The organism is Paenibacillus piscarius, from assembly GCF_022234545.1.
Taxonomy (GTDB): Bacteria; Bacillota; Bacilli; order Paenibacillales; family Paenibacillaceae; genus Paenibacillus_AQ; species Paenibacillus_AQ piscarius.
The window spans coordinates 1-115,343 of record NZ_JAIEUI010000002.1 but is presented as its reverse complement, the minus strand read 5'-3'; the positions used below and the strand labels follow the sequence as shown (position 1 = coordinate 115,343).

116 protein-coding genes, 3 riboswitches and 1 other annotated feature (1 of these 120 running past the window's edge) are annotated in these 115,343 nt (G+C 55.3%); of the genes, 103 read left to right on the top strand and 13 right to left on the bottom strand.

Going from position 1 to position 115,343, the window contains the following annotated elements:
- The 21 genes from K1558_RS04145 to K1558_RS04045 form a co-directional block, all read left to right on the top strand.
- On the top strand, window positions 1-162 hold the 3' end of the coding sequence (locus K1558_RS04145) for an ABC transporter substrate-binding protein (protein WP_238650133.1). It extends 1,440 nt beyond the left edge of the window; the window shows 162 of its 1,602 coding nt (coding positions 1,441-1,602); its start codon lies beyond the left edge, outside the window; the stop codon is at window positions 160-162.
- Between the two features lie 120 nt (window positions 163-282).
- Window positions 283-1,563 (top strand): M20 family metallopeptidase, encoded by a 1,281-nt coding sequence (locus tag K1558_RS04140; RefSeq protein WP_238650132.1) that lies wholly within the window; start codon window positions 283-285, stop codon window positions 1,561-1,563.
- A gap of 98 nt (window positions 1,564-1,661) precedes the next feature.
- A complete protein-coding gene (locus K1558_RS04135; RefSeq protein WP_238650131.1) occupies window positions 1,662-2,639 on the top strand; it encodes an ABC transporter ATP-binding protein in 978 nt (325 codons plus the stop codon).
- Window positions 2,636-3,598, top strand: a complete 963-nt coding sequence (locus K1558_RS04130; RefSeq protein WP_238650130.1) for an ABC transporter ATP-binding protein — start codon at window positions 2,636-2,638, stop codon at window positions 3,596-3,598. The genes K1558_RS04135 and K1558_RS04130 overlap by 4 nt, the downstream gene beginning before the upstream one ends.
- 989 nt (window positions 3,599-4,587) lie before the next feature.
- Window positions 4,588-5,577, top strand: a complete 990-nt coding sequence (locus K1558_RS04125; protein WP_238650129.1) for an acyltransferase family protein — start codon at window positions 4,588-4,590, stop codon at window positions 5,575-5,577.
- A 169-nt stretch (window positions 5,578-5,746) separates the two neighbouring features.
- Entirely contained in the window at window positions 5,747-6,988 is a 1,242-nt protein-coding gene (locus K1558_RS04120; RefSeq protein ID WP_420800400.1) for a D-alanyl-D-alanine carboxypeptidase family protein, read from the top strand.
- Between the two features lie 197 nt (window positions 6,989-7,185).
- Window positions 7,186-7,539, top strand: a complete 354-nt coding sequence (gene spoIIAA / locus K1558_RS04115; RefSeq protein WP_238650127.1) for an anti-sigma F factor antagonist — start codon at window positions 7,186-7,188, stop codon at window positions 7,537-7,539.
- A complete protein-coding gene (spoIIAB, locus tag K1558_RS04110) occupies window positions 7,536-7,994 on the top strand; it encodes an anti-sigma F factor (RefSeq protein ID WP_238650126.1) in 459 nt (152 codons plus the stop codon). Before spoIIAA ends, spoIIAB begins: the two co-directional genes overlap by 4 nt.
- 11 nt (window positions 7,995-8,005) lie before the next feature.
- Complete coding sequence (gene sigF, locus K1558_RS04105) at window positions 8,006-8,761, top strand: RNA polymerase sporulation sigma factor SigF (protein ID WP_238650125.1); 756 nt, start codon at window positions 8,006-8,008, stop codon at window positions 8,759-8,761.
- Window positions 8,762-9,296: 535 nt separating this feature from the next.
- Window positions 9,297-9,848 (top strand): RNA 2'-phosphotransferase, encoded by a 552-nt coding sequence (locus K1558_RS04100; protein WP_238650124.1) that lies wholly within the window; start codon window positions 9,297-9,299, stop codon window positions 9,846-9,848.
- Between the two features lie 78 nt (window positions 9,849-9,926).
- Complete coding sequence (locus tag K1558_RS04095; protein ID WP_238650123.1) at window positions 9,927-11,510, top strand: sigma-70 family RNA polymerase sigma factor; 1,584 nt, start codon at window positions 9,927-9,929, stop codon at window positions 11,508-11,510.
- Window positions 11,511-11,619: 109 nt separating this feature from the next.
- Window positions 11,620-12,360, top strand: coding sequence for a metallophosphoesterase family protein (locus tag K1558_RS04090; RefSeq protein WP_238650122.1), 741 nt, complete (start codon window positions 11,620-11,622; stop codon window positions 12,358-12,360).
- Between the two features lie 84 nt (window positions 12,361-12,444).
- The gene (locus K1558_RS04085) at window positions 12,445-13,053 is read left to right on the top strand and encodes a TetR/AcrR family transcriptional regulator C-terminal domain-containing protein (protein WP_238650121.1); all 609 of its coding nucleotides are present in this window, start codon (window positions 12,445-12,447) and stop codon (window positions 13,051-13,053) included.
- A 130-nt stretch (window positions 13,054-13,183) separates the two neighbouring features.
- Window positions 13,184-14,878: an oleate hydratase gene (locus tag K1558_RS04080; protein ID WP_238650120.1), complete on the top strand. Its 1,695-nt coding sequence runs from the start codon at window positions 13,184-13,186 to the stop codon at window positions 14,876-14,878.
- Between the two features lie 72 nt (window positions 14,879-14,950).
- Window positions 14,951-15,172 (top strand): hypothetical protein, encoded by a 222-nt coding sequence (locus tag K1558_RS04075; RefSeq protein WP_238650119.1) that lies wholly within the window; start codon window positions 14,951-14,953, stop codon window positions 15,170-15,172.
- Between the two features lie 224 nt (window positions 15,173-15,396).
- A complete protein-coding gene (locus tag K1558_RS04070) occupies window positions 15,397-16,455 on the top strand; it encodes a FecCD family ABC transporter permease (protein ID WP_238650118.1) in 1,059 nt (352 codons plus the stop codon).
- Between the two features lie 2 nt (window positions 16,456-16,457).
- Complete coding sequence (locus K1558_RS04065; RefSeq protein WP_238650486.1) at window positions 16,458-17,492, top strand: FecCD family ABC transporter permease; 1,035 nt, start codon at window positions 16,458-16,460, stop codon at window positions 17,490-17,492.
- Between the two features lie 36 nt (window positions 17,493-17,528).
- On the top strand, window positions 17,529-18,569 hold the full coding sequence (locus K1558_RS04060; protein WP_238650117.1) for an NAD(P)/FAD-dependent oxidoreductase: 1,041 nt from the start codon (window positions 17,529-17,531) through the stop codon (window positions 18,567-18,569).
- A 202-nt stretch (window positions 18,570-18,771) separates the two neighbouring features.
- Window positions 18,772-20,340, top strand: a complete 1,569-nt coding sequence (locus tag K1558_RS04055) for a spore germination protein (protein WP_238650116.1) — start codon at window positions 18,772-18,774, stop codon at window positions 20,338-20,340.
- Complete coding sequence (locus tag K1558_RS04050) at window positions 20,330-21,538, top strand: Ger(x)C family spore germination protein (RefSeq protein WP_238650115.1); 1,209 nt, start codon at window positions 20,330-20,332, stop codon at window positions 21,536-21,538. Before K1558_RS04055 ends, K1558_RS04050 begins: the two co-directional genes overlap by 11 nt.
- 31 nt (window positions 21,539-21,569) lie before the next feature.
- Window positions 21,570-22,679: a GerAB/ArcD/ProY family transporter gene (locus K1558_RS04045; RefSeq protein ID WP_238650114.1), complete on the top strand. Its 1,110-nt coding sequence runs from the start codon at window positions 21,570-21,572 to the stop codon at window positions 22,677-22,679.
- Here K1558_RS04045 and K1558_RS04040 read toward each other — a convergent pair whose 3' ends face one another.
- Window positions 22,680-22,919: a YczF family membrane protein gene (locus tag K1558_RS04040; protein ID WP_238650113.1), complete on the bottom strand. Its 240-nt coding sequence runs from the start codon at window positions 22,917-22,919 to the stop codon at window positions 22,680-22,682.
- 162 nt (window positions 22,920-23,081) lie between these two features.
- Here K1558_RS04040 and K1558_RS04035 point away from each other — a divergent pair, with 162 nt between their 5' ends.
- From K1558_RS04035 to K1558_RS04015, 5 genes are all read left to right on the top strand, one after another.
- Window positions 23,082-23,441 carry a (2Fe-2S) ferredoxin domain-containing protein gene (locus tag K1558_RS04035; RefSeq protein WP_238650112.1) on the top strand — a complete coding sequence of 120 codons (360 nt, stop codon included), beginning with the start codon at window positions 23,082-23,084 and terminating at the stop codon, window positions 23,439-23,441.
- Window positions 23,442-23,550: 109 nt separating this feature from the next.
- On the top strand, window positions 23,551-24,360 hold the full coding sequence (locus K1558_RS04030; RefSeq protein WP_238650111.1) for a GNAT family N-acetyltransferase: 810 nt from the start codon (window positions 23,551-23,553) through the stop codon (window positions 24,358-24,360).
- A 56-nt stretch (window positions 24,361-24,416) separates the two neighbouring features.
- Window positions 24,417-25,148 (top strand): SDR family NAD(P)-dependent oxidoreductase, encoded by a 732-nt coding sequence (locus K1558_RS04025; RefSeq protein ID WP_238650110.1) that lies wholly within the window; start codon window positions 24,417-24,419, stop codon window positions 25,146-25,148.
- Between the two features lie 114 nt (window positions 25,149-25,262).
- On the top strand, window positions 25,263-26,420 hold the full coding sequence (locus K1558_RS04020) for an AI-2E family transporter (protein ID WP_238650109.1): 1,158 nt from the start codon (window positions 25,263-25,265) through the stop codon (window positions 26,418-26,420).
- A 19-nt stretch (window positions 26,421-26,439) separates the two neighbouring features.
- Window positions 26,440-27,918 (top strand): carboxylesterase/lipase family protein, encoded by a 1,479-nt coding sequence (locus K1558_RS04015; protein ID WP_238650108.1) that lies wholly within the window; start codon window positions 26,440-26,442, stop codon window positions 27,916-27,918.
- Window positions 27,919-28,428: 510 nt separating this feature from the next.
- On the opposite strand, the gene K1558_RS04010 is transcribed toward K1558_RS04015, so the two are convergent.
- Window positions 28,429-29,607 carry a PstS family phosphate ABC transporter substrate-binding protein gene (locus tag K1558_RS04010; RefSeq protein WP_238650107.1) on the bottom strand — a complete coding sequence of 393 codons (1,179 nt, stop codon included), beginning with the start codon at window positions 29,605-29,607 and terminating at the stop codon, window positions 28,429-28,431.
- A gap of 195 nt (window positions 29,608-29,802) precedes the next feature.
- Window positions 29,803-29,950: riboswitch (FMN riboswitch) on the top strand.
- Window positions 29,951-30,084: 134 nt separating this feature from the next.
- Here K1558_RS04010 and K1558_RS04005 point away from each other — a divergent pair.
- Window positions 30,085-31,047: a DMT family transporter gene (locus K1558_RS04005; protein ID WP_238650106.1), complete on the top strand. Its 963-nt coding sequence runs from the start codon at window positions 30,085-30,087 to the stop codon at window positions 31,045-31,047.
- Between the two features lie 124 nt (window positions 31,048-31,171).
- On the opposite strand, the gene K1558_RS04000 is transcribed toward K1558_RS04005, so the two are convergent.
- The gene (locus K1558_RS04000) at window positions 31,172-32,344 is read right to left on the bottom strand and encodes a hypothetical protein (RefSeq protein ID WP_238650105.1); all 1,173 of its coding nucleotides are present in this window, start codon (window positions 32,342-32,344) and stop codon (window positions 31,172-31,174) included.
- 193 nt (window positions 32,345-32,537) lie between these two features.
- Here K1558_RS04000 and K1558_RS03995 point away from each other — a divergent pair, with 193 nt between their 5' ends.
- From K1558_RS03995 to K1558_RS03975, 5 genes are all read left to right on the top strand, one after another.
- Entirely contained in the window at window positions 32,538-33,203 is a 666-nt protein-coding gene (locus K1558_RS03995) for a stage V sporulation protein AA (RefSeq protein ID WP_238650104.1), read from the top strand.
- A complete protein-coding gene (locus K1558_RS03990; protein WP_238650103.1) occupies window positions 33,200-33,625 on the top strand; it encodes a stage V sporulation protein AB in 426 nt (141 codons plus the stop codon). The genes K1558_RS03995 and K1558_RS03990 overlap by 4 nt, the downstream gene beginning before the upstream one ends.
- A gap of 762 nt (window positions 33,626-34,387) precedes the next feature.
- On the top strand, window positions 34,388-36,175 hold the full coding sequence (locus K1558_RS03985; RefSeq protein WP_420800408.1) for a spore germination protein: 1,788 nt from the start codon (window positions 34,388-34,390) through the stop codon (window positions 36,173-36,175).
- A gap of 191 nt (window positions 36,176-36,366) precedes the next feature.
- A complete protein-coding gene (gene lysA, locus K1558_RS03980; RefSeq protein ID WP_238650101.1) occupies window positions 36,367-37,701 on the top strand; it encodes a diaminopimelate decarboxylase in 1,335 nt (444 codons plus the stop codon).
- A gap of 129 nt (window positions 37,702-37,830) precedes the next feature.
- On the top strand, window positions 37,831-38,262 hold the full coding sequence (locus K1558_RS03975; RefSeq protein WP_238650100.1) for a peptidylprolyl isomerase: 432 nt from the start codon (window positions 37,831-37,833) through the stop codon (window positions 38,260-38,262).
- 95 nt (window positions 38,263-38,357) lie between these two features.
- On the opposite strand, the gene K1558_RS03970 is transcribed toward K1558_RS03975, so the two are convergent.
- Window positions 38,358-39,095, bottom strand: coding sequence for a YwaF family protein (locus K1558_RS03970; protein ID WP_238650099.1), 738 nt, complete (start codon window positions 39,093-39,095; stop codon window positions 38,358-38,360).
- 276 nt (window positions 39,096-39,371) lie between these two features.
- On the opposite strand from K1558_RS03970, the gene K1558_RS03965 reads away from it, so the two are divergent.
- The 21 genes from K1558_RS03965 to glpK all read left to right on the top strand — a co-directional run bounded on the left by K1558_RS03965 (window position 39,372) and on the right by glpK (window position 62,526).
- The gene (locus K1558_RS03965) at window positions 39,372-42,860 is read left to right on the top strand and encodes a collagen binding domain-containing protein (RefSeq protein WP_274528386.1); all 3,489 of its coding nucleotides are present in this window, start codon (window positions 39,372-39,374) and stop codon (window positions 42,858-42,860) included.
- Window positions 42,861-43,289: 429 nt separating this feature from the next.
- Window positions 43,290-43,700, top strand: a complete 411-nt coding sequence (gene mscL / locus K1558_RS03960) for a large conductance mechanosensitive channel protein MscL (RefSeq protein ID WP_238650098.1) — start codon at window positions 43,290-43,292, stop codon at window positions 43,698-43,700.
- Between the two features lie 97 nt (window positions 43,701-43,797).
- Window positions 43,798-43,971: riboswitch (FMN riboswitch) on the top strand.
- A gap of 222 nt (window positions 43,972-44,193) precedes the next feature.
- On the top strand, window positions 44,194-45,294 hold the full coding sequence (gene ribD / locus K1558_RS03955) for a bifunctional diaminohydroxyphosphoribosylaminopyrimidine deaminase/5-amino-6-(5-phosphoribosylamino)uracil reductase RibD (protein WP_238650097.1): 1,101 nt from the start codon (window positions 44,194-44,196) through the stop codon (window positions 45,292-45,294).
- Window positions 45,295-45,326: 32 nt separating this feature from the next.
- Window positions 45,327-45,995, top strand: coding sequence for a riboflavin synthase (gene ribE, locus K1558_RS03950; RefSeq protein ID WP_238650096.1), 669 nt, complete (start codon window positions 45,327-45,329; stop codon window positions 45,993-45,995).
- A 56-nt stretch (window positions 45,996-46,051) separates the two neighbouring features.
- A complete protein-coding gene (locus K1558_RS03945; RefSeq protein WP_274528385.1) occupies window positions 46,052-47,308 on the top strand; it encodes a bifunctional 3,4-dihydroxy-2-butanone-4-phosphate synthase/GTP cyclohydrolase II in 1,257 nt (418 codons plus the stop codon).
- Window positions 47,309-47,356: 48 nt separating this feature from the next.
- Window positions 47,357-47,824, top strand: a complete 468-nt coding sequence (gene ribH, locus K1558_RS03940) for a 6,7-dimethyl-8-ribityllumazine synthase (protein ID WP_238650484.1) — start codon at window positions 47,357-47,359, stop codon at window positions 47,822-47,824.
- A 133-nt stretch (window positions 47,825-47,957) separates the two neighbouring features.
- The gene (locus tag K1558_RS03935) at window positions 47,958-48,749 is read left to right on the top strand and encodes a segregation and condensation protein A (protein ID WP_238650095.1); all 792 of its coding nucleotides are present in this window, start codon (window positions 47,958-47,960) and stop codon (window positions 48,747-48,749) included.
- Entirely contained in the window at window positions 48,718-49,329 is a 612-nt protein-coding gene (scpB, locus tag K1558_RS03930; protein WP_238650094.1) for an SMC-Scp complex subunit ScpB, read from the top strand. The genes K1558_RS03935 and scpB overlap by 32 nt, the downstream gene beginning before the upstream one ends.
- A gap of 157 nt (window positions 49,330-49,486) precedes the next feature.
- The gene (locus K1558_RS32975; protein WP_238650093.1) at window positions 49,487-50,185 is read left to right on the top strand and encodes a DUF2953 domain-containing protein; all 699 of its coding nucleotides are present in this window, start codon (window positions 49,487-49,489) and stop codon (window positions 50,183-50,185) included.
- 80 nt (window positions 50,186-50,265) lie between these two features.
- On the top strand, window positions 50,266-50,751 hold the full coding sequence (ytfJ, locus tag K1558_RS03920; protein ID WP_238650092.1) for a GerW family sporulation protein: 486 nt from the start codon (window positions 50,266-50,268) through the stop codon (window positions 50,749-50,751).
- 178 nt (window positions 50,752-50,929) lie between these two features.
- Window positions 50,930-52,237 carry a D-alanyl-D-alanine carboxypeptidase family protein gene (locus K1558_RS03915; RefSeq protein WP_476641280.1) on the top strand — a complete coding sequence of 436 codons (1,308 nt, stop codon included), beginning with the start codon at window positions 50,930-50,932 and terminating at the stop codon, window positions 52,235-52,237.
- A gap of 60 nt (window positions 52,238-52,297) precedes the next feature.
- The gene (locus tag K1558_RS03910; RefSeq protein ID WP_238650090.1) at window positions 52,298-52,969 is read left to right on the top strand and encodes a nucleoside recognition domain-containing protein; all 672 of its coding nucleotides are present in this window, start codon (window positions 52,298-52,300) and stop codon (window positions 52,967-52,969) included.
- 6 nt (window positions 52,970-52,975) lie between these two features.
- On the top strand, window positions 52,976-53,509 hold the full coding sequence (locus tag K1558_RS03905) for a spore maturation protein (RefSeq protein ID WP_274528384.1): 534 nt from the start codon (window positions 52,976-52,978) through the stop codon (window positions 53,507-53,509).
- A gap of 463 nt (window positions 53,510-53,972) precedes the next feature.
- Window positions 53,973-54,317 (top strand): peptidoglycan recognition protein family protein, encoded by a 345-nt coding sequence (locus K1558_RS03900; protein WP_238650089.1) that lies wholly within the window; start codon window positions 53,973-53,975, stop codon window positions 54,315-54,317.
- A gap of 20 nt (window positions 54,318-54,337) precedes the next feature.
- Window positions 54,338-55,096: a pseudouridine synthase gene (locus tag K1558_RS03895; RefSeq protein ID WP_238650088.1), complete on the top strand. Its 759-nt coding sequence runs from the start codon at window positions 54,338-54,340 to the stop codon at window positions 55,094-55,096.
- A gap of 111 nt (window positions 55,097-55,207) precedes the next feature.
- Entirely contained in the window at window positions 55,208-55,732 is a 525-nt protein-coding gene (gene resA, locus K1558_RS03890) for a thiol-disulfide oxidoreductase ResA (RefSeq protein ID WP_238650087.1), read from the top strand.
- The gene (resB, locus tag K1558_RS03885) at window positions 55,729-57,417 is read left to right on the top strand and encodes a cytochrome c biogenesis protein ResB (RefSeq protein ID WP_238650086.1); all 1,689 of its coding nucleotides are present in this window, start codon (window positions 55,729-55,731) and stop codon (window positions 57,415-57,417) included. Before resA ends, resB begins: the two co-directional genes overlap by 4 nt.
- Window positions 57,414-58,676, top strand: a complete 1,263-nt coding sequence (gene ccsA / locus K1558_RS03880) for a cytochrome c biogenesis protein CcsA (protein WP_238650085.1) — start codon at window positions 57,414-57,416, stop codon at window positions 58,674-58,676. Before resB ends, ccsA begins: the two co-directional genes overlap by 4 nt.
- 75 nt (window positions 58,677-58,751) lie before the next feature.
- Entirely contained in the window at window positions 58,752-59,468 is a 717-nt protein-coding gene (locus K1558_RS03875) for a response regulator transcription factor (protein ID WP_036727360.1), read from the top strand.
- A complete protein-coding gene (locus tag K1558_RS03870) occupies window positions 59,469-60,905 on the top strand; it encodes a HAMP domain-containing sensor histidine kinase (RefSeq protein ID WP_238650084.1) in 1,437 nt (478 codons plus the stop codon).
- A 127-nt stretch (window positions 60,906-61,032) separates the two neighbouring features.
- On the top strand, window positions 61,033-62,526 hold the full coding sequence (glpK, locus tag K1558_RS03865; protein ID WP_238650083.1) for a glycerol kinase GlpK: 1,494 nt from the start codon (window positions 61,033-61,035) through the stop codon (window positions 62,524-62,526).
- A gap of 87 nt (window positions 62,527-62,613) precedes the next feature.
- Here glpK and K1558_RS03860 read toward each other — a convergent pair whose 3' ends face one another.
- From K1558_RS03860 to K1558_RS03825, 8 genes are all read right to left on the bottom strand, one after another.
- On the bottom strand, window positions 62,614-63,606 hold the full coding sequence (locus K1558_RS03860) for a 3-oxoacyl-[acyl-carrier-protein] synthase III C-terminal domain-containing protein (protein WP_238650082.1): 993 nt from the start codon (window positions 63,604-63,606) through the stop codon (window positions 62,614-62,616).
- Between the two features lie 38 nt (window positions 63,607-63,644).
- The gene (locus K1558_RS03855; RefSeq protein ID WP_238650081.1) at window positions 63,645-63,995 is read right to left on the bottom strand and encodes a hypothetical protein; all 351 of its coding nucleotides are present in this window, start codon (window positions 63,993-63,995) and stop codon (window positions 63,645-63,647) included.
- Window positions 63,996-64,103: 108 nt separating this feature from the next.
- Window positions 64,104-64,472, bottom strand: coding sequence for a carboxymuconolactone decarboxylase family protein (locus K1558_RS03850; protein ID WP_238650080.1), 369 nt, complete (start codon window positions 64,470-64,472; stop codon window positions 64,104-64,106).
- A gap of 45 nt (window positions 64,473-64,517) precedes the next feature.
- The gene (locus K1558_RS03845; RefSeq protein ID WP_338019668.1) at window positions 64,518-66,161 is read right to left on the bottom strand and encodes a thiamine pyrophosphate-binding protein; all 1,644 of its coding nucleotides are present in this window, start codon (window positions 66,159-66,161) and stop codon (window positions 64,518-64,520) included.
- A gap of 113 nt (window positions 66,162-66,274) precedes the next feature.
- Window positions 66,275-66,373: riboswitch (cyclic di-GMP riboswitch) on the bottom strand.
- A 503-nt stretch (window positions 66,374-66,876) separates the two neighbouring features.
- Window positions 66,877-68,127: a methyl-accepting chemotaxis protein gene (locus tag K1558_RS03840; protein ID WP_238650482.1), complete on the bottom strand. Its 1,251-nt coding sequence runs from the start codon at window positions 68,125-68,127 to the stop codon at window positions 66,877-66,879.
- 68 nt (window positions 68,128-68,195) lie between these two features.
- Window positions 68,196-69,152 (bottom strand): helix-turn-helix transcriptional regulator, encoded by a 957-nt coding sequence (locus K1558_RS03835; RefSeq protein WP_238650078.1) that lies wholly within the window; start codon window positions 69,150-69,152, stop codon window positions 68,196-68,198.
- A 159-nt stretch (window positions 69,153-69,311) separates the two neighbouring features.
- Complete coding sequence (serA, locus tag K1558_RS03830) at window positions 69,312-70,904, bottom strand: phosphoglycerate dehydrogenase (RefSeq protein ID WP_238650077.1); 1,593 nt, start codon at window positions 70,902-70,904, stop codon at window positions 69,312-69,314.
- Window positions 70,905-71,124: 220 nt separating this feature from the next.
- Window positions 71,125-71,350, bottom strand: a binding site (T-box leader).
- A 114-nt stretch (window positions 71,351-71,464) separates the two neighbouring features.
- The gene (locus K1558_RS03825; protein ID WP_238650076.1) at window positions 71,465-72,370 is read right to left on the bottom strand and encodes a hypothetical protein; all 906 of its coding nucleotides are present in this window, start codon (window positions 72,368-72,370) and stop codon (window positions 71,465-71,467) included.
- A gap of 68 nt (window positions 72,371-72,438) precedes the next feature.
- Here K1558_RS03825 and K1558_RS03820 point away from each other — a divergent pair, with 68 nt between their 5' ends.
- From K1558_RS03820 to K1558_RS03810, 3 genes are read left to right on the top strand one after another with little or no spacing between them, the layout of a single operon-like run.
- On the top strand, window positions 72,439-73,032 hold the full coding sequence (locus K1558_RS03820; protein ID WP_238650075.1) for a CPBP family intramembrane glutamic endopeptidase: 594 nt from the start codon (window positions 72,439-72,441) through the stop codon (window positions 73,030-73,032).
- Window positions 73,029-73,409 carry a hypothetical protein gene (locus K1558_RS03815; RefSeq protein ID WP_238650074.1) on the top strand — a complete coding sequence of 127 codons (381 nt, stop codon included), beginning with the start codon at window positions 73,029-73,031 and terminating at the stop codon, window positions 73,407-73,409. Before K1558_RS03820 ends, K1558_RS03815 begins: the two co-directional genes overlap by 4 nt.
- On the top strand, window positions 73,406-74,251 hold the full coding sequence (locus K1558_RS03810) for a metallophosphoesterase (RefSeq protein ID WP_238650073.1): 846 nt from the start codon (window positions 73,406-73,408) through the stop codon (window positions 74,249-74,251). The genes K1558_RS03815 and K1558_RS03810 overlap by 4 nt, the downstream gene beginning before the upstream one ends.
- A 90-nt stretch (window positions 74,252-74,341) precedes the next feature.
- On the opposite strand, the gene K1558_RS03805 is transcribed toward K1558_RS03810, so the two are convergent.
- Window positions 74,342-75,238, bottom strand: a complete 897-nt coding sequence (locus K1558_RS03805; RefSeq protein WP_420800399.1) for a polysaccharide deacetylase family protein — start codon at window positions 75,236-75,238, stop codon at window positions 74,342-74,344.
- Window positions 75,239-75,332: 94 nt separating this feature from the next.
- Here K1558_RS03805 and K1558_RS03800 point away from each other — a divergent pair, with 94 nt between their 5' ends.
- The 47 genes from K1558_RS03800 (at window position 75,333) to K1558_RS03570 (ending at window position 115,092) form a co-directional block, all read left to right on the top strand.
- The gene (locus K1558_RS03800; protein WP_238650071.1) at window positions 75,333-75,698 is read left to right on the top strand and encodes a hypothetical protein; all 366 of its coding nucleotides are present in this window, start codon (window positions 75,333-75,335) and stop codon (window positions 75,696-75,698) included.
- A gap of 252 nt (window positions 75,699-75,950) precedes the next feature.
- Complete coding sequence (locus K1558_RS03795; RefSeq protein WP_238650070.1) at window positions 75,951-76,565, top strand: genetic competence negative regulator; 615 nt, start codon at window positions 75,951-75,953, stop codon at window positions 76,563-76,565.
- A 72-nt stretch (window positions 76,566-76,637) separates the two neighbouring features.
- Window positions 76,638-77,333: a glutamic-type intramembrane protease PrsW gene (gene prsW / locus K1558_RS03790; protein WP_238650069.1), complete on the top strand. Its 696-nt coding sequence runs from the start codon at window positions 76,638-76,640 to the stop codon at window positions 77,331-77,333.
- A 77-nt stretch (window positions 77,334-77,410) separates the two neighbouring features.
- Entirely contained in the window at window positions 77,411-77,557 is a 147-nt protein-coding gene (locus K1558_RS03785; RefSeq protein ID WP_238650068.1) for a hypothetical protein, read from the top strand.
- Window positions 77,558-77,674: 117 nt separating this feature from the next.
- On the top strand, window positions 77,675-79,033 hold the full coding sequence (gene ypeB / locus K1558_RS03780) for a germination protein YpeB (RefSeq protein WP_238650067.1): 1,359 nt from the start codon (window positions 77,675-77,677) through the stop codon (window positions 79,031-79,033).
- A 180-nt stretch (window positions 79,034-79,213) separates the two neighbouring features.
- Entirely contained in the window at window positions 79,214-79,867 is a 654-nt protein-coding gene (locus tag K1558_RS03775) for a flagellar brake protein (protein ID WP_238650066.1), read from the top strand.
- A 215-nt stretch (window positions 79,868-80,082) separates the two neighbouring features.
- A complete protein-coding gene (gene cmk / locus K1558_RS03770) occupies window positions 80,083-80,793 on the top strand; it encodes a (d)CMP kinase (RefSeq protein ID WP_238650065.1) in 711 nt (236 codons plus the stop codon).
- On the top strand, window positions 80,790-81,377 hold the full coding sequence (locus tag K1558_RS03765; protein ID WP_238650064.1) for a lysophospholipid acyltransferase family protein: 588 nt from the start codon (window positions 80,790-80,792) through the stop codon (window positions 81,375-81,377). The genes cmk and K1558_RS03765 overlap by 4 nt, the downstream gene beginning before the upstream one ends.
- Before the next feature lie 138 nt (window positions 81,378-81,515).
- Window positions 81,516-82,829 carry a 30S ribosomal protein S1 gene (rpsA, locus tag K1558_RS03760; protein ID WP_238650063.1) on the top strand — a complete coding sequence of 438 codons (1,314 nt, stop codon included), beginning with the start codon at window positions 81,516-81,518 and terminating at the stop codon, window positions 82,827-82,829.
- Window positions 82,830-82,978: 149 nt separating this feature from the next.
- Complete coding sequence (gene der / locus K1558_RS03755) at window positions 82,979-84,304, top strand: ribosome biogenesis GTPase Der (RefSeq protein WP_238650062.1); 1,326 nt, start codon at window positions 82,979-82,981, stop codon at window positions 84,302-84,304.
- Between the two features lie 11 nt (window positions 84,305-84,315).
- Window positions 84,316-84,933, top strand: a complete 618-nt coding sequence (plsY, locus tag K1558_RS03750; RefSeq protein ID WP_238650061.1) for a glycerol-3-phosphate 1-O-acyltransferase PlsY — start codon at window positions 84,316-84,318, stop codon at window positions 84,931-84,933.
- On the top strand, window positions 84,926-85,966 hold the full coding sequence (locus tag K1558_RS03745) for an NAD(P)H-dependent glycerol-3-phosphate dehydrogenase (RefSeq protein ID WP_238650060.1): 1,041 nt from the start codon (window positions 84,926-84,928) through the stop codon (window positions 85,964-85,966). Before plsY ends, K1558_RS03745 begins: the two co-directional genes overlap by 8 nt.
- A 66-nt stretch (window positions 85,967-86,032) precedes the next feature.
- Window positions 86,033-86,308: a stage VI sporulation protein F gene (locus K1558_RS03740; protein ID WP_238650059.1), complete on the top strand. Its 276-nt coding sequence runs from the start codon at window positions 86,033-86,035 to the stop codon at window positions 86,306-86,308.
- 153 nt (window positions 86,309-86,461) lie between these two features.
- The gene (locus K1558_RS03735; RefSeq protein ID WP_238650058.1) at window positions 86,462-86,641 is read left to right on the top strand and encodes a DUF2768 family protein; all 180 of its coding nucleotides are present in this window, start codon (window positions 86,462-86,464) and stop codon (window positions 86,639-86,641) included.
- A gap of 87 nt (window positions 86,642-86,728) precedes the next feature.
- Entirely contained in the window at window positions 86,729-87,346 is a 618-nt protein-coding gene (locus K1558_RS03730) for a hypothetical protein (protein WP_238650057.1), read from the top strand.
- A gap of 39 nt (window positions 87,347-87,385) precedes the next feature.
- Window positions 87,386-87,751, top strand: coding sequence for a 2Fe-2S iron-sulfur cluster-binding protein (locus tag K1558_RS03725; protein WP_238650056.1), 366 nt, complete (start codon window positions 87,386-87,388; stop codon window positions 87,749-87,751).
- A 50-nt stretch (window positions 87,752-87,801) separates the two neighbouring features.
- Window positions 87,802-88,560 (top strand): DUF3939 domain-containing protein, encoded by a 759-nt coding sequence (locus K1558_RS03720; RefSeq protein WP_238650055.1) that lies wholly within the window; start codon window positions 87,802-87,804, stop codon window positions 88,558-88,560.
- Window positions 88,561-88,958: 398 nt separating this feature from the next.
- Window positions 88,959-90,437 carry a stage IV sporulation protein A gene (spoIVA, locus tag K1558_RS03715; RefSeq protein WP_238650054.1) on the top strand — a complete coding sequence of 493 codons (1,479 nt, stop codon included), beginning with the start codon at window positions 88,959-88,961 and terminating at the stop codon, window positions 90,435-90,437.
- Between the two features lie 353 nt (window positions 90,438-90,790).
- The gene (locus tag K1558_RS03710) at window positions 90,791-91,063 is read left to right on the top strand and encodes an HU family DNA-binding protein (protein ID WP_042178229.1); all 273 of its coding nucleotides are present in this window, start codon (window positions 90,791-90,793) and stop codon (window positions 91,061-91,063) included.
- Between the two features lie 101 nt (window positions 91,064-91,164).
- Complete coding sequence (gene mtrB / locus K1558_RS03705; protein WP_238650053.1) at window positions 91,165-91,413, top strand: trp RNA-binding attenuation protein MtrB; 249 nt, start codon at window positions 91,165-91,167, stop codon at window positions 91,411-91,413.
- Between the two features lie 122 nt (window positions 91,414-91,535).
- On the top strand, window positions 91,536-92,075 hold the full coding sequence (locus K1558_RS03700) for a hypothetical protein (RefSeq protein WP_238650052.1): 540 nt from the start codon (window positions 91,536-91,538) through the stop codon (window positions 92,073-92,075).
- A 113-nt stretch (window positions 92,076-92,188) separates the two neighbouring features.
- Window positions 92,189-93,058, top strand: coding sequence for a heptaprenyl diphosphate synthase component 1 (locus K1558_RS03695; RefSeq protein WP_238650051.1), 870 nt, complete (start codon window positions 92,189-92,191; stop codon window positions 93,056-93,058).
- A 3-nt stretch (window positions 93,059-93,061) separates the two neighbouring features.
- Complete coding sequence (locus K1558_RS03690) at window positions 93,062-93,811, top strand: demethylmenaquinone methyltransferase (RefSeq protein WP_238650050.1); 750 nt, start codon at window positions 93,062-93,064, stop codon at window positions 93,809-93,811.
- The gene (locus K1558_RS03685; RefSeq protein ID WP_238650049.1) at window positions 93,804-94,679 is read left to right on the top strand and encodes a UbiA-like polyprenyltransferase; all 876 of its coding nucleotides are present in this window, start codon (window positions 93,804-93,806) and stop codon (window positions 94,677-94,679) included. Before K1558_RS03690 ends, K1558_RS03685 begins: the two co-directional genes overlap by 8 nt.
- Entirely contained in the window at window positions 94,676-95,278 is a 603-nt protein-coding gene (locus K1558_RS03680) for a UbiX family flavin prenyltransferase (protein ID WP_238650048.1), read from the top strand. The genes K1558_RS03685 and K1558_RS03680 overlap by 4 nt, the downstream gene beginning before the upstream one ends.
- 2 nt (window positions 95,279-95,280) lie before the next feature.
- On the top strand, window positions 95,281-96,141 hold the full coding sequence (locus K1558_RS03675) for a menaquinone biosynthetic enzyme MqnA/MqnD family protein (RefSeq protein WP_238650047.1): 861 nt from the start codon (window positions 95,281-95,283) through the stop codon (window positions 96,139-96,141).
- Window positions 96,138-97,106: a polyprenyl synthetase family protein gene (locus K1558_RS03670; RefSeq protein WP_238650046.1), complete on the top strand. Its 969-nt coding sequence runs from the start codon at window positions 96,138-96,140 to the stop codon at window positions 97,104-97,106. Before K1558_RS03675 ends, K1558_RS03670 begins: the two co-directional genes overlap by 4 nt.
- Window positions 97,107-97,218: 112 nt before the next feature.
- On the top strand, window positions 97,219-97,662 hold the full coding sequence (gene ndk, locus K1558_RS03665) for a nucleoside-diphosphate kinase (RefSeq protein WP_238650045.1): 444 nt from the start codon (window positions 97,219-97,221) through the stop codon (window positions 97,660-97,662).
- 28 nt (window positions 97,663-97,690) lie between these two features.
- A complete protein-coding gene (locus tag K1558_RS03660; RefSeq protein ID WP_238650044.1) occupies window positions 97,691-98,494 on the top strand; it encodes a CheR family methyltransferase in 804 nt (267 codons plus the stop codon).
- A 108-nt stretch (window positions 98,495-98,602) separates the two neighbouring features.
- Entirely contained in the window at window positions 98,603-98,779 is a 177-nt protein-coding gene (locus K1558_RS03655; protein WP_238650043.1) for a hypothetical protein, read from the top strand.
- A gap of 179 nt (window positions 98,780-98,958) precedes the next feature.
- Window positions 98,959-100,128, top strand: a complete 1,170-nt coding sequence (gene aroC / locus K1558_RS03650; protein WP_238650042.1) for a chorismate synthase — start codon at window positions 98,959-98,961, stop codon at window positions 100,126-100,128.
- A gap of 1 nt (window position 100,129) precedes the next feature.
- On the top strand, window positions 100,130-101,233 hold the full coding sequence (gene aroB, locus K1558_RS03645) for a 3-dehydroquinate synthase (protein ID WP_238650041.1): 1,104 nt from the start codon (window positions 100,130-100,132) through the stop codon (window positions 101,231-101,233).
- Window positions 101,227-101,598 (top strand): chorismate mutase, encoded by a 372-nt coding sequence (gene aroH, locus K1558_RS03640; protein ID WP_238650040.1) that lies wholly within the window; start codon window positions 101,227-101,229, stop codon window positions 101,596-101,598. The genes aroB and aroH overlap by 7 nt, the downstream gene beginning before the upstream one ends.
- 358 nt (window positions 101,599-101,956) lie before the next feature.
- The gene (gene trpE, locus K1558_RS03635) at window positions 101,957-103,510 is read left to right on the top strand and encodes an anthranilate synthase component I (protein ID WP_238650039.1); all 1,554 of its coding nucleotides are present in this window, start codon (window positions 101,957-101,959) and stop codon (window positions 103,508-103,510) included.
- Between the two features lie 129 nt (window positions 103,511-103,639).
- Window positions 103,640-104,680, top strand: a complete 1,041-nt coding sequence (gene trpD / locus K1558_RS03630; RefSeq protein WP_238650038.1) for an anthranilate phosphoribosyltransferase — start codon at window positions 103,640-103,642, stop codon at window positions 104,678-104,680.
- Window positions 104,670-105,491: an indole-3-glycerol phosphate synthase TrpC gene (trpC, locus tag K1558_RS03625; protein WP_238650037.1), complete on the top strand. Its 822-nt coding sequence runs from the start codon at window positions 104,670-104,672 to the stop codon at window positions 105,489-105,491. The genes trpD and trpC overlap by 11 nt, the downstream gene beginning before the upstream one ends.
- A 1-nt stretch (window position 105,492) precedes the next feature.
- Window positions 105,493-106,173, top strand: a complete 681-nt coding sequence (locus tag K1558_RS03620) for a phosphoribosylanthranilate isomerase (protein ID WP_238650036.1) — start codon at window positions 105,493-105,495, stop codon at window positions 106,171-106,173.
- Window positions 106,170-107,369, top strand: coding sequence for a tryptophan synthase subunit beta (gene trpB, locus K1558_RS03615; RefSeq protein WP_238650035.1), 1,200 nt, complete (start codon window positions 106,170-106,172; stop codon window positions 107,367-107,369). Before K1558_RS03620 ends, trpB begins: the two co-directional genes overlap by 4 nt.
- A complete protein-coding gene (gene trpA / locus K1558_RS03610) occupies window positions 107,366-108,187 on the top strand; it encodes a tryptophan synthase subunit alpha (protein ID WP_238650034.1) in 822 nt (273 codons plus the stop codon). Before trpB ends, trpA begins: the two co-directional genes overlap by 4 nt.
- 46 nt (window positions 108,188-108,233) lie before the next feature.
- Window positions 108,234-109,331: a histidinol-phosphate transaminase gene (hisC, locus tag K1558_RS03605; RefSeq protein ID WP_238650033.1), complete on the top strand. Its 1,098-nt coding sequence runs from the start codon at window positions 108,234-108,236 to the stop codon at window positions 109,329-109,331.
- 55 nt (window positions 109,332-109,386) lie between these two features.
- On the top strand, window positions 109,387-110,481 hold the full coding sequence (locus tag K1558_RS03600; RefSeq protein ID WP_238650032.1) for a prephenate dehydrogenase: 1,095 nt from the start codon (window positions 109,387-109,389) through the stop codon (window positions 110,479-110,481).
- A gap of 705 nt (window positions 110,482-111,186) precedes the next feature.
- Window positions 111,187-111,774: an RNA polymerase sigma factor gene (locus K1558_RS03595; RefSeq protein WP_238650031.1), complete on the top strand. Its 588-nt coding sequence runs from the start codon at window positions 111,187-111,189 to the stop codon at window positions 111,772-111,774.
- A 5-nt stretch (window positions 111,775-111,779) separates the two neighbouring features.
- Complete coding sequence (locus tag K1558_RS03590; RefSeq protein WP_238650030.1) at window positions 111,780-112,373, top strand: anti-sigma factor family protein; 594 nt, start codon at window positions 111,780-111,782, stop codon at window positions 112,371-112,373.
- Between the two features lie 235 nt (window positions 112,374-112,608).
- Window positions 112,609-113,196, top strand: coding sequence for a histidine phosphatase family protein (locus K1558_RS03585; RefSeq protein WP_238650029.1), 588 nt, complete (start codon window positions 112,609-112,611; stop codon window positions 113,194-113,196).
- A 91-nt stretch (window positions 113,197-113,287) separates the two neighbouring features.
- A complete protein-coding gene (locus K1558_RS03580) occupies window positions 113,288-114,376 on the top strand; it encodes a hypothetical protein (protein WP_238650481.1) in 1,089 nt (362 codons plus the stop codon).
- 11 nt (window positions 114,377-114,387) lie between these two features.
- Window positions 114,388-114,894, top strand: a complete 507-nt coding sequence (locus tag K1558_RS03575) for a gamma carbonic anhydrase family protein (protein ID WP_238650028.1) — start codon at window positions 114,388-114,390, stop codon at window positions 114,892-114,894.
- A gap of 18 nt (window positions 114,895-114,912) precedes the next feature.
- Window positions 114,913-115,092 carry an IDEAL domain-containing protein gene (locus tag K1558_RS03570; RefSeq protein ID WP_238650027.1) on the top strand — a complete coding sequence of 60 codons (180 nt, stop codon included), beginning with the start codon at window positions 114,913-114,915 and terminating at the stop codon, window positions 115,090-115,092.
- Window positions 115,093-115,343 lie beyond the last annotated feature (251 nt).

The following is a 115,343-nucleotide window of genomic DNA, read 5'->3' as shown; positions in this document are numbered from 1 at the left end:
AATGAGCTGTACCAGAAAGCACAGGAAATCATCACCACTGAAGCACCTTGGGCGTACCTGTACGAATATAACCGCATTGTGGGCATGAGCAACAAGATCAGCGGTTATGCTTTCTACCCGGATGAAGTCATCCGCTTCTACCCGTTGTCGATTACAGAATAAGCAGGTTTGGCAAAAAAAGAGAGCGGACAGGCCCTGGGCTTGTCCCTCTTTGCACAAATTCACAGGACCCCGTGTCTGCCTTAAGCAGGCCGGCGGGGCCGCAAAGGAGAAGGCGGAACCATGACGGACTGGAGAAGCAAGGTGCTGGAGGCGATCGATGCCGGAACGGAAGAGCTGCTGGAGCTGTGCTCCCAGCTGATCCGTTTCCCCTCGGAGAACCCGCCGGGCGATTCGCGGGAGATCAGCGCTTATATTATTAATTATCTGAAGGAAGCCGGGATCGATACTTCCATCTATCCGGCCACCGAGACAATGTTCAACCTCATATCGACATTTGAGGCAGGGGCAGAGGAGCGTACCGGAAAAAAACTGATCTACTGCGGACATACCGATGTCGTTCCGGCAGGGGACCGCTCGCGCTGGGACTTTGATCCGTTCTGCGGCGATATCGTGGACGGTTATCTGCTGGGCCGCGGCGCTTCCGACATGAAAGCGGGTCTGGCCGGGTTAATCTTCGTCACTGCGCTGATGTCGAAGCTGGGTGTGCCGCTGAAGGGTGACCTGTCCCTGCTGATTGTACCGGATGAAGAGACGGGCGGCGATCTGGGCGTACCCTGGGTACTGGAGCGCGGGCTGATTACCGGAACCGCTGCGGTGATTGCCGAGCCTTCCGGCCCGCTCAACCCGACCATCGGGCAAAAAGGCAGCTGCTGGTTTGAATTTACTGTGGAAGGGACTCCCGGTCACGGCAGCCTCTCGCCGGTCGTCGGCGACAGCGCCATTGTTAAGGCAGCCAAGGGGATTGAAGCCCTGCAGCGGCTGTGGGATATTAAGGTCGAGGTGCCCGAGGAGGTCCAGGAGATTATCCGTATCTCACAGGATTATGTGAAGCAGCGCGAAGAGTACGGAGACGTCGCTTATCAGGTGTTCGACCATGTGACGGTGAACATCGGAACGATCCAGGGCGGAACCAAGGTGAATGTGGTAGCGGACCGCTGCACCATTCAGGTCGATTCGCGGGTACCGTTCGGCGTGGATTACCTCGATGTGCTGGACCGTGCGCGCTCCCTGCTTCTTGAAGCAGGCATCGAGTCCGAGGTGAAGGGCTTCGGCTTCCAGGGCAATGCCAACTGGACCTCGAATGAGGAGCCGGTGGTCAAGGATCTGGTCGAGAGCATCTGCGAGGTCAGCGGAGAAGAGGCTTACGGGGTGCTGCAATGGGCCTCCAGCGATGCGCGCCATTTCCGGACGCATAACATTCCTGTCCTGCAATATGGCCCGGCCGAGCTGTCTACGATTCATAATTTCAACGAGAAGGCTCCCGTCTGGCAGATTATCCAGTGTGCGAAGGTCTACGCCTTGACGGCGCTGAAATACTTGGGTGTGGAAGAAGAGGAATAAGATGATGAATAACTAGTTGAGGCCCCCGCAAAGTACCTGAATAATCATCGAGGCAAAACATCACTTTGTGGGGAGTTTTTTGGAAGGTGGAGGCAATCATGACACAACTGCTGGAGGTATCAGGGCTATGCACCGAGTTTCAGACAGCGGCGGGCACGATCCGTGCGGTGGACGGGATCAGTCTGTCAGTGCGTAAAGGCGAGACCCTCGGAATTGTCGGTGAATCCGGCTGCGGCAAAAGCATCACCTCTCTCTCCATCATGCAGCTGCTACCCAAACGGATCAGCCGGATTGCCTCCGGCCAGATCCGCTTTGAAGGCAAGGATATGCTGAAGATGCCGATGAATGAGGTGCGGAGCATCCGCGGCAACCGGATTGCGATGATCTTCCAGGAGCCGATGACCTCGCTCAATCCGGTGTTCAAGATCGGCCGCCAGATCTCGGAATCGGCCCGCTACCATCTGAAGCTGAGCAAGAAGGAAGCCGATGCGCGTGCGGTGGAGATGCTCCGCAAGGTCGGCATTCCCCGTCCTGAGAAGATTGCGCAGCAATATGCCCATCAGCTCTCCGGCGGGATGCGGCAGCGGGTGATGATCGCGATGGCGATGGTCTGCAATCCCCAGCTGCTGATTGCCGATGAACCGACCACGGCGCTGGATGTGACCATTCAGGCGCAGATTCTCGATCTGATGCGGGAGCTGCAAAAGAATGAAGGCATGTCGATTCTCATGATTACGCATGATCTTGGGGTCGTCGCCGAGATGTGTGACCGGGTGGTAATTATGTATGCCGGCCAGATTGTCGAGGAGACAGATGTGGCTACTCTATACAGCCAGCCGCTGCATCCGTATACGCAAGGGCTGCTGGCTTCCTTGCCCCAGCTAGCCGGGGACGAGGACAGGCTGCGGTCGATTCCGGGCCAGGTGCCGAACCCGGCGAATCTGCCGGCCGGCTGCCGGTTCGCACCGCGCTGCCCGGTGGCGGTTGACCGCTGCCGTGAGCAGCAGCCAGAGCTGCTGGAGGTTCAGCCGGGACATACGTGCCGCTGTATTCTGCAACAGGAGGGGGTACTATGACGACACTACTTGAAGTCCGCAATCTGAGGAAGCATTATCCGATCCGCAAAGGCTTCTTCTCTAAGCAGGTGGGTGCGGTCAAAGCCGTTGACGGCATTACCTTATCCGTAGAGCAGGGCGAGACGCTGGCAGTGGTCGGGGAATCCGGCTGCGGGAAATCGACCACCGGACGGGCTATACTGCGGCTGATCGAGCCGACAGACGGCGAGATCAGGTTCGGCGGCACGGATGTGCGCGCCCTGAATCCCGAGCAGCTCCGCAGGTTCCGTACCGATATGCAGATGGTGTTCCAGGACCCTTATGCTTCGCTCGACCCCCGCTGGACGGTCCAGCGTATTCTGGAGGAGCCGCTCCGCACCCATGGCTCGGCTCCCGCCGGCGAGCTAAAAAGCCGGGTGGAGCAGCTGATGGAGGTTGTGGGCTTATCCCCTTATCAGGCCCACCGCTATCCCCACGAGTTCTCCGGGGGCCAGCGCCAGCGGGTCGGAATCGCCCGTGCGCTTGCGTTGAATCCGAAGTTCATTGTCTGCGACGAGCCGGTCTCTGCGCTGGATGTCTCTATCCAGGCCCAGGTGCTGAATCTGATGCAGGATCTGCAGGAGCAATACGGCCTGACGTATATGTTCATCTCCCACGATCTGTCGGTCGTGAAGTTCATCAGCGACCGCGTGGCCGTAATGTATCTAGGGCGGATTGTGGAGCTGGCGCGGACGAAGGAGCTGTTCGCGAAGCCGCTGCATCCGTATACGCAGGCGCTGATGTCAGCTGTGCCGGTCCCGAATCCGGGGATGAAGAAGGAGCGCATCGTCCTGACCGGCGATGTGCCCAATCCCGAGACACCGCCTTCCGGCTGTGCCTTCCACCCCCGCTGCCCTTATGCACTGGACCGCTGCCGGACGGAGACACCGGAGCTGCGTGAGGTGGATGCAGGCCATCAGGCTGCGTGCCATCTGTTATAACCGTCATAGCAGCAAGGTCAGAGCCATCCGCCTGCGGGTGGCTCTTGAGCTGTCTGCCAGGCTACTGATACTAGGCCACTCTAACGGCACCCTTCCATAATAACCACGCAAATCCAGGCTAACAACACTCCGCCGGACTAATCATGTTCTACCAAACTAACAACGCTCCGCCAAACTAAAGCTTCCGGCACCAAGTACTCAGCGCCCTCCTCACCTCCACTCAATACCCCGGCTCTCACTGCTCTGCTCAGCCCCCGGTACAACTCATTCTGTCCCAAAAGGCGTAGAGGCGCGTGGACCAAATGTAGTCGGAAAACCGATTACATTCGGCGTGTGGGGGGCGCGTGGACCAAATGTAGTCGGAAAACCGATTACATTCGGCGTGTGGGGGGCGCGTGGACCAAATGTAGTCGGAAAACCGACCACATTCGGTGCGGCGGAGGCGCGTGGACAAAATGTAATCGAAAAACCGATTACATTCGTCGCGGCGGAGGTACGTGGTCCAAATGTAATCGAAAAACCGACTACATTCGGCGCATCGGAGGCGCGTGGACCAAATGTAATCGAAAAACCGATTACATTCGTCGCGGCGGAGGCGCGTGGACCAAATGTAGTCGGAAAACCGATTACATTCGTCGCGGCGGAGGCGCGTGGACCAAATGTAGTCGGAAAACCGACCACATTTGGCTCCCGTCTCCCGCGTCCCATCTCCCCCGTATCCCCACGCCAAACCAGCTGCGTTTCTACACGCTACACCCCCTGCAACCCCGCCGGACTTTAGCCCTATTTGAGCCTCTTCGGGACCGAGGGACCCGCCCTAGGAAGATCGGCTTATTTTTGCGGACGATTTTCCGTTGTTAAGAGAATTTTGTTTCAGAAATCCAGCTGAAAAATTTCATTAAAATTTGAAAAGAAACAGTAGCGCTTTTATAATTACATTAAATAACTGCTAAATAACTGCTGATAATGGGAGGAGATGGGAGGACGAAGTGAATAAACCACGTGAATTATGGATTGATGCCGCCAAGGGATTCAGTATTATCTTTGTGGTCATGGGCCATTCCGGCGATGCCGCAGCGAATCATTACCTGTCCTGGTTCCGGATGCCGCTCTTCTTCATCCTTAGCGGACTGGTCTTTAAGCCCGTGGAGCCCGGCCGGTACCTGCCTTGGGCAATGAAGCGCACCCGGGGGCTGATGACACCTTATTTCGCCTATGGACTGCTGATTGCGGCCGTGCTGCTGCTGTTCACGCTGAATATCAAAGGCTTTGCCGAGAATATAGCCAGGCTGCTATACGGCGGCATGACGCTGACCGGACCTTACGGGGTGTTCTGGTTCATCACCTGCCTGCTGTTCACGCAATTGCTCTTCGGATACATTATCCGGTATTCCCGCCGCACCCAAATTCTTCTGATTGTCTCCGCTTATCTGCTGTCGCATCTCATCTCGCTCACCGCCCTCCGAACGTTCAACATACCCTGGAATGCCGATGTATCCCTGCTCGCCGTCACGTATTACGCCATTGGCTTCTATGGCAAAACCCTGATCCCGGCGCTGCTCCGCCGCTACTGGGCGCTGCTCGTCCTGCTTCCGTTATCCGGGCTTGTGCTGCTGCTGGAACGGCAAGGGATCATCCAGTACACCCTGAATATGAAATACAAGGAGTATGACGCCCTGGTGCTGGACCTGGCGGTTCCGCTGATTATCTCCCTGACCATCTGCGCTGTTGTCTACCGGCTCACGAAGCTGGTACCGCTGGATTGGATGGGGGCGCTGGGACGCAACTCCATTGCCATCATGTATCTGCATCTGCCGCTGAACTACGGGCTTAAGTACCTGCTCGGTGTGAATTACGGGCTGATGCCGTTTACGCTGGTCGGTGTGGCGGTTCCGCTGTTCGCAGCTATATGGGCTAGGCGTTCTCCCGTGCTGTCCCGGCTCTATTTGGGGCAGGCGGCCGCCGCCGTCCAGCCGTGAATGCGGGCAGTATGCGATAAGGTGCAGAGTTTTTCACGACATGATAAGCAGATCGAAGCAGGCTTTCCCATCAATTGTCGCTAGAGACAGGGGGAGGCTTGTTTTTTGTTGCTTCAAAATGGAATAATTTCCTCCCATTCTGACGAAACTGGAACACAGTACCTGTGAAATGAAGGTTAAGTTCAGGAGGGGAACCATTGTGAGGAAAATTCGTTATGTTACGCTTGCACTGTGCATCGCCGTATCGGTTCTGGGAGGGGCTACAGGTGCCTTCGCAGAGGAAAAAGCCAAAGGCAACGCTGGCTCCGGCTCTGCCGGAGGAGCTTCTGCCGCTGATCTGGCCCCTGGAGCACGCTCTGCCATTCTCATGGACGCCAGTACAGGCACAGTTATCTACCAGAAGAATAGCCATGATAAGCTTCCGCCGGCCAGTATCACCAAGATTATGACCATGCTCCTGACTGTCGAGGCGCTGGATGAAGGCAGGCTGCAGCTAACCGACAAGGTGCGGACCAGCGAGTATGCCGCTTCGATGGGCGGATCACAGATTTTCCTGGAGCCGGGTGAGGAAATGACGGTTGACGATATGCTGAAGGGCATCGCAATGGCCTCCGGCAATGACGCCTCCGTAGCTATGGCGGAGAAAATTGCCGGCTCGGAGAGCGCGTTCGTCGATCTGATGAACCAAAAGGCAGAGGCGCTGGGCCTGAAGGACACGCATTTCGCCAACTGCAACGGGCTGCCGGCGGCGAATCATTATTCCTCAGCGCATGACATTGCTGTCATCAGCCGGGAGCTGCTGAAGCACGAGCAGATTATCAAATACACCGGCTCCTACCAGGATTACCTGCGCAAGGATTCACCCAAGCCGTTCTGGCTGGTGAATACGAACAAGCTGGTGCGCTTCTATACCGGGGCAGACGGCCTGAAGACGGGCTATACCTCGGAAGCGAAGTTCTGCCTGTCCGCCACAGCGTCGAGAGACGGCCTGCGTGCGGTAGCGGTGGTGCTGGGCGAGCCGAACACCAAGACGCGCAACAGCGAAGTGTCGGCGATGTTCGATTACCTCTTTTCCCAATATAAATTGCATACGATTCACAAAGCGGGCGATACCATCGGAACCGTTCGGGTGGAGAAGGGTGTGAAGAACCAGCTTCCGCTGGTTGCCAAGGAGAACTACAGCATTCTGCTCCGTAAAGGAGTGACCCAGGAAGGCATCCGCCATGAGCTGGTGTTGAATGAGCATGTGAAGGCACCGGTGGCTGAGGGCCAGACGGTCGGCAAGCTGGTGGTGTACCAGGGGGACAAGATGCTGAAGGAATACGAGCTGAAGGCAGGCGAGAATATCGCCAAGGCCGGCTGGTGGAAGCTGTTCAAACGGGCCACCGGCTCGATGTTTACGAAGGATTAATCTGCGCGGTCCCCGCGTGTGATTTGTACCTTTTTGTAGAGCGCTTCTGTGTTTTATGTTGGTTCATGGGAGTTTTCTTCTAGTTTTGTCGTGAGGCAGGAATCCTCATTTGCAGTGTAGAAACCTTGTCCATGTAGGGGGAAGTGAAGAGTCTTACAGGGCGGTTGATCATAGCAACGAAGAGGAGAGTGGCAAGAATGAATTCTCATGTGGAGATGGAGCATCACCGGGGTGTGCTGATTGTCCGGTTGTCCGGGGAACTGGACCATCACGCAGCCGATTACGTACGTATGGATATGGATGAAGCAATTATGCGGGGTCAGGTGGAGCATCTGATCCTCAGCCTGAAGGAACTGCAATTCATGGACAGCTCAGGGCTTGGAGTCATTCTCGGCAGATATAAGCTGATCCGCGCCAAGGGCGGGAAGATGGCTGTCTGTGATGCCAATGCGCCCGTGAAGCGCCTGCTGGAAATGTCGGGTTTGTTCAAAATCATGCCCCTATATGACGACGAGAGCGCCGCACTCTCGGATTTGGAGGTTGCGTTATGACAAACAGCAGCGAAGCCCGTAACTTCATGAGTGTCCAATTTGCCGCACTATCGGAGAATGAGTCATTCGCGCGCGTTGTCGTAGCAGCGTTCGTCTCCCGGCTTGATCCGACGATGGAGGAGCTGAACGATCTGAAGACAGTGGTGTCTGAAGCGGTCACGAACTGCATTATTCACGGATATGACAGCGATCCTGAAGGGATTGTCAGCATCTCAGCCTCCATTGAGAAGGAAACGGTGCATCTGGTCATCGAGGATCAGGGACGGGGCATTGAGGATCTGGAGCTGGCCCAGCAGCCGCTCTATACGTCCAAGCCGGAGCTGGAGCGCTCGGGTATGGGCTTCACCATTATGGAGAATTTCATGGATGAATTCGAGGTTACCAGTGAACCGGGACGGGGTACCTCCATCTCAATGAAGAAAACCATCGTCTCGAAAAAAGCTTTATACAATTAGGGGTTGGAGCCATGGATGCCGAAGCAAAAAAAGCTCCGCCGACCTATTTGGACGATGCGGAGGTCAAACGTCTCATCGCGCTCAGTCAGGCCGGAGATCATACGGCCCGCGACACGCTGGTCAACTGCAATATCCGCCTCGTCTGGTCGGTGGTCCAGCGGTTTATGAACCGCGGATATGAACCGGATGATCTGTTCCAGATCGGCTGTATCGGACTGCTGAAGTCCGTTGATAAATTCGACCTCAGCTATGAGGTCAAGTTCTCCACCTACGCCGTACCGATGATTATCGGCGAGATTCAGAGGTTCCTCCGCGATGACGGCACGCTTAAGGTCAGCCGCTCGCTGAAGGAGATGGCCAACAAGGTGCGCAAGATGAAGGACGAGATGTCCAAGACGCTCGACCGTCTGCCGACCATCGGCGAGGTGGCCGAGGCGCTGGGCGTCACGCCGGAAGAAATCGTCTTCGCCCAGGAGGCCAACAAGCCGCCGACTTCGATTCACGAGACCGTCTTCGAGAACGACGGCGATCCGATCACCCTGATTGACCAGATTGCTGACGACTCGCAGGAGCGCTGGTTCGACAAGCTGGCGCTGAACGAGGCCATCGGCGCGTTGACCGAACGTGAGCGTCTGATCGTGTACCTGCGGTACTACCGTGATCAGACCCAATCGGAGGTCGCCAGCCGTCTCGGCATCTCGCAGGTGCAGGTGTCGAGGCTGGAGAAGAAGATTCTCGCGAATATCCGCGAGCAGATTGCGCAGTAACACCGCAGTGAAGCATGGTTAGGTATGTAATGTTCAGTGACGGGTGCAAGGGGGCCGCCTCGGGAGGGGCGGCTTTTTGCGCGCGTTCATGGTGAGGCCGGGAGCATATCACAACGATCATGGTGCTAACCGGACAAAAACCAGACTCGAACTGGAAACAAACCAGACTCAGGCGGACTCAGATGCCGTTATTTCGCCGAAATGTCTCTTTTGAGAGCTGAAACGGACTGAGCTTCCGTTATCCTGGCGATTCGGTGCCCAATCATGCGGAATTCAGAAGGATAACGGCTTCTGAGTCCGCGAACTTGGCATATCCGCCTGATTAGCAGAAATAGCGGAATGTCAGTCCACTTGCGTGGACGCTGGTGCCCCCGCTGGAGCTCCCGGATGGAGCTCCCCGATATTGCTCCCGCTAGAGTCCCCGGATGGAGCCCCCGATATTGCTCCCGCTGGAGCCCCCGGATGGTCCTGCGCACGTTACACCGGAAGCTTCACATATGCTACACTCGTAACTAACAGGGAGGGACTGAACCAAATGGACTATATGAAGCTCAGTAAAGAGATGTCGTACATTCTGCGGCACGCGCCGTGGGAGTATGAACTGGAATTGGATGAACAGGGATGGGTGGATATTGAGCAGCTGCTTCATGCCTTGCAGCAGGACAAGAAGTGGGAATCGGTCCAGGCGGAGGATCTGGATAAGATGCTCGCGGCAGCGGACAAGCAGCGGCATGAGATTGCAGAAGGGCGCATTAGAGCACTGTATGGTCACTCGGTTCCGCAAAAAATCATCAAACAGAATGAAGCCCCGCCCTCCGTTCTGTATCATGGGACAGCCCGGCGATGGGTGGAGACCATTCTGAAGGATGGACTGAAGCCGATGAAGAGGCAGTATGTCCATTTCTCGGTGGATACGGAAACCGCCAAGCTGGTGGGCGGGCGCAAAGACCCCAGTCCCGTGATCCTGATTATCGATGCGAAGCAGGCCGCTTCTGCCGGGGTCAGGTTCTATCATGGCAATGATAACATCTGGCTCGCGGACGAGCTTCCGCCGGAGTTCATCTCCGTCTCTGGAACAACGGAATAAAGATGTAACCATTCCCGCCCGGACCGGCACTTATAGACAGGACAAGAAATTCCTACAGAAAAGAGGTGCGTGAGGGATATGCTCCAGTGGATTAGAGAAGCGCAGCAGGGTGATGCAGAAGCCTTCCGGCAACTGACGGAGCATGTGCGGGGGATGGCTTATGTCGTAGCTTATGACCGGCTGGGCGATGTTCAGCTTGCAGAGGATGCCGTGCAGGAGGCATACCTTGAAGCTTATATGCACCTGGGCAGTCTCCAGGAGCCGGCGGCGTTCCCGGGCTGGTTCAAGACGATCGTGGTCAGACAATGCCACCGGCTGCTCCGGCGTAAGACAGCGACAAGCCTGCCTCTGGAGGCGGCGGTACATGTGGCCGGGACTGGGCCCGGCGCTCAGGAAGTGGCGGAACGCCGCGAGTGGACGGGAGTGCTGCACCGCTGCGTGGCAGAATTGCCGCCCAAGCTGCGAATTCCGCTTCAATTGTTCTATTTCTATGGATACTCCGTCCAGGAGATTGCCGGGTATCTGGGTACTTCAACCGCTGCGCTCAAAAAAAGGCTGTACGACGGCAGACGCAAGCTGAAGGGCGCTTTACCTGTTGCCGATCTGGCTGCCGCATTTCATCTGGTACATGAAGGGGGAGCGCGAATGCTGCATATTGTGAATGGTGATTCCGTAGGCGACAAGCTGAAGCAGGGCATTGTCCAGGGAGAGGTGCTCGTCTGGCGCGAGATCTATACGGCCGGGCCGATCTTTCTTGATCCATCAGCAACGGAGAACCGGCAGCTGCGGGCTGAGGTTCTGCAATCGACGATGGGCATTCCTGCGGCTGAATATATTGCAGGCTGCGGGGAGCAGGAGCGGAGGCTCGGCGGATTCCGCGAGTATGATGAGGTGGTGCTGTGGTTCGAGCATGATCTGTTCGACCAGAGTATGCTGGCTTATCTGCTGCACCGGTTCAATGGGCAGAAGCTGGGCAACACAAAGCTGAGCCTGCTCTGCATCGGCGAATTCCCCGGGATTGAACCGTTCCATGGCCTGGGGCAGCTGACGCCTGACCAGCTTGGCACTCTGCGCGGAACCTGGCAGAATATCGGGCGCGGGGAGCTTCAGCTCGGCAGCGGACTTTGGCAGGCATATGCCGCTTCAGACCCGCGCACGCTGGCCGGTTACCTGGAGCAGCACAAGGCAGAATTGGCCGGTTCTGCGCTTGCTTTTGCCAACGATGCCTTCCAGGCCCATCTGTCCCGGCTGCCTTCGGTTGAGAACGGCCTCGGGATCACCGAACAGACCACCCTTGAAGCTGTGGCTAGCGGAACGGATACGCCGCTGAAGCTGTTCAGGCAGGTGGTGGATGAGCTGCACCGGCTGGGTATGGGGGACACGGAATACTGGAAGATCCTGCGCTCCCTGACGGCTGGCGGGAATCCGCTGCTCCGCATTGACGGTGTGGCAGAGGTCACAGATTACCGCCAAGTCCCGGACTTTCTGAACCGCAGCGTCAAGCTGACTGCGCTGGGAGAGCAGGTGCTGGCTGGCAACGCGGACCGTGTGCAGAGACAAGGGATTGATGAATGGTACGGCGGCCTGCATCTGCAGGGCCATGACGTTCCCTGGCGCTGGGATCGCGCTGCGAGGCGGCCGGTACCGGCACGAGCAGAATAGAATGTAATCCGGGGGTTCGCCCGTTAAGCTGATTGCTTAGCAGGCGGACCTCTTTTTGCTGCCAGTCTTGTGATAGTATAGTTTCATGTGAACAAAGGAGGAGAGCGGCATGAGAACATTAGTGATCAGTGACATCCACGGCTGTATAGAAGAATTCAACCTGCTGCTCCGCCGCGCTGACTATAACCCCTCCAGGGATCAGCTGATTCTGCTGGGTGATTATGTGGACAGAGGGCCGGACAGCAGAGCGGTCGTAGAGGAGGTGAAGCGGTTTGCCGAAGATGAGGGGGTGATTGTGCTGCGGGGCAATCATGATCAGATGGCCTGCGATGCGCTGGCGGGAGAGGATGATAAGCGGGATACCCACTGGATTACGAACGGGGGATTCCATACCCTGCTGAGCTATTGCGGTGGCCGGGACTCGGTCCTGCTGCACCCGGATTCAGGCTGGAAGGACTACATGGAAATGAAGCGGTTCATGCGTTCAGAGTATAAGGAGCATCTGGATTTCCTGGGCTCGCTGCCCTTCTATTATGAGACGGAGACCCATCTGTTCGTCCATGCGGGAATTGATCCTGCTCTGGACGATTGGCGGAGCCAGCGGGAGTATGATTTTATCTGGATTCGCGAGCCATTCTACAATCATCCTGTAACTTCAACCAAGAAGACAGTCGTATTCGGCCATACCTCTACGGTAGATCTGCAGGACGGGGCAGGCGTGTGGTTCAGTCCGCTGGGCGACAAAATCGGCATCGACGGCGGCTGTGTATACGGGGAACAGCTGAACTGCCTGGAGATCAGCGATGCAGGATATAAGACCTATGCGGTGCGGCTGGGTGAACGGGAGTAGCGGCAGCGGCAGAGCAGACGGGTGAAATCCAGATTCTGATTGGTTATAATTGGGATATCATATCCAAGAGTTCAGGAGGAAGCGATGTCGAGTTCACTTTTAACCAAGCATGCTTTAGCCCGGTCCCTCAAAAAGCTGATGCTCACCACCCCCCTCAACAAAATCACGATCCAGCAGCTGACCGCAGATTGCGGGGTGACCCGGCATACCTTTTATAATCATTTTCAGGATATCTATGAGCTGCTGGGCTGGATCTACCAATTAGAGGTTATCGAAGGACTGGACCAGTACTGCTGTACTGCCGGCTGGAAGCAGGGATTCCTAAGTGTGCTGCGCTATACAGTGAATAACAAAACCATGTGCCTGAATACCTTCCATTCGCTGGGGCGCGAGCATCTGGAGACGTTCCTCTACGGGGTCATCTATCGCGTAATGATCCGGGTGGTGGAGGAGCTGGACGAGCGGGATGAGACGGGCCGAGCGCTTATTACAGAGCAGGTGAGAAGGCAGGCGCGGCTGGATTTTGCCGATTTCTATACGCTGGCGATTCTCGAACAGATGATTCATTGGCTTAGAGCCGGGGCCAGCTCTGATCCCGCAGGAATTGTCGACAAAGTGGCGCGGATTATGGACGGCAGCATCGCCCGGGGGCTTGCGCATTACTGGTCTGCCTCCGTTCCGGCTGAGCAATGACACAATCCGCCCGGGATGTGTAATCCCTGTACAGAAGCATCAAGGTGTCCATCGTATTCATGGCTCACGGCGGATATAGTGAGAGCTGTTAGCAGGCACTTATCTCCTGATCAAGGAAGGAAGAGGACACATGGGTACATATCAGCGAATTCATCCACGGGTACAGGAAGGCATCGCTTCGCGTAAGGCATATCTGGTTGGAGGCGGGATCGGCTCCTTGTCGGCGGCGGCATTCCTGATCCGTGACGGGCATATGCCCGGCCGGAATATTCATATTCTGGAGCAGTCGGCGGTATACGGCGGTTCGATGGACGGGGCGGGCAATGCCAAGGACGGCTACAGCGCCCGCGGCGGACGCGAGATTGAGGAGCATTTCGAGTGCTTCATGGAGCTGTTCGGCTTCATTCCATCGCTGACCAACCCGGACCGCACGGTGCTGGATGAATTCCGCGAGCTGAATCTGGCCGAACCGATCGAATCTCATTGCCGTCTGGTGGAGAAGCAAGGGACCCCCGCCGACTTTTCCACGCTTGGCCTCACTACCGCACATTCCCTGCAGCTTGGCAAGCTGGCGCTGGCTACCGAAGAGAGACTGGGAGCGGTGACGATTGAACAGTTTTTTGACCCCAGCTTTCTGGAGACGAACTTCTGGTACTTCTGGCGTTCGATGTTCGCTTTCGAGAATTGGCACAGCGTCGTTGAGGTGAAGCGTTATATGGAGCGGTTCATGCATCTGATCTCGGGGATGAACCAGCTGAAGGGCATTCTGCATACCGAATACAACCAGTTCGACTCGCTGATTCTGCCGCTGATGAAGTGGCTGGAGGGGGAGGGCGTCCATTTTGACAAAAGCCATCAGGTCACGGATCTCACACTGGAGCTGGCCGGAGGCGAGCAGGCGGTCACTGCGATAGAGCTGCTGGTGAACGGTACGCCTAAGCGCATCGCCGTTGGACGCGGGGATCTGGTCATGGTCACGAACGGCTCGATGACGGAGAATTCAACTCTTGGGGATCTCGATCATGCGGCTGTGCTGAACCGCTCTGTGACGGAGCGCGGCTGCTGGAGCCTGTGGGAGAAGCTTGCCGTGAAGTCCCCGGATTTCGGCCGGCCTGAGGTGTTCTGCGGCGATATTGATAAGTCGAAGTGGCTGTCCTTCACGATTACGTTGACCGATGACGAGATTGTCTTCCCCCATCTGCTGGAGCTGACCGGTGATGCTCCCGGGATGGGCGGTGTGGTCACGATTAAGGATTCAAGCTGGATGATGTCCTGGACCGCGCCGAAGCAGCCGCATTTCATTAACCAGCCGGAGAACGTGAAGGTCCTCTGGGCATATGGGCTGTTCCCGGATGCAGCAGGCGACTATATTCATAAAAAAATGAGCGACTGCACCGGACGAGAGCTCCTGGAGGAACTGTGCTACCATATGGGCCTCGCGGACCGTATTCCCGAGATTCTGGAGCATACTGTGAACGTCATCCCCTGCATGATGCCTTATATTACTGCACAATTCATGCCGCGTGTTGCCGGCGACCGCCCGCAGGTTGTGCCCAAGGGCAGCGTGAATCTGGCCTTCCTCGGCCAGTTCGCCGAAGTCCCGGACGACTGCGTCTTCACGGTGGAGTATTCGATCCGTTCCGCGATGATGGCGGTGTATAAGCTGTTGCAGCTGGAAAAGGAAGTGATCCCCGTTCATCCCAGTAAATACGATGTCCGGGTTCTGCTGACGGCCGTCCGCACCTGTCTCGGCAACAAGCCGCTGCCGCCGGACAAGACGCTCGGCGAGCTCCTGGCGGGAACGGTCATCTCCAAGTTGATCTAACCGCCAGGTTTCGACATGATTCGCCCGCAGAATATGCTACATTTAACAAAACTATTCTGCGGAGGTACCCTGATGAAGAAAATATTTAGCCGGATCGCACTAGGACTGCTGCTCTTGACGATTGCCGCCATTGTCCTCTGCTTCTATTTCAACCAGTTCACCTATGCCTATGCACTGATTGTAGTGCTGCTGATTGTATTCGGTGCAATGGGCCAGCTCTACAGGCTGAAGAGTGACGAGTACATGTATGCTAAGGTGAACCGGAGAGAGGAATACGAGGATTACACGAGGTAACAGCAGCGATAGATCCGCATACGAATTAGGCAGTTTGCTGCGTGAATCCAGGTCCTACCGTTAGCAGCTGCACAAGGTCAGCTCATGCTTCAGGCTCATCCTTTCGGGGATGAATCCTGAAGGATGGGCTGTCTTTATTTTTTGTCCATTGCCAAACCAGGAGGTGTCCTTTACAATATTATAATGATAATGAGAATCAATTTCATAAGAAACAGGTGACATTCATGAATCAACAGGCAGTGTCCGGGAGCGGGGTTGACCGGAAGCCGGAGCCGCTGAAGCTGCGGTCCCGCCCTTTGGCGGCAACCTTGATCCTGATCGGCGGATTGATTGCGCTGGCGTTGGGGCTCGCCGTCTCCGTCTCGTTTGGGGCAGCGGATATTAAGCTTTCGGTGGTATGGACAGCAATTTTTCATTTCAATCCGGATATCACTGATCATCAGATTATCCGGGAGCTCAGGCTGCCCCGGGTGCTGGGCGGAATGATGGTCGGCGCCAGCTTCGCTGTAGCAGGGGCGCTTATGCAGGGGATGACCCGCAATCCGTTGGCGGATTCGGGACTTATGGGTATTAATGCGGGAGCCGGCTTTGCGCTGGCGGTCTGCTTTGCTTTTTTTCCGGCAGTACCGTTCATGTATCTGATTCTCTATTCCTTCCTCGGGGCAGGGGCCGGAGCAGGAATCGTCTACGGGATAGGCTCCATGGCCAAAGGAGGGCTGACCCCGGCGCGTCTGGTATTGGCCGGCGCGGCCCTCAGTGCACTGCTTACGGCGATGAGTGAAGGCATTGCGCTCTATTTCCGGATTGGACAAGACCTGGCCTTCTGGTATGCCGGCGGTCTGGCCGGAACGAAATGGGTCCAGCTGCAGGTGATGTCTCCTTGGATCATTGCCACTATCCTGGGGGCGGTGGCTCTCTCCCGGTCGATTACGATGCTCAGTCTCGGGGAAGATGTCGCCAGAGGGCTGGGGCAACGCACGGGGCTGGTGAAGCTGGCGGGAACGCTGATGGTCCTGATTCTGGCCGGAGCCTCCGTTGCCGTCGTTGGAGCCGTGGGATTCGTCGGCCTCATTATTCCTCATCTGACGCGTTACCTCGTAGGGGTAGATTACCGGTGGATTATTCCCTGCTCGGCGGTGCTGGGTGCGCTGCTGGTGGTCGCGGCTGATCTGACGGCCCGGATGGTTAATCCGCCGCATGAGACACCGGTAGGTGCGGTTATTGCGCTGATCGGAGTGCCGTTCTTCCTGTATCTGGCCCGCAAAGAAAGGAGGGAGCTGTGAAGATGCAGAGTGTGAAGAACCTGTCCTCTGAAGAGGCCAGACTCCGCAAGGGGCTGACCGTGATAAGTATATTGGCCGTTCTGATCGTGGTTATGTTCATTATAAGTATGAATACAGGGTACATAAGGCTGACCCCGCTGGAGCTGCTTCATACGCTCCTTGGCTGGGGAACGGATAAGCAGGAGCTGATTCTATTCCAGTTCCGGCTTCCGCGGATTGTCATCTCGCTTCTGATTGGTGCAGCGCTGGCTGTGTCCGGCGCAGTGATGCAGGGGGTGTTCCGCAATGATCTGGCTGACCCGGGTATTCTCGGCATTAATGCCGGAGCCGGGCTGATGGTGATGCTGATGGTCTCGTTCTATCCGACGACCTCAGCCGCTCCGGTCTATCTGCTGCCTGTCATAGCTTTTGCCGGGGCGGCAGGGACGGCTGCGTTAATCTACAGCCTGGCCTACAAACGGCATGAGGGGATTGCCCCGATTCGTCTGCTGCTGACCGGTGTCGCGGTCGCGGCAGGAATGAGCGCAGCGATGATTGTGCTGACCCTGCGCCTCGACCCGGAGAAATACCAGTTCGTCGCTACCTGGCTCGCAGGCAGCATCTGGGGCACAAGCTGGAAGTTCGTACTGACTCTGCTTCCCTGGGTGGTCATTCTCCTGCCTTACGTCTTCTATAAGGCAAGGGTGATGAATGTGCTTCATCTGGGAGAGCAGACGGCAACCGGGCTCGGCGCAGATGTGAAGCGGGAGCAGTACAGGCTGCTGGCAGCGGCAGTCGGGCTTGCCGCCTCGAGTGTGGCAGTCAGCGGCGGCATCGGCTTCGTCGGGCTGGTCGGCCCGCATCTGGCCAGACGTCTGGTCGGGCCGAAGCATCAGCTGATGCTTCCGGCCTCCGCGCTGCTGGGTTCGCTGCTCGTCATTGCAGCGGACACGATCGGCCGCTGGATTCTGCAGCCGTCGGAGATTCCGACCGGTATTGTAGTGGCGGTGATCGGTGCTCCATACTTCCTGTATCTGCTGGCCCGTGCCAAATCCTAAACACTTCAAATACAACCAGACCTTGGAGGGATAATAATGAACGACTCACTGGAATTATACGATGTCACAATTATTGGCGGGGGTCCCGCAGGGATGTATACAGCCTTTTACAGCGGAATGCGGGATCTGAAGACGAAGCTGATCGAAGCGAAGGAGGAGCTGGGCGGAAGAATGCTGATCTACCCGGAGAAAATGATCTGGGATGTCGGCGGTGTCACCCCGATCCTCTGCCGCCAGTTAATCGACCAGCTGGCCGAGCAGGCGCGGACGTTCGATCCTACAATTGTCTTCGGGCAGCAGATTATTCATCAGGCCCGGCAGGAGGACGGGACGTATATTCTGACCTCTTCAACCGGAGAGCAGCACTGGACCCGGACCATTATTCTGACGATCGGCTACGGTATTCTGCAGATGGCGAAGCTGGAGATTGAGGGTGCTGACCGCTATGAGGTGACGAATCTGCACTATACCGTGCAGGAGCTGGAGCCCTTCCGGGGCAAGCGGGTCCTGATCTCGGGCGGCGGCAATTCAGCCGTGGACTGGGCGAATGAGCTGGAAGGGATTGCCTCAAGCGTCACCGTTGTACACCGCCGGGATCAGTTCGGCGGGCATGAGAAGAACATTGTCCGTATGAAGGAATCCTCGGTTGAGGTGCGTACACCTTATGCGGTTAGCCAGCTGCACAGCAGCAACGGCGAAATGATCGACCAGGTGACCATCAGCCATGTGGAGTCCGGCGAGCAGGAGAAGTTTGAGGTGGATGCCGTCATCGTGAACCACGGGCTCAAGAGTGATTTCGGCCCGCTTAAGGACTGGGGCCTGGATATGGGTGAATGGTGCGCGAATGTCAGCGGCAGGCTGGAGACAAATCTGCCGGGCGTGTTCGCTGCCGGTGATTTCGTGGATTATGAGAGCAAGGTCCGGCTGATTGCCGGAACCTTCACCGATGCGGTGCTGGCGCTTAACAGCGCGAAGCTCTATATTGACCCGCAGGCAGAGAAGGTCGCTTACGTCTCATCGCATAATGAACGCTTCAAGGAGAAGAACAAGGCGCTGGGCGTCACTGACGACCACTAATCCGTTCATATCAACCATATCAACCTCCTATAAGCTGCACCCCACGGATTTTCCGTGCGGGGGCAGCTTGTTTGCCGTTAAGGCGCCAAAGCGGAAGAGTCCCTCAGAGCCTGCCTGCCGGGTGCATACGGCAGGGTCAAGCTGCCAGATGCTGCATAAAATCAGGGGGCCGGGCAAATAGTAACAGTCAGGAGGTGCTGATATGGATAAGACTAATAAGTCTAATAAGGCTAAACCGCCTGCTACGCCTGCGTCTGCTACGCCGGTCTCCAGGAAACTCGATGAGAATATCCGCCAGATTCAAGCCAGACTGGGGAATAGCCCGGATCTGGTCATTCGCACCTATGAGTTAATTCATAGAAACGGGCGGGTCGCGGCGATCTATATGTCGGGGATTACCGACAAAGACATGGTAGAGCACTTCATCAGCCATGTGATGTCCTTTCAGACGGGGCATGACGGCGAGCTCCTGGCCGGAACTCCGCAGGAGGTCTATACCTATATCAAAGAGCATGCCCTGAGCATCGGCAAGGAGAAGCTGGTCAGCGATATCAACGGTCTGCTGGAAGCTCTGCTGTCGGGCGACACCATTATGCTGGTGGACGGCCAGGAGAAAGGCGTCAGCGGCAGCACCAGCGGAGGAGAGGCCAGAGCGGTTACCGAGGCGGGAACCCAGGTCGCCATCCGCGGCTCGAAGGAGAGCTTCACGGAGACCCTCAGCACGAATATCGCCCTGGTCCGCAAGATCATCAAGAACCCCGATCTGTGGACTGAAACCATGAAGCTGGGAGATCTCACGCACACCGATGTTACGCTCATGTACATGCGCGGTGTTGCAGACGAACATACCATTCAGGTCTTCAAAGACAAGCTTCATAGCATTAAGGTCGATTCCATTCTGGAATCGGGCTACATTGAGCAGATCGTTGAAGACAATAAGTATTCCCCGTTCCCTACACTGTTTAATACAGAACGCCCTGACAGCGTGGCGGCTAATCTGCTCGACGGACGGATTGCCATTTTCGTGGACGGGACGCCGTTCGTGCTGATTGCCCCGACTACATTCTTTATGTTCTTTCATACGGTTGAGGATTACTATCAGCGCTATGATATCTCCTCGCTGATCCGTCTGCTGCGGTTCGTGTGCCTTATCATTTCATTGTACGGCCCTGCCATCTTCGTCGCCGCCCTTAATTTCCATCAGGAGATGATTCCCACACCGCTGCTGATTAATCTGGCCTCCCAGCGGGAAGGGGTGCCGTTTCCTGCATTTGTCGAAGCGGTCCTGATGGAGGTGACGTTCGAGATCATCCGCGAAGCGGGGGTCCGTATGCCCTCGCCGATCGGCCAGACCGTATCCATTATCGGAGGTCTGGTGCTCGGGACTGCGGCGGTACAGGCGGGAATCGTCTCTCCCGCGATGGTCATAGTGGTCTCGCTGACCGGGATCTCCAGCTTCGCCACCCCTGCATTCAATATGGCTTTATCCATCCGGATGCTGCGGTTCGTCATTATGGGAGTGGCCGCGTTCATGGGGCTGTACGGCATCGCGATTGTTACCATCATCCTCGTTGCCCATCTGTGCAGCCTGCGCTCCCTCGGTGTACCCTACATGACCCCGATGGGGCCGTTCGTTCCTGAGAACCTGAGGGACACCTTCATCCGTTCTCCCATGAGCTTCATGAAGCTTAGACCGCGCCTGCGCAGGAATGGCGGCAGCTCTGCAGCCTCCTCTAAGGGAACCTCCAAGAGGCAATCCGATGAACGTTAAGCGGCTGCTGCTCATATTGACGTTGATCCCGCTCCTGGGGACACTGCTCGGCGGCTGCTGGAACAGCCGTGAGCTGAATGAGCTGGCGATTGTGAGCGGAATCGGCATCGATCTGTTGCCTGAGACGGATGAATACAAGGTGACGTTCCAGCTGGTGAATCCCTCTTCGACGTCGACCAGCACATCCCCGGGCAGCGGGAAGCCTGCCGTTGTCGTCGTATCAGCAACAGACAAAACCATGTTTGGCGCTTTGCGGCGGGCATCCAAGAATGTGACGCGTCAGCTTTTCTTCGCCCATACTCAGCTTATTGTTCTGGGGGAGAGTCTGGCACGGAGCGGAATTAACGATGTCTTCGATATCTTCGAGCGCTCCCATGAGCTGAGGCTGAACTCGGCCATCCTGGTCGCCCGCGGGAGTGACGCGGCATCCGTCCTGAGGCTGCTTACAGCAGTGGAGAGTATTCCATCCCTGGGCTTGGTCAAAAAGACGCAGAATACCTCGAGGGTATGGGGGGAGAACCGGACGATCAGCGTCTTCGATGTCATTAACGGAATCACAGGGGAAGGGGACGTGACGATCAACGCGGTGAAGATCAAAGGCAATGTGGAAGAGGGCATGAAGAGCAGCAATCTGGAGCAGTCGGAGACCCCGACCAAGACGATTATGAACGGGCTGGGAGTCTTCCGTCAGGGTAAGCTGCTGTATTGGATGAAGGATTCGGAAGCGCGCGGAACGGAGTGGCTGCTGGATAAGATGGAGGAGACTGTAATTAATATCGATGCCCCGAACCGAAAAGATTCGATCGCCGTCAACATCCTCTATTCCAGAACCACGGTAAAGACAACGGTGGAGGACGGAATTCCGGTCTTTCACGTGACGATTGCCGAAGAGGGCAGCGTCAATGAAACCGACAGCTTCGTGGACCTCAGCCAGCGGGAGGAGATCGTCAAGCTGGAGAAGGAGCTGGCGATGCGGACGGGGGAGGAAGTGAAGCAGGCTTTCCGGAGAGGGCAGGAGCTGCAGAGCGATGTTTTCAATTTCGGCAATGAACTCAAGCGGAAGAATCCACAGGCCTGGGCACAGTTTGACGGGGACTGGGGACAGATCTTCGCGCGGGGGCGGCTGGAGCTTCGTGTGGAGGCCTACATCCGCAGCACAGGCATGAGCCTGAAACCGTATATCCCTGAAGGTAAATAATCGGCTTAGATGCAGAAATAAGGTGAATTCTATGTTGAAAAAAGAAGCGTTCAGCCCGAGCCAGCTGCTGTCCATGTTCGTTCTGTTCGAGCTGGGAACAGCGGTGCTGGTCCCGATCGGCCTGGAGAGCGGACATGCGGTCTGGCTGTCTGTTCTGTTTGCGCTTCCCGGCGGAATCCTGCTCTATCTGGTGTTCGCCCAGCTCTATCTCCAGTTCCCGGATCAGATCATCAGCGGCTATGCGCGTAAGATTCTGGGCAAGTGGCTGGGCTGGCCGCTGGGTCTGCTGTTTCTCCCGGTGCTGCTGTATAACGGCTCCAGAAATCTGCGGGAGGCAGGCGATCTGCTGATTACGGCATCCTATGACAAGACTCCGATCCTGATCATTAACTCCATTATGATTGTGGCTGTAATGTATATTCTGAACAAGGGGATTGAGGTGTTCGCCAGAACAGCGGAAATTTTCTTTTGGATTACCATAATTATGGGCTGTATATGTATCATTGCCGTTATTGCTGCTGGCCTGGTGGAATACAGAAATCTGTTTCCGCTTCATATGAGCGATTACAAGGAGGCTCTGAAATCGGCTTATCCTAACATCTGGATCTTCCCCTACGGTGAGCTGATGTGCTTCACGACCATCCTTCCGCAATTTAACCAGCCGCGTAAGGTGAGAAAAGCCGGAGTCACGGCAATCATCCTCAGCGCCTGTCTGCTCAGCTTCACCCATGCCATTGAGATGGCTGTTCTGGGAGAAAATCTGTATGGGCGGGTCACCTTTCCGATGTTTACCACCATTACAATGGTGAATATTGCTAACTTCATCCAGCGTCTGGACGCGTTGGTCATGCTTACGCTGATTATCGGGGTATTCTTCAAGCTGACCGTTTACTGTTATGCTGCTGTGGCCGTAGCCGCCGATCTGTTCCATATCCGGGATTCGCGCAAGCTGGTTAATCCGGCAGGGGTTATTATGCTGTTCAGCTCCTTCGTCAGCGCGCAGAATTACTCGGAGCATATGAAGGACGGGAAGGCTTTTCTGGAGACGATTCTGCCGGTGTTCTGTGCGGTGATTCCGATTCTGCTGCTGGTGATCCATGTCATCCGCCGCAAATTCGGCCTGTACCGGAGGGAAGGCTGACTACGCCCGTTTCCGGTTACGGCCGCCTGGCTTGCGGCTCGCAGCATGAATGAACACCTGAATGAACGGAACAAGCAGGAAGATGGTGATGCATATCGATTCCTGCAGGGTCGTCGTCGCAAAGAGCGTGGACAGGGAATGGATGGAAGAGGGAAGGCTGATTCCGGCGATAACATCAATAATAATGATCAGACTTAGAGTCATCACAGCGAACAGGGCATAGATGCCGATTATCTTCATAGGGCTTACTCCTTCTTGCACCGCTGCGGATTTGCCGGTGCCGGCCGGCGGGCTACAGATATTATCTCCAATGGGAGGCGGAGTTAACACACGAAGGCCACCCGCTCTGTTTAGCAGGGTTGACAAGCAGGGTATTGTTGTAAGGAAAGGGGCGGGAAGGCCATGACGACGTGGAATCTGCAAGGAACAGTCAGCCATCTGCTGATCTGTAACGGAAGCGACTGCAAGAAGCATAAGGGGGAAGAGGTAGCGGAAGCTATAGAGGCAGAGATTGAGAAGCAGGGAGCGGACAGCCTGATTCATACAACTGTGACCCGCTGCAACGGAAGATGCTCGGATGCCTGTGTAGTGATCTGTTATCCGGAAGGCGTATGGTATAGGGATATGACGCCCAAAACAGCCAAAAGCCTGGTGCGCAAGGTGCTGAAGGGAGAGCAGCTGGAGGAGCATCTGCTCTACACCTATGATGACGGCCTCCAGGCGGCAATCCCGAAGGGTGCCAAAGGCAAGAAGAAGAAGTGATGTGTAAGCACTGCACAGCCTGCTGACGGCGTAAATCCGCCGGCGGGCTGTTTATTTTTGCCAAAGGGGGCCTTACAATAGATAGAAAACCTGGAGAGGGGGAAAAGGAATGTTTGTAAGTTTCGGGCCGGAGGATGATGTGCTGCACAGCAAGCCGTTCACAGAAGAAGAGGTGGAATATAATCTGATTCATCTGATCGCGGGGGATCAGGAATCCATGCGGCTGAAGACGGAGGAGGATGACCTGATCTTCGCCCATACCGCCGGGCGTAACTCATGGTTATGGTTATCACCGGAGCTGGCTGAAGAGAGGCGCCGTTCCCTTGTCGGAGAGCTGGCGGAAATGCTGGTGGACCGCGGATTGCCGGGGGTTACCGGAACGCCGGAAACGGGGAGACTGTTCGCCGAGGCGTATGGCAAGCTTACCGGAAAGTCCTATCGTGTGGGGATGAGAATGGAGGCCTATCACTGCCCGCAGGTGCAGATGCCGCATGGTGTCAGCGGAAGTCTGGTGCAGGCGGAAGCGGGGGATATCCCCCTGGTTGCCGGGTATTTGGCCGGATTCGCGGAGGATGCATTTGGTATCCGGCGGGCGCCGGAGGAATTCACCGGGAATTCGGAAGCGTGTATAGAGTCAGGCAGGCTCTATCTTTGGATGGATCAGGGGCAGCCTGTCTCAATGGCCAATCTGGCCCACCAGTCCCGGCGGCATATGCGGATGAATGAGGTATTCACTCCCCGTGAATTCCGCAAACGGGGGTATGCTAGCGCGGCGGTGGCTGAGCTGTGCTCGCAGCTGCTGGATAAGGGCATTACTCCAATGCTCTATGCCGACGCCGCGAACCCGGATTCCAATAAGGTCTATCAGGCAGTTGGCTTCAAACGGACGGGGAGCGTTGCGGATTTGCGCTTTGATTAAGCAGATCGTTAGATATGCTGCTGGAGCTGCTACTATTTCAGAGGGGGAGTCAGAGGATGCTGCAAGGTAAGAAATTCATAGTGACCGGTGCCGCTTCAGGCATCGGCAAGGCCATAGTGAAGCTTGGCCTGCAGGAGGGTGCAGAGGTAATCGGCTGCGATCTGGATGCACAGCGCCTGGAGGCACTGAAGGCTGAGGCGGATTCCGCAAGGCTCTTCACCTGCAAGGTGGACGTCAGCCAATACAGCGAAGTAGAAGCGTTCTTCGCATACATAGCACAAGAACATGCGGATACGGGCGGGCTGGTTAACAATGCGGGAATCTACCTGGGCCGCAATCTGCTGGATTATACGCCGGAAGAGATTGACAAGGTTCTTGATATTAATATCAAGGGCTATGTCTACCTCTCGCAGGGGTTCGGGCGAATGCTGCTGGCGCAGAAGCGCCAGGGGGTGATCGTCAACATGTCCTCCGTCTCCGGCCAGGAAGGCAGCTCCGATGCGGTGTACGGGTTAAGCAAAGCTGCGGTTCTGGGACTAACCAAGAGCTGCGCCATGAACTTTGCACCCTATGTCCGGGTCAATGCCGTCGCTCCGACGATGACGTCCACCCCGATGATGGCGCATATCCCCGCCTGGAGACAGCAGGAATATCTGGAGCATCAGTTAACGCCGGAGCCGCTGCTGGCGGAGGATATTGCAAATACTGTAGCTTTTCTGCTGAGCGGTCAATCAAGGGCTTACACCGGAGCAACCTTTGATATCAACAACGGCTGTTATTTGCGCTGAACCGGTGCACACAGGATGTGATTTGACTTGCAGCCACCGGGTTACTATGCTTAATAGATAGTGCAAATAATCACACTACGAATCGAACAAGTTGCAGCAGGGGGGCGGCAGTCTATGGATAGACGTCAGGTATGGCCGGATAAATTCAAGAAATTTTTTCTGAACAACAAATTTGTGGTGTGGCTGTTAATCGTCCTGCTGATCGGGCTGACCATTCTGGTATTCTCCAAAATTCCGTTTATATTCAAGCCGTTGTCTGTACTGCTTCATACGGTGGCCGCGCCGCTACTGCTCTCAGGCATTGCTTATTATCTGCTCAACCCGCTGGTGGACCGGCTGGAGAAGCGCAGCCGGGTGAAGCGGGCTTACGGGATTGTTATTCTGTACCTGATCATTATCGGCATTATTACGCTGATTCTGCTGACCGTGATCCCGCTCATCCGCACCCAGCTAATGGGGCTGATCGATAATTTTCCCAAGTACAGCAAGCAGATTCAAGATGAATTCTTCCAGCTCACCGGGGGCGAGCTGTTCAGCAAGCTTCAGGCCAGCATCGGCACCGATCTGAGTGACATCACCAGCAAAGTGACGACCTGGGCCACCGCCTTCCTGAATAATGCAGCTACGGGCGTGGGGAACTTCGTGGGAACCCTGACGGAGATTGTGCTGGCACTGGTCACTACACCGTTCATTCTGTTCTATCTGCTGCGCGACGGCAAGCGGCTGCCCGATTATCTCATGAGATTCATCCCTACGGCGCTGCGGCCGCAGACCCGTATGGTCATGCAGGAAATGAACAGCCAGGTGGCTTCATACATCCGTGGACAGATCATCGTCAGCTGCTGTATCGGCGCATTGCTCTATATCGGTTACCTGATTATCGGGCTGGAATACTCCCTGGTCCTGGCCATTGTTGCCGCATGTACCGCCGTGGTCCCTTATCTGGGTCCGGCGATAGCGATTACGCCTGCGCTGATTGTGGCGCTGGTCACCTCGCCGTTCATGCTGCTGAAGATGATCATTGTCTGGACGGCGGTCCAACTGATCGAAGGGAAGTTCATTTCGCCGCAGATCATGGGCAAGTCGCTGAAGATTCACCCGATTACGATTATATTTGTCATTATATTTGCCGGGAAAATGTTCGGTGTGCTCGGAATCATCCTTGCGGTTCCGGGATATGCCGTGCTGAAGGTGGTAGTGACCCACATCTTCCAGTGGTTCCGCTTCCGCTCCGGGCTCTACAAGGTGATTGAAGAGAAGACTGAGGAATAAAGTGAAAAGGATGAGTGCAATGACAGGACTACTGGTGGATACAGCTTATGGGCAGCTGAAAGGGGAACAGGGAAGCGGGGTGAAGGTCTGGCGCGGCATTCCGTTCGCCAGCCCTCCAGTAGGAGAGCTGCGCTTCCGCGCGCCGGTGCCGCCGCAGTCCTGGAGCGGGGTGCGGGAGGCGTTAGGCTTCGGGCCGGTCAGCCTGCAGCCGGTGAGCACCAGCAGTACGCGCTTCGGAGGCACCAGTCCGGTCTATGATGAAGACTGCCTGTATCTGAATGTCTGGTCTCCGGCAGCTTCACCTTCGGCTGCGCTGCCGGTCATGGTATGGATTCACGGCGGTACCTTCGTGACCGGGGCAGGCAGCCAGCCGATGTTCGACGGCACCCGGATGGCGGAAGCCGGGGATGTCGTGGTCGTCACGGTGAATTACCGGCTCGGACCGCTCGGCTTCCTGCATCTGTCGCCGCTGGGCGGGGGACTGGGCAGCAATCTGGGCCTGCTGGATCAGATTGCTGCCCTGGAATGGGTGCAGCAGAACATCGCTGCCTTCGGTGGCGATCCGGCGCGGGTCACGGTGTTCGGCGAGTCGGCCGGGAGCATGAGCATTGCCGCACTGCTGGTGATGCCCGCGGCGAAGGGACTCTTCGCCCGGGCCATTATGGAGAGCGGTGCGGCGCAGACGCTGAGCGCACAGCAGGGCGAGCAGATTGCCGCCGCCTTCCTGGCAGAGCTTGGCCTTCAGCCCGGCGGCGATACCGGGCTGCTGCACACGCTGCCGGCGGACCGCATCATGCAGGCGGCGGGCCGGATGGCGTATAAGCTGTCGGGCGACTCCATGAGCATGTACTTCCAGCCGGTGGTGGAGCCGTCCACCCTGCCGCTGGAGCCGGCACAGGCCATAGCCGGCGGGGCGGCCAGCGGGATTCCGCTGCTGATCGGAACGAATCTGCATGAAGGCAATCTGTTCTTCCGGGAGGGGCAGAGGGCCGATAATTTCGAGGAATCGCTCAAAGCGCTGGAGCAGCTGATGGGGGTGGACGACCTCTCCGCACTGACTGCGGATTATACCCGCTCTTGGGAAGGACAGGCGGAGGTGCTGACGGACTTGTTCTTCTGGGCCAGCTCCATCGCCTTCGCCGAGAAGCAGTGTGAGCACGCGCCTGTCTGGATGTACCGGTTCGACTGGACAGTTCCCGGCCATCCGCTGCTGGAGAAGGCGATTCACGGTGCGGAGATTCTGTATGTATTCAACAATCTGCCGCTGCTGAAGCAGTATGGCCTGAGCGTGACGCCGGACATGATCCGGGTGGCTGAAGCGATGCAGAGAACGTGGACCGCCTTCGCCCATCAGGGCGATCCGGCGCTCCCGGAGCTGGCCTGGCCGCAGTACACCCGGGAGAAACGGGCTACCATGGTGTTCGACCGGACCACCCGTGTGGTGGAGGACCCGGACGGGGCGAAGCGCGGGCGGATCTTTGAGCATTATGCGGGATAAATAATAGCAGCCCTCGCCGGAGAAGACCTCCGGGAGGGCTGCATTTGTGTGCGGGCGGAACGTAAGTGGGAAACCGAATACACTGGGTGGCGGCGTGGGTAGGCGGCGGAATGTAATCGAAAAACCGAAGCGGCCTATGTTGAAATCCTGCACGAAATGCAACAACTCCAGCGCTAACTTACTCTAAACACCAGAATTCCCCGATTACAATGGGCAGGCTCGGGGCGTGTTGGCCGAATGTAATCGAAAAACCGATTACAATGGCCGTGGCTGAGGCGTGTGGTCGAAATGTAATCGAAAAACCGATTACATTAGGCGTAGCGGGAGCGTGCGGTCGAAATGTAATCGAAAAATCGACCACATTAGACGCGGCTGTGGCGTGTGGACCAAATGTAATCGAAAAACCGATCACAAAGGGCCAGCGCGCCATTGTGCGGGCTGAAATGTATGCCGCCAGAAAGCGATGAGGCAGCAGCCTCCTTCTTCAGTAAAGGACGCTGCTGCCTCTGCTTATTTCACCGGAGTGTACCCGGTCTTCTCGACCAGCTCTTGCCCCTCGGGAGACAAAATCCAGTCCAGGAACGGCTCGACATTCGGATTGGTGCTGCCTGCGGTTACAGCGTAGAATTCGGTTGTGAACGGATAGTTCCCGCTGCGGATGCTCTCCTTGGAGGGCGGTACCCCGTCGATGGCCAGCAGCTTGATCTCATCACTGGCGTTCATCTGTGACGCATAGAACAGGAAGCTGAAGCCCAGCGCATTATTATAATTGCGGTAGCTGGCGGTGAGACTGATAATGCCGCTCATTACATCTGCAACATTCTCCTTCGGCGGGGCCATGAGCTGGCGGTCCTCCATAATTTTCTGCAGCCGGGTCTGGCTGCCGCTGTCCTCGGACCGCTGAAAAGCCCGGATCGGCGCCTTCTTGCCGCCAACCTCCGACCAGTTGGTCAAGCTGCCGGAATAGATATCCTTAATCTGCTCTGTAGTCAGGCTGCTGACCGGATTGCGCTTGTTGACGAAGAAGACGAAGGCTTCGCGTCCGATCGGCGTGAGCTTCAGCTCTACACCTGCGCGCTTCGCCTGCTTCGTCTGGGCCATCGAAGGCGCCGCAGCGAAGATGATATCGGCTTCTCCTGTGATAAGCCGTTTATAGGCCTCAGAGGTGCTGGTACATACCACGAAGTCGGTCCCTTCCTTCTGGACGTAGGGAAGATAGTCATCCTGCGGATAGACCGCCTGGGCAAAGGCCGAGTATAGCGGGTACAGCGCCGTTGCCCCATCCAATCGCAGCAGGTTCTCCGTGAGCTGATAGGAGGCCTTGTGTCCCAGATCAGCCGCCTTGGTATCTGCCGCAAAAGGGGCATATTGAGTCAGATTGACCTCCTGCTCGTTAACCTGAGCCAAGCTGTTGATATAAGCCTGTCTGATCTCATAACCTGCGGCTGCCAGCAGACAGAGACCGGCGAAGCTTGACAACATGATTCTGCGCACCCGTCCGCTGAACAGGCCGAAGATCGAGATGACGGAGAGCAGGGCCAGGCCCGCAGCAATTACCAGGACAAGCGGACCATAGAACAGCATTCCTCCGGTAAATGCGGTAATGAAATAAGCGATGAAGGCGGCAGCCGCTATGCCTGCAACGGCAAGAATGGACAACAGCAGATTCTGTAAAAAAGTTCTCTTCAAATGGACCTCCAAATTTATATTTTGTAGGAAGCAGGACCGTTCAATCCAGTTCTAATTTAACATGATGCCTGTAGAACTGCCAAACCGAGCATAATTTGGATAAGAAAATGATGTATTTTCTTGAATTTGCATAAAAAAGCTGGACGAAAAGCAAAAAGAGAGGTATCCTGAGATTGTGAAAATAATAACAGCATACAAGATTCTCGGGGTAAGGTGAAATTCCTGACCGGCGGTGATGTTCAAGCGAACTAAGCCCGCGACTCGTTACTCTATCACAAGAGGAAGCGACTGATCTGGTGACAATCCAGAGCCGACGGTAAAGTCCGGATGGGAGAGGATCATAAGATAGAGGCGCCGGTGTATTCCGGTTGTCTTTATTGATAATGGCCCCCGGGTGGTAATCCTGCATATTTGCAGGACACACGGGGGCTTTTTGGTCGCTTAACGAGGGTTTGTATCGACAAGGAGAAATGAAAGATGAGTAATGTATCGGCTTCATCACGCGGGATCCGTACCGCACCGCTGCGCAGCGGCTTCTGGCTGGTGGTCCTTGGGGCGGCGCTCTGGGGAGTTGACCCGCTGTTCCGTATTATCCTGCTGAAATCCCTGACCTCTTCACAGATCGTGCTCCTGGAGCATGTGGTGCTCTTCGTGGCAGCCGCACCGGTCCTCTGGCGCAACCGTGCGGAGCTGAAGGGCGTCGGCCTGCGCCAGGCGGCAGCGCTGCTGATCGTGTCGTGGGGCGGCTCTGCTCTGGCGACGATTCTGTTCACCAAGGCATTAACGAGCGGAGACTTCAATGCTGTGCTGCTGCTGCAGAAGCTTCAGCCGCTCTTTGCCATCGGGCTGGCCGCTGTAATCCTGAAGGAACGCCTGCCGCGCAATTTCGCGCCGCTGATTATCGTGGCCCTGGCCGGAACGTATCTGCTGACCTTCGGCTGGACGATTCCCTTCGGCCATGTGAACAGCTTCATCGGTGTCGGCAGCCTTATGGCGCTGGGCGCTGCCGCCTTGTGGGGCGGCTCCACAGTAATGGGCCGTTATCTGCTGGGTTCGATGAAATATGAGACGGTGACCTCGCTGCGCTTCATTCTGGCGCTGCCTCTGCTGTTCGTAATTACCAGCATGGAAGGCGCTCCTTGGCAGATGAGCGGCGGAATCGGCGGCTCGGCGGCGGTGGCTGTCAACCTGCTGCTGCAGGCCCTCCTGCCTGGACTGCTCAGTATGCTGCTCTATTACAAGGGGCTGAATACCACCAAGGCTTCCGTAGCCACACTGGCAGAGCTAAGCTTCCCGATGACCGGGATTCTGATCAACTGGATCGTGTATCACCAGCTGGTGACCCTGCCGCAGCTGATCGGCTTTGCCCTGATCTGGACTGCGCTGTTCTTCATCTCCAATCAGCAGAGCAGCCAGGCGGAGAAGCTTCAGCAGAACTAATCTAAGACCCGGCGACAGCCTGAGGGGACAGACCCCAGGGCTTCGCCCTATAAATACTAAAGAGGATGCCACCAGCCGTCATTTGCACGGCCGGGGCATCTCTTTGTTTTGGTGTATCCACTGATTATTTCAGATAAGGGGTCAGCTTAATCGTGCTATAGCCAAGCTCCTTGATCTGCGCCTGGGTCATATACAGTCTGTTGCCGGAGGTGAAGCTGTTCGCGGGTGTAAGAACGGCCTCCTTGCCGCCATTTGTAATCTTATTAATGTAAGCGGCGGAGGGATCGCCCGTCTGGGTAATATTCATCACTTCGATCTTCCAGCCGAGAGATGCGGCCAGCGGCTTCACCGGAATCCATTCCTGTCCGCCTGAGGAGAAGACGGTAGAGACATCGACACCTTTGCCGTCCAGATTCACGTTGTATTCATAACTCAGAGTGATAGGCACTTCAGCGACCGGGAGATCCTTCAGCACCGTGGACTTTGGCAGAGACAGCTCGGCCCGTGCAGCCGTCTGGGACGGGAACAGGGCTCTCAGCTCGCTGTCATTCTTCACCAGCCGTGACGTTCCGTCCTTGAGGTTATAGATCCAGGGGAGGCGCTTCGGCTCATTTTTGCCATATTGAATCAATCCCTTCTCCAAGTTCCAGTTGTACAGCGTGCCCTTCACCAGTTCCTTGCGCTTTCCGGTGGACGGGTCGTAGGTGCTGATCACATTCTGCTTCAAGCCCTTATCGTATCTTCCTTCCAGCAGTGTGTGCTGGTTCATCCATAAGGCATTATAGCGGCTATCCGTAGAATGATAGATCGTGACTTTGCCGGTAGCCGTATCGCGGAGATACTGGTCGTTGAATTTCCCCATGTATTTGCTGCTTCCGTCAGTCCCCTCCTGCCAGCTGTAGCGCGAACGCTCCAGATAGCCCCAGCGGCCGTCCGGCGACAGGATATAATTGCTTTTGCGAACAATAGACTCGCTCTTCGTATCATACACATAGGATTGCTCGGGGTCATCATTCCCGGTCAGCGGCAGGCTTACGGTTCCGTTATTCCGGAAAAAAAGGAACGGCTCCGGCCACTTCGCGAACGTTCCGTCCGGCTGCTTGGAGATCACCGCATTGACAAACTGGTTCCCGTCCAGCTGGCTGACCGAATGGAGCTCGACTCCGCTATTCTTGTTGACATACGAATCGTAGACGGTAATTTCTTCGGCGGCATGTGCGCTCAGCGGGGCGGCAAGCGCCAGAAGCATAGCCGCACCGAGAGTCATTCCTAAATATTGACGCAACATTCTTTTCATGTGTACTTCCATCCTCTCTCTCAAATATACCGTCTATATAGACGGTCCTATTTCCCAAATGTTTCGCCTGTCCCCCGCCCCCATACATATGAATTCCAGGTTTCAAGAGTAAAAATAAGCCTTTCCTCCCATACTACCGTTATTCTTGCTGCTTCACCTGCTCCATACTCCAACCTGAGGGAGGCTTCAGCGGATGAACTCTGACGACACGGCGGCGTCCATTTATATTCAGCTCAAAAACCGGATCACGGTGCCTAAGGGCCAAAATGTACTGGTGCGCGATGTAGCTTATCTGATTACCCGGGAGGAATGGAGGGAGCCGCTGTATTCGCTGCTGCTGCTCCAGCCCCGGGAGAGTGACGGCAACCTGATTCTGGTGGATCTGCTGACAGTGATTCCGAAGATCCAGGAGCTGTATCCCCATGCAGACATCCAGCCGATTGGCGAAGGGCGCACGATTGTGCAGATTGCCGGTCCCGCTACAGCAGGCAAGCCGTCGATTGCCCTGTTCGTGCTGGTGTGGCTGCTGCTGTTCTTCGGCTCGGCGCTGACGATTATGAATTTCCATGCCGACGTCAGTATGCAGGAGGTACAGATCCGCATTGTGGAGATGCTGACCGGGCACAGGGATGAGCATCCTTATATGTTTCAGGTCGCTTATTCGCTGGGCATCGGGCTGGGGATGGTGATTTTTTTCAATCATTTGTTCAAAAAGAAGTGGAACGAGGAGCCGACTCCGCTTGAGGTGGAGATGTTCCTGTACCAGAAAAATATCGACCAGTATGTCATTAATGAGGAGTACCGGAAAATGAAACGCCGCGGGGAACCTGCTTCCGGCCGCCGGGAGGGGGGAGCATGACCGCCCCGCTATCGCTTGGCCTCCATCTGCTGCTGGGGATTGCCGGCGGGGTTGCGGTGGGCGGCGGGGTCATCGCATTGTTCGTCGTGCTGGACATCATTCCCCGTCTGGCGCAGCTGACCTCCTCCTACGACAAGGTTCACTGGTACGAAGGTGCGATGGTCGGAGGCTCCTTGCTGGGAACGGTGAGTGACTTCTGGAATTGGAAAATATCAGCGGGACCACTCATAGAGCTCGGGGTGGGGCTCTTCAACGGCATTTTTATCGGCATGCTGGCGGCTGCGCTGACCGAGGTGCTGAACGTCCTGCCGATCCTGGCCAAGCGGCTGCATATGACCCATCTGCTGTTTGGCCTGCTGATGGCGATGGTCTGCGGCAAGGTGGCGGGATCGTTGTTTGACTGGTTTGTATACCGACAGTAAAAAGGGGGCTAGAGCGTGGTGAGGTATATTCACAGCGGGGATCAGGTGGAAGAAGATCCGAAGAAGGGGCAATCCGCGCGGCAAAAGCCGCCGCAGGATGAGCAGACGGCAGATAACGGACCGCAGGCCAGAAGCAGCGGCGGGCAAAAGCAGGAGATGGAGGCGTCTGCGGAGCTCGCATCCGCCGACCGGCCGATTGCGGGCGGACGGGAAGTTCCGTCCGGCCTGGATGCGCCGGCCGCCTCCGGCGGAGGGGAAGCAGAGGAGCCCCGTGGTAGCGGGGAACCGGAAGAAGCCGCTGGAAACAGCGCTGCCGCGGGGACAGGCGGAGACAACGGCGGGAACAGCGCAGCCGGGCTGGGGGACGGCGGGGAGACGTCCGGCAGCGAGGCTGCGGGTGCACCGGATGCACCGGAGCCGGGCGAAGCGAAGGAGGCGAAGGACGCCTCCACATCAAGTGATGCTGGCGCTAACGGGGAAGCTAACCCGGATAGTAATGACTCTGCCGGAGATGAGGAGAATCAGGATTCAGCCGGGGGCGGAATCAAGGGCTTCTTCAGCAGCCTGTTCGGAGATGACGGCATGCCGGAGCAAGGGGATGACGCCGGGCCTGCGTATGTGCAGCGGCAAGAGATGGAGGCTGCAGAAGAACCGGGCAGCCCCGATCAGGGTGGCACGGATAGTGCGGATGGCTCCGGGCAGGAGGAGGATCCTTCGCCGAAGGCCGGTCAAGACAATACCGGCAGACAGGATGAGCAAGCTATGAATTCTTCGCAAGACACAGAGGCAGCGGATGAACTGGGAGCGGAGGAAGCGGATCAGGGACAGGAGAAGAGCCACAAGGGCTTTTTCGCCCGGTTATTCGGTGATGATGAGTCAGAGGAAGACGGGGAGGCACCGGAAGACACAGACGCGTCTAATCAGCCTAAGCAGCCGGAGCAGTCTGCCTCCGGGAAGGCGGAGCCAAGGCAGGGCAAGAAGGCAGCAGGTAAACCGGAGGACCCTCTGCAGGAGAAGCGTGATCATGAACGCTCAGATTCGCTGGAGGCGTCGATTAAGTATTGGCAGGGCAATGACAAGATCCCTGAATCGCTGGAGGATACCAAGAAGACGCTGACCGAGGTGCTGGGCTTAGGCTCTTCTTTTGATATCGTGTTCCGGGAGATGTCTTTCGCCGGCTGCCGCGCCGCGCTGCTGTGTGTCAGCGGGTTCGCCAAGGATACCATCATAGACGAAATTCTGAAGCGTCTGACCTATCTGACCCCGGATCATGTATCCACCGATGTGTTCGCCAGCTTCATGAGCGAGTATATCCCGCATGTCCAGGTGGAGAAGGGCGAGCTGCTCAGCGAGAGTATCAATAAAGTGCTGTCGGGCATGAGCGTGTTCTTCATTGAAGGCGAAACCCAGGTTATTATCATGGATACCCGTTCGTATCCTTCCCGCAGCCCGGATGAACCCTCGATAGAGCGGGTGGTCCGCGGTGCACGCGACGGCTTCACGGAGACGCTGCTTAGCAATGTCGCTCTGGTCAGACGGCGGGTGCGCGACCCCGGACTGAAGCTGGAGATGCACCAGATCGGGCGGCGGACCCGGACGGATGTCTGTGTAGCTTATATTGATGACATCGTGGACAAGACCCAGGTGCAGGCTGTGACCGACAAGCTCAAAAATGTGAATCTCGATGGAATTCCGCTGGCAGATAAGCAACTGGAGGAAGCCATTGTAGGCGGCGGCTGGAATCCCTTCCCTCTGGTCCGTTACTCGGAGCGTCCGGATATTGTGGCCTCCCATCTGCTGGAGGGCCGTGTCGTTGTGATTGTCGATACCTCGCCAAGTGTCATGGTGCTGCCCACGACCTTCTTCGACCTCTGCCAGCATGCTGAGGAGAACCGCCAGACGCCGTTCATGGGAACGTACCTCCGCTGGGTACGCTTCATCGGGATCTTTGCCTCAATGTTCCTGCTTCCGCTGTGGATGCTGCTGGTCATTCACCCGGAGCTGAAGCCGGCCATGCTGGAATTCATCGGTCCGCAGAAAACAGCGAAAATTCCGCTCATCGCCCAGTTCCTGATCGTCGAGCTCGGGGTCGATTTGCTGCGGATGGCTGCGGTGCATACCCCGACCCCGCTCGGGTCGGCGATGGGTCTGATTGCCGCTATTCTGGTAGGCGATATCGCCGTGCAGACCGGTCTGTTCGTGAACGAGGTGGTGCTCTATATGGCGGTGGCAGCGATCGGGATGTTCGCTACACCGAGCTATGAGCTGGGGCTGGCCAACCGGATTGTCAGGCTTGGGCTGCTGCTGGCCGTGGCCGCATTCCAGATCCCCGGCTTCATGATTGGCTCAACGCTGCTGGTAGTGCTGCTGACTACCCACCGCTCCTACAATTCGCCTTACATGTGGCCGTTTATACCATTTAATGCAAAAGCAATGGCTGAGATTATCCTGCGTATGCCGGTGCTCAGCTCCAAAACAAGGCCATCCTTCAACAAAACAAGGGATAATACCCGGATGCCTGAGAATAAGGATGCTCCGCGTAAATCGTAGGAAAATACAAAACAAGTGCAAATTAGTCCATTCTATGGCGTTCCCATTGTCTGTTATACTGAATACACTAAACAGCCCCGCAATAAGCCGGATCCCGTCTTCGGGACCGGACTTTATGCACGTACCGGGGCTCCAAAACATATACTAGACAGGGTGGAACGGATATTCCACAGAAATTGGAGGACTGCGCAATGTTTTTACACGGGACGAGCCGAATTAACGATGCTGGGCATCTGGAGATCGGCGGATGTGATGTAACCGAATTGAAGGCGGAGTATGGTACACCGCTATATATAGTGGACGAGCAATTGGTCCGCCAACGCTGCCGCGAATACATGGATGCCTTCACCGCTTCGGGTCTGGGCTTCCAGGTCGCTTACGCCAGCAAGGCGTTCTCCGTGATGGCGATGTGCCGTCTGGCAGATGAGGAAGGGCTGTCGCTGGATGTCGTATCCGACGGCGAGCTGTACACTGCGCTGCAAGCCGGATTCCCGGCAGAACGCATTCACTTCCACGGCAACAACAAGACGCCGGATGAGATTGAGATGGCGATCGATGCCGGAATCGGCTGCTTCGTGGTCGACAACCTGGTGGAGCTTCATATGCTGCAGGCCATTGCAGCCCGCAAGGAAGTTACCGTTAATATTCTGCTGCGCGTGACTCCAGGCGTTGAAGCCCATGCCCATCATGCGTATGCATCCACCGGCCAGACGGATTCCAAGTTCGGGTTCGACATCGGCAACGGCTCTGCCCGTGAAGCGGTCAGCCAGGCGGACAGTCAGGCTAATCTCAATCTGCTCGGCGTGCATTCGCATATCGGCTCGCAGATTTTTGAGACCGAAGGCTTCCAGCTGGCTGTACAGCGGATTGCCGAGTTCACCCGCATGGTCAAGGATGAGTTGGGCATCAGCTTCCCGGTCGTGAACCTGGGCGGCGGCTTCGGCATCCGTTATGTGGATGGAGATACACCGCTGCAGGTATCGGAATATGTAGCGGCAATCACCGATGCGGTGAAGACGCATTTCGCCGGCATCGGCGACAAGCTGCCGCAGATCTGGGTGGAGCCGGGCCGCAGCATCGTAGGCGATGCCGGTACGACTCTGTACACTGTGGGCACGAGCAAGGAAATTCCGGGCGTGCGCAAATACGTAGCCGTTGACGGCGGCATGACCGATAATCCGCGTCCGGCCCTGTACGAATCGAAGTACGAGGCAGTGCTCGCTAACCGCGCTACAGAGGCTAACGAAGAGACAGTCTCCATCGCCGGCAAATGCTGCGAGAGCGGCGATATGCTGATCTGGGATGTCGAGCTGCCTAAGGTGGACAGCGGCGACCTGCTCGCTGTAGCCTGCACCGGGGCTTACAACTACTCCATGGCCAGCAACTACAACCGTATCCGCCGTCCGGCAGTCGTGTTCGTGCAGAACGGGGCGAGCGATCTGGTTGTGCGCCGCGAGACCCATCAGGATATTGTGGCCAACGATGTGATCCCGGCACGTATCGCCAAGCAGGCGGTTACGAAGTAAATCCTGCCCTTCAGGGCATGCAGCAAGCAGCAAGCGGGGCAGTCCCCGCTTGCTTTGCTTTGTGCCGCGTTTCATAGTAAACTAATGGATGTGTTCTATTTCTGTCAATTCGAAAGGAGTCATTTACATATGGCGAAGCAAGCGAAGATTACCCTTGAGAACGGCGGTGTTGTGCTGATCGATCTGTTCGATCAGGATGCGCCTAATACCGTAGCCAACTTCGAGAAGCTGGCGAATGACGGTTTCTATAACGGACTGGTATTCCACCGTGTTATCCCAGGCTTCGTAGCCCAAGGCGGATGCCCTAACGGCACCGGCACCGGCGGACCTGGCTATACCATCGACTGCGAGATCAACCCGAACAAGCATGAGCGCGGCGTCCTGGCTATGGCCCATGCCGGCAAGAACACCGGCGGAAGCCAGTTCTACATCACGTATGCCCCGCAGCCGCACCTGGACGGAGTACACACCGTATTCGGCAAGGTGGTTCAAGGCATGGAGCTGGTCGATGCGTTCAAAGGCCGCGACAAGATGACTAGCGTTGAAGTTGTAGAAGTATAATTCACGCAGCACGAATATACCGAGAACCCCGAAGCACCCGGCTGGAATATCCAGCCGGGTGCTTTTTTGCGTGCGCCTCCATATTCACATATTCTTCAGGTCTGTCTCCGCCTGAACCGCTGCGGCAGCTTGAAGAATACCAGGAACATCAGCAGGAATATCACGAAGGCGAAGCCTTCCTCGACCAGCAGGTAGTAGGGATAAGGTCCGAAATAATCGAGCACCGAGAAGGTGCTTGGCTTGCGCATCAGAAACATGTAATTGGCATCCAGCAGCAGATTGGCGGCATAGACGCAGGCGGCCACCACATTCAGACAGAGCATGGTGAAGAACAGGGAGCGCCAGGAAGGCTTATACTCCTCCACCCAGGTCATATACAGCGATGCGAGAATAATTGATCCGTGGGCGATGAAGAAGAGCAGGAAGCGGAAGTGCGGAAACGGGTAGACCAGATTGGGTGTAAGCAGGGCAATGGATGCGCCGCCGATCCCGGCAAAATAAAGAAAGCTGTACAGCAGCCTGCTGCGCGTAAGCAGCATTACGATGGACAAGAGCAGCGTGATTCCGCACAGCTCCAGCGGCAGGGAGGCGCTGCGGCTCCAGGTGCCCTGGGACAGATACCAGAGATGCAGTCCGCCCTCGGAAGCAGCCAGCAGCACCACCAGCAACAGGCGGGTCCCCCGTCTCAAGCCGGGACGGGCACGCAGAGTGAACCGGGAGGTGAAGAGTAAGAGGATACAGAGTGCGATGATCAGCAGGGCGGTCAGATGGGAGCCGGAGAACATGGTGAAATCATTGTCACGTACACGGTCCCAGAATGGATTGCGGTTCATACGGATCTCTCCTTGATGTCAGGATAATCTGCGAAAAATTTAATTTCACTATTTTAATAAAACTGATTCTAAAGTTCTACTCTTAGGTGATATAAGTATATATCGTCCGGGATGGGCAGAAAAGGCAAGTTTGCTAATGGATTTACAGAAGTGGATGCCCGTACCCGTATATACATATGGAAGCCTCCAGGTAAAATGTGTCCGGTACCGGTGCGGTCAGCAGCCATTCTTCTGGCATGTTGTCTAAACAATCTTAAGAACGGGGGCTTATGGTAAATGGTGAAAAGAAGAACAAGCCTGACAATGGTCCTGATTCTGCTGATGGTCCAGTTTGCCTACGGGCTGGGATTCACCCAGCAGGCAACTGCCGCAGCAATTGAGCAGGACCGTGACATTATTACCAGTGTGTCCATGGCAGTATACGGGCCGGATGGACAGACGGTGACAGGCAGCGTGTATGATGTGGATTCCACTGTGACGCTCGATTACACCTGGTCACTCCCTGATGGACACGGGTATAGCCAGGGGGACAGCTTCACCTTCCAGCTGCCTGAGCAGTTCAGGCTGTTCAATGACATTCAGGGCGGTCTTAAGTCCGATGAGGGAACCGTAGGGACCTTCACGGTCAGCCAGGCTACTCATCAGGTGATCATGACCTTCAACGATTACATCGAGAGCCATGCGAATGTACAGGGAACCCTGCGTATTAATACCCAGTTCGACAAGCAGGTGATCAGCGGCAGCACGGTCCAGCAGATTCTGTTCCCGGTGAACGGCGGAGTCCAGACTGTGACGGTCTCGTTCAAGCCTGCGGTAGGCTCTACCATCACCAAGAAGGGGGTCTCCGGCGGCTTCAATGCGGACCATATTGAGTGGACGGTCGATGTCAACAAGCGGCTGGAAGCCGTCAGCCAGGCGGCGGTCACCGACCCGATTCCTGCCGGGCTGTCTCTGGACAGCACCGTCACCCTGTCCGTCTATCAGCTGAATGTTCTGCTGGACGGCACCGTTACCCAAGGGCCGCTTGTGGACAGCAGCGGGTACACAGCCGGAGTTGCAGACAGTACGCTTAACCTGAAATTCAATGCCCCCGTGATTACTGGTGCATACCGGATCGTGTATACCACCCAAGTCGTTAATGATAATCTGTCGAGCTTCACTAATACGGCGACCTTCACTGGGGAGGGACGTGCGCCGGCAAGTGCCTCCGCTACGGTAGAGATCGAACGCGGCGGCAGCCTGAACAAGAAGGCGACGCGTTATGACTGGGGCACCCAGACCATTGCCTGGGCCATAGAGTACAACTACAATAACCGGACCATCTCACCGGAGAATGCTGTGCTTACGGATATTTTCAGCAGCTCCCAGCTCCTGGTTGAGAATTCGCTCCGCGTCTATCCGGTTACCCTGAATTCTGCCGGGGAAGCAGCCAAAGGCCCGGCACTGGCCGCAGGAGAGGATTACACGCTTACACCGGTTACAGGCGAATCCGGCAAGGGCTTCAGACTGGCGTTCAAGCATACGGTGAACTCGGCCTATCTGATCGAATATACGACCAAGGCTGCCGACCGTGTTTTCAGCGATACAAAGATCACGAATACGGTCTCTGACAGCACCTACAGTAGCGGGGCTACCCAATTAATCCGGCCGATTATTATCTACAAGAATCTGTCGGGTGTAGACTACAACAAACATACCACAGACTGGAAAATAACGTTCAACGGCGACAACTACCCGATGAATGAGGTGCTGGTTACGGACGGGTTCCCTGAGGGGGGCCAGAAATTCATCCCCGGCTCTCTGGTTGTCCGCACGCTGTCCGGTAAAGTTATTCCTGATACGGCTTATTCCGTAATAACGAATTCGCCGGTTCAGCCGAACGAGAGCTTCAAGGTGAAATTTAACTCGCCGGTTAACGGAACTTATACGATCTCTTATAAGACGGAATTCAGCAATGACTGGCTCAAGGGCAGCACAGATGAATTCATTAATGTGGCCCGGATTGACTGGAAGAACAGCGACGGCAAAGCGCAGTGGACCGAAGCCAAGGGCAAGTTCATTCCCATTCCCGAGGTGAAGAACAACGGCTTCAAATCCGGTTCTTATGATGCTTCCTCCAAAGAGCTGACCTGGACCGTAGGCATTAACTATAACAGCAAATCCATCAAGTATCCGCAGTTAAGGGATCTGCTGGCCGATGGACAGTCGCTGGTCCCTGACTCACTCCATATCTATAAGATGAACATTGCTAAGGATGGAAGCCACAGCCGCGGCGATGAGGTGAACCGGAGTGAATACAGCTACAGTGTGGGAAGTAACAATGAGCTTAGGGTTATTTTTGCCAAGGCGGTTGATTCTCCTTACTATGTAGTGTTCAAGACCAGTCTGGAAGGGCAGCTTATTGGAACCAGTGTAGCTAATACCGCCAAGCTGCTGGACGGGGAGAAGAGTGCATCGAAGGAGCTGAAGGCAACAGTAGACATTCCGTATGGCGACGAATATGTGTTCAAGGACGGTGCACAGAACGGCGATAAGCTGAACTGGACCATTGTGGTCAACCGTACCCAATCCCATGTGAGGGATGCCGTCATTACCGATGTGCCGAGCACGAACCAGATTCTGCTGCCGGACAGCTTCCAGCTGTACCGGACAGCGGTCTCTGCAGGCGGTGAGGTAGCCAAGAGCGGCCCGGCACTGGTGAAGGATGTGGATTACCTCCTGAACATCAGTGCCGATGCAGAAGGAAAGCAATCCTTTGTCTTAAGCTTCCCGGACGATATCCGCTCCGCTTATGTGCTGGAATATCAGTCGCTGATTATGGCGAACACAGGCGATAAGCTGGTCAACTCAGTAAGCTTCAACGGCAACAATGTGAAGCTGATCAGCAAAGAGACGACGAAGGAGATTATTGTAGGGGTATCCAGCGGCTCGGGAACGGGCAGCGGGGTCAGAGGTACGCTCAATGTCCTCAAGCTTGAAGAGGGCGGTACCTCCAAGCCGCTAGCCGGAGCAACCTATGAGTTGTACCGCCTGAACGGCAGCGAACGGGTGCTGGTAAATACCCGCACTACAGATGCAGCAGGCATAGCCGGCTTCAACAATCTCTGGCTGGGCAGCTATGTTCTGATCGAAACTGTAGCTCCACAAGGCTACGTGCTTGATACGGCAGAGCATCCGGTTACGATCAGCTCATCGGCAGTGCTCAACCTGACGCTGTACAATAAGCTGGCTGAGCAGCCAACGCCTACAGTGACACCAACACCGACAGCTACACCGGTGCCGACGGACACACCTGTTGAGACGACAGGTCCGACTGTGAACCCGTCGCCGGTTCCTACAGATTCAACGGGACCGGGGTCCACGCCTGCTCCGACATCGTCTGGCGGAGGTCCGGTATTCACTCCGGTGCCGACACCGGCGGGTACGGTTGAACCGGGTGTGATTATCGATGATAGCGAGATTCCGGCAGGGCCTGGCGTGCCGGGCACTACGCAGCCATCGGCTCCGGCACCTACGGTAACCCCGGAACCGGCTCCGGTAGTGGTGACGCCGGCTGACGATGACATTCCGCTGGGCAATGCGGATGTAGATGTTGATGACGATGCGGTTCCGCAGGGAACAGTCTCCGGTGCGGAAGGCGGCACCGGCAGACTGCCGCAGACCGGGGAGAGCAGCCCGATGCCGGTCTATCTGACAGGCGCCGGTCTGATCCTCGCCGGCTTCATTCTCAGCCGTGTCTTCCGCAAGCCGCGGAAGCAGGACTAAGCAAGGCCGGATTATGATTAAATAAAGGTACGGGGGGGCTGATGCATCCCCGTACCTTTTTCTTATGACTGCATCCGGTTGTGCGCCCGAATGTATTCGGAAAAACGAACACAATCTGCTGAAGCGAAGGTATGAGGCCGGATATATGCGAAATATTTTCGGACATCAGGTTTCACCATTGCGCATAAATGCTATAATAATTTCAAATTTAAAATCCATATAAATTGAACTTGAAAGAATACAGACAGGGAAAAGTGACGGAGGGAATCTTGGATCAGCAGTTACCGGATTTCATCCGCGAACAGCGGTACAAATCAAGAAATCTGGGGATGGGCAGCGGCTGGAAGCCCAAAACTTCTCTGGAGTCACGGCGATCCCATACTGAAAAACTTACAAGTTCGATTTGTATCGTATCGGAGGAAGATAGCAATGTGGAAAGAATTCAAAGAGTTTGCGATGAAAGGCAATGTGCTGGACCTGGCGGTGGCGGTGGTGATTGGGGCCGCGTTCGGGAAGATTGTCACCTCTCTGGTAAGTGACATTATTATGCCGCTTATTGGCTTGATCAGTGGAGGGATCGACCTGCAAGGCCTTAGCTTCGGTACTGGTGATGCTGCAGTGAAATATGGAATGTTCCTGCAGACGGTAGTAGACTTCTTCATTATCTCCTTCTCCATCTTCCTGGTGGTGAAGCTGAGCAGCCGGTTCAGACGTAAGGAAACGGTTAAGGTAGAGGTGGTTGAGACACCTGCCCCGGCACCGGAGGTCGTCCTGCTGACCGAGATCCGCGATCTGCTGAGAGCGGACAAGCAGCGTGAGTCAGGTATGGAAGGGAATTAAGTTACATAAATATAGTAAATTTCTGAAACACACTTGCATTTCATGCAGCGAAGTGATAATTTTGTTGTAGGCGTAACCTTGTAACGAACTGAATAGATCAATCCTTCAGGGCAGGGTGCAATTCCCTACCGGCGGTGATGCTGCGGGATCTGGCTTACGATAGCCGGGTCTGCTGCTCAGTCCGCTACCCGTTCCGTATGGGCTTCACACGGACGGTGGACCCGGTGCAATTCCGGGACCGACAGTATAGTCTGGATGGAAGAAGGGGAGATTGACGAGCTGCCTTTTGGCGGTGCGGCCGGACTGCAGGTTTTTCGGATAATTTGTGCGAAGTTTCACAATCCGTAAGGTCTGGTGGTTATTAACGCACCCTTATACAGGTCTGCCGTTACCTCTCATATATCCCGTCTTGAACTCCGCCTGGAGATTGAGGCGGGTTTTTCTGTTTAGATGGTTCACCTTAAGAATACAGCCGGGGAACAGGAGGCAAGACATGGATAAGATGAATGACGAGTTTTACATGTCCCTTGCGCTGGATATGGCGGAGCGGGCACAGGGCCAGACGGGAATTAATCCTGTGGTCGGCTGCGTAGTGGTGAAGGATGGGGTGATGATCGGCATTGGAACCCATCTGCAGCGCGGTACCGGTCATGCGGAGGTTCATGCGCTGAATATGGCAGCCGGCAAGGCGCAGGGCAGTACGGCTTATGTCACATTGGAGCCCTGCAGCCACTACGGCATCACACCTCCCTGCAGCCAGCGCCTGATTGATGAAGGCGTGGCCAGGGTGGTGGTGGCCTGTGAAGATCCTAACCCGCAGGTCGCCGGCCGGGGGATCGAGATGCTGCGCGAACGGGGGATCGATGTCGAAGTGGGGCTGCTGCGGGGCCGTGCGCTGCGGCTCAATGAGAAATTTATCAAATACATCCTAACGAAGCAGCCGTTTGTCACCCTGAAGAGCGCCAGCACACTGGACGGCAAGATCGCCACCCGGACCGGGGACAGCAAATGGATCTCGAATGTGGAGGCGCGTGAGCTTGTACATACGCTGCGCCACCGCCATCAGGGAATCATGGTCGGGGTGAATACGGTTATTGCCGACAACCCTTCGCTGACCACAAGGCTGAATGTGCCCGGACTGAATCCGCTGCGGATCATCATTGATTCTTCGCTGCGGCTTCCGCTGGACAGTGCAGTAGTCACGGACGGATTGGCGCCTACAGTGGTTGTTACGACGGAAGCAGCCGATCCGGACCGCCGCGCAGCGCTGGCTGCAGCCGGGGTTCAGGTGGTCGACGCTGGCCCTGGTCCCCGCGTGGATCTGCAGGCGGCGATGGCTGCGCTGGGGGCGATGGAGATTGGCTCAATCCTGCTGGAAGGCGGCGGCACGCTGAACGGGGCGATGCTGGAGCAAGGGCTGGTGGACCGGGCCATACTGTTCTTCGCCCCCAAGATTGTGGGCGGCGGTGCGGCTGCTGCCGGAACCTTCGACTTCCAGGGCGTAGAGCTGATGCGCGATGCTGTGCTGCTTGAAGGATTGGAAGTAGAGGTGCTCGGAGATAATATCTGTGTCAGCGGCACCCCTGTACGTTAAAAAGTAGGCTGGAACAATAAAGGAGGGATGGCATGTTCACCGGCTTGATTGAAGAGGTAGGCGTGCTCCGGAGTGTGAGCGGCGGCGGAGAGATGATGGTGCTGAGCATCGGCGCCTCGCTCATTATGGATGATCTGAAGATCGGCGACAGCGTGGCCGTCAATGGCGTCTGCCTGACGGCCACCTCGCTCGGAGACCGCCATTTCACTGTGGATGTCATGCCCGAGACGTACCGCAACAGCACGCTCAAGGAGCTGAAGAGCGGCAGCCGGATCAACCTGGAGCGTGCCATGGCTGCAGGCGGCCGCTTCGGGGGCCATATTGTTCAGGGACATGTGGACGGAACCGGAGAGATCCGCAGTGTCAAGCGCAATCAGAATGCGGTGGTGTTCGAGATTGCGCCGGAGCGCAGGGATTTGTTCAAGTTCATTATTCCCAAGGGCTCGATTACCATTGACGGGATCAGCCTCACCGTGGTTACAGCGGAAGCTGCTACCTTCACGGTATCGATCATCCCGCATACGCTTGGAGAGACCGTGCTGAACCATAAGCGTCCCGGCGACCGCGTCAATCTGGAATGTGATGTGCTGGGCAAATATGTGGATCACCTGCTTCATTATGGTTCACGTTCGGGTAACGAAGAGGCGGCGGGCAGCTCAAAGATCAGCCATGACTTCCTGGCGGCCAACGGTTTCGTATAACTATAGATTAGGCTGATCATCGCCTCAGGGCGGACAGCCATTAGGAGGACAGTACAATGAGTGAGCAAGAACCGAAAGAGAGCATCCTCGACCCCATTGAGGAGGCCATCTACGATCTGATGCGCGGGAAGGTCATTATCGTAGTCGATGATGAAGACCGTGAGAATGAAGGAGACTTCGTGGCTCTGGCGGAGCGGGCGACACCGGAAGTGATCAACTTCATGATTACCGAAGGACGCGGCCTGGTCTGCGTGCCGATTACTCCTGAGCGTGCAGAGGAGCTGGAGCTTGCGCCGATGGTTGCCCAGAATACGGATAATCACGGCACAGCGTTTACAGTATCGGTAGACCACAAGGACACCACGACCGGTATATCCGCCGCAGAGCGCTCCATGACGATCAAGGCGCTGCTCGACCCGGCGGCGAAGCCGGGCGACTTCCGCCGGCCGGGGCATATGTTCCCGCTGATTGCCAAGAAGGGCGGCGTGCTGCGGCGCTCGGGCCACACCGAGGCGGCCGTTGATCTGGCCCGGATGTGCGGCGCTTATCCTGCAGGCGTAATCTGCGAGGTGGTGAAGGTGGACGGCACGATGGCACGCCTGCCTGACCTGATTGAGATTTCCAGGAAGCATGATCTCAAGCTGATCAGCATCAAGGACCTCATTCATTACCGCAATGAGAAGGAGCAGCTGGTGAACCGTGAGGTCGCGGTGAATCTGCCAACCGACTTCGGTGTGTTTCAGACTATCGCGTATACGAACGAGGTGGATGATAAGGAGCATGTAGCGCTGGTCAAAGGTGATCTCTCCGGTGACGAGCCGGTCCTGGTGCGTGTACACTCCGAGTGCCTGACCGGTGATGTGTTCCATTCACACCGCTGCGACTGCGGACCGCAGTTCGAAGCGGCGCTGCGCCAGATTGAGGAGGCCGGGCGCGGCGTGCTGCTCTATATGCGGCAGGAAGGCCGGGGCATTGGCCTGATCAACAAGCTGCGGGCCTACAAGCTGCAGGAAGAGGGGCTGGACACAGTGGATGCCAACCTGAAGCTGGGCTTCGCAGCCGACCTGCGTGATTACGGCATCGGGGCGCAGATTCTGAAGGATCTGGGGCTGCGTAAGATCAGGCTGCTGACCAACAATCCGCGCAAGATCAAAGGGCTGGAAGGCTACGGCCTTGAGGTGGTAGAGCGGGTGCCGATTCAGATGCCGGAGAACAAGGACAACACCGGGTATCTGCATACGAAGCAGGCGAAGCTGGGACATCTGCTGAAATTTGATGATATCGAACAGAATGAGGAAGCGAGCAAAAACTGATTTTTGCCAAAGGGACATTATCTTATACCAGAAGGGTTGATGAACACAATGCCGAACTATTATGAAGGACATTTAGTATCCGAGGGACTGAAATATGGTGTCGTTGTTGGACGTTTCAATGAATTTATTACCAGCAAGCTGCTCTCGGGAGCCTTGGATGCCTTCAAGCGCCATGGCGTGGCTGATGACGAAGTGGATGTTGCCTGGGTACCCGGTGTATTCGAAATCCCGCTGATTGCCCAAAAAATGGCTGAAAGCGGCAAATACGATGCTGTAGTCACGTTAGGCACCGTTATCCGCGGATCTACTACCCACTATGATTATGTGTGCAATGAAGTCGCCAAGGGTGTGGCGGCCATTAATCTGAAGACGGGCGTTCCCACTATCTTCGGTGTGGTGACCACTGAGAATATTGAACAGGCCATTGAGCGCTCCGGGACCAAAGCCGGGAATAAGGGCTGGGATGCTGCGGCAGCGGCTATCGAAATGGCTAATCTCAACAAGCTGTTCAAATAATACGCCTCTTGACGAATCAGCCTAAATCGTGCTTATTTATATGTATGAGAAGAAAGCATGAACATAGATCTTTCTACTTGTGTAGCGTCCTTGCGGCGCTGCACTTTACTTTTTTTGGGCTGGAGGAAACCGCGTGACTGTATTGTACAAGCTGGAGACGTTCGAAGGTCCGCTCGATCTGCTCTTGCATCTGATAGACAAGGCGGAAATCGACATCCAGGACATTCCGGTCAGCGAGATCACCGAGCAGTATATGGAATTCCTGCAGGGCATGAAGGAGCTGGAGCTGGAGATTACCAGTGAATTTCTGGTGATGGCGGCTACCCTCCTGTCAATCAAAAGCAAGATGCTGCTGCCGAAGCCGCCGGTCATTGAAATCGAGGACTTCGATTATTATGAGGATGACGGCTACGACCCGCGCGCGGAGCTGGTGCAGCGCCTGATTGAATACCGTAAATTCAAGAGCATCGCGGTGCAGCTGCTGGATATGGAGAGTGAGCGCAGCCTGATTTTTACGAAGGAGCCTGAGGATCTGGGGCCCTTCGTGCCTGCGCAGGCCGATCTGATCCCGAAGGGGCTGCATACCGCCGATCTGATTGCTGCGTTCCGCAAGGCGCTTAGCAAGGCAGCCCGGCGGACCTCCTACCAGCGGATTACCCGGGACGAGATCTCGGTCAAGGACCGCATCCGTGATGTGTCTGAGGCCCTCCAGCGTACAGGCATAGGCGGCAGGCTGCGCTTCTCTGCCCTGCTGCATGAGGAGATGGACCGGCATGAGATTGTGACGACCTTCCTGGCGATTCTGGAGCTGATGAAGATGCGTGCGATCTTCTGTTACCAGGAGAAATTATTCGATGATATTGTAATGGAGTGGAGAGGGGGAGAAGATATAAGTGGACTACAACACGCTGAAATCGATTATTGAAGGGCTGCTGTTTCTCTCCGGTGATGAAGGACTGTCTGTCCGGCAGATTGCCGAGATTACCGAGCAGCGGCCGGACCTGGCCACCCGCGCACTGGATGACCTGAGAGCGGATTATGTCTCTCAGGGCCGCGGCCTGCAGGTGGTGCAGATTGCCGGGAATTACCGGCTGGCAACCTTGCCGGAGCATGCCCAGTATTTCGAGCGGCTGGCCTATTCGCCCTCCAGATCGTCCCTGTCCCAGGCAGCGCTGGAGACGCTGGCGATTGTGGCTTACCGGCAGCCGATTACCAGGGTAGAGATTGAAGAGATCCGCGGGGTCAAATCCGAGCGGGCAATTCATACCCTCGGCAACAAGGATCTGATCCAGGAGGTCGGCCGGGCTGAGGCTGTAGGCCGTCCGATTCTGTACGGGACGACGAAGTCCTTCCTGGACAGCTTCGGACTGGCCAGCCTGAAGGAGCTTCCGGAGCCGTCGAGCTTCGATACCTCCGAAGACCTGGAGGAGGAGACCCAACTGCTGTTCAGCAAGCTGGACAGCCAGATGACCTTCGACGAGGTCCCTGAGCCGGAAACTGAATAACCGCAGCGCACTGCCGCTGTCCCGGTAAGACCTCCAGGTCTTGCCGGGGCGGCGGTTTTTCTTTTTCGCATCACGGAATGTTATTCTGCCAGAATTGCCATACTAATCCATAGGCTCAATATTTCCGCATTCTACAAGCTGCTTGGAGGTTAAGCGTGTGACGTTATGGCTGGCAATACCATTAATCCTGCTGCTGCTCATTCTGCTGGTGTTCATGCTGGTTCTGGCCTCTTCGATCCATTTTCATTTTCGGGCATGCAGGAAGGGGAAGGACGACCGGATTGAATTCGATATCCAAGCTGTATTTGGACTGGTGAAATTTCATTATGAGGTGCCGGCCCTGGTGTTCGAGAATCTGGAACGGGGAATTAAGGTCCACATCGAAGAAAGCGGCATTGCGCCGGTGAAGCGGGACACAGACTCGGAGGCGCAGGTGGACAAGGAGGCGGTGACGGATTGGCTGAAGAACGTGCGTACAGCCCTACAGGCTACCAAGGGGTTCAATAAGTGGTTCAGAGATACCTTGTCCCATGTCCAGATTACCATGCTCGACTGGTCTACCGATTTCTCTCTCGGTGATGCGGCGGCTACTGCCACGGCGGCTGGGGCGTTATGGGGCATGAAGTGGACGATGATCGGCTTTGTCTCCCAGTGGGTGAGGCTGCTGAAAGCTCCGAGATTATTTGTGGCCCCGGTGTTCCGGGACGAGCTGTCTTTTGCAACGGAGGCGGTGTGTAAGGGGAAGATATCAGCTGGTTATGTCTTATATTCCGGGCTGCTCCTGCTGCGCCGGGCCTCGAAGATCGAAGGCGGTCTGGGCCGGTGGAAGAAGTTGCTTAGACGGGAAAGCGCCTAAATAATCTACATACTCCCTTCCATAGTGGGCAAGCTAGATACTGCAGGTACATTTATACACACACGAGGAGGAGAATAACAATGTCAGAGCATCCGATTCAAGGTCTCATGCAGACCGCGATGGAAAATATCAAAGGCATGGTTGATGTCAATACTATTGTTGGAGATCCTGTGGAAACGCCGGATGGCAGCGTCATTCTGCCGATTAGCAAGGTGGCGTTCGGCTTCGCGGCAGGGGGCAGTGACTTCAGGGTGGAAGACGATGCTCCGGGCGTGAACGGCAGCGGCTCCGGCGTCAAAATGCTTCCCTTCGGAGGCGGCAGCGGGGGGGGTGTATCCATTCGTCCGATCGCATTCCTGGTCGTTGGCAGGGAAGGGGTACATATTGTGCCGCTTGATAATCAGACCCATCTGTTCGAGAAGATCATTGACGCCACACCTAATCTGATTGATAAAATCCAGAGCATGTTCCAGACGAATGGTGTCCACGTGGGGGATGAGACTCCTGTCGAGGTTACCAAAACCGTAGTCAAAACGGAACCGCACAATCACCCGTCAGCACATTAACCTTGGTTTGCGGAATGGAAGAATAAGAGCAGCGGGGTATCGCCTTTGAGGTGATACCTCTTTTTGCGGGAACGGGCCGGATTGGACATACCTGCTTCACCCGGCGCATACACTTGTACAACCAGGCAAGACTGAAGAACCGTTCCCGCGGGAGCGGATAAGAAGCCGGAGGATGAACATGAAGACATTATCACGAAAATCATTGCTGTCCCTGACCCTGTGTCTGCTGCTTGCGCTGGTCCCGGTGTCGGTCCTTCAGGCTGAGAACCGTTCCGTGTCCACCCATGCCCGGGCGGCTGCACTGATCGATGTGACCTCCGGCAGACTCCTGTACAGCAGCCGCGGGGATGAACCGATGCTGATTGCCAGCCTGACCAAGATAATGACTGCGATTGTGGCGATAGAGAACGGTGACATTACTTCCAAGGTGAAGGTTGGCAAGAATGCTTATGCGAAGGAAGGCTCCTCCCTCTACCTCAAGCTGGGGGAAGAAATGACGCTGAAGGATATGCTGTACGGGCTGATGCTGCGGTCCGGCAATGATGCGGCCACTGCCATTGCGGAGCATGTCGGCGGCTCGGAGCAGGGCTTCGTCTATCTGATGAATGCCAAGGCGCAGGAGCTGAATTTGAAAAATACGCATTTCGCTAATCCGCACGGGTTAGACGCAGAAGGCCACTATTCCAGCGCGAATGATCTCGCCGTATTGACTGCATACGCGATGCATAACCCGGTGTTCAAGGAGATCGTAGCCACCAAAGAGAAGACGGCGGACAATCCGTATGAGAAATGGGATTACAAATGGAGCAACAAGAACAAGATGCTGCGCCTCTACGAAGGGGCCGACGGAGTGAAGACCGGTTATACCAAAAAAGCGCTGCGCTGCCTGGTCAGCTCCGCTACAAGGAACGGCCAGCAGCTCGTAGCCGTTACACTGAACGATGGCAATGACTGGAATGACCACGCTGCGCTGCTCGACTTCGGCTTCAGCCATTATCCGCTGAAGACGCTGGTGGAGCGGGGGGAAGCAGTGAAGGGCTACAGTCTGGTGACCGGCAAGGCTTTTGCCTACCCGCTGGGGGAGGGGGAAGAGGCGAGGCTGGTTAACAAGCTCGTGCTGAGTGAAGGGCAGGGTAGCGCAGGGGCTGGTGTAAGCTCCGGCGGGAGTGAAGGTGCCAGTGCAGAAGCTGGGACAGGTGACAGTGCAAGGGTGGGTATGGATAGTTCGGGTGCGGGCAGGGCAGAGGCGCGCGCCGCTGCGGGCGACCTCAGCTTTGGACTTAGGGGTGTGATCATTCTGCAGCTCGGCGGGCAGGAGATTGGCCGGGTTCCCGTGTATACGCCTGGACAACTGCCGCCGGAGACGTCGCTGTATGAGCGTAATTACCGGAGCGCAAGTGCCGCCGCTTACCCGGCAGGGAACTGGCTGCAGGCCTTCGGCAGCGCGCTGCGGGCGTTGTTCAAGGGCGTTACAGACCAGGGTTAGCCGGACGGGGACACGGATACATGTGCGGGTATACACAATACTTGTGGGGGAGGGGTAGCGATGTTAAACGGAATCTGGCTGGGGATGATTCTGATCGGGTTCGGCTTCGCGGCGGTCAACGGACGGATGAACGAATTCACCGCCGCCGTGTTCGACGGGGCGAAGAGCGGGGTCACGGTAAGCTTCGGACTGATTAGCGTGCTGGTCTTCTGGCTGGGAATTATGCGCATTGCGGAGGAGGCTGACCTGCTGAAGAAGATTGCCAGGGTACTGGGTCCGGTCGTCTCCTTTCTGTTCCCGGATGTGCCCAAGGGGCACCCGGCGATCGGGTACATCCTCTCGAATATGAGTGCCAACCTGCTGGGGCTCGGCAATGCCGCTACGCCGATGGGGATCAAGGCGATGCAGGAGCTGCAGACCCTGAATCCCGATAAAGACACGGCGACGCCCGCGATGTGCACACTCCTTGCGCTTAACACGGCCAGCATCACGCTGATTCCGGCCACCCTGATCGCAATCCGGCTGAATTACGGCTCGGCGGACCCGGCGGCGATTGTCGGCACGACGCTCGCCGCAACGGCTGTTGCCACGCTGGCCGCCATTGGTGCGGACAGGCTGTGCCGCCGCCTCGCCCTGCTGCGCCGGCCGCCGGGGCCGCCGCCGGTTGTTGGCTCCGGCCCAGGTTCAGCACCAGGGAGCGCGGCACTCCCGCCATCTTCTGTGAAAGGGTGACCGTCCTTGTTAGAACTGATCAGTCTTATTTCGGCCTGGGCGATCCCGGTGATGGTCACCTTTATCCCATTGTATGCTTTCTCGCGTAAGGTTCCAGTCTATGAGTCTTTCGTGGAAGGCGCCAAAGACGGCTTCGGCACAGCCATTGCCATCATTCCGCATCTGGTCGGGATGCTGGTGGCGATCAGTGTCTTCCGCGCTTCCGGCGCGCTCGACTTCGTGATGGGCCTGATCAGCCCGCTGCTGCAGGGCCTCGGCATTCCGCCCGAGGTGTTCCCGCTTGGACTCCTGCGTCCGCTGACGGGCACCGGATCACTGGCCTATACTACTGATCTTATACGTGTCCACGGACCCGACTCGCTGATCGGTATGATTGCATCTACTATACAGGGCAGCACGGATACCACCTTGTATGTGCTGACTGTCTATTTCGGTGCAGTCGGCATCCGTAACGGCCGCTACGCCCTTAAGGTCGGCCTGTTCTCCGACCTCGTCGGCTTCATAGCCGCTATTGTAATATGTCTGCTGGTGTTTGGGTAAGGGGAGAGTCGGCTAGGTGAGTGAATGAGAGGTACAAATGCACTTGATTTCGGCTAAAGTCGTCTTTTGAGTAAAATAAGGTGTAGTAATGCCCTAAATCTCGCCCAACGTAAGCTTTCCGGAACGTTGTTTTAATTCCAAGCGCTGCTGCGCAGCCGCTTGCCCACAGTCCTCACCCCCTTCGCGGAGGTGAGGACTGTTTTGCCGTGCGTTGACGGAGTAACGGAGGGGAAGCTTGGAACTGGAGGAGCGGGAGCGTCCGCCTTTAAAGTTGGATTTCTACTGCCTCATGGCAGCCAAATCAAGGAAATCCAACTTTAACAGCGGCCGGAAGTCCAAGCATTCCCCGGAGTTACGATTAAGTCAACGTGTAAGTCAAAGCATTTATTTTAAAAACCGGTCCTCACCCGCCGCCCCCTCCCTTCATATGCTATTTCACCAACACAGAGGGAGCTGACCAAGGATGGATTACAAAGGCTTCATACTGCATCATTCGCGCTGTCCGTCCATTAACGGCAAAGGCTTTGACTTCTGGGTCGGGCTGGGCGGCAGTGTCTACGCAGCGCCGCTGCTGACCGATCCTGAGCATATTCATATTTGTTTTGAAGGCAATTACGGCGAGGCAGACCAGGTCCCGCCGCTCGCGGAGCGCCAGAGCCAGCTGTTCGCGGCCGGGAAGCTGATTCTGGAGCTGGCAGATCGCTACCACATTTCTCCATTAGTAGTAGAGCCGCATAGCGCTACTTGCCCCGGTGCATTTTTTCCGTGGAATGACCTTGTGATTTATGCCGCTGATGGTTATCATTAACCTGAGGTGAGTCATCGACAATGGAAAGATTACAGAAAGTTCTGGCGCAGGCAGGGGTGGCGTCCAGACGCAAATGTGAAGAATTGATTCTGGCCGGTAAAGTGGAAGTCAACGGAGAACTCGTGACTACGCTTGGCACCAAGGCAGACCCGGCAACAGATATCATCAAGGTCTCGGGCAGACTGATCCGGGGCGAGAATAAAATCTACATTATGTTCAACAAGCCTAAGGGTGTAATTACCAGCGCATCCGATGATAAGGGCCGCAAGGTCGTTACTGATTACCTGAAGGGCATCACAGAGCGTGTATACCCTGTTGGCCGGCTGGACTACGATACAGAAGGGCTGCTGCTGCTGACCAATGACGGGGAGTTCGCCAATCTGCTCACCCATCCGAAGCATCATGTGCCGAAGACGTATCTGGCCACGGTCAAGGGAATACCGCACGGTACAGCGCTGGACAAGCTGAAGGCCGGCATCAAGCTGGAGGACGGCATGACCGCACCGGCCGAGGTGGAATACAAGGATATCGACGAAGCGAATAAGGAAGCGGTCATCAGCATTACGATCCATGAAGGGCGCAACCGCCAGGTCCGGCGGATGTTCGAGGCAATCTCGCATCCGGTCGTCCGGCTGAAGCGGATTTCGTTCGGTGATATTCTGTTGCAGAATCTCAAACGCGGCTCCTACCGGCATCTGACCAAGGATGAGATCAATCATCTGCAGCAGATGGCCAAGGCCGGAGCGCTTAGAGAGAATCCGACCCGCAAAGACACATAATGTTCACAATTTCCTCTCCTAAAACTGTGACAAAATTCGTTATAATGTTCATAGGATGTTCACACCTAACAACTAAAGTAATGAGTTGCGTCACAGAAGGGGGCAGGGCGTGTGGGCAAAGCCAGAAAGCCAATCCAAATCGTGATCTTATTTCTAATTCTTCTGCTTGGGGGCTACGCCATCAGCTCCTCCGTGTTCGGAGGGAACGGCAAGCCTGAGGAAGGCGGAAAAGCGCCTAATTTCGAACTGCTGGGGCTGGACGGCGTGACGCATACGCTGGAGGAATACAAGGGCAAATCCGTGGTGCTTAATTTCTGGGGCTCCTGGTGCGCACCCTGCGTGAAGGAAATGCCTGCACTGCAGGCGCAGTGGGAGAAATGGAAGGACCAAGGCGTGGTAGTCGTCGGCGTGAACGTGGGCGAGGACCAGATGGTCGTGGAGAATTTCGTGAAGCAGGTAGACATTGACTTTCCGGTCGTCATGGATAAGGGGCGGGATGCTGTCCGCACCTACGGAGTCTCTCCGCTCCCGACCACCTTCTTCATTAATTCCAAGGGCAAGGTGGATACCATTCATATCGGCCAGCTGGATCTGAGCTCACTGGATGAGCAAATCGGGAAGCTGGTGGGACGATGAAGGAGTCTACGCCGCTGATCAGCAACACCAAATGCGAATGCGGTCACCAGAACCCGGTGGGGACCGTTCTCTGTGAGGCCTGCGGCAAGCCGCTGGACGAGAAGGAATGGAATTCTACCGCCAATCTTGAGATGCGCTACGACGGGGTGGCCCGCCGTTCACAGCGGGTGAGTCCCGGGATTATCGACAAGATCTGGAACTTTTTTTCCTCAGTCAAGGTAGCTATTTACCTGATTGTGCTGACACTGCTCGGCGCGATGCTGGGGACGATTTTTCCGCAGGAGAGCACTTTTCTGAACATTGACGCTTCAACCTATTATCCACAGACGTATGGAACAGCCGGGAATATATATTATAAACTCGGCCTTTCGCATACCTATGAATCCTGGTGGTTCGTGACGCTGCTTGTTATGATCGGAGCCTCTCTGGTCATCTGCAGCCTGGACCGTGTGCTGCCGCTGTACAAGGCGTTAACCCGGCAGAAGGTCCGCAAGCACCGCCAGTTTCTGACCCGCCAGAAGCTTACGCTGATCCGGCCGGTCGAAGAGGAACCCGAGGAATGGGTGGCAAGGATCGCAGAGCCTCTCCGCAAGAAAGGATACCGCATCAAGACGGACGGCGGCGCTCTGCTGGCCGAGAAGCACCGTTTCAGCCGCTGGGGACCTTATGTCATACATATCGGTCTGATTATTTTTTTGCTCGCTGTGCTGGCGAGAGGATTGCCCGGCCTGAATATGGATCAGCATCTCGCTTTTCCGCAGGGTGAGGCGGTGAAGATACCGGACACCACGCTGTACCTTAAGAACGAGAAGTTCACCGTAGAATTCTACAGTGAGGAAGAGATGCCTGAGGAATTCCGGGGCAAAAAGGTACTTCCCAAGCTCTTCGAGACGAAGGCGGTTCTCTATGAATGTACATCCGGCTGCAGCGATCCCACCAAGGAACCGCAGCTCCGTGAAGTCGCCCGGCATGACATTCGGGTGAACTCCCCGCTTAACTACAAGGGATTGAAAGCGTATCAGTTTGATTATGACCTGACGCCTGTACTGCGTTCTGTGCAGCCTGATCTTGTGAACGCTTCAACCGGTGAGAGCTACGGCAAGTTCAAACTGGAAATGAAAGGCACGCAGCGCAGCTTCAAGGCAGGACCGTACACGCTGGAGCTGAAGGAGAAGTATATGGACTTTGGACTCAACGAGGAAGGCCGTCCGGTATCCAAATCACCCTATCCGAATGCTCCGGCGTTTCTCTTTCTGATCAGCGGACCGGACCTGCCTGCCGGAGGGCAGCAGTATTTCTATTTTCCGAAGCAGGTGGATAAGGAGAAGTTCCAGCAGGCGGCCATTAACGACAAACTGGGCGGCGGGGAGCGCTTCCTGGAGCTTGAGGTCGGCAGTATGACAGATGTGGATTTCGCGGAATCCACCACTTATCTGAATGTGCGTGTGGACCGGGCGATGCCGTTTGTCTGGATCGGAGCAGGGATCGTCATGCTGGGGCTTGTTCTTGGCTTCTACTGGCAGCACAGACGTATCTGGCTGGCGGTTGACAGCGGGGAACTGGTGCTCGGAGGCCACACGAATAAGAACTGGTTCGGCTTCCGCCGGGAGCTGGTCTCGATTCTGGAGAGAATAGACATGACAGTCGATGAACAATCATTGGACAACGGAGGAGGCCTGGCATGAACTTGCTCGATTTCAGCAGTGATGTCTTTATTGCAGCATTCTTCTTATACAGCGGTGCATTTATGTTGTTCACGATTGCCATCATGGGCCGCAAATGGTCCGGCCGGAAGCCGGAGGAGCATACCGCACGGTGGGGCAAAATTGCATTTATCGTCTCCTCGCTAGGGCTCTTATGCCATATAGCATACTTCGTTACCCGCTGGATGGGGGCAGGACATATCCCGGTCAGCAATATGTATGAATTCATGACCTTCCTATCTATGATGGTCATGACTGCTTTCACCGTCATCTTCGCGATCTACCGCAAGATCATTCTCGGTGTATTCGCGGTTCCGATCGCAATCATTGTAATGGCGTATGCCGCTGTATTTCCCCAGGAAGTGCAGCCGCTGATCCCTTCACTGAAATCGATATATCTGAACATCCATGTCACGCTGGCGGCGCTCGGGGAATCTTTCTTCGCTGTCGGTTTTGCCGCGGGTCTGATGTATCTGCTGCGAACCGTGAATTTCACCAGCAAAGAGCGCAGTGACCGCAAACAGCAGAGGCTTGTCGAATTTACTCTGTTCTCAATCATTGTTATAATTGGGTTTCTCGGATCTGTATTTGCCTTCCGCGGCGCAGGCTATGAATCAGTTTTCACCCGTACCAACGTAACGATTGACAGCCCCGGGCAGGAAGATAGTACAATAGAGAAAGTGAGTTATAAAATGCCGCCGATTGTGGCACCTTACCATAGCGAAATTGAGAGCTTCCAGCCTTTTCTTGGCATGAAGAAGCCATTGTTTGAAGCACCCTCCTGGATGAACGGGGTCAATGCGGGACGCAAGTTCAATACGGTGATCTGGTCACTGCTGTCCGGGCTTGTTCTGTATGGGCTTCTCCGGCTGATCGCGCGGAAGCCGCTGGGCAGAGCGATTCATCCGGTGCTTGACGGAATTGATGAGCGCGACCTTGATGAGATTACTTACCGGGCGATCGCCATCGGTTTTCCGATTTTCACCCTGGGGGCTTTGATTTTTGCCATGATATGGGCTGAGGTGGCCTGGGGCCGGTTCTGGGGATGGGACCCCAAGGAGGTCTGGGCACTCGTCACCTGGCTGTTCTACAGTGCTTATCTCCATTTGCGGCTGGCCCGCGGATGGCAGGGACAGAAGTCTGCCTGGCTTGCTGTACTCGGCTTTCTGATTGTAATGTTCACTCTGGTCGGCGTTAACCTGGTTATTGCCGGACTTCATTCTTATGCAGGAACCGACTGAGCATTCCTGTTCTCCGGTTAGGCATAAGCATCAGGGTGGCGTTCTACTGTAATTGATGAAGGGGTTGTTGTGTAAATGGCTGAGCATTTGAATAGAATTCTGGTGGTGGACGACGAAGAACGTATCCGCCGCCTGCTCAAAATGTATCTTGAAAAAGAAGGCTACGAGATTGACGAGGCGGAGGATGGAGAAATCGCTCTGCGCAAAGCAACAGCCAATGACTACGGCCTCATTCTGCTGGACGTCATGCTGCCCGGCATCGACGGTATCGAGGTGCTGACCCGGCTCAGAGGGGTCAAATCGACGCCGGTTCTTATGCTTACGGCCAAGGGCGAGGAGATCAACCGCGTGCAGGGCTTCGAGATGGGCGCGGACGACTATGTGGTTAAGCCCTTCAGCCCGCGTGAGGTTATCTACCGGGTGAAGGCGATTATGCGCCGGTCCTCAGCTACTGCATTTCTGTCCAAAGAGAGCAATTCAAGCAACAATATCGTGTTCCCGTTCCTCATTATTGAGCATGATGCACACCGCGTAAGCGCAGGCGGGCAAGAGGTCAGCCTGACACCTAAGGAATATGAGCTGCTGCATTATCTGGCTATTTCGCCGGACAAGGTGTTCTCGCGCGAGGAGCTGTTGAAGGATGTATGGAATTACGAATTCTTCGGCGATCTGCGTACAGTGGATACCCATGTTAAGCGCCTGCGCGAGAAACTGAATAAGGTCTCCCCGGAATCGGCGGCGATGATTACCACGGTATGGGGAGTAGGCTATAAGCTTGAGGTGCCCAAATAAGTGAACTTCTGGAGAAGCCTTGTCGGGAAGCTGTGGATCACGATCATCTGTCTCGTTGCTGTCGTGCTCATCACTCTGGGGTTGTTCCTGTTACCCTATATCGACAGCAACTTCACCAATTCCGGAGCCATCAAACGCCTGTTCATGTATACCTGCATGATCGGGTTCTCGCTGACTACATTCTTTGCGCTGTTCCTGTTCACCAAGATTACGCAGCCGATGCAGCAGGTCATTGAAGCGGCGAACAATATCCGCCGCGGAGAGTACGGCACCAGGCTGACGCTGGTCACCAGCGATGAGATCGGCCAGCTGGCCACCTCATTCAATCACATGGCGGAAGAGCTGGAAGAGAATATACGCAATCTCAATAATGAGAAAGGGCATCTGTCCAGTGTCCTGCGCAGTATGAGCGATGCGGTGATTACCTTTGATATCAGCGGTGCGATTATCCTGACTAACCCGCACGGGCAGTCCCTGCTGGAAGCCTGGAGCGACCTTGCCTGGGATCAGGAAGAGGAGAGCGGTCTGAATCTGCCGGAATCTGCTTCAGGGAAGGTGCCGCCGCCGCTGCAGCCGCTGTTCCGGAGCACGCTTAAGGAGGGCGGGGACCAGCGTTCCAATGTCCATGTCCGGCAAGGGGTATGGTCCGTACACATGGCTCCCCTCTACTCTGAAGATAAGCTGCGCGGAGTTGTTGCCGTGCTGCGGGATGTAACGGAGGAAGTGCGGCTGGAGAAGATGCGGCGGGACTTCGTTGCCAATGTATCGCATGAGATCCGCACTCCGCTCTCTATGATGCAGGGCTATAGTGAAGCGCTGCTGGACGGCATGGCCACTTCACCGGAGGAGAGCAGTGAGCTGGTACAAGTCATTCATGATGAATCCCTGCGGATGGGCCGTCTGGTGAAGGATCTGCTGGATCTGGCGCGCATGGAAGCGGGCCATACGGATGTGCTGAAGGAGCAGGTGGATGTAGATGAGCTGCTGGAGCGGGTATACCGTAAGTTCTCCGTTAGAGCGAAGGAGCGGGATATTCTGCTGGAATTGCAGCGGCCTGTGCCGGAACTGCTGCTCCAGGCGGCTGACGGTGATAAGCTGGAGCAGGTGCTGACTAACCTGCTGGATAATGCCTTCCGCCACACTCCGGGGAACAAGCGGGTCTCCATCCTGGCCGATACGATTATGCAGGACGGCAGGAGCTTTGTAGAGATTGTAATCCAGGATGAGGGAGCCGGGATCAACCCGGACGATCTGCCCTTTATCTTCGACCGCTTCTACAAAGCCGACAAAGCCCGTCTGCGCAGCGGTGAGCCGGGCGGAACCGGACTTGGCCTGGCCATTGTGAAGAATATCGTCGAATTGCATCACGGCAGCATTCACGCCTCCAGCAAGCTTGGAGAAGGCACCACGTTTACCCTGCGGCTTCCTGTCGAATAACAGTAAACCAAGACCACGTATGACAGCGCCTCTGAGAGCAGAGGTGCTTTTTGTTGAAACAACCACATTAATCTTGTTTATCGTGGAACATACTAATCAAGCTGAGGCTTGCAGGAGGCTGGGCATTATGATTTTATCCTTGGACCAAGGCACGACCAGCTCACGGGCGATTCTGTTTGACGATCAGGCAGGCATGATCTCGCAGGGACAATATGAGATCAGGCAGTCCTTCCCCCGTCCGGGCTGGGTGGAGCATGACCCGGAGCAGATCTGGGAGAGCCAGCTTGCGGCTGCCAGAGACGCGATTGAAGCAAGCCCAACTCCGGCGGAGAAGATTACCGCGATCGGCATTACGAACCAGCGGGAGACGGCTCTGATCTGGGACAAGGCAACGGGTGTCCCGATCTATCCGGCGATTGTCTGGCAGGACCGGCGGACCGCCGGTCTGTGCGAGGAGCTGAAGTCCCGGGGAATGGCCGGGGAGATTGCGGCGAAGACCGGTCTGGTTATTGACGCCTACTTCTCTGCGACCAAGCTGGCCTGGATTCTCGATCATGTGCCTGGAGCCAGAGAACGGGCAGCCAAGGGGGAACTGCTGGCCGGAACTGTTGACACCTGGCTGATCTGGAAACTGACCTCGGGGGCTGTGCATGCAACGGATGTCACCAATGCTTCCCGGACGATGCTGTACAATCTGCATGAGCGCAAGTGGGACGAGGGGCTCATGGATGTGCTCCGTATTCCCCCGTCCATTCTGCCTGAGGTAAGAATGTCGGGCGGCGACTTCGGCGTCTGTGATCCGCAGTGGTTCGGTCTGGAAATCCCTATCCGTTCCGTACTGGGGGATCAGCAGGCGGCATTGTTCGGGCATACGTGCCTTGAGGCAGGCAGCGCCAAGAACACCTATGGCACGGGCTGCTTCATTCTGATGAACACAGGAACGGAAGCGGTTGCGTCCAGCCACGGGCTGCTCACCACGGTGGCCTGGGGCATGGGGGACGAGCTCTATTATGCCCTGGAGGGCAGTGTGTTTGTAGCCGGAGCAGCGGTACAGTGGTTGCAGGAGGGGCTGGGGCTGATTGTCGCCCCGGGAGATTCTGAAGAGAAGGCCGGAGAGGTAGAGGAGAGCGAAGGGGTTGTCGTGGTGCCCGCCTTCACTGGACTGGGTGCCCCATACTGGGATATGTATGCCCGGGGAGCCATATTCGGACTGACGCGGGGAACCACCTCCGCTCATCTGGTCCGGGCTACGCTGGAATCGCTGGCCTTCCAGTCCCGGGACGTCATCGGAGCCATGGAGAAGGATGCGGGGATGCCGCTTACCGGCCTACGGGTGGACGGCGGCGCTGTCCGCAATAATCTGCTCATGCAATTCCAGGCTGACATCCTGGGCAGTGAGGTGACGCGTACAACCTATTCGGAGACTACCACCCTGGGGGCAGCGCTGCTGGCCGGGCTAACCTCCGGCATCTGGACCCGGGAGCAGCTGGAGAGCTTCAACAAGGCGGAGAAGGTATTCTCGCCGCAGATGGAGCCGGAAGAACGCGAACGCCGCTATCATGCCTGGCAGGATGCCGTGTCGCGGACCATGGGCTGGGAGAAGCATGAAGGCAGACAATGAACGTATCCATTCCGTGCATGAACCCTGTACGAACACATACAAACGGCCCGCTGGCAGAAACTCTGCTGCGGGCCGTTTGCGGCTGTATCAGTATTCCATTACAAAAGCGACATTCTGCCAACCGGCGCCAACTGTCCAGAACAGCACTTTGTCACCGCGCTCCAGCTGTCCGGTTGAGACCGCTTTGTGCAGCGCGATGAACGGGCTGCTGGTCGAGGTGTAGCCGAATTCATCACCGATGTAGACGGCGGCATCCGGGTCTATCCCGGTTTTGCCCGAGACGGCTTGAATGTTCGGCAGAGACAGCTGAGAGAAGCAGGCGGCCTTGACCGATTCCGGGGCAATTCCGTTATTGCCGAGCAGTGTATTAATAGACTCCGAAGCAGCGTCCACACAGATGGAATCGTCGAACGGAATGAACTTCACATTGAATTCTCCGGCAGCAACGCCGGTACGTCCCAGCTTGGCAAGACCCTCTGCCGGAAACAGGGAGTTACCGTACACACAGGTATCCGTCTGGTAGATCGAGTCAATGAAGCCGACTGCGTTCTCGTCACGTTCCAGAATTACAGCAGCAGCGGCATCGCCGAAGTTGGCATAATACACCGGATCATTCTTGTCCGCATGCGGAGCAACATGATCTGAGCCGATGACCAGTGCGCGCCGGATTCGCGGATTCGCCATCATCTGGCGGCTGACCTGCTCCACGGAAGCGGTCATTCCCGCACAGTTGGCATTACTGTCGATACAGATCGCATGAGATGGCGCGTTGATCAGCCGGTGGATCATCAAAGAATTCGTAGGGAAAATGTATTCAGGCGTCTGGCTTGCATAAGCGATCAGGTCAATGTCTGCACCGGTTAACCCCGTCTTCTCCAGAACATTGCTTGCGGCTTCAAAAGCCATCGTCAAGGAGTTCTCATCCGGGTTATCGATGCTGTAGCGGTATTCACGGCCCAGAGTGGCCAACAGTCCACGGATATCAATGCCTTTATCATCAAAGTGCTGAATGAAGAAATCATTGCCGATTCTTGTGCTTGGATGGTAGATATCAATGTCCTTAATCCGAATTCCCGCCATAGTAGACCCTCCTAAAAGTTATGATAGCGTATGTGTGCTTAAGCCTGGACGGTGGAGGTGATTTCCAGATTCTCGATGCCGGCTTTGCGTCCCAGGCGGGCCAGCTGCATCTTGAGAATCGGGTTGTTCTCCAAGGTAAGACTCACCTTCTGGAAGCCGTCAGACTTGAACATGATGAAGCAGCCCTCAAGCAATGGCACGACATCCGGAGCAGTAACATTCAGCTTGCGGCAATCGATATCCAGAGCATATTCAGTAGGGTTAATCGGATTGATGGTCTGTTGATACGCCTGGATGGATTTCAGCCCGTCTTCGTTGGAGAAGGTCCCTTCCAGTTCAATATTAATAACTTTCTTTACCGTGTCTGTCTTCAGAATAAATTGTCCCATGATGATCTCTCCTATATTTGAAATAACATGATAATTCAGTCTTTAAGGAATGGTTATCATGCTGGAAAACCCTATTGTACTATGAAAAGGGATGACCGCAGCGGTCTGCTAGCGGATCTCTTCCAGGGTGTCAAGCAGCACATTGAAGGCTGAAATCACCCGGGGAGCGCCGATCACCGGCACGAGATGCAGCAGAATGCCTTTGAGCTGGTCAACGGTCATGCCCACGCGCAGCGCCATTACATAATGAACCCCAAGCTGTTCATACTGGCCCATCGTGATCAGAGAAGAAATCACTGCAATCTCTTTCCAGTCTGAGCCAATCGTAGTCCGCTGAAAAATATCCCCGTAGGCATTTCCCATGATAAACTCGGCTAATTCCGGGAAATGTTCTTTGATCGGAGCGAGGGCCTTGGCCCCGTAGTCTCCGGAGAGATTATTGAAATGATCCAGTCCGCGGTTAATATTCGTGTTCACTGGTCTGCCTCCTGATTGTAGGTTACTGGTTATGGACGGTCCGGCTTAACTGAGATCCAGCGTGCGGTGGGCAGTTGGCGGCACTTCATCGCGGTCAGTCAACAGCTCGATTACGGCTGTCCGGTTCAGGGCGAGTGCCTTGCTGACTGCGGCAGCGAATTCCTCCTGTGTCTCACAGCGGAAGCCGGCAGCGCCAAGGGATTCGGCGAATTTCACGGCATCCACCGGGACCTCGAACAGGGTTCCGTCGATGCGGCCGGTCGTTTTCTCCATCCCCTTCAGCGCCATATCCAGCTGCTTGTTGTTCACAACGATGAAAATCACTGGAATATTCTTGCAAACCGCGGTGTTGATTTCAGTTCCGAGCATCATAAAACACCCGTCACCGGTAATACAGAAGACAGTCTCTTCAGGAGAGGCAGTCTTGGCGCCGATCGCCATACCAATAGAATTGCCCATGCAGGCAAAGTAAGCATCGAACACAAAGCTTCCCGGCTTCTTGACCTGGAACCATTTCACCGCGTGGAAGCCGTGGCTGCCATCATCGACGAATACTTTACTGTGATAGGGAATTAGGTCACTCATCGTGCTCATCACAGAAGCCATGGAGAGCTTGGGAAGCACAGGCAATTCCTCCCGGGGACGGGGAACGGGTGTGTATTCCCGTCTGGCCACAGTGGCAGGGTCTGTCATCTGAAGGTACAGCTCCAGGTTATCCCGCAGATCACCGCCGACATAGAGTGTGGAGGAGGTGAGGATTTTGCCGACAAAGGCCGGGTCCGTATCGAACTGGATCAGCTGCTTCGGATGATTCCCGGGCTTCAGATTGCATATGGTCATATCGCTTAGCCGGGACCCCAGAACGATATAGAGGTCACTTGTATTCATCAAATCATCGCCGTGTGCACAGCCTCCAACGCCCACAGGGCCATGATAGAGTGGATGGTCTTCAGCTATGGCACCTTTGCCGCCCGGGGAGGTCACAACAGGAATGTTGAAGGTCTCGGCGAATTGAACGAGTTCCTTATGTGCGCCAGAACGGTTAACCCCCTTACCGGCAATAATGAGCGGGCTGGCGGAAGTCTGAATGGCTGACAGGACCCGTTCATAGTTATGGTAGCTGACGAGTCTCTCCCGCTGGGGCAGGACAATCCGGCACTCCTCCAGGCGCTCTGTCTGAACATCGAACGGAATACATAGATGGACGGGCCCCTTCTTGTCACCGAGAGCGATAGACAGGGCATGATTGAGAATCGTGCTGAAATGGTCACCGCGCTCTACCAGCTTGCTATATAAGGTGGCTGGCCTGAACATCTCCGCCAGATCGGCCAGATAGGAGGTCGAATCCTGGCACTGGGGAAGGCCCAGCTCCTTGATGGATTGATGTCCGGTGATGAATAGCACCGGAAGATTATTCGCTTTGGCATGGGCGGCGGCAGTCAGCAGATTGGTTCCGCCCGGGCCGGAGGTACCGAAGGCAATGCCGAGATTGCCGGTCTGAAGGGCATAGCCGCCGGCTGCAAAGCCGGAGCTGGACTCATGCCTGCCGGGAATGAATTCTATCCCGTAGTCAACAAGCTTAAGAGCGATGGGACAAATCGACTTGCCAATGATTCCAAAAGCATGGGTAACCCCAAGATTCCGTAATGCCTCAGCCATATAATCTGCAACTGTCTTCAGAACATCCACCCCGCAAGTTGTTAGTTGGTCTAGCTAGCAATAGAAAACCTGTACTCTGAAGAAGGAGCACAGGTCTGTTGCACGAATCACCACAATAGAACGCCAACATGCGTTCAACGTTGTTCAGCAACCTGGCTGTCATGGTCCCACTGCTGGTGAATGAGACGGTAGATCCATGGCTTTGCGTCATTTCCTTTCGGAGAATTTTGCCCGGTATGTTGTTATAAATAAGACGAAGGGGAATTTTCCTTTACAATATATTCCTAGCTCTATTGTTGTCAATATCCCCCATGAGAAGAAGCTCGGAATTTGACGAATAATCAGGAGTTAAAACGAATAAATATTTTGATTTTCAAACTTTTGAATGAAGCGCTGTCAGGATGCCAAAAGTCTTAAAATGCAAATAATCAGTGAACCAGAGAATTATGCATTATAAGTCCACAGACTCATTAACACAGGGGGGGCATTAAGCTTGTAGAGGGTTTTGGCAGATGATAGAGGAACCGGGAGAAAAGAATTAGGACTTATGAATCATGCGTTTGAGAGGTTGAAAATAAGTGAGTATATGGCCTTAGAGGATGGCCAGTCAAGAAGTGCAAAGCTCATTTTTATGCGTTATGCACAATCTTAACAATTTGTGAATATTACATAACAATCTTCAGATTTCCGCAAAAAACAGGCACATCCGCAGGTGAATCTGCAGATGTGCCTGCTGCTGCCGGGACTAGAATTTGAAGATATGAATCGTCTTTTGGAGCTGGAACACTGCCTGGGTCATCCGCTCTGTCTCGTCGGCAACAGACTGCAGGGCATGAATCTGCTCGTTCATGGCTGCCGATACCTCCTCGGTTCCGGCTGCTGTCTGCTGTGTAATCGCGGAGATGTTCTCGATGGCGCCGGAGATCTTGAGCGCGCTCTCCAGCATCAGGTCGCTCTCAGCCGAGAAGGAGGCGATCTGCTCGGTTATGTATTGAACGCTATGAACGATCTGGGAGAAGATATGAGCGGTCTCCGTAATCATCTCATTCTGCATCTGGACAACCTCTTCATTGATTGCGATATGATCAATCGCCTGCTTGATGTCGGCTTCAATACTGCGGACCAGCCCGAACACCTCTTTGGTGGAGGCGGTAGATTCTTCGGCCAGCTTACGGACCTCCTGGGCCACCACGGCGAAGCCGCGGCCGTGCTCGCCTGCGCGGGCTGCTTCAATGGAAGCATTAAGCGACAGCAGGTTGGTCTGCTCGGCAATTTCGGTAATCGTCTTGGTAATCATCGTAATGCCGCGGGCATTCTGTGACAGGGCCTCAATGGTATCCGCCACCTTCTGCGTGGCCTGGATATTCTTCCGCATTCCTTCGGCCTGGGTATCTACAGACTGTCTTCCCTTCTCAACCAGTTCTAATGTATGTACAGAGCGCCGGTTCATTTCCTTGGTGGAGTTCGTGTAGTTGGAGACCTTGGTCTCTATATCCTTGATGGATTCCGTCATCCCGGCAATATCGCCGGAGATCTCATTGGCACCCAGCGCCAGTTCATTGGAGGAGGAGGCCACCTGGGCCATGACGATCTTCAGGTTGGCGTTCTTGTCCTCGATGCCGCGGCTGGCGTCCATAACATGACGGGTAATCTGGGAGGCATCGGTCAGGATTTTTTTGAGCTTGTCGATCATGGTGTTGAAGGAACGGCTGATGTCTCCCATGGAGCCGGTCTCGTCAGCACGGCTGGTGAAGTCGCCTTTGGCGATCGTGTGCGTCACATTGGAGATATGCTCAAATGAGGATGTAAGCGTTCTCTCAATGAAGCGTGAGAGCGGATAAGTCAGTGCAGCCAGCACCGCAACAAGGATGATGCCGATGAACAGCCTGTCCATCAGGATCAGTGTAATCAGCACCGGGACAGCGAATAAAGCGGCAACCATGTAACAGCCGGTAACGATCTTTTGTTTCAATGACAGCTTGCTCATCCAGTCCATCATGAAAAGTTCCCCCTAAAAAAATTAATGTGTATTGTAATATTATAGGGGATTATAGGGCAATTGGTCTATAAGAATTCATATAATGCCAAAGCCCCACGCAGAGCTGAAGTTACAGCTGATGTCAGATCCTCCGGCGCGGTTACCTGGATGCCCGGACTAAGGGACAGAATGATCTTACAGGCCGACTCCAGGGTATGAAATTCAGTCTCGGTTATGATCCAGCCAGGGTCAGCAGCCGGCTCCTGGTGCAGGATGCGGACATAGCGCTCCCGCTCAAGCTCCTTCATGGTGCTATCCTTGACCAGCAGGCTGGCAGGGTAACGGGGGAGGGCGGATTTGAATGCGGCAGTGGACGCTTCCCAATATTCCGCCAGGTTGAAATCCGCCGGCCGTACCACCGGCTTGCCGGTGATTTCCACTCCGGTTATTCTGGAGACCCGGTAGGTCCGCAGTCCTCCTTCAGTATCGGCGGCAACATACCAGACACCGCGTTTGGCAACCAGCCCCAGCGGCGAGATTGTCCGCTTAGCCGTATCTTCGCCGCGTACATAGGTTATATGCACCTGCCGTTCCTCCCATACTGCCTGCTGCAGGGCGTTCAGGCAGGGATAGACCTCGCCGGAAGGGTGCCAGCCCGCGCCGTCAATATGCACCCGCTCGCTCAGGAAGCCCGTAAGCGCGGAGGGCTGCCGCATGGCGGCGGCCTGCAGCTTGCGTGCTGCCGAGGAGAACTCCTCCTCAATATCCAGTGCCTGCAGAATCGCCGGATCAGCCGGCAGCAGCAGGGCGGCAATCTCGCCCGGGTTCATTCCGGTCAGTGAGGTCCGGTAGCCCTCTGCCAGTCTCCAGCCGCCTTCACGGCCGCGCTCGGCAAGCACAGGGATACCGGCAGTGCCCAGCGCCTCCATATCGCGGAAGATCGTCCGCTCCGAGACCTCGAGGCGCTGGGCCAGCTCACTCGAGCTGATCTTGCCCCGGCTCTGGAGCAGAAGCAGAATAGATAACAGACGGTCAGCTCTCATCTTGGCGGCCTCCTTGAATTATATATGTCAATGGTTGTCATGTATAAGATGTATATTAATATAGCGTAAGGATTAGTGCAAATGCATGCAAAAACACTCTCCAGGAGCGCAGACACAGGCCGTGCGCTCCCAAAGAGTGTAGTTTACGAATAAATAGGATTAGAGCAGGATGATCTCCTCAGCCGTGTTGATCTCAGGCAGTCCGGCCAGCTTCACCAGAACCTCCTTCGGCACTTCCTTATCCACGGTCAGCAGCATAAGGGCTGCTCCGCCAATGATAGTACGGCCAACCTGCATTGAGGCGATGTTGACATCATTCTCACCCAGCAATGTGCCGACATGTCCGATAATCCCCGGCTTATCGTTGTGCGAGATCACAATCTGATGGCCCTCAGGAGCGATATCGACCGGGAATTTGTTAACCTTGACAATCCGTTCGCCGTAGCCCTGCAGCAGGGTACCTGCCACCAGACGCTCTTCGTCATGCTCAGCCTTAAGGGTCACGGTAATGAGATTGGTGAAGCCTTTGGTCTTGGAGGCTTTGGTTACCACTACATTTACGTCCCGGGTCTTCGCCAGATGCATCGAATTGACGATGTTAACATCGGCACCGAAGTGACGGGAGAGTACACCCTTGACCACATACCGGGTCAGCGGCTGAGTGTCCACATCGGAGAGGTCGCCGGCATATTCCACATGAATCTCGCGGATCGCCCCATCGGTAATCTGGGTTGCGAAGCTGCCCAGCTTCTCGCCGAGGGTGAAGTACGGCTGCAGCTTGTTCATCACGCTTGGAGCTACCGGCGGAATGTTAACCGCGTTAATGAACGGCTCGTTGCGGAGGATATGAAGCACCTGCTCCGATACGTCGATTGCCACATTCTCCTGGGCTTCAATGGTCGAAGCACCCAGATGCGGGGTTACGATAATCTTCGGATGCGACAGGAACGGATGATCAGCCTGCGGCGGCTCTTTCTCGAAGACGTCGAAGGCTGCTCCGGCAACAATACCGCTGTCGATAGCTTCAACCAGCGCCATTTCGTCGATGACGCCGCCGCGGGCGCAGTTGACGATACGCATCCCTTTTTTCATCACCTTAAATTGCGGGCGGGAGATCATATGGCGGGTCTCCGGGGTAAGAGGAGTATGGACGGTAATGAAGTCTGCCCCGCGGACGATATCGTCTACCGAAGCGAGCTTCACTTCCATCTTCTCGGCGCGGTCTGCGGTCAGGAACGGGTCATACGCGAGAATATCCATGCCGAAGGCCTTCGCACGCTTGGCGACTTCGCTGCCGATCCGTCCCATGCCGAGCACGCCTAGTGTTTTGCCGCGCAGCTCGACACCGATGAAGGTCTTGCGGTCCCATACACCGGAGATTGTCTTCGCATAGGCCTGCGGGATATGGCGGGCCAGCGCCATCATCATGGCAAAAGCATGTTCACAGGTTGTAATCGTATTGCCGTCGGGAGCGTTGATGACAACGACTCCGTGCTGGGTAGCTGCCTCCAGCTTGATATTATCGACGCCGACTCCGGCACGGCCGATCACCTTCAGATTAGTACCGGCTGCGATAATTTTGTCAGTTACTGTAGTCTGACTGCGCACGAGCAGGCCGTCATATTCGCCGATGATGGAAATAAGCTCATCTTCGCTAAGTCCTGTCTTCTTGTCTACTGTCACATCGCTTGCGTCCATCAATTGCTGAATGCCCAAATCACTGATCGGATCCGATACTAATACTTTAAACATGGTCTCTTGTCCTCCTTCAAATGGAAAAGCTGATAAGTATGCCAAGAATGCCGGATATGGCATTCGCAGTACCAGGTCTTGCAAGAGGTGATCCGGCAGCTATGAAAGTCTGAAGAATGTCGAAGTAACGCGCTGCCGCACGAAAGAAATTGGATGCAAAAAGACGAAATTATGGTGTTCCCGGCTGCAAAAAAACTCCCGACCCCATACTACTGCCGTAGTAAGGGACGAGAGTTGTCGTGGTACCACCCTAATTCACTGCAACGTTCAGGAAGCAGTCTCATTGGCCTGCAAGGCCACACTGGTAACGGAGTGTTCCGATTGTATCTACTCAAAGTTCAATACAATAGCTCAGGAGCGCTAAAGATTAATGTCCGCCACCGGTTCGCACCACCCACCGGCTCTCTGAAGACTCCAAGTAATCTTTGTTCCATCATCGGTTTTGCTTGATTAATTTTGTCATAATGTAACACGGTGATGGCGGATATGTCAATAGGATTCTTGCGTTTCACCCCGCCTTGAAGTAAGCCGTGTTTTTCGTTATGATGCAATAACTGGTCCTACTCATAGAAGAAGGGAAGCTGCGGCATAATTTCCTTGCTGTAGTACTGCTCCCGCCACTTGATGAAATCCTGCTGCTGCACCGCCCCGGTTGAGATCAGCAGGCTGACCGAAGACTGGATATCACTAAGCCTCAGGGAGCTGGCAGTCCCGGAATAGATCATATCGTCAATCTTGGCTGTGATGTCCTGCGGGTCGTAACCGGCATAGATCCCGCGGTTGAGCATGATATCCGCGATAGTGGCATTCTTCAGGAGCAGCGGCATCTTTTTCCATTGAATGAAGGAGATAGTCTTCTGCCCCCCGGCCTGGCCGGGAATGGAGGCATTCGTCTTGGAACCCCACTTCAGCATCGAATCGTAGAAATTCTTCTGGGCGAGCAGTCCGAACTTCACGGCGCTGGCTGTAAAGTTATCGCTGCGCAGCAGCTTGGCCGCCTCCGCACCTGAAGAGCCTGCAGTCACCTTGCCTGAGGCCTGGGAGAAGAGCGTGAGACTCTTCAGAATATTAAGCTGGGAATCGTAGAGCAGCGGCGAGTTAGTGAACAGGGAGTCCTGGGTAACCTTGTCGTACTGCTTGTCGGCGAGAATGCCCAGATTCTTCAGCGTCGCCGCATTCTGCCGCGCATCCGAGCTGCGGGCGAGACTGTCTACCTGTTCGTTCCAGCTGCGCTTGAATTCCCGGTAAGGCAGAAATACGTTATGATAAAAAGTAACAAGATCCTGCTGCTGGTAGGAGCCGGAGAATTCCTCCCCGCTCTTATGGCCGGCCAGCTGCGCATATTTGGCTTCGGTCTTGTCTGCCCCAACCTTGACTCCTGTGAAGAAGGAAGCGAATGAGGAAATCAGGAAAAATAAAAATCCTAGTGTGTACAACATTTGAGTGCGGGAGGTACGGCTGTTCATGATTAGGTGCTCCTTCGTATAGGGAAATGATCTTATGTACAAACATTTAATAGAACAGGCAGGTTATAATGAAAAAATTCAAACTAGGCGAATTCAAAATAAAAAAGGCCGATCCGCAGCAGTTAACAGACAAGCTGTTATTGGTTAATCTCTACATTACACAAGGCCTTACGTTATTTATCGGTTTGATATGGATATTATTACAGAAAAGAAATCCTATTCACATATTAAATTTTCCGGATAGTGTACATTTCGTGTACTGGGGCCTCGGCCTTGCGGCCATTATGTTCGCTGTCGATTTCCTGCTGACCCATATTGTGCCGGAGGACAGCATGGATGACGGGGGCATCAATGAGCTTCTGTTCGGCAACCGGCCGCTGTGGCATATTGTGGTTATTTCGGCTGTGGTTGCGGTGTGTGAAGAACTGTTGTTCCGCGGAGCCATCCAGCATTCACTCGGACCGTATTGGACAAGCATTCTGTTCGCGGTCATTCATGTGCGTTATCTGCGGCACTGGATACCTACAGGCTGGGTCTTTCTCAGCAGTTATGGTCTAGGGTATATTTACATCCATTCGGGCAGTCTGTGGGCACCGATCCTGTGCCATTTCCTTATAGATCTGTTCTCCGGTATGGTGATTCGTTACAGGAGGGTATCATGACTGAACAATTAAGCCGGGTAAGGTCCCGCCAGAAACAATATAAGGGTGAGGAGCTCTCTGCAGCCTCCAGGGGCGATGCAAGCCCGTCTGTACCCCAAGCACCAGGACAGAAGCGGAAGCCGGCTGTGGCCGCGGCGGGCACATTGTCCAGAAAGGAACGTCTCGCCAGACGCCGGGGAGGGGGGAGACCTGAAGAAGAGGGACGCCAGCCGGAGGGGGAGGAGACCCCGTCACGCACCCAGACATACCCGTCCGAGCGGATCAGATTCAGTAAAATGTTCGTCAACTCGCTGAGTGTCCTCTTCCTGATGCTGCTTGCCTTCCTGCTGTACTGGGGAATCGAGGGTGCACCTCCGCTGCGGGAGCTGTTTCAATGATGTGGCTGCTGATATTCCTGGCGGCGGGCTTCGGCGCAGGAGCCGTTATGGCAGGGGCGATGGTTGCAGCTGCCTTCAGGAGCCGGCTGGTCACGCAGGATATCCTCCTGGAAAGGCTTCCGACCGCCTTCGACGGCTACCGGATTCTGTTCATTACCGATACGCACCGCCGCCGTCTGCCGGAGGAACTGCTGCTGCCGCTGCAGGGTAAGGTGGATGCGGTGTTCCTGGGCGGGGATCTGACGGAGAAGGGCAGTCCCATAGACCGCCTGCTGGAGAATATGACACTGGCCGCTTCCATTGCGCCTGTATATGCCGTTCACGGCAATCATGATTACCGGGCGAATATCTCCCTGGTGGATAACATCATCCGGGGAAGCGGAGCCAGGCTGTTGGTAGATGAGAACTGTGTGATTGAGCGGGCTGGAGAGAGGCTTATCTTGACTGGAGTAGATTTTCCGCGTAAAGGCGGTAAGAAGGCCTATGGGCCTCTGCCTGCCATGGCTGAAGCCGCAGCGGATGCCTGCAGGATCATCCTGGTGCATGATCCGCTCTGGCTGTCCATGCAGGAGGAGGTACCGGCTGATCTGATCCTGGCCGGGCATACCCACGGAGGCCAGGTTGTGCTGCCCTTGATTGGGCAGAGGCACACCGATCCGTTCTACCGCAAGTATCTTGCGGGGATGTACGAGATTCCCCGGCTACCGGACTCCGGGCTGCCGCCGCTGAAGCTGCTGATTAGCCGCGGATTCGGCACGGCGCATCTCCCGCTGCGCTGGGGGAGTCCGGCCGAGATGCATGTGCTGACGCTGCGACGGGGCCATGATGCCGGTTCTAGATAACCATATGTATCTATGCAAATGCCAAATACGGCCGCCCCGATCAGGGACGGCCGTTTGTGCTTGTATACAGGCGGGACAATCGTTTGATGCTCAGCGCATCTTCAGCTCGATGCTGCGCGGATCAACGAAGCTGTAGCCCTTGCCCTCCAGCGTGGTCAGCAGGGAATCGAGCGCTTCTACGGTCCAAGGCAACTCGTGCATCAGAATATTACTGCCCGAATGAAGCTGGCTGGTCACATTGGCAATCAGCTTCTCAGTTTTGCCGGTGTCCTTAGCCTTCATCTCCCAGTCCAGCGAGCCATTGGACCAGGTCATATAGAGCATGCCGTTAGCGGCGGCGATTTTCTTGCCTACGTCACCGCCTGCACCATGCGGCGGACGGAAGAAGTGCGGGGTCTCGCCTGTGATTTCCTTGACGATAGTTTGAACATCTTCAATCTGCTTCTTCACTTCGGCTTCCGGCTTATCCTTCAGCACAATGTGATCCCAGCTATGGTTGCCGAGCACGCCGCCCCGCTTGTGGATCAGCTCCAGCAGCTCGGGATGCTCCTTCACCCGGTAACCGTTGACGAAGAAAATGGCTTTGGCCTTGTGCTTGTCCAGTGTATCCATCAGCGGATTGATTAATTCCGCTTCCTTCGGCCCGTCGTCGAAGGTCAGCAGAACGACCTTCTTGTTCGTAGCTTCATCGTTCGGAACGATGTCGTAATTCTTGTTCATATGGTACAGCACCGGAACCTCTTCGGCGGCGGTGGTCTCAGTCGGCAGCGGTGTTGCGGTGCTCTCCCCGCCTCCGGCAGCGGCCGGCGTTGCCTCCGGGGAAGCCGTAGCCTCAGTTGTTGCAGCAGCCTGCGCTGTTGCAGCCGGTTGTGCCGCTGCCGAAGGACTTGGTTCGTTCCCCTTTGCCGTGTTCCCCGAATTTCCGCCCGTGCTGCAAGCTGACAGCAGACAAGCCGCCAGGAGCAGCGTTATTGTTGCTTTACCCACTTTTTTCATCTCGCTTTCTTGTTGTTTGGCTGTATGAGCCGGAATCTTTCCGCGAACACTAAGCATGATTTTACCATACAAGGAGGTTAGAGATATGAATACTTCGTCATTTCTGTGCGGAGTGCTGATCGGGGCTGCCGCCAGTATGATTATGTCCAAAAAACGCAGCAGCATGATGTCCTCCCTGCTGAATGCGGGCGGCTCCCGGTACAGCGCCGGCGACAAAGCCAAGGATAAGATTATGGGCATGGCGATGACCGGCTTTGGCAGCACCGCCGCAGACGGTAAACACGATCATAAAGACCATGCCTCCGGCGGCGAGCACAAAGAAGCAGACTCGCTCAAGTCCAGAGAATCGAATCTGAACATGCTCAAGGACTTCATCCGCAGCAATCCAGATGTGAAGCATGAGGTGGAACAGATTCTCAAGGATACGCATACTGCCATACCGGGATTGTAACCCGGCTGAGCCGCTTCAGAATCATTTTGGCGATGCCGGTCATCGCCGGAATGATTCTTTTTTTTCCTCCTTTGGGGCACAGCAGCCCGGTCCGGATGAGAATGGGCCGCGAAATAGGCCGAATCTGTATTTATTTACGTGCATTTGCGGCGTCAAAATGATAACATACATACATAGTAACCATTTTTGGCTCATTACTCGGGACTCATCATACAATATTACTAAATGAGCTTGCAAAAGGAGGATCCTGTCATGAGAATAGAGCGATTAAGTCAAGATAAGATACGGATTTTCCTCACTTTTGACGACCTGAGCGAGCGGGGCATCCAGAAGGAAGATATGTGGCAGGAGGTTCCCAAGGTGCATGACCTCTTTACGGAAATGATGGATCAGGCGTACAGCGAGCTGGGTTTCGACGCCACAGGTCCGCTTGCCGTGGAAGTGTTCGCATTGCCCGCGCAAGGTATGGTCGTTATTGTGACCCGGGGGAAATATGATCACCATCAGTACGGTGGGGCCGGGGAAGATGAATTGCCTGAAGAGATTTACGAAATGGAAGTTACCCTTGAACAAAGCGACTCCATTGTGTATGCATTCCGCGATTTTGAGGTGCTGGTTGAAGCGGCCCATGTACTCATCGGCAATATTACTTCCCAAGGACAGCTGTATTCTTATAACGATAAATGGTATCTCTACTTCGATCCGAAGGATTTTGAAGAGTCAGCCTTATCTGGACTTGTAGGCGTGCTGGCCGAGTTTGGAGATTCCTCTCCTGTGACAGAGGCCGTGCTGGCCGAATACGGGAAGATGGTTATGGCGGAGAACGCCATCCAGACCCTGTGCACGCATTTCAAACGCCAGGAATAATCACCGCAGGGAGCCGGATGAGCGCGCCCTTCATACAGCAGATAATAGTTTAGGCGCAAGGGAGGCTAATCGGTGCTTTTGTTATCGGTCATTACGTCAGCAGTAGCACCGGGACTTGCGCTGCTGACTTTTTTCTATCTGAAAGACAAGTACGACCAGGAGCCGCTTCTGATGGTGCTGAAGGTGTTTCTGCTGGGCATGATTATCGTCTTTCCGATTATGATTATCCAGAGAGGGCTTGTCCTTGGTCTGGACGGGGGCCCTTATGCAGATTCCTTTCTGATCTCCGCGGGTGTGGAAGAAGCTATGAAGTGGTTTGTGCTGTACCATATGATTTACAATCATACCGAATTTGACGAGCCTTATGATGGAATACTATATGCCGTAGCGATATCGCTCGGCTTCGCAACAATAGAGAATGTAATGTATGCCTGGTACAGCAATGCTTCATTCGCTACAATGATGATGAGGGCGCTGCTTCCGGTCTCCGGACATGCCATGTTCGGTGTCATTATGGGCTACCATATGGGCAGGGCCAAGTTCTCGGGCGGGGTCAGAACCCGGAAGATTCTGCTGATCTCTCTGCTGCTGCCCTGGCTGTGGCACGGAATCTATGATTTTCTGCTGACCAACACCGCGAGATATTGGATCTGGTTCATTGTACCGCTGATGGCTGTTTTATGGTACAGAGGCATGGGCAAGGTGGCGCGGGCCAACAGCCGCTCCCCGTTTCGTTTTTTGAAGCGTGAGGAAGAGGTTAACCTATAAGCGAGATGGACACACTTAATCCTGCAGGGCAATTCCTCATGAGCAAGGAATTCCAGGAAGGAGAGAGGTGTCTTTTTTTGCGTGTAAAAGTTCGTATTGTCTGTAAGCAGTGTGGCGAAACCTACATATTAAGAGGCAACAAGGAGCATGGCATCATCCAGACCGGCTTCAAGCAATGCCTGTGCAGCAGCGTAAGCGGTTTTGAGATTGAAGAGCGGGCATAGGCGCATAATTTTGGAAGCCAGGTACCCGGCTTTGCGGTTTTGGCGGCGGGTGCATAAGTCTTCTCAGTTATTGTCAAACTAACGGCAATAAGCTACTGAAAGGAGTTATGCGGACCCATGTATAAAAGATTAAGTGCCATCATGTTCCCGCTGACCGCCCTCTTGCTGCTTGGAGCGCTGGTCTGGGGCTATCAGGAGAATATGGAGAAGAATGCGATTCTGATCAAGGCGGAGAACCAGTACCAGCGGGCGTTCCACGATCTGTCTTATCATGTGGAGCGGCTGCATGGAGAGCTGGGGAATACGCTTGCCGTGAACACCACCTCCAATGGTATGCACCGCAAGGGGCTGGTCAATGTATGGCGGATTACCAGCGAGGCGCAGAATGAGATCAACCAGCTGCCGCTTACGTTGCTGCCGTTCAGCGAAACGGAGGAGTTCCTCTCGAAGATCTCCAACTTCTCCTACAAGGCGGCGGTGCGTGATTTCACCAAGAAGCCGCTGACCGAGGGGGAGATGGCGAATTTGAAGACCCTCTATACGAATTCAGCCGAAATCTCGAAGGATCTGCAGGCGGTTCAGGATAAGGTGATCAGCAAAAAGCTGCGCTGGATGGATGTCGAGTCAGCACTGGCCACTTCTTCGAAGGCTGAGGACAATACGATCATTGACGGGTTCAAAACTGTGGATAAGCGTGTTGCCGCTTACCCGGAGCTCGACTACGGCCCGTCGGTGGCCAGCATCTATGACAAGCGTTCCGTGAAGAAGCTGGGCGGCAAGCCCGTAACCGCAGAGGAGATCAAAGCGAAGGCACTGAAGTTCGCCGAACTGGGCGCAAATGCCCAGGTGAAGATTCAGGAGAACGGGAAAGGGACCGAATGGGCTTCCTATACGGCCACGATTACTTCTGCCAAGCATAAGGATCCAGTCAGCATGGACTTTACCGCTGAGGGGGGACTGCTGATCTCCTATAACGATAACCGCGAGGTGGGGCCGGCCAAGGTGCAGATGAAGCAGGCGGTGGAGAAGGCGGGCAAGTTCCTGGAGAAGAAGGGATATCCCGGAATGACTGCTGTCAGTGCGGACCGGTATGATAATCTGGGCAATCTGACCTTCGTCAGCAGCCAGGACGGTGTGCTGATCTACCCTGAGAAAATGACGGTCCGGGTCGGACTGGATACAGGGGAGCCGACGGGCTTTCAGGCCAGCGATTATGTCCATGAGCACAAGGAGAAGCGCGAGCTGCCTAAGCCGCAGCTGTCCCTTGCGGAAGCCAGGGCGATGCTGAATCCCGATTTCAAGGAGCTGTACAACCGGCTGGCCTGGATCGAGAATGAAGATGCTGAAGAGGTTCTGACCTACGAGTTCGGTGGCAAAATCAACGGCTCCCAGTTCCGCATCTATCTCAATGCTGCTGACGGCAACGAAGAGGCGGTGGAGCAGATCCGCACCTCCTCAGGAGCACAGGACAAATAATTCTAGCTATGTGAAGGCGCCTTCCGGTCACGGGAGAGCGTCTTTTTTTGAAGAGATGTTTTGGGTTGGTTTTTCGCCTGGGGCTTGTTCAGCGGGGAAATAAAATTTCTGACCGGGCGAGGGGAGCCATGCTATAATCTCCTTAGCATTTCATTACTAACTCAAGCGGCGGTGACAGGTTTGTATCCCAAAATCAACGAACATTTATACCTTCAGGTCGCTTCCAGCGATGCGGCGCAGTCTGAGATTGAATACCGGGCCAGGATTGCCGACATGGAGGAGGACAACTTCCTCATCGAAATTCCGATGCAGGAGGGCAACGGGCGGCTCAAGAAGCTGTTTGTCGGAGACGAGCTGTCCGTATACTATCTCACAGAGGGCGGCATTAAGAATTATTTCACCACCCATGTAACCGGGTTCAAGGAAGAGGTGATCCGGATGGTTAGGCTGCGCAAGCCGGCGCCGGAATCGATCTTCAAGATTCAGCGGCGCAGCTTCCTCCGTGTCAATGCCGAGCTGGAGCTGGCCGTCAAGGATGCCATGGGCAGCCGTTTTCTGGTGCGGACTGAGGATATCGGCGGCGGGGGAGCCTCCTTCCTCGGCGATGCCAAGATTACCCTGGACATAGGGGACAAGCTGACCTGCTGGCTGCTCGTATCCTACCGCAACGGGAGCACGGAGCATGTGAATTTTGAGAGCGAGATTGTGCGGATCAAGCAGCTGGATACCGGGCGCAATCTGGTCATGATCAAATTCTCGGCCATTTCCGATGCGGAGCGCCAAAAAATCATCCGTTACTGCTTCGAACGCCAGTTTGATTTCCGCAACCGCTGATCTTTCTGCAGAAGAAAGTTCAAAAGACTGCAAAAATCCGCTTTTTTCTCCGCAAAAAACCTTGGTCTCATTTTGCACTGATGCATAAACTGTGGTATAATTTCATAAGTCGCAGGCAATGCCTGCTTTTTTCTTGATAATATCAGCAGGTTCCTGAAGAGAGATGCCAAGATGGCATTTTTCCTGCGGAAGAGTGTTTGAGGAGGAATGCCCCGTTGGACAGGCAGGGTACACATACTTACCACAGAATTAACGTCGCCATCGACGGACCTGCCGGGGCAGGCAAGAGCACTGTAGCCCGATTGGTAGCACGGGAGCTGTCTTACATCTATGTTGACACGGGAGCGATGTACCGGGCAATTACCTGGTATATGATTCGTGAAGGCGTAGCTGCGGAGGAGCATGGGGTGGTAGACCGCATGGTCCAGAATCTCACGATTGAGCTTCTCCCGGAGAAAGACGTGCAGAAGGTGCTGATTAACGGGGAAGATATGACCCCGCACATCCGCAGCCTTCAGGTCAGCGGCCAGGTGTCACAGTACTCGAAGATTGAAGGTGTAAGATCCAGACTGAGTCAATTGCAGCGTCAGATGGCGCTCCGCAAGGGGGTCGTGATGGATGGCCGGGATATCGGTACAACCGTACTGCCGGATGCCGAAGTGAAGATTTTCATGACGGCAAGTGTGGAGGAGCGTGCTCTCCGTCGTTACAAGGAACTGAAGGATACGGAAACCGTGACTCTCCAGCAGCTTGAGCAGGATATCGCCGCGCGGGACCGGCTGGATGAAGGCCGCGAGATTTCACCGCTGCGCCGTGCCGGGGATGCAATTCTTCTGGATACGACGCATATGGATATCCATCAGGCCGTGGAAGCCATTGTCTCCCACTGCAGAACCTATGTGGACAGGGAGAGAAATCATCTATGATTTATGTTGTTTGCCGAGGATTGCTTCGCTTCATCTATGCCATACTGTTCCCGCTGAAGATCGTGGGAAGAGAGAATGTGCCGGAGGAGGGCGGAGTCCTGCTCTGCGCCAACCACATCAGCCTGCTCGATCCTATGACGATCGGTATCAAGCTGAAGCGGCAGGTGAAATACATGGCCAAGGCGGAATTGTTCACCGTTCCTGTTCTGGGCTGGCTCATTAAGCAACTGGGCGCATTCCCTGTTAAACGCGGCGGCGTAAGCAAAGAATCCATCAAGATATCCCTTAACACGCTTCGCAGCGGTAACATGATGGGCATCTTCCCGGAAGGCACCCGGAACTCCGATGCGGGTTCTGCGAAGAAGGGGGCAGCAAGCTTTGCGCTCCGCAGCGGCGCAGCCGTTGTACCGGCAGCGATTATCGGCTCCTACAAGCCGTTCCGCCGGATGACTGTCGTCTATGGTGCTCCCATTGACCTCAGCGCATTTGCAGATGCCGGAAGCGAATCTCTGGAAGCGGTAACCGATGTAATCATGGGACGCATCCGCGAGATGATCGACACCGGCAAGCCCAGCGCGCGGTAAGAGATGGATGTAATTTTATTGTTTTTGGAACATACTATTCTACACAGTGAATATGTTCAGCAAGAGGTAATGAATGTTTTGAACTCTGCTCTACGCGGGTTTAAATAAATGGGGTTTTGAATCGAGGAGGGTAATCACATGTCTGAAGAAATCAAGAATCAAGAAGCTGCAGAGCAAGTGGAGAACACTGAGACTGCAGAAGCAACTGAAGCTGTGGAATCCGCAGCACCTGTTGCCAGTAATGAAGAAGAAGTGACCAGCCAGGAAGGCCTGGACATCATTTCTATCAAAAAAGGCGATACCGTGAAAGGAACAATCGTCAAAATCGAAGATAACCAAGCTTACGTAAGCATTGGATATAAATACGACGGCGTTATTCCTATTCGCGAATTGTCTTCCGTACAGGTAGACAATGCCGCAGCAGCGGTTGAAGTCGGCCAAGAGGTGGAATGCAAGGTTGTCAGCATCAACGACAACAAGGAGAGCCTTGTGCTGTCCAAGCGTGCCATCGACAGCGAGAAATCATGGGATGATCTGGAGAAGTATTTTGCTTCCCAGGAAGCTTTCGAAGTTACGGTAGCTGACGTTGTCAAAGGCGGCCTGGTCGCTGATGTCGGCGCACGCGGTTTCATTCCGGCTTCCATGGTTGAACGCCACTTCGTTGAAGATTTCAGCGATTACAAAGGCCGCACCCTGCGTGTCAAAGTGAAAGAGCTTGACCGCGAGAACAGCAAGGTAATTCTGTCCGCCAAGGAAGTATTGGAAGAAGAATTCGAAGCGAACAAGCAGAAGATTATGTCCGAGCTGTCCGAAGGACAGATTATCGAAGGTACCGTTCAGCGTCTGACCCAATTCGGCGCATTTGTTGATGTAGGCGGCGTAGACGGACTGGTTCACGTATCTGAGATTGCCTGGACTCACGTGGATAAACCAGCCGATGTTGTCTCTGAAGGCGATAAGGTTCGCGTGAAAGTACTTAAGGTAGACCCTGAGAAGGGCAAAATCAGCCTCAGTATCAAAGCCGCTTCCCCGGGCCCTTGGGATTCCGCAGCAGGCAAGATTAACATCGGCGATGTTGTTACAGGCGAAGTTAAACGTCTCGTGAACTTCGGCGCATTCGTTGAACTGCTGCCGGGCGTTGAAGGCCTTGTGCACATCTCACAGATCTCGCACAAGCACATTGGTACTCCGCATGAAGTACTCAAAGAAGGACAGGAAGTTCAAGTGAAGGTGCTTGACTTCAATCCATCGGAGAAGCGCGTCAGCCTGAGCATCAAGGAAACGGAAGAAGCTCCTGCTCCGTCGGCAAGACCAGAGCGCAGCAGCAACCGCGACAGAGCGCCTAAGGAAGTGCTGAACAATCCTAACGTATCGCTCAGCAACGAAGGCCTCAGCTTCACACTCGCTGAACGCTTCGGCGACAAGCTGGACAAATTCAAGGGTAATAACTAATCCTTTAGTTATTTCTTCATAACGGGTACAGTAATCGGCGAGCCCTCAGTCAGAGGGTTCGCCGATTGTGTTTTACAGAGCTGACAGTTAGCCAAGTGAATGGTTTTTTGCTATGATGAGTAACGTATAGAAAGACAGGAGGAATGAATATGGCAAGACCCGTAGTGGCTATCGTCGGGAGGCCTAACGTTGGCAAATCAACGATCTTTAACCGGCTGATCGGCGATAGACTGGCTATTGTAGAGGATAAACCGGGAATTACACGCGACCGGATCTATGGAGTATCGGACTGGAACGGCAAATCTTTCAGTGTGATTGATACCGGCGGGATTGAAATTGACGGCGAGGATGCCATTCTGAAATCCATCCGCGTTCAGGCGGAGCTGGCGATTGAAGAAGCGGATGTCATCGTCTTCATGTGCGAGGCGAAGAGCGGGCTGACCAGCTCGGATGAAGAGGTCGCGCAGATTCTGTTCCGCTCCGGCAAGCCGATCGTACTGGCGATCAACAAGGTCGACAATATGAAGCGCAGTGAAGATATTTACGAATTCTACAGCCTTGGAATCGGCGATCCGATCGGCATTTCAGGAAGCCACGGAACCGGAATTGGCGATCTGCTGGATGCAGTCGTGGAACGTCTTCCAGAGCAGGTCGATGAGAAATACGATGAAGATGTAATCCGTGTTGCGCTGATCGGCCGTCCGAATGTGGGCAAGTCCTCACTGGTGAATGCGATCCTGGGTGAAGAACGCGTCATTGTCAGCAATGTTGCCGGAACGACACGTGATGCGATCGATACACCATTTGAACGGGATGGTCAGCGTTATGTACTGATCGATACAGCAGGTATGCGCAAACGCGGTAAGGTCTATGAGAACACGGAGAAATACAGTGTAATGAGAGCTATGAAAGCGATCGAGCGCGCCGATGTTGTCCTGGTCGTAATTAACGGCGAGGAAGGCATCATCGACCAGGACAAGCACATTGCGGGTTATGCCCATGATGCCGGCAAAGCCTCAATCTTCGTCGTCAACAAATGGGATGCCATTGAGAAGGACGACAAAACGATGCAGAATTTCGAACGCAATATCCGGGACCACTTCCTGTTCATGGCTTATGCTCCGGTAGTCTTCCTGTCCGCGCTTACGAAGCAGCGCCTGCAGAAGCTGCTGCCCGTCGTACAGCATGTAGCGCAGCAGCATGCCCTCCGGATCGCAACCCACCTGGTGAATGATGTTGTCTCCGATGCAGTGGCTATCAACCCTCCGCCTACAGACAAAGGACGGCGACTGCGAATCAATTATGTCACCCAGGTTGCCGTAAAGCCGCCGACCATTATTGTCTTCGTCAATGATCCCTCGCTGATGCACTTCTCCTACGAGCGTTATCTGGAGAACAAGATCCGTGCGGCGTTCAATTTCGACGGCACACCGATCCGCATCTTTACACGGCGCAAGTCTGAGAACGAAGGTTAGGGGAGAAGACAGTGGCGTTAGAACTTCTGGTAATCGTTATCAGCTATTTGCTTGGCTCCGTCAGCTTCAGTGTGTTGTTTGCCCGGTTGCTCAAAGGCATTGATATCCGCCAGTATGGAAGCGGTAATGCAGGAGCTACGAATACGCTGCGGGTGCTCGGGAAAGGCCCGGCCATCCTTGTGCTGCTTCTGGATGTCATGAAGGGAATTGCCGCAGTATGGCTGGGTACATGGGTTGGCGGATGGGGAACGTGGGCTGCTGTAGCCTGCGGTCTTGCGGCTATTGTAGGTCATAACTGGCCGCTTTATTTTCACTTTCGCGGAGGGAAGGGCATTGCGACAACGATTGGTGTGATGGCTACACTTGCGTTCTGGCCGGCGCTGATTGCAGGGATTATTGCCATTCTCTCGATTGTAATCACCCGTTATGTCTCGCTGGGTTCCCTGATCTTCGTAGCGCTTACGCCGGTATTTCTGCTCTTCACGGAGTACACGGCCCCGGAGCTGTGGGGGAGCCTTATTATTGTGCTGTTCGCTTTCTGGCGTCACCGCACCAATATTGTGAAGATCTCGCAGGGCCGGGAGAATAAGATCGGCTCCAAAGCGAAGGAGGGGAAACGCGTTGTCTGATAAAGTAACCGTGCTGGTCGCGGGCAGCTGGGGAACTGCGCTGGCTACTGTGCTGGCGGCCAACCATTCGGAGGTTTATCTGTGGACGCGCAAGCCGGAGCAGGCTGCCGAGATTAACAGCAGCCATACGAACCAGCATTATCTGCCGGGTGTTAACCTGCCCGGGAATATCATTGCCACGACGGATATGGAGACTGCGGTCTCCGGCTCCAAGGCGGTCGTCATTGTTGCGCCTTCTTCCGCGATGCGTCAGGTGGCACGTAGCCTAAAAGCCTTCTGGAAGCCGGAGATGCTCTGTATCCATGCGACCAAAGGCTTCGAGACGGAGAGCATGAAGCGGATGTCAACGGTGATTTCGGAGGAGCTCGGCTGCAGTGAAGGCGAGATTGTTGTCCTCTCCGGGCCCAGTCATGCCGAGGAAGTGGTCCGGCTCTGTCCTACGACCGTGGTGGTGGCTTCGCCGGATGACAGCCGTTCCACAGCAGCCCAGGGACTGTTCATCAACAATGATTTCCGTGTCTATACGAACCGGGATCAGCTTGGAGTGGAACTGGCCGGTGCGCTTAAGAATATCATTGCCCTTGGTGCTGGCCTGTCTGACGGGCTGGGCTTCGGTGACAACGCTAAGGCCGCCCTGTTAACGCGCGGACTGGCTGAAATCTCCCGTGTCGGTGTGGAGATGGGGGCGAACCCGCTGACCTTTTCCGGTCTGGCCGGACTCGGCGATCTCGTCGTAACCGCGACCAGCCAGCATAGCCGTAACTGGCGCGCCGGCTCCATGCTGGGCCAGGGCCGGCCGCTGGCTGAGGTGCTGGAATCGATGGGCATGGTGGTTGAGGGCATCCGGACAACGGAAGCGGCATATGCAATCTCCCTCCAGACGGGCGTGCAGATGCCGATTACCGATCAGATCTACCATGTGCTGTTCAAGGGCAGAACGCCGCGCAGTGCGGTCGAGGCCCTGATGGGCCGTGACCGTAAGACTGAGATGGAGGCCATTCCGCAGGAGACCTGGGAGCAGTGGCATTCCTGATCGCGTTCACCTTTTGCCGCTTCCCCTCATATGTTGTAATGGGGATTGACGGAGGAGGGATGAATAGTGAGCAGAGATTTTTCCAAGGATGCACTGAAGGCGATCAACAAGAAGACCGGCAAAAACATTTCCGAGAGTGCGATCAAAAAGCTGGCCGGTACGGTCAAGCCAAGCACTACCCAGAATGAAGCCCAGCTCCGCCAGTTGATCAAGCAGGTGTCAGCCATGGCCAAGGTGCCGGTCAGCGAAGCTACGGTGCAGGAGATCGTCAATGCCGTCAAAAAAGGCGGGGCCGGCGCAGGTTCAATGGAATCTTTGATGAAAATGATGCTGAAAAAATAGTATGAGCAGCAGGCGAGGCCATTCCTACCGGGATGGCCCTTTTTATATTCAAATTATATGTTTCATCTGATTTTGAAATTAAGACTTAAAAAATGCCCGGTTTCACGCTATAATAGTCGCAATCCGGGTAAAGTGAATGGAGGCGCATGAACAATGGACCCGATGACCAAGATGTGGCTGTCTCTGATTGCGGTATTGATTATGGGCTTATCCGTTTTTTTGATTACATTTGCACGCAATAAAACCAGAGGCCTGCTTAGAGGGTTTCTGTCCGTCCTTGCCTTTATCTTTCTGCTGATCGGAATTCTGGGCGGGGCCGCTTCAATTATGTAAGCAGTTACAGCAGGTGAAGACAGACATATTTCTGATTTCTGACAGAATCGATCGTTGATTTTACAGGAATGGGGCGTGTGTAGTTCTATGGCCGGTTCAGGAATTCCCTATGCGGTGGAGATGGCGCTTTCCAGCATAGTGGAGGAATTAGACTTCTGCGGGACAAGCAAGCCGCCCGTATGGCTGCTGGGAGGCAGCTGCGGCCTTCTGCTGCACGGTGTTCAGCTGTCTGCGCTCCCGCGTGATATCGATCTCTATTGCGATCTGGAGGACACCCCGCTGCTTCACCAGGCCCTCCAGAGATTCACGGTGAGCCGTCCGGAGGAAGACTTCAGCGGTGGCTGTTATTCCCTGCGCGGGCTGTATTATCTGGGGGAAGTGAAGGTGGAGCTGGTAGGCGGCTTCCGGATCGGGATCTCTCCTTATCAATATACCGTCGATATCGGTATGCTGCACCGTTATGCTCCTGTACACCATGAGGAAGGAATCGGCAGGGTGGCGCTGATGCCGCTGGCTCATGAGCTGCTCTTCAACCTGCTGCGGGGCCGTGAGGACCGCTGCCTGGCGATTGCCGGGCTAATCCGCGGGGAGCTGGCTGCCCATCTGCCGCTGCTCTATCAGCTTATCCAGGAGAACCAGCTGGAAGCCGGCTTGCAGTCAAGGCTGGAGGAGCTTCTGGGGATATCTTCATCTATTCAAATATAAGGACTGTCATTAATGCTATGAGAGAAAGGAGGAAGACATATGAGCAACCCGGCAGTAACAGTTACTTTTCTGCCGGACAACCGGAGCATCTCGGTTAAGCCTGGCGTCTCACTGCTGGAAGCTGTGCGCAAGGCAGGAATCGTCCTGCCCACCCGCTGCGGAGGGAAAGCGGGCTGCATGATGTGCAAAGTGTCCGTCGACGACGGGGAAGTGGGGGCGCTGAGGCCTCCCGGTGACGCGGAGCGACGCAAGCTGGGCAATCAGCTGGAGCAGGGTGTCCGGCTGGCTTGCCAGGCCGCTGTACTTAAGAATGTGCGTGTACATATTCCAGAGGATCCGCTGAAGGCGGCGGTCCGCCGGAGACTGGAAGCGGCCAGGCGCGGTGAAGCGGACGAGCTGTGGTGATGCAGGTTACAGGTAGTGCTTCTGAGGAGGATTCAGAGAGGAGCTCAGGAATGAACGTTATGTATCAGGTGAAGCACTGTCTCCGGCGGCGAAGGACGGCGGTGCTGCCGCTGCTTGCCCTATGGATCTTGTCTCTCGGCGGCTGTATGTATCCCGGTGATCAGCAGCAGCAGCAAGGCAGCGGATACCGTGAGAGTGTGAAGCGGGTGCAGGCGGCTGTGGACGACTATCAGGCAGAGACCGGCCTGCTGCCGATGCTGACCGCTGATGAGGCCGTGCCTAAATATGAGAAGTTCGTAGTTGACCTGCATAAGCTGAACCTGGAGGGCTATCTGGACGAGATTCCGTCAGCTGCATTCGAGAAGGGCGGCAGCGTGTATTTTCTGATCCAGGACGAGGAGAATGATCCCAAGGTCAAATTAATGGACCTGGTCACGGTCCAGAAGGTCAATGATGTCCAGCGTAAGGTGAACCTCTACAAGTCCGCGCACGGCGGTAAGCTGCCTGCGGGAGAGGAGCTGTACCCCGGCTTATTTGCAGTCGATGCCAAGCGGGCGGGAACAGAGGCGCTGAAGCTGAGCAGCGTCTACTCCGGCCAGCCGCTGGAGTTCCTGATGGACAAGGAAGGTACAGTCTATGCCGATTACAGCGCCGATATCGCTTCAGCGCTCGGCAAGAACGGCCATGAGCCTGAAGCCGGCCGCGATCTGCGCGAGGAGCTTGAAGAGGCTTCCTATTATGTGCCGGTCAAATCTCTCCCTTATTTGTGGATAGACGGCCGTCCAGTTCCGCAGGGACCCGGACAATAAACAGAATTGATGATAGCACCGGAACGCCGTTCCGGTGCTTTTGGTGCGGGAGGAGAACAGATAACACCCTAATAATTAGCAGTTCTACGAATTGTACCCCCTTCATAGACTTGATGAGAAGACTTCCGGGCGGGCGGGCATATGAAATTTCAGAGGAAAATGCTCGGACGCTGGTCATAAATCCGCTATGGATACATATGATGATACTAGTCCAAATGCATGTCCGAGCATTCGGAGTTTAGCGCGGGGCATCTGCTTCCCGCTCAGGCATCAGCTAGGCTTCGGGCGGGCAAAGCTAGTCCGGTGGTTGTCCTGCAAGGGTCAGTTTGCCGGCGGAACGCGAAGTCGATGCTCTTCAGGCATTTTTTCTTCGGAGTACTATGAGGAGGGGATCTCTTTTGGAAAAAGTGGATATTTTCAAGGACATTGCCGAGCGTACCGGCGGAGACATTTATCTCGGCGTCGTCGGCGCGGTTCGCACGGGGAAATCGACATTCATCAAACGCTTCATGGAAACAATCGTTCTGCCGAACATCACCAGTGAGGCAGACCGGGTAAGAGCGGTCGATGAGCTGCCGCAGAGTGCGGCGGGCAAAACGATCATGACCACAGAGCCTAAATTCGTACCGAACAATGCGGTGCAGATTAAGGTGACCGAAGGCCTGGAGGTTAATGTCCGGCTGGTGGATTGTGTGGGGTATGCAGTTGAAGGGGCAAAAGGCTATGAGGATGAGAACGGTCCGCGCATGATCTCGACTCCGTGGTTCGAGGAGCCGATTCCCTTCCAGGAAGCGGCCGAAATTGGCACACGCAAGGTGATTCAGGAGCACTCCACCCTTGGTGTGGTTGTCACGACTGACGGAACGATTGCCGAGATTCCCCGGGGCTCTTATGTTGAGTCCGAGGAACGCGTCATCGCCGAGCTGAAGGAGGTAGGCAAGCCATTCGTGCTCGTCATTAACTCCACCCGGCCGCGCAGCGAGGAAGCCCAGCAGCTCCGCAGTGAGCTTGCCCTCAAATATGATATTCCGGTCATGACGCTCAGCGCTGCCAATATGACGGAAGACGATGTAACCGGTGTACTGCGCGAAGTCCTGTATGAATTCCCGGTACACGAGGTTAACGTGAATCTGCCGAGCTGGGTCATGGTGCTGGGCGAGAACCACTGGCTGCGCAGCAGCTACGAGAATTCCGTCCGCGATACCGTGAAGGATATCCGCCGTCTGCGTGACGTGGACCGGCTGGTCTCCCAATTCACAGAGTATGACTTCATCGACAGAGCCGGCCTCAGCGGAATGAATATGGGGCAGGGTGTTGCCGAGATTGATCTCTATGCCCCGGAAGAGCTGTATGACCAGGTGCTGATGGAGGTTGTCGGGGTTGAGATCCGCGGCAAGGATCACCTGCTTCAGCTGATGCAGGACTTCTCCCACGCCAAGCGTGAATATGACCGCTTCTCGGAAGCGCTGGAAATGGTGAAGACCACCGGTTACGGTATCGCCGCACCTTCCCTGGCGGAGATGGCGCTTGATGAGCCTGAACTGATCCGCCAAGGCTCGCGGTTCGGCGTCCGGCTGAAGGCTACCGCTCCTTCCATTCACATGATCCGCGTGGATGTCGAGTCTGAATTCTCGCCGATCATCGGTACAGAGAAGCAGAGCGAGGAGCTGGTGCGCTATCTGATGCAGGACTTTGAGAACGACCCGATCAAAATCTGGGAATCCGACATCTTCGGCCGGTCGCTGCATTCCATCGTCCGCGAGGGCATCCAGGGCAAGATTGCGATGATGCCGGACAATGCACGCTACAAGCTGCAGGAAACACTGGGCCGGATTATCAACGAAGGCTCGGGCGGTTTGATTGCCATTATCCTCTAACGGAAATATGCCATACCGGTTAAGAGCGGGAGCCATCCCGCTCTTTTGCTGTCCGCAGCCTGAGGGAGTGATCACGGGGAACGCTGGGATCTCTCAGGTAAGGCTCCGCTTTTACGGAATAATTGGTAGTAATAGACTGCGCGAATGAAGCCAAAAGGATAGAAACCTGCTACTTTCTGCTCCTTTTTTGAGTAACGCCTTGAAATTATGGATGGGCTGTATTACTATAAGTTTGTTGCGCTTCTAGAAGAGAGGCGCCAGTATCTAGTAATAAACGGGATTATCACGTATATTTTGCGTTGAAACGGAAACAGTGTATGATACCGGAACTTTAATCAGGGAGGTGAATAGACATGAATAAATCTGATTTGATCAATGTAGTGACTGAAGCAACTGAACTTCCCAAGAAGGATGCTACCAAAGCGGTAGATGCCGTTTTTGAAGCGATCACAAATGCCCTGCAAAGCGGAGATAAAGTTCAGCTGGTTGGATTCGGAAACTTTGAGGTGCGCGAACGTTCCGCACGCAAAGGCCGCAACCCGCAGACTGGTGAAGAAATCGAAATTCCTTCAAGCAAAGTACCGGCATTCAAACCCGGTAAAGCGCTGAAAGACGGAATCAAATAAAGATTTCTACATATCTGCCCATTGTCTATGAATAACAACGATGCCGCCCTTCAAGGCGGCATTTGTGTTTAACACGTTCCTACACGTTGAGGAGGATTGCAATGACGGAGAAGAAGAATGAAGTGAATCCTGCGCCGTCCGGCAGCGACTATATTGTAGTCAAGGCCAAGGAGAACGGTGTTCAGGTCATCGGGCTGACCCGTGGAATGGATACGCGTTTTCACCATACGGAGAAGCTGGACAAAGGCGAGGTGCTCATTGCCCAATTCACCGATCATACCTCAGCCATGAAAATCCGCGGCAAGGCTGAAATCTGGAGCAAACACGGACAACTGGAGAGTGAAAGCTGAGAAGAGCAGGCATAGCCTGCTTTTTTTCAAAATATACCTATATAGATTGAACTGTGCAGACCTTCCGCCAGCAGCCGTATAATCCTGTAAAGCAGCGGAAATTATGAGTAAGGGGGCTTATCATGAAACGGAGGTGGCTGGTCGGAACGGTACTGCTGCTGAGTGCGGCGACGACCCTGGTGCTCCCGCAGCTGGCCGGCCTAGGGCCGGCGGCCCAGGGTGTCTATGGCGATGTAATGAACACCGGTCCCGGCAGCAGAATGCTGGAGAATGATAATCTGGTAGATGCGCTTAGCGCGCTTCCGTTCAGTCTGGCCATTGACAAGGCAGGCTGGGAGAACGGCGTGCTCTCCCTGGATCTCAAAGTGAACAGCGATCATCATGAGCCTAAGGAGCTATACCGCAATATGGCGCTGGCGACCGCTTTTGCCATTCAGGAGACGGATAACGTGGACCAGCTGCTGCTGCGTGTAGTGGCAGAGGATCAATGGCTGGATACCCGCCGCCTGCTGCTGGCCGGAGATATCCGCCGTAGGGAGTGGAGCCCCCTGCTTCAGAAGGCGCTGGAGGATGCAGGCAATTCGCCGCTCCCGGATGTCCTGAAGACGGGCCTGCGGATCAGTGAAAGCGAGCTGTGGAAAAAGCAGTTCATGCATCCGTAGGCCGGGTTCAAGAAACTCGGACCGCCACCCGTGCGTGACCAAAAAACATGTGATATAATAGACAAGATTGTGAACAAAGTACTAGTATAACGTCAATGGCTTCGGAGGCTGAAATGAAACCGTACCGCATACCGCAACTGGCAAAACCCTACACCGACTATGACATGATTCAGCGGCATACGGAACTGCCGCCGTTCTCAGACGGGCGGGGTCATTTGTTATATATTTATCTGGGCGCAAGCCCCGGGACCGGATTCCAGCAGAGCGAGCTGTTCACGCTGGTGACCGGACTGGTCCAGCTCGGGCTGGATACCCACGAGGGCATCGACCGTTACCAGGATGAGCCTGGAGGCGACATCATGCGCACCCGCCAGTTGAAGGTTCTGGCCGGCGATTACTTCAGCAGCTGGTTCTATCACCTGCTTGCCAGGCATGGCCAGGTGGAGATGGTGGGCACGCTCAGCGAGGCGATCGCTGATTATAACGTGATGAAGGCCAAGCTCTACAGCAGGTTCAACGGCGTACTTATCCCGGCTGAACAATATCTGAAGCACACGGTACAGCTCAATATGCGGCTGTTTCTTTCATTTACACCGATGATTGAGGAATCCTTAAGAGAGAGCTGGCTGAAGCTGCTGGCTGAATTCAGCCTGTGCGAGACTGCAGCGCAGGAATTGCGCAGGGCGGAAGCCCCGGCAAGCGCCCTGGAGGGCTATGCTTACTGGAAGGCGCTTGAGTCGGCAACCGAGGAAGAACGCCAGTGGCTTCAGGAGCAGACGCTGGAGCTGAAGGACTGGAAGAAGCTGAAGCTCAGGTGCAAATGCGATTCCCTGCTGACGGACAAGCTGCATGCTTCGCTTGATTCCATCCGGGACTCGCTGCAGGACATCAGGGACGAGGAGCTGGCCGGTGAGCTTCGGGCTGCACTGGACCGTCTGCTCATGCGCATGAAAATTTCGAGACAAGCTGCCGTGGAGGGTTAGAGAATGACAACAGATAAAACTTCAGTTACGGCGGAGGGCATCAAACCGAAAGAGCAATTCGTCCATTCCGTATTCGAGAGCATTGCCGGTAAATATGATCTGATGAATGACATTCTGAGCTTCCGCCGCCATAAAGCCTGGCGCAAGTTCACGATGCGCAAGATGGGCATGAAGCAGGGCGATTCAGCCGTCGACTTGTGCTGCGGCACCTGTGACTGGAGCATCGCCCTGGCGGATGCCAGCGGGACCGGCAGTGTAACGGGGCTGGATTTCAGCGCCGGTATGCTGGAGGTCGGACGGCGCAAGGTGGAGGCGCGGGGGCTTCAGGACCGCATCTCCCTGGTGCAGGGGAATGCGATGGAGCTGCCGTTCGGCGACAATTCCTTCGACTATGCTACCATCGGCTTCGGGCTGCGCAATGTGCCTGATCCCGTCCAGGTGCTGAATGAAATGAAGCGGGTGGTGAAGCCGGGCGGTATGGTGGTCTGCCTGGAGCTGTCCAAGCCGATGAAGCAGCCGTTCAAAGGTATTTATTTTTTCTATTTCCAGCGTGTGCTCCCGCTGCTCGGCAAGCTGTTTGCCAAGCGGTATGAGCAATATAAGTGGCTTCCTGAATCACTTGCACTGTTCCCTGACCGGCTTCAGCTTGAAGAAATCTTCCGGAATACCGGACTTGTCAAAGTGGAATCGTTCCCCTTGAACGGTGGCATCGCAGCGTTACATCTTGGGCTCAAGGAGAACTGTAATGTTTAAGAAAATCGGCATCTTTCTACAAATGATTAAATTTGAGCATACGGTTTTTGCTTTACCCTTTGCCTTCATGGGAGCTTTGCTCGGCTCCGTAGTCATGTTCGGCGAGCTGCCTTCCTGGAGCCAGATCGGCTGGGTGGTTGTGGCTATGTTCGGGGCCCGCAGCGCGGCCATGGGGCTGAACCGGCTGATTGACCGTATCAGTGATGCGAAGAATCCGAGAACGGCCGGCCGGGCTATTCCCGCAGGGCTGCTGAAGGTTGGCGAGGTGACGCTGTTTATCGCCTTTTCCTTCTTCCTGCTGTTCTGGGCGGCCTTCAATCTCAATCCGCTGTCAGCGAAGCTGCTGCCGATCGCCGTGTTCCTGCTGGTCTTCTATTCCTTCACCAAGCGCTTCACCTGGGCGTGCCATCTGATTCTGGGCCTGACGATTGCCCTTGCCCCGCTCGGCGGCTGGGTGGCCGTTACTGGTACGGTGGACTGGACCGCCATGGTCTTTTATTTCACGATTGTGTTCTGGACCGCGGGCTTTGATATTATTTATTCCTGCCAGGATGTGGATTTCGACCGCAAGGAAGGGCTGTATTCGATCCCGGTACGCTTTGGAGTCGCCGGCGCCCTTAAGATTGCCAAGGTATTTCATCTGCTGACGGGCCTTGGCTTCGTATCGCTGCTCTTTATGACTGATTTGAGCTGGTGGTATGTGGCCGGTATGCTGATTGCTTATATCATTTTGTTTTATGAGCATTATATTGTGTCTCCCGGAGATCTCAGCAAGCTGCAGACCGCCTTCTTCACGATGAACGGAGTGCTGAGCATTGTTGTCTTCTCCTTTACTCTGATTGACCTGGTGGTGCAATTCTACAAATGACCGAACATAAGTCAAAAAACTTCGTGGTCGGCATCACCGGCGCAAGCGGCGGAATCTACGGCATCCGGCTGACTGAAACCCTTCTGTCGCTCGGCTACAGGGTGCATCTGGTTGTCAGCAATGCGGGCTGGCGTGTCTTCAAGGAAGAACTGGGCTATGCCGTCTCTGACCGGGAAGGTCTGCTGAACCAACTGTTCGGCGGCTATCCCGGTTCTCTTCTGTATCACCCGGTACAGGATATCGGCGCTTCGATTGCCAGCGGCTCCTTCCGGACGGAAGGCATGATTATTATGCCATGCTCAATGGGAACACTGTCAGCTGTAGCACAGGGCAGCTCTGATAACCTGATGACCCGGGCGGCAGACGTGATGCTGAAGGAGGGCAGGCCGCTGGTCCTTGTTCCCCGGGAGACACCGCTGCATGCTATCCATCTGGAGAATATGCTGAAGCTGTCCAGGCTGGGCGTGAAGCTGATTCCGGCGATGCCGGCATTCTATTACGGACCGACAAGCATGGACGACCTGATCAACTTTATGGTGGGCAAGGTGCTCGACAGCTTCCAGATTGAACATACGTTATTTCGCAGATGGGGGGAATGATAATGACCCGCACTGAGCACACCATCATCGGCAAAATCAGCTATACCAATTCGTGGCCGGTCTATCATTATTTCGATCCTTCCGCACTAAGCTTCCCTGCAGAGATGGTTAGCGCCGTCCCGGCTGTGCTTAATCAGGGTATGGCATCGGGGGATATACATGTAGGCGCACTATCGTCCTTCGCATATGCGGCGGCCAGCGACCGGCTGCTGCTCCTGCCGGGACTCTCCGTCAGTGCTGACGGACCGGTCCGGTCCATTCTGCTCTTCTCCAGAAGACCGGTGGAGCAGATCGGCAGCGGAAGAATCGCCGTAACCAATACGTCGGCTACCTCGGTCAATCTGCTGAAGATCCTTATGCAGCAGGCGCTGGGTGCTGATCCCGAGTATATCAGCACTGCGCCTGATCTTAAGGCGATGATGAGCCAGGCTGAGGCTTGCCTGCTGATCGGCGACCATGCCATCCGTGCCTCCTGGGAGGACCACGGGTATTATGTAACCGATCTCGGTGAGCTGTGGAAGGAATGGACCGGCCTGAGCATGACCTTTGCCGTATGGGCAGTCAACCGCAAGGCGGCAGAGCGGAGCCCTGAGGCCATCGCCGAGATATCGGAAGCCTTCGAGCGCAGCAAACTGCGCACACTGAAGGACATGAGTCCTGTCATTCATGAAGCATGCCGCACGATTGGAGGGACGGCCTCATACTGGAAAGAGTACTTCAGCAATTTATGTTATGACTTTGGGGAAAGGCAGCAGGAAGGTCTGAATCTCTATTTCCGCTATGCCAATGACTTGGGCCTGCTGCCGCAGGAAGTGAAGATGGAGCTGTGGAACCACAATCTGCTGACACGGGTGAAAGAATGAAGCGAATGCAAATTTTCGGCTTGCTGAACAAAGATATGGATCAGATCGAGAAAGAGCTCTACCGCAGCGTCCAGGGGGACGATGAGCTGCTGACCGAGACCTCGCTGCATCTGCTCAAGGCAGGAGGAAAGCGCCTGCGCCCGGTATTCGTGCTGATGGGCGGCAAATTCGGTGAGTATGACCTCGATAAGCTGAAGCGGGTGGCTATTCCGCTGGAGCTGATCCACAGCGCCTCACTGGTCCATGATGATGTCATTGACGATGCGGAGCTCCGGCGCGGTGAGCCTACCGTCAAGGCGAAATGGGGCGACAAGATTGCCATGTACACAGGAGATTACATCTATGCCAAGGCTTTGGTGATGACCACGGGGCTGAAGAATCCGCAGATTCATCAGATTCTCTCCAAAGCCATGGTTGAGATGTCCATCGGAGAGATGGAGCAGATCCGCGATTTCTTCAACAGCGGGCAGAGCGTGCGCCACTATCTGCGGAGAATCCGCCGCAAGACCGCCCTGCTGATAGCCGTAAGCTGCCAGCTTGGCGCGCTGGCGGCAGATGCGGGGCAAGAGACTGCACGGCTGCTCTATAATTACGGATACAACGTGGGGATGGCGTTCCAGATCCGTGATGATCTGCTCGATCTCTCCGGAACGGAGAAGCAAATCGGTAAGCCGCCGGGAAGCGACATGCGGCAGGGGAATATCACCCTTCCAGTCATCTACAGCCTGCAGGATCACAGACTCCGCGCTGCGCTGCTGGAGGAGCTGGAGCGGATTCGCGAGGGCAGCAGAGGTGTGGGCCGGGCCATCGACCTGATTCTCTCCGGCGACGGGATCTCCCGTGCGGAGGAGCTGGCTTCACGGTATATTGCCAAAGCGCTGGAGGCACTGGATCAGCTGCCGGGCAACCGGACGAAGCGCAACTTGCGCGACATCGCCTATTTTGTAACCGGACGCGCGTATTAAAGCCTGCACCGGCGCTCACAAATTAACGTTCACAGATGCCGGGGTTTCTGATAATATCAGACCATACACACAGCTGAGTCATGAAGATTAAGGTGAAATGGAGAGTGACGTTATGGAACAGACATATCTGATGATCAAGCCCGACGGGGTACAGCGCGGATTAATCGGGCGGATCGTCGCCCGGCTGGAGGATAAGGGCTTCAAGCTGGTTGCCGCCAAGCTGATTACCGTGACTGTGGCGCAGGCCAAGAAGCATTATGCCGAGCATGAGGGTAAGGATTTCTTCCCGGAGCTCGTAGGCTTCATTACCTCCGGTCCTGTGTTCGCCATGGTGTGGGAGGGCGATGATGTCATTGCCTTATCGCGACTGCTGATCGGCAAGACCAAGGTCGGCGAAGCATTGCCCGGCACCATCCGCGGCGACTATGCCAGCCACACCCCCCTGAACCTGATCCACGGATCGGATTCTCCGGAAAGTGCAGCACGTGAAATTGCCAATTTCTTTGCTCCGGATGAACTGGCACAGTATAACAAAGACATCGCAGCCTGGATGTAAGATCCGGGCAGGAGACAGGAGAACGAATATGGCTGAACGTGAAGCATCCCCGGTAACCCCGGACCCGGATTACAACGGGTTTATTCATAATGTCAAACAGAGCACCGGCATTGACCTGGCCCAGTACAAGGAAGCCCAGATGAAGCGGCGCCTGACGACCCTGCGCATGAAGAACGGCTATCATACGTTTAATGATTTTTTCACAGCGATGATGAAGGACAAGGCCCTCTTCTATGAATTCCTCGACCGCATGACCATTAACGTCTCCGAATTCTGGCGCAACCCGAACCGCTGGGAGGTGCTCAGGGATGTTATTCTTCCGGACCTGCAGCGTTCAGGCCGCCGGCTGAAGCTGTGGAGCGCAGCCTGTTCCACCGGAGAAGAGCCGTATACGCTGGCGATGATTCTCTCGGACAAGAATATTCTCAGCCAGACCGGTATTCTGGCTACGGATATTGACGATGGAGCCTTGGCCAAGGCGAAGCAGGGGCTGTATCTGGAGCGCTCTTTGAAGGACGTGCCGCGGGATGTAGCAGAGCGTTATTTCACACCGGACGGGCCGGTGTTCAAGGTCAGCGAAGGACTCAAGAAGAATATTGATTTCCGTAAGCAGAATCTGCTGCTGGACAAATTCGACGAAGGCTTTGATCTGATCATCTGCCGGAACGTCATGATCTATTTCACAGAGGAAGCTAAGAATAAGCTGTACCACAAATTCTCGGCCAGCCTCCGGCCCGGCGGTTATTTGTTTGTGGGGAGCACTGAACAGATTTTCACGCCTGCACAGTATGGCTTCGAATCTACGGAGACCTTCTTTTACCGCAAGAAATAGACCGGCATTCCTTCCATAATCAAGAATCAAGAGGTATAATATGGTTAATTATAAGTGATACTGGGTAGTAGCAGCAACCTTACGCCAAGTGAAAGGTCGTTAACCCAGATGGATAAAAGCAAGGTCATCACCGCTTATCAACGCGGATTCCTTACAGCCCGCGAATGCGGACAGATTCTCGGGGTGGAGGAGCTGCAGCTGCAGAGCCTGCTTGCCGTGGAAGAGGGCAGATCCGGCAGCCGCCGTCCTGTACCGGGGAATGATAGCCTGGAGACAGGCTCTTGAACGGAGAAGTACAGACAGCGCCGCTGTCTGCTCGTCGGAGCAGAAGCGGCGCTGTTGTTATACCTGGCGCGGGAAGCATGACTGCTTTCTTGTCAAAGCCGGGAGCCTATACTATAATAAGCAAAGACATTTAAGATTTTAGCGGTTTACAGTCCAAAAGTGTGAAGGGGGAACGCAGCATGAGTTTACGCTATCTGACAGCGGGGGAAACGCACGGCCCCCAGCTTACTGCCATTATTGAAGGATTACCCAGTAATTTGACGATTGATTTCGAGGAGCTTAATTTCCAGCTGCACCGCAGACAGAAGGGCTACGGCCGCGGACGCCGGATGCAGATTGAGAAGGATACCGCCCAGATTGTCGGCGGCGTGCGCCACGGGTATACCACCGGTGCCCCTGTTGCGCTGGTTGTCGAGAATAAGGACTGGACGCACTGGAGAAATATCATGAATATTGAGCCGGTTCCGGGCAGTGACGAAGAGAAGCGCCGGGTGAACCGTCCGCGTCCAGGTCATGCTGACCTGAACGGGGGGCTGAAGTATAACCTGACCGATCTGCGCAACGTCCTGGAACGTTCCAGTGCCCGGGAGACGGCAGCCAGAGTAGCGGTTGGCGCTGTAGCCCGCCAGTTCCTTGCAGCCTTCGGCGTGAAGATTGCCGGACAGGTGATCCGTATCGGCGAGATCGAAGCGCCGGCGAACCAGCTGTCTGTAGATGAGCTGATTGTGCAGACTGAGGAATCCTCTGTCCGGGTTGTCGACAAGGAGACCGAGCAGAAGATGGAGGCTTACATAGACAAGATCAAGGAAGAGGGCGACTCTGTCGGCGGGATCGTGGAATGTATCGTCGAAGGCCTGCCGGTCGGACTTGGCAGCCATGTGCAGTCGGACCGGAAGCTGGATTCAGCGATTGCCGGAGCAGTCGTCTCCATCAATGCCTTCAAGGGCGTGGAGATCGGAATCGGCTTCGAGGCCGGCAAGCTGCGCGGCTCCCAGGTCCATGACGAGATTATGTACGAAGCCTCCAGGGGCTACTACCGGGCAAGCAACCGGCTCGGCGGCTTCGAGGGCGGTATGACCAACGGGATGCCGGTGGTTGTCCGCGGTGTGATGAAGCCGATTCCGACACTGTACAAGCCGCTGCAGAGCGTAGATATCGATACGAAGGAACCGTTCACCGCCCAGGTGGAACGTTCGGATGCCTGTGCGGTTCCGGCTGCCTGCGTGGTACTGGAGAGTGTAGTTGCCTGGGAGATTGCCAAGGCGTTCCTGGACAAGTTCGGCGGGGATTCCATGGAAGAGATCCGCGCCAACTACAATCATTACCTGGCACAGCTGGAGAGCTACTAAGATGCGCAGCATTACGGTAGATTTAGGCGAACGATCGTATCCGATTCATATCGGCAGCGGCCTGCTGGAGCATACCGGCGGGTATTGCCGGGAAGCCGGGTTCGCTCAGCACAGCCCGCTTCTTGTAGTCAGCGACAGTGAAGTGGCACCGCGTTATCTGGCCCGGGTAGAGTCTTCCTTGCGCAGCAGCGGATATACTGTGGTCAGCCATGTTATTCCAGCAGGTGAAGCTTCCAAATCCCTGACGGTCTATGAAGAAGTCGTTACAACAGCCATTCAGGCCGGACTGGACCGCAGCTCGGCGGTGCTGGCGCTTGGCGGCGGAGTGGTGGGCGATCTGGCGGGATTCGTTGCTGCCTCCTATATGCGCGGCATCGGATTCATGCAGCTTCCGACGACCATTCTCGCCCATGACAGCAGTGTCGGCGGCAAGGTAGCTGTCAACCACCCGCTGGCCAAGAACATGCTGGGCGCCTTCTATCAGCCGTCTATGGTGCTGTATGATCTGGATACACTGGCGACGCTTCCGACCCGGCAAGTCTCATCGGGCCTTGCTGAAGTGGTGAAGCACGGTCTGATTCTGGACCGGGAGTTCGCTTACTGGTGCCTTGAACATGCCGAACAATTGCTGTCCCTGGACCCCGAGGCGCTTGGATACGCTCTGGAGCGCGGATGTGCCATTAAGGCGGATGTCGTCGGGAACGACGAGCGGGAGCAGGGACAGCGCGCGATTCTGAATCTGGGGCATACGATTGGTCATGCCATCGAAGCCGTCGGCGGCTACGGAACCTTCCTCCACGGAGAGGCAATTGCTATCGGTATGGCCGGATCGGCGCTGCTGGCAGCGAAGCTGGGCCGGGACAGAGCGATCTATGAGGACACGGTGTCCATGCTGTCTGCCTTGTCTTTGCCGACCAGACTTCCTGCGGATGTCGGTGAGGAAGAGCTGATGGAAGCGATGATGCATGACAAGAAGTTCAAGGAAGGGCGGATGACGTTTATCGTGCCGGAAGCGATCGGTGTGGTCAGCATCATCAAGGATGTGCAGCAGGGCGATGTGCGTGAGGTCATTGCCCAGCTCAAGAAGGAGGGAAGCCCATGGTGAACCGGGGGATTCGCGGGGCAACAACTGTAACCCGGAATGAGGAGAACGAAATTCTACGCGAGACGGTTGTGCTGCTGCGGGAGATTGTGGAGCGCAACGACGTGATTGCTGAGGATATTTGCAGTGTATGGATTACGATGACGGAAGATCTGGACGCTACCTTCCCGGCGCGGGCAATCCGCGAGATCGAAGGCTGGGAGATGGTTCCGCTGATGTGCTCTGTCGAGATTCCGGTCAAGGGCAGCCTGCCGAACTGTATCCGTCTGATGGTGCAGGTGAATACGGACAAATCCCAGCGTGAGATCCGGCATGTCTATCTGAATGAGGCCCAGCGGCTTCGTCCCGATCTTTCACAGAGCAAGTAATAAATTACGGATGCGGGGTTGTCAATGACTACTGTCATCATGTATAGTGAAGTTAGCCGAGTGAAGCAGAGTTTAGATGAGTTGAGTGGAGTATAGTTGAGCAGAGTGCAGGACGATTGAAGAGCAGACCAGAGATGAGCAGGATTCTTGCAGGGGACCTGTATAGTGGCGGTGCATAAGTTGCACATGTGCTATACGTACGTATACCTGTTTCATGAATCTGCTGTATTCTATTTGGTGTATGCGTGTCCGTGCCTGAATTTCTTATACTACTAAACCAACAGACCTCTACTTCGGTAGAGGTTTTTCTGTATTTCGGACATTACCTATATGAAAATGAACCTGGGAGGTTACCCGAGTGACGAATCCGAGCATTGAAGAAGTGGTGTCGCTGTCGCGCGAATACAATCTGATTCCTGTCGTTACAAGACTGCTGGCCGATATGGAGACCCCGATCCGCCTGTTCCAGCGGTTTGCGGAGCAGGATCGCGCATTTCTGCTGGAGAGTGTAGAAGGCGGCGTTCAGTGGGCGCGCTACTCCTTCATCGGCAGTGATCCGTTCCTGATGATCTCCGGCAAAAAGGGACTGATCCACGTGGAGGACGGCGGCGAGAAAAGAGAGCTTAAGGGCAAGCCTGTAGAGGAGCTCAAAGCGCTGCTCCGCTCCTACCGCAGTCCGAAGCTGGACGGCATGCCGCCATTCACGGGCGGGGCGATCGGATTCTTCGGGTATGATCTGCTGCAGTATTATGAGAAGCTGCCCGCCCATGCCCTGGATGATCTGAATATGGATGACATCCGCTTCATGTTCTGTGACCGGATTATCGTGTTCGATCATGTGAAGCAGCAGATTCTGCTGGTAGGCAATCTGCATATCAAGGACGGCGATACCGATTCGGACATCCGCGCAGGCTATGAGGAGCTGAGCCGGCGTCTTGGGAATCTGGCCGAGGAGCTGCAGAAGGAAGGGCCGAAGGAGAATGTGAACCGCCGCAGCATCCCTCAGGATATTGAGCTGGGCGAGATTCACTCGAACCTGACCAAGGAGCAGTACATGAGCAACGTGGAGCAGGCCAAGGAATACATCCGGGCCGGGGACATCTTCCAGGTGGTGCTGTCGCAGCGGATGCACATCGAGACCGAGGTCTCCCCGCTGCATGTGTACCGGATGCTCCGTACCCTGAATCCTTCACCTTATATGTATTATCTCAAAATGGATGAAGAAATCATCGTCGGAACTTCCCCGGAAGCGCTGGTCAAGGTAGACGGCGGGCGGGTGGAGACCCGGCCGATTGCCGGAACACGGCCGCGCGGAGCGACCCCGGCGGAGGATCATCAGCTCGCCTCCGAGCTGATGGAGGATGAGAAGGAACGCGCCGAGCATCTGATGCTCGTTGACCTGGGACGTAACGATCTGGGCCGGGTGTCGAAGTTCGGCACTGTGAAATGCAACTCCTTCATGGAGATCGAGAAATACTCGCATGTGATGCATCTGGTCTCGAACGTTACCGGAACTCTGGCGGAGGATAAGGACTTCTTCGATGCCTTCCTCTCCTGCCTGCCGGCGGGAACGGTGTCGGGAGCGCCGAAGCTGCGGGCGATGGAGATTATCGCCGAACTGGAGCGGGAGGCCCGCGGCGCTTATGCCGGAGCGATTGGCTACCTTGGCTTCTCCGGGAACATGGATTCATGTATTACGATCCGCACGATTATCTTCCGTAAGGGCCGTGCGTATGTGCAGGCAGGGGCGGGGATTGTCTGGGATTCTGTACCGGAGAAGGAATATGAGGAGACCGTGAACAAGGCCAAAGGAATGCTGAAGGCGATCCGGATGGCTGAGGCGATGTTCCCCGCCGAGGTGCAAGAGAAGCAGGTCACGAACCAGGATTATATGTACGAATATACCCCGTAAGCCGGTAGCAAGCAGAGATGAGCCGAGCAGAGAATGCTCCATACTATTAAGCATACGCTTCCGAAGCGAGTTTTGTACGAAGCCGATTCAGGAAGCCCCGCCTACAAAACTTTTAGGAGGACATTACCTATGGAAGCAAGCCAGTTAATACAATCAGGAATCGCCGGATTAATTGAGGGCAGAGATCTTACACGCGCACAGGCGCGTGAGATCATGGGCACAATCATGGAGGGGGCGGCGTCACCCGCGCAGATCGGAGCGCTGCTGGCCGCACTGCGGATCAAGGGGGAAACGGTTGAGGAAATTACCGGCTTCGCGGAAGCGATGCGCGGCTTCGGTACGCATGTCGTGACCGAGCGCAGCCAACTGCTGGATACCTGCGGCACGGGAGGCTCCGGCATCCATAAATTCAATATCTCCACCGCTTCAGCGATCATCTCCGCCGCCGCTTCGGTCCGGGTAGCGAAGCATGGCAACCGTTCCGCCTCCGGCAGAGCGGGCAGCGCGGACGTGCTGGAGGCGCTGGGCGTCAATATTCACCTGAACGCAGAGCAGGCGCGCCAGTGTCTCGACAGTATCGGGATCTGCTTCCTGTTCGCTCAGATCTATCATCCTTCCATGCGGCATGCCGCCGCACCCCGCCGTGAGCTGGGTGTGCGGACTGTGTTCAACATGCTGGGCCCGTTGACCAATCCGGCCGGCGCCGACCGCCAGCTGATGGGCATCTATGACCTTAACAAGACGGAGACGGTCGCTAAAGTGCTGGGAGAGCTCGGCTCCAAGCGGGCGATGATTGTCAGCAGCCTGGACGGACTGGATGAGATTAGCATCTCGGCGCCGACCCAGGTCTCCGAGCTGAAACAGGGCAGCGTTACCACCTATCAGATTACCCCGCAGGAGCTGGGCCTCAGCCAGCATCCGCTGGAGAATGTAATGGGCGGCGATGCTGCCGAGAACGCAGCGATTATCACTACAGTGCTCGAAGGGCAGATTAACCCTTACCGTGATATTGTATTAGCTAATGCCGGAGCCTGTATCTATGTAGCCGGTCTGGCTGATACACTGAAAGAAGGCGTGGACCGTGCAAGGGCGGTCGTAGATTCCGGCGCCGCACTGCACAAGCTGGAGCAGCTTAAAGCGATGACAAAGGAGCTTGATTATGTATCTTGACCGGATTGTGGCGACCAAACAAAAGGAAGTGGAAGCGTTAGGACAGACTTTGACAATAGCGGAGGCGCAGCGGGCGATTGCAGAACTGCCGGCGACCCGGGGCTTCCGTTCTGCACTTACGGAGCGGCGGAACCGGGAGATGGGGCTGATTGCCGAGGTGAAGAAGGCTTCGCCGTCCAAGGGACTGATCCGCGCCGATTTCGATCCGGTGGCGATTGCCAGAGGGTATGAAGCGGGCGGGGCCGATTGTCTCTCTGTGCTGACGGACAGCGAGTATTTCCAGGGCAGCGGGTTGTATCTGCAGCAGGTAAGAGAGGCAGTGAAGCTTCCGCTGCTGCGCAAGGACTTCATCATTGACGAGAAGCAGATCTATGAGGCCCGGCTGCTCGGGGCGGATGCTATTCTGCTGATTGCGGCCATTCTGACCCCTGAACAGCTAAGCGCGTTTACCGATACGGCTGCTGCGCTCGGACTCGATATCCTGATTGAGGTCCATGACCGCAGCGAGCTGGATATGGTTCTTGCGACCGGTAAGGCCAGTCACCCCGGTGTGCTGCTTGGCATCAACAACCGGAATCTGAAGACCTTCGAGACCTCACTCTCGGCGACAGCGGAGCTTGCAGCGCTGCTCCCGGAGGGGCTTCCGGTCATCAGCGAGAGCGGGATCGCCGGTCCGGAGGATATCGCTTATCTGCGGACGACCCGGGCCACCGGTGTGCTGGTCGGGGAATACCTGATGCGCCAGCCGGATGTGGAGCAGGCGGTCACCGGGCTGCTCGGGCCGCTTCCCGCAGGGAAGGAACGTGCATAACATGGCGGATACCCGCATAAAAATCTGTGGACTTCAGGACGTTGAAGTGCTAAAATCTATGAAGAGTTTACCGCTGGAATATGTCGGTCTGGTCTTTGCCCCAAGCCGGCGCCGGGTAAGTATTGATACGGCTGCGCAGCTGACCGCCGAGCTTCGGGACTGGGAGTCCGGGGCAGCGCCGGATGCGGTAGGAGTCTTCGTTAATCCGGAGCTGGCTGAACTTGCGGAAGTACTGCGTACTGTACCGCTGAAGGTCATTCAGCTTCATGGAGAGGAGAGCCCGCAGCGGTGCATGGAGGTACGGGAGGCTTTTCCCGGGGTACAGGTATGGAAAGCATTATCGGTGGCCGGGCGTGGCAGGGATGGGGCAGCAGGCATTAGAGCTCTCCTGGAGAGCTACACCGGTACTGCTGATGCGCTGCTGCTGGATACGTATGACCCGCAGGGCAGCGGCGGCACAGGCCGCACGTTTGATTGGGAGCAGATTCCCTTATACCAGCAAGCGGCGGCGGATTGTGCGCTGCCTTTATTTATAGCCGGAGGATTGCATCCGGGCAATGTGAATGAGCTCGTCGCAGGCTACGCCCCGTATGGCGTGGATGTCTCCAGCGGCGTTGAGACGGACGGCAGCAAGGATATTGACAAAATGGCAGCATTCGTAGAAAGGGTGAAGCAATCATGATACAAGTACCGGACAAGAATGGCCGTTTTGGTTCTTTTGGCGGCCGCTTCGTACCTGAAACCTTAATGACCGCACTGATTGAGCTGGAGGAGGCCTACCGCAAATTCTCGGCAGATCCGGCCTTCCAGAAGGAAGTCGATTACCTGCTGAAGCAGTATTCCGGGCGCGAGACCCCTCTGTATTATGCTGAGCGGTTAAGCAAGCATCTCGGCGAAGCCAAGATCTACCTGAAGCGTGAGGATCTGAACCATACCGGAGCCCACAAGATCAATAACGCGATCGGACAAGGCATTCTGGCCAAAATGATGGGCAAAACCAAAGTCATCGCTGAAACCGGCGCAGGCCAGCACGGTGTGGCTACAGCGACTGTAGCCGCCCTGCTCGGCATGGAGTGCAAGGTATTCATGGGCGAAGAGGATACCCGCCGCCAGGCGCTGAACGTCTTCCGGATGAAGCTGCTCGGGGCAGAGGTCATTCCGGTGACCTCCGGCTCCAGAACGCTGAAGGACGCCGGGAATGAGGCGCTCCGCTACTGGGTCAGCAACGTGGAGGATACGTTCTACGTGCTCGGCTCAGCTGTCGGCCCGCACCCGTATCCGATGATGGTCCGCAACTTCCAGCGGATCATCGGGGATGAGACCCGCCGCCAGATTCTGGAGGCGGAAGGGCGGCTGCCGGATCTGCTGGTTGCCGCTGTTGGCGGAGGGAGCAATGCTATCGGCATGTTCTATCCGTTCATGGAGGATGAGCAGGTGGCGATGATCGGCGTTGAAGCTGCCGGTAAGGGTGTGGACACGCCATTCCATGCTGCCACCATGAGCAAGGGAACCCACGGGGTATTCCAGGGCTCGCTCAGCTATCTGCTGCAGGATGAGCACGGCCAGGTCATCGAGGCCCACTCGATCTCAGCCGGACTTGATTACCCGGGTGTCGGCCCGGAGCACTCCTATCTCAAGGATATTGAGCGGGCTAAGTATGTACCGGTTACGGATGCAGAAGCGCTGGAGGCGCTGAAGCTGCTCTGCGTGACGGAAGGGATTATTCCGGCTCTGGAATCTGCCCATGCGCTTGCCCATGTGGTTAAGCTCGGCAAAACACTGACCAAGGATGATATTGTAGTCGTCTGTCTCTCGGGGCGCGGCGATAAGGATGTTGAATCCATTATGGCTTATACGGAAGGGGCGGGGCAGCAATGACAACCGAAACGACCAACCGGATGGACCTGGCCTTCAACAAGCTGAAGGCGGAAGGGCGGACGGCACTGATCCCGTTCCTTACGGTCGGCGATCCTACGCTGGAGATTACGCTGGATATTATTGCCGAGCTGGAAGCAGCAGGCGCAGATATGCTGGAGCTTGGCGTTCCTTATTCGGATCCGCTGGCTGACGGTCCGGTGATCCAGCGCGCGTCCGCCCGGGCGCTGCGCGGCAGCATTCACCTGCGTACCTGCATGGAGACGGCACTGAAGGCCCGTCAGGCCGGAAGCGGGCTGCCGTTCATTCTGTTCACCTATTACAATCCGGTGATGCAGATGGGGCTGGATACGTTCTTCTCGCAGCTGAACGCCCATGAGATCAGCGGGCTGATCATTCCGGATCTGCCGGTAGAGGAATCGGAGGACATGCGGGCCCGCAGCCGCGCCGCCGGGGTGAATCTCATTCCGCTGGTAGCCCCAACCTCCAATGAACGGATTGCCCGGATTGTGTCCGGGGCCAGCGGCTTCGTCTATTGCGTATCGTCCCTCGGCGTCACCGGAGAGCGGTCTTCCTTCCACAGCGGCATTGACGAATTCATCGCTTCTGTGCGCCGGGCTACGGATCTGCCTGTGGCTGTAGGCTTCGGGATCTCCACCGGAGAGCAGGTCGCCCGGTTTGCCGAGATCTGTGACGGTGTAGTCGTCGGAAGTGCGATTGTCCGCAAGGTAGAGGAGGTTATCCCTCTGCTGTCTGAAGCGGCGACAAGACGCGAGGGACTGTTGCAAATTCGTGAATTTGTGGCACAATTAAGGCCATAACGGTCATTTGTTGTGCAAATATAAGAATGGAGAGCGAGGATCACCCATGAACCCGAAACCGAATATCGTTGGCCTTCCGGTGTATAAGCCGGGGAAGCCGATTGAAGAAGTTAAGAAGGAGCTCGGCTTAAGCGAAGTGATTAAGCTGGCATCCAATGAGAACCCTTACGGGGCTGCACCCAGTGCAAGAGCTGCAATCACCGCCGAGCTGGATAACCTGTTTCTGTATCCGGACGGTTCTGCCTCTGAGCTGACGGCTGCTCTGTCCAAGCATTTGGGGGTAGGGGAGGAACAGATTATTTTCGGCTGTGGCTCTGACGAGATTATTGCACTGATTGCCCGTGCCTTCTTCCTGCCTGGGGACGAGACGATTATGGCGGATCAGACCTTCTCTGTATATAAGAGCAACGCGGATATTGAAGGGGCGGTAACCATTGAAGTGCCGTTGAAGAACGGGACACATGATCTGGACGGGATGCTTGCTAAGATTACAGACAAGACGAAGATCATCTGGATCTGCAATCCGAACAATCCGACCGGAACCATCGTGCCGGAGGACGCTCTGGTAACGTTTCTGAATGCGGTGCCTGCCAGTGTTATGGTTGTGCTGGATGAGGCCTATTCTGAATACGTGACGGACTTAAGCTACACTGACGGCATTAAGCTGCTGGATACTTATCCTAATCTTGTAGTTCTGCGGACCTTCTCCAAAATCTACGGTCTGGCCGCCCTCCGCATCGGTTATGGCGTAGCCAGCCCGCAGGTGATCACCCTCATCAACCAGGTACGCGAGCCGTTCAACACGACCCGTCTGGCCCAGGTTGGGGCGATTGCCGCCCTCTCGGACCAGGACTATGTGGAACGTTGCCGTAAGCTGAACAGTGAAGGAATTGTGCAGCTGCAGGCTGAGTTCAAGCGTCTCGGGCTGGAATCCTTCCCGGCGCACGGCAATTTCATCATGGTGGATGTGCGCAAGCCGGCCTTAGAGGCTTTTGAGGCTCTGCTGCGCAAGGGCATCATCATCAGAGCGGGATTCCAGCTCTATCCGACCTATGTCCGCGTAACGGTCGGCTCGGCTGAGCAGAATGCGGCCTTCATCGCCGCCCTGGAGCAGATGCTGGCGGAGCAGGAAATACGCGCTTAACTGTATAATAGATGCTCAATTGACGATATCACAGAAGGCGGGTAGTTCTAAGAACATGACGACTAAAATAGCCATTTTCGGGGTCGGCCTGATCGGCGGCTCGCTGGCCCTTTGCTTCAAAGGCAAGGAGGGCGTGACCGTCGTCGGCCATGCCCACCGCAAGGAATCTGCCATCAAATATGTGAACAGAGGGGTAGTCGATCAGGCTACCCTCTCGCTTGAAGAAGCCGCCCTGGACGCGGATTTCATCTTCCTGTGTGTACCGGTGGGGATGCTAGAGGAGTACCTCCGGCAGCTGAGCAGGCTGCCGCTGAAGCCCGGCTGCATCATCACGGATGTCGGCAGCACGAAGGCCAGCATTGCCGCCTGTGCGCTGACGCTGGATCTTCCAGGCGTACACTTTATCGGCGGCCATCCGATGGCCGGCTCGGAGCGTTCAGGGGTAGAGGCTGCTTCATCGCTGCTGTTCGAGAATGCCTACTACGTGCTGACGCCGCCGCCGGGAGTGCCGGAGGCCGCGTATCAGGCGCTGGAGGCTCTGCTGCGCCAGACCCGGGCGCAGATTGTCCGGCTGGACCCGGAGCGCCATGACGAGATTGTCGGCGCGATCAGCCATCTGCCGCATATTATCGCGGTTGCGCTGGTGAACCAGATTCATGCCTACGATACATCGGACTCTTTGTACAGTACACTTGCTGCGGGGGGCTTCCGCGATATTACACGCATCGCCTCCAGCGATCCGATCATCTGGCGGGATATTCTGCTGAATAACCGCTCGGTGATGCTGCGGCTGCTGAAGGATTGGAACGACGAGGTTTCCTCCTTCATCCATCTGCTGGAGAGCGGGGACGGTGCGGGCATCGAGTCGGCCTTCCATGAGGCGAATCAGTTCCGCAGCCAGCTTCCCGAACGGCGCAAGGGAATGATCACACCGCTGTTCGATCTCCATATCGACGTTCCCGACCATCCGGGGATTATCGGGCGCATTGCCATGGAGCTGGGGGACCAGGGCATTAACCTGAGCAACCTGCAGATCATTGAGAGCCGGGAGGACGTTCCGGGCATCATGCGGCTATCCTTCCGCCAGGAAGACGACATGGAGCGGGCCAAGGTATTGCTCCAGCAGAAAGACTATACGGTGTATGTGTAAAGTGAAGCCGGGGCGGTTGCCCCGGCTTTTTTGAAATACGCCAGAATTTATATGTTGCACACGATAACTTGTCCTTATATTTCTCGCTGAAACGGGTGCCGTCCTTAAAAAGGACGGCAAAGCCGTTTCCGCTTGGTGCGCGAGGTTGAGGATGATACAGAGGTTCATAAGCAAAGTAAGCGCTACAATTTTTTCACACCCTTTCCAGAACAAAAAAAGACCGCTTACAAAGTAAGCGGCTACAGTTCACAACCAGGTTGGAACCGTTCAGTGTTTGGATAGGAGTGGAGAGAAACCATACTGTACTTTTATTATATGTATCCGTTTACATTCTGTCAACACTTTATTCACAAAAAAATAACACCGCTTTCATCCCGGGGTGTCTGAGTCTTCCTCAGAGTCTATGAATTTCCTCCTGTTAGAATCTATGATATACTGGGTTAAGTATGTTTATAGATTCCTTCCAGGTATAGGCAGCCGCCTGCATTAACGGACAAGGAACTCAGACTTGTAAAGATGCGGTTAATTTTCTGTATTTACATAAGCCAAGCCTTAAATAACGGTGGACTGAATATACATAGGATGTATTGAAATGAGAATTGGCTAATTTGCAGCAACACCGCAACTTTTTCCAGCCTGCCCGGTATAAGTAGATACGGACCGGACGGGATAACACGTGCAAGGGCGAGGAGGGCCGGACTCACCATGACGGATTCCCAGTTGATCCAGCTGATCAAGCAAGGAGATACCGAATTATACTCGGAACTGATGCGACGTTATCAACGCAAAATACTGGCATTTGTATACCATATGCTGAAGAACTCCCATATGGAGCTGATCGCCGAAGACCTCTGCTCAGAGACCTTCTACAAGGCGTTCCGCAGCCTGCATTCCTTCCGTGAAGTGGATGCTTCGTTCTCCACATGGCTGTATACGATTGCCCGTAATACGGTATTGAGCGAGCTGCGCAAGAACCGGGCCGGAAATGTCTCGCTTGAAGAGAGCGGATATACGCCTGTGGCGCCGCCTGAAGTTGCCCCGGAACAGGCAGCCTTACGCAAAGAACGGATGAACCTGGTCCGTGAAGCGATTAATAATCTTCCGGAGAAGCAGCGCTCAGCGCTGATTCTGCGTGAATATGACCAGATGGATTACCAGGAGATTGCAGTAATTTTGGATCAGAGTGTCAGCTCGGTGAAGTCATTGCTGTTCCGCGCAAGGAGCAGCGTGAAGCTCCAGCTTGAATCCTATTTCTATGAGCCTGAGGCTGAAGAGCAGGCTGAGAGGGTGTAGAGCCGATGAATTGCAGGGAAGCGCAGGATTCCATTCCGCTCTTGTGGGACGCTCCCCCCACGGACCCGCAGCGGATTAGATTGGAGAGACATATTGCAGCCTGCTCCTACTGCAGTGCCGAATGGGCATTATGGCAGGAGACCAGTGAGCTGATGCAGGACACAAGGTTTAATGTCAGCGATGAGCGGGCAGAAGCGATTAACCAGAAGGTCATGGAGCGCATCTATCTGGAGAGCCCGTGGCTTATGCCCGGTGACGGCAAATCCGCCGGCAATTCGGCAGGCTTCCGCCGCCGTTTAACGCTCTGGATCGCCTGTTTTCTGGCCGTATTCATCTCAAGCTTCCTGTATTTTACCGTCTTCCAGACCCCTTCGAACACCACTGCAGCCAAGAGCGGAATTGTGGAGACCGGAGTGGCAGGTCTGACGCTGGACTGGTCCTCATCCTATCCGGTAGAGTCAGAGGGTGGCGGAATTATCGAACCGCTGGTGGCGAATATGAGCCCTGCGCATCCGCAGTACTGGATGGTGTTATCGACGCTGGGCGTCGGATTGTCTATATTCCTGCTGGTGCGCCTGAACCGCTACCGCAGACAATAAAGCCCTCTTCTCTGAATAGCGAAGTGGGCTTTGTTGTATGATAAGCCTGTTTTTCAAAAATATAAGAACTTATATGTTTCACACGATAACTGAAACGGTACCGTCCTTTAAAAGGACGGCAATGCCGTTTCCACTTGTGAAGAAAAGGCTGCAATTTTATTAAAAAAGAAGACAATTGTTTTCATTCATGTTACATTATTAAGCAAACATTAATGGAAGGGAAAGGTGATAGGCGATGCTGATCGGCTTAATACGCCACGGGCTGACGGATTGGAATGCGGAAGGTAAAATTCAGGGACAGAGTGATATTCCGCTTAACGAAGAAGGCCGCAGGCAGGCTGAGATGCTGGGTGAGCGGCTGCTGCGGGAGCCCTACCACTGGGATTACTGTATCACCAGCAGCCTCTCCCGCGCTGCAGAGACCGGCAGGATTGTGGCCGCGAAGCTGGGCATTCCGCTGCTTGCGCCGGATGACCGCATCCGTGAACGCGCCTACGGCCAGGTGGAGGGCATGACGGCCGCCGCCCGTGAAGCCAAGTGGGGCAAGGACTGGAAGCAGCTGTCTCTGGGACAGGAGAGCGATGAGGCGCTTCAGGCCCGCGGGCTTGCTTTTCTGGAGGAGGTTACGGCCCGCTATCCGGATAAGAATGTGCTGGTGATCTCTCATGGAGGGTTCCTTGCACAGCTGTACACCGCCCTCTACAAAGACAAATATTCGGAACGCCTTGGTAATCTCTCCTTGACCATCCTGGAACAGAACGGGCAGGAATGGAATCCGCTTTTGTACAATTGTACCCGTCATATCTTGCAGCAGCAGCATTAACCCGGGCGCCTCGGGTTATTTTTTTTGCCGATCAGGAATAAAAAGGGCTGTATTTCCCATAATGGTAGTAAAACAGTGAGGCGATAAAATGATGAATCTGGCGGACATGCTCACTTACGCGGATATTGGTCAGCTTACCGCCATTGCGGGGCGCTACCAGTGCGAGTGCAAACGGAATTCCAAACACGATCTGATTCAGAGTATCCTGATCACCTTGGGCAGCCGGGAATTCATGGAGACTCATATCCGCAGCTCTTCCATGGAGGAACTGCGCCTGCTGAATTCACTGCTCTTCGATGAACGCAGCCACTTCAGCCTGGAGGATCTGCTGGCTATGGCCCGGCAAGCCTCCTTCGATGCTCCTCCTGGTGCCAGCGGGAATTACCGCGAGCTGGTCAGCCGGATCAAGAACAGCGGATGGCTCTTCAGCGGCACCACCCAGCAGAACAGATATCTGTTCCAGGTGCCGCTGGACCTGAAGCACCGTTTCCGCGACCGGCTGGGGGAATACATGAAGGAACGTATAGAGCCTAGTCCGGAGCCGGCGGTGTACCGGGGGGAAGGTGAACTGCTGGCCGGAGATTTACTGCTGTTCCTGCGCTATGTGCTGGAGAATGAGCCGGAGCTGAATCAGGAAGGGGCGCTGTACAAGCGGAATCAGCAGGGAATTATGAATGTGCTGCAGATTCCAGAGCCTCTGCTCGGCAAAGGCGGCTGGAGGTTCGGCTACGGCAGGGCCTGTGAGCATTATCCGCCAAGGTTCGCCCTGCTGTACGATTATGCCCGCCACCGCCGCTGGATCTCGGAGGAGGGCTACCGGCTGAAGCTGACCGCCTTAGGCAGCGCCTTCCTGGAAGAGGGGAAATCGGAAAAGCTGATGCAGTTATTCTCCTTTTGGTTAAGACTGTATAAAGGTGCTATTCCAAATTTGCCTTCGCTGGTCTACTGGATCAGCCTGGGGGCGGACAGGTGGGTAACCGCTGCATCGCTCTCGGAAGGCATCGGCTGGCTGATCAAACCGTTCTATTACGATGATGCAGGTTCTATACTGGAACAGCGCATTTTGCGGATGATGCTGCATCTGGGCATGGTCAGGCTAGGGGAAGCCGCCGGAGGAACAGCAGTCATGATGACGCCCTGGGGATGTGAGGCGGCAGTGCCGAAGCATCTGTTCAGGTAAGGGGGAGAGCGATGCGGATTGCCTATGGGAGTTACATACCGCAGCTTGCTGAATCCGTCTATGTGGCGGAAGGTGCCAAGCTCGTGGGCGATGTAAGGATAAGCAAACAATCCAGTGTCTGGTTCAACGCAGTCCTGCGCGGGGATCTGGCCCCGGTAATCATCGGGGAGCGCTGTAATATTCAAGACGGTGTAGTCGGCCATGTGGCAGAGGGCTTGCCGCTTGAGCTGGAGGATGACATCTCGGTCGGCCATTCTGCCATCATTCACGGCTGCCGGATAGGCAAGGGCACATTAATCGGAATGGGTGCAATTGTACTGAACGGCGCGGCGATTGGTGAATATGCTTTAGTAGGAGCCGGCTCTATTGTAACCGAGAACACCATCATTCCTCCGTACACGCTTTCACTGGGTACACCGGCCAGAGTGGTCCGCGAGTTAACCGAGCAGGATCTGCAGAGGATGGCGCGCACTAGTGACAGCTATGTTCACAAGGCAAGAGAATACGGAAACTTCTAAACAGCGGAGGTGTATCGAATGGACAAAATGAAGGCTACTTATGAAGTGATGCTGGGGCTTGCTGCAGAAATGGTGTGGGATGAAGCGTTAAAAAAGCGTCGTACCGACATCTTGTACCGGGAGATCGACACGGCGCTGGCTGCCGGAGATGAGGCGGCTTTCCGGAATCTGACTGAAGAGCTGAAAAGTTTGGCATAAGGAAATGCGCCTGGCGCATTTCTTTTTTTTTAAATGCGCGCCCAGAGGCACGCATTATCTAGTTGGTGAAAATCCAACCAAAGGAGGGACCAAGCCACCTTTGTAGCTAGGATGCTTGCGCATGGCGAAATCTGTGTGTAAAAGCGCATCGACAAAAGTACCGGTCAGAGACCGGGCGAGCAATAATCCAGGCCGCAACATCAAGTGAATCCTGCCGCGTCGTCAAAAAGGCCCTGCGAAGGGGAACAGAG

Coding starts and splice junctions, on each gene's coding strand:
- K1558_RS03595 (WP_238650031.1), top strand. CDS start 111,187: ATGACGGATTCCCAGTTGATCCAGCTGATCAAGCAAGGAGATACCGAA.
- K1558_RS03765 (WP_238650064.1), top strand. CDS start 80,790: ATGATTTATGTTGTTTGCCGAGGATTGCTTCGCTTCATCTATGCCATA.
- ndk (WP_238650045.1), top strand. CDS start 97,219: ATGGAACAGACATATCTGATGATCAAGCCCGACGGGGTACAGCGCGGA.
- K1558_RS03900 (WP_238650089.1), top strand. CDS start 53,973: ATGGATTACAAAGGCTTCATACTGCATCATTCGCGCTGTCCGTCCATT.
- K1558_RS03725 (WP_238650056.1), top strand. CDS start 87,386: ATGAGCAACCCGGCAGTAACAGTTACTTTTCTGCCGGACAACCGGAGC.
- K1558_RS04135 (WP_238650131.1), top strand. CDS start 1,662: ATGACACAACTGCTGGAGGTATCAGGGCTATGCACCGAGTTTCAGACA.
- K1558_RS03585 (WP_238650029.1), top strand. CDS start 112,609: ATGCTGATCGGCTTAATACGCCACGGGCTGACGGATTGGAATGCGGAA.
- K1558_RS03795 (WP_238650070.1), top strand. CDS start 75,951: ATGAGAATAGAGCGATTAAGTCAAGATAAGATACGGATTTTCCTCACT.
- K1558_RS03995 (WP_238650104.1), top strand. CDS start 32,538: ATGAACTCTGACGACACGGCGGCGTCCATTTATATTCAGCTCAAAAAC.
- trpA (WP_238650034.1), top strand. CDS start 107,366: ATGACAACCGAAACGACCAACCGGATGGACCTGGCCTTCAACAAGCTG.
- K1558_RS03675 (WP_238650047.1), top strand. CDS start 95,281: ATGACCCGCACTGAGCACACCATCATCGGCAAAATCAGCTATACCAAT.
- ccsA (WP_238650085.1), top strand. CDS start 57,414: ATGAACTTGCTCGATTTCAGCAGTGATGTCTTTATTGCAGCATTCTTC.
- resB (WP_238650086.1), top strand. CDS start 55,729: ATGAAGGAGTCTACGCCGCTGATCAGCAACACCAAATGCGAATGCGGT.
- K1558_RS03700 (WP_238650052.1), top strand. CDS start 91,536: ATGAAACGGAGGTGGCTGGTCGGAACGGTACTGCTGCTGAGTGCGGCG.
- K1558_RS03570 (WP_238650027.1), top strand. CDS start 114,913: ATGGACAAAATGAAGGCTACTTATGAAGTGATGCTGGGGCTTGCTGCA.
- K1558_RS03815 (WP_238650074.1), top strand. CDS start 73,029: ATGACTGAACAATTAAGCCGGGTAAGGTCCCGCCAGAAACAATATAAG.
- K1558_RS03855 (WP_238650081.1), bottom strand. CDS start 63,995: ATGGGACAATTTATTCTGAAGACAGACACGGTAAAGAAAGTTATTAAT.
- K1558_RS03875 (WP_036727360.1), top strand. CDS start 58,752: ATGGCTGAGCATTTGAATAGAATTCTGGTGGTGGACGACGAAGAACGT.
- K1558_RS04000 (WP_238650105.1), bottom strand. CDS start 32,344: ATGAAAAGAATGTTGCGTCAATATTTAGGAATGACTCTCGGTGCGGCT.
- K1558_RS03835 (WP_238650078.1), bottom strand. CDS start 69,152: ATGAGAGCTGACCGTCTGTTATCTATTCTGCTTCTGCTCCAGAGCCGG.
- K1558_RS03975 (WP_238650100.1), top strand. CDS start 37,831: ATGGCGAAGCAAGCGAAGATTACCCTTGAGAACGGCGGTGTTGTGCTG.
- K1558_RS04015 (WP_238650108.1), top strand. CDS start 26,440: ATGACAGGACTACTGGTGGATACAGCTTATGGGCAGCTGAAAGGGGAA.
- der (WP_238650062.1), top strand. CDS start 82,979: ATGGCAAGACCCGTAGTGGCTATCGTCGGGAGGCCTAACGTTGGCAAA.
- K1558_RS03660 (WP_238650044.1), top strand. CDS start 97,691: ATGGCTGAACGTGAAGCATCCCCGGTAACCCCGGACCCGGATTACAAC.
- K1558_RS04100 (WP_238650124.1), top strand. CDS start 9,297: ATGGACTATATGAAGCTCAGTAAAGAGATGTCGTACATTCTGCGGCAC.
- K1558_RS03695 (WP_238650051.1), top strand. CDS start 92,189: ATGAAACCGTACCGCATACCGCAACTGGCAAAACCCTACACCGACTAT.
- K1558_RS04040 (WP_238650113.1), bottom strand. CDS start 22,919: ATGAAGATAATCGGCATCTATGCCCTGTTCGCTGTGATGACTCTAAGT.
- K1558_RS03915 (WP_476641280.1), top strand. CDS start 50,930: ATGAAGACATTATCACGAAAATCATTGCTGTCCCTGACCCTGTGTCTG.
- K1558_RS04060 (WP_238650117.1), top strand. CDS start 17,529: ATGAACGACTCACTGGAATTATACGATGTCACAATTATTGGCGGGGGT.
- ypeB (WP_238650067.1), top strand. CDS start 77,675: ATGTATAAAAGATTAAGTGCCATCATGTTCCCGCTGACCGCCCTCTTG.
- K1558_RS04095 (WP_238650123.1), top strand. CDS start 9,927: ATGCTCCAGTGGATTAGAGAAGCGCAGCAGGGTGATGCAGAAGCCTTC.
- mscL (WP_238650098.1), top strand. CDS start 43,290: ATGTGGAAAGAATTCAAAGAGTTTGCGATGAAAGGCAATGTGCTGGAC.
- K1558_RS04070 (WP_238650118.1), top strand. CDS start 15,397: ATGAATCAACAGGCAGTGTCCGGGAGCGGGGTTGACCGGAAGCCGGAG.
- K1558_RS03895 (WP_238650088.1), top strand. CDS start 54,338: ATGGAAAGATTACAGAAAGTTCTGGCGCAGGCAGGGGTGGCGTCCAGA.
- K1558_RS03620 (WP_238650036.1), top strand. CDS start 105,493: ATGGCGGATACCCGCATAAAAATCTGTGGACTTCAGGACGTTGAAGTG.
- K1558_RS03825 (WP_238650076.1), bottom strand. CDS start 72,370: ATGAACAGCCGTACCTCCCGCACTCAAATGTTGTACACACTAGGATTT.
- K1558_RS03945 (WP_274528385.1), top strand. CDS start 46,052: ATGAGTGAGCAAGAACCGAAAGAGAGCATCCTCGACCCCATTGAGGAG.
- K1558_RS04045 (WP_238650114.1), top strand. CDS start 21,570: ATGTTGAAAAAAGAAGCGTTCAGCCCGAGCCAGCTGCTGTCCATGTTC.
- K1558_RS03575 (WP_238650028.1), top strand. CDS start 114,388: ATGCGGATTGCCTATGGGAGTTACATACCGCAGCTTGCTGAATCCGTC.
- K1558_RS03680 (WP_238650048.1), top strand. CDS start 94,676: ATGACCGAACATAAGTCAAAAAACTTCGTGGTCGGCATCACCGGCGCA.
- trpC (WP_238650037.1), top strand. CDS start 104,670: ATGTATCTTGACCGGATTGTGGCGACCAAACAAAAGGAAGTGGAAGCG.
- K1558_RS03655 (WP_238650043.1), top strand. CDS start 98,603: ATGGATAAAAGCAAGGTCATCACCGCTTATCAACGCGGATTCCTTACA.
- spoIIAB (WP_238650126.1), top strand. CDS start 7,536: ATGACAAACAGCAGCGAAGCCCGTAACTTCATGAGTGTCCAATTTGCC.
- K1558_RS03710 (WP_042178229.1), top strand. CDS start 90,791: ATGAATAAATCTGATTTGATCAATGTAGTGACTGAAGCAACTGAACTT.
- K1558_RS03685 (WP_238650049.1), top strand. CDS start 93,804: ATGTTTAAGAAAATCGGCATCTTTCTACAAATGATTAAATTTGAGCAT.
- K1558_RS03800 (WP_238650071.1), top strand. CDS start 75,333: ATGAATACTTCGTCATTTCTGTGCGGAGTGCTGATCGGGGCTGCCGCC.
- serA (WP_238650077.1), bottom strand. CDS start 70,904: ATGTTTAAAGTATTAGTATCGGATCCGATCAGTGATTTGGGCATTCAG.
- K1558_RS03730 (WP_238650057.1), top strand. CDS start 86,729: ATGGCCGGTTCAGGAATTCCCTATGCGGTGGAGATGGCGCTTTCCAGC.
- K1558_RS04020 (WP_238650109.1), top strand. CDS start 25,263: ATGGATAGACGTCAGGTATGGCCGGATAAATTCAAGAAATTTTTTCTG.
- K1558_RS04025 (WP_238650110.1), top strand. CDS start 24,417: ATGCTGCAAGGTAAGAAATTCATAGTGACCGGTGCCGCTTCAGGCATC.
- trpD (WP_238650038.1), top strand. CDS start 103,640: ATGGAAGCAAGCCAGTTAATACAATCAGGAATCGCCGGATTAATTGAG.
- K1558_RS03820 (WP_238650075.1), top strand. CDS start 72,439: ATGAAAAAATTCAAACTAGGCGAATTCAAAATAAAAAAGGCCGATCCG.
- K1558_RS03990 (WP_238650103.1), top strand. CDS start 33,200: ATGACCGCCCCGCTATCGCTTGGCCTCCATCTGCTGCTGGGGATTGCC.
- K1558_RS04035 (WP_238650112.1), top strand. CDS start 23,082: ATGACGACGTGGAATCTGCAAGGAACAGTCAGCCATCTGCTGATCTGT.
- aroB (WP_238650041.1), top strand. CDS start 100,130: ATGCGCAGCATTACGGTAGATTTAGGCGAACGATCGTATCCGATTCAT.
- K1558_RS04090 (WP_238650122.1), top strand. CDS start 11,620: ATGAGAACATTAGTGATCAGTGACATCCACGGCTGTATAGAAGAATTC.
- hisC (WP_238650033.1), top strand. CDS start 108,234: ATGAACCCGAAACCGAATATCGTTGGCCTTCCGGTGTATAAGCCGGGG.
- ytfJ (WP_238650092.1), top strand. CDS start 50,266: ATGTCAGAGCATCCGATTCAAGGTCTCATGCAGACCGCGATGGAAAAT.
- K1558_RS03600 (WP_238650032.1), top strand. CDS start 109,387: ATGACGACTAAAATAGCCATTTTCGGGGTCGGCCTGATCGGCGGCTCG.
- aroC (WP_238650042.1), top strand. CDS start 98,959: ATGAGTTTACGCTATCTGACAGCGGGGGAAACGCACGGCCCCCAGCTT.
- K1558_RS04080 (WP_238650120.1), top strand. CDS start 13,184: ATGGGTACATATCAGCGAATTCATCCACGGGTACAGGAAGGCATCGCT.
- K1558_RS04065 (WP_238650486.1), top strand. CDS start 16,458: ATGCAGAGTGTGAAGAACCTGTCCTCTGAAGAGGCCAGACTCCGCAAG.
- K1558_RS03840 (WP_238650482.1), bottom strand. CDS start 68,127: ATGGACTGGATGAGCAAGCTGTCATTGAAACAAAAGATCGTTACCGGC.
- glpK (WP_238650083.1), top strand. CDS start 61,033: ATGATTTTATCCTTGGACCAAGGCACGACCAGCTCACGGGCGATTCTG.
- spoIIAA (WP_238650127.1), top strand. CDS start 7,186: ATGAATTCTCATGTGGAGATGGAGCATCACCGGGGTGTGCTGATTGTC.
- K1558_RS04005 (WP_238650106.1), top strand. CDS start 30,085: ATGAGTAATGTATCGGCTTCATCACGCGGGATCCGTACCGCACCGCTG.
- K1558_RS03810 (WP_238650073.1), top strand. CDS start 73,406: ATGATGTGGCTGCTGATATTCCTGGCGGCGGGCTTCGGCGCAGGAGCC.
- K1558_RS04130 (WP_238650130.1), top strand. CDS start 2,636: ATGACGACACTACTTGAAGTCCGCAATCTGAGGAAGCATTATCCGATC.
- K1558_RS04055 (WP_238650116.1), top strand. CDS start 18,772: ATGGATAAGACTAATAAGTCTAATAAGGCTAAACCGCCTGCTACGCCT.
- K1558_RS04120 (WP_420800400.1), top strand. CDS start 5,747: ATGAAGGTTAAGTTCAGGAGGGGAACCATTGTGAGGAAAATTCGTTAT.
- K1558_RS03590 (WP_238650030.1), top strand. CDS start 111,780: ATGAATTGCAGGGAAGCGCAGGATTCCATTCCGCTCTTGTGGGACGCT.
- rpsA (WP_238650063.1), top strand. CDS start 81,516: ATGTCTGAAGAAATCAAGAATCAAGAAGCTGCAGAGCAAGTGGAGAAC.
- K1558_RS03985 (WP_420800408.1), top strand. CDS start 34,388: ATGAATTCTTCGCAAGACACAGAGGCAGCGGATGAACTGGGAGCGGAG.
- K1558_RS03720 (WP_238650055.1), top strand. CDS start 87,802: ATGAACGTTATGTATCAGGTGAAGCACTGTCTCCGGCGGCGAAGGACG.
- K1558_RS04075 (WP_238650119.1), top strand. CDS start 14,951: ATGAAGAAAATATTTAGCCGGATCGCACTAGGACTGCTGCTCTTGACG.
- K1558_RS04085 (WP_238650121.1), top strand. CDS start 12,445: ATGTCGAGTTCACTTTTAACCAAGCATGCTTTAGCCCGGTCCCTCAAA.
- ribD (WP_238650097.1), top strand. CDS start 44,194: ATGGATAAGATGAATGACGAGTTTTACATGTCCCTTGCGCTGGATATG.
- K1558_RS04140 (WP_238650132.1), top strand. CDS start 283: ATGACGGACTGGAGAAGCAAGGTGCTGGAGGCGATCGATGCCGGAACG.
- lysA (WP_238650101.1), top strand. CDS start 36,367: ATGTTTTTACACGGGACGAGCCGAATTAACGATGCTGGGCATCTGGAG.
- K1558_RS03910 (WP_238650090.1), top strand. CDS start 52,298: ATGTTAAACGGAATCTGGCTGGGGATGATTCTGATCGGGTTCGGCTTC.
- K1558_RS04030 (WP_238650111.1), top strand. CDS start 23,551: ATGTTTGTAAGTTTCGGGCCGGAGGATGATGTGCTGCACAGCAAGCCG.
- mtrB (WP_238650053.1), top strand. CDS start 91,165: ATGACGGAGAAGAAGAATGAAGTGAATCCTGCGCCGTCCGGCAGCGAC.
- K1558_RS03965 (WP_274528386.1), top strand. CDS start 39,372: ATGGTGAAAAGAAGAACAAGCCTGACAATGGTCCTGATTCTGCTGATG.
- K1558_RS03970 (WP_238650099.1), bottom strand. CDS start 39,095: ATGAACCGCAATCCATTCTGGGACCGTGTACGTGACAATGATTTCACC.
- ribE (WP_238650096.1), top strand. CDS start 45,327: ATGTTCACCGGCTTGATTGAAGAGGTAGGCGTGCTCCGGAGTGTGAGC.
- K1558_RS03860 (WP_238650082.1), bottom strand. CDS start 63,606: ATGGCGGGAATTCGGATTAAGGACATTGATATCTACCATCCAAGCACA.
- sigF (WP_238650125.1), top strand. CDS start 8,006: ATGGATGCCGAAGCAAAAAAAGCTCCGCCGACCTATTTGGACGATGCG.
- K1558_RS03735 (WP_238650058.1), top strand. CDS start 86,462: ATGGACCCGATGACCAAGATGTGGCTGTCTCTGATTGCGGTATTGATT.
- K1558_RS03670 (WP_238650046.1), top strand. CDS start 96,138: ATGAAGCGAATGCAAATTTTCGGCTTGCTGAACAAAGATATGGATCAG.
- ribH (WP_238650484.1), top strand. CDS start 47,357: ATGCCGAACTATTATGAAGGACATTTAGTATCCGAGGGACTGAAATAT.
- aroH (WP_238650040.1), top strand. CDS start 101,227: ATGGTGAACCGGGGGATTCGCGGGGCAACAACTGTAACCCGGAATGAG.
- K1558_RS03580 (WP_238650481.1), top strand. CDS start 113,288: ATGAATCTGGCGGACATGCTCACTTACGCGGATATTGGTCAGCTTACC.
- K1558_RS03690 (WP_238650050.1), top strand. CDS start 93,062: ATGACAACAGATAAAACTTCAGTTACGGCGGAGGGCATCAAACCGAAA.
- K1558_RS04050 (WP_238650115.1), top strand. CDS start 20,330: ATGAACGTTAAGCGGCTGCTGCTCATATTGACGTTGATCCCGCTCCTG.
- trpB (WP_238650035.1), top strand. CDS start 106,170: ATGATACAAGTACCGGACAAGAATGGCCGTTTTGGTTCTTTTGGCGGC.